Genomic DNA, 108,022 nt, shown 5'->3' on the forward strand with positions numbered 1-108,022 from the left:
GACTCAGGCGATCCGGCCCGTTCGTCGACGCGTCGCGTCGAACGGGCTGAGATCGCCTGAGTCGCCGACGCCGGTCGTCGTCGCGCCGTGGCAGGCGGCACGGTCGGCGCGCCGCCCCGCGGCCCTATCCGCCGCCGCGCTCCCGTCCCAGCGCTCTTGCCTCGGCGTTCCCGCGCCCGCGCCCGCGCCCCCGCGCCCGCTCTCCCGTCGGCGACTCAGGAGGACCCGCGGCGATGAGCGATGCCCGCCGCCACCCGGCCCGGTCCTCCTGAGTCGCCGGCACGAGGGATCGTCCTCGGCGCGTGGGGACGGCCCGCCGACTCGCCCTGAGTGCACAGTGCGAGGGTGCGGCGGCGTGACGTCCCCCTCACCACCCTGCGAGACGGCGATCGTTCCACACCGACGGCCTTCACGGCCGCGGGGGGATCATCGCTCCGAGCATCCTGTCCCGCATGGAGCAACTCAGATCTCTCGTCGAGCAGGCCGGCGGTGCCGTGCATAAGCGGGATCTCGTGGCGCATGGCGCCACGGACCGCATGCTCACCGCGGCGGTACGCTCCGGGGCGGTGCACCGCGCCCGACGCGGCTGGTACACGACCTTCCCACCCGGGGATCCTCGTCATGAGGCCGTCCGGATCGGCGGTCGGCTGACCGGCGCGTCCCTCCTCGCGCTGTCGGGTGCGTGGTTGTGGGACACACCGCCGGTGACGGTCGTGGTCCTCGGGAACGCGTCGCGCCTGCGCGCCCGTCGCGGGGCGATCGTCGTCTGGCGCTCCGAGCCGACCGGCTCCGGGCGAACCGGCTCGGGGCAGACCCGCCCCGGGCGATCGAGGCCGACGGGCCGCGATGATCCACCGTGGGCGGACTCGCTCGGCGCGGCCCTCCGTCACGCCGTCCTCCATCTGCCCTTCGACGAAGCCGTGGCTCTGCTGGACTGGTCGCTCGTCAGCGGATCGTTCACCGTCGCCGACCTGCGAGCCGTCTTCGCCGACGCACCCGGTCGGGCCTCGTCGATCGTCGACTGGGTCGATCCGAGGAGCGAGAGCTTCCTCGAGAGCATCACGCGCGCGACCTTCACGGCCCTGGGCCATCGAGTCGAGTTGCAGGTTCCCGTGGGGCGCCGTGATCGTCGGAGGATCGACGTCGTCGTCGATGATGAGGCCGCCGTCGAGCTCGACGGGCGGGAGTTCCATGCCGGCACCTTCCATGCCGACCGCATGAAGGACGCGGCCATCACGGTGGCCGGCCGCACGTCGCTGAGGTGCGGCTACTACATGGTTCGCGACGAACGCCTCGTGATGGTGTCAGCCGTGCACGCGATCCTCGCTCGCTCGGCGGCGCAGAGCCCCGGTGCCGGACGATGCCGACGGGGACGACACGACGGCTGCCTCACCGCCCCTCCATGGCGCAACCCGACGACTCGACCGCCACGTGCCGTCGCACCACGAGCCCGTCGCCCCGCCAGCGTCGCCGGGACGTCGAGGTGAGGCGGATGTCGGCGGCGGTCCAGGAGGGAGGCCACGACCGGGTTCTCGAACTCGGAGCCATCGCGGCGCTCTGCGTCGTGGCCAGCACGAGATCCTCGGTGTCGGACCTCGTCGGTGTCCTGGCCATCGCCGCCGTGACACCGGCCCTGATCCGCATCGATCTCGTCTCCCGGCGACTGCCGAACCCGTTGGTGGGGCTCGCAGCGGCGGGGCTCATCGTGTCGACCGCGACGCGGGCCGTCGAGGAGGGCGCCGGATCCGCGCTCGAACCGTTGGCCTGGGCAGCGGGGTGGTCACTCGCCACGTTCGTCATGGCGATCGCCGGCGCGCTCGGCATGGGCGATGTCAAACTCGGCGCCGTCCTCGTGGCTGCGCTGACCGGCGTCACCGGGGGAGCCGGAGCCGGAGCCGGAGCTGGAGCTGGCGCGGAAACCGGAGCCGAGGCTGGAGCCGGACTCGGCGGGGGAGCCGGATCCGCTGCAGCCGTCGAGTCGGTGGTGCTGTTCCTGTCGATCGCCGGTCTGCTCGGCCTGGCGGCCGTGGCGGGTCGGACGCTGCTGTCGAGGGCGCGACGGCGGAGCCGGGCGATCGACTCGGATGCGGGCGCCGGTCCGGCGGCCCCGTTCCAGGCGAGCATCGTGGCACCGCCGAGCCTCACGCCACGAGCAGGAATCCCCTTCGGCCCCTGCTTGCTCGTCGCCTTCTGGACCACGCTCCTGCTGCTGGGGGAGGGGTGACCGAGTCGAGGAGGCGCGGTGCGGGTCGTGCTGCACCGCGCCTCCTCGGCCGCAGACGGAGGGATCGCCCGGGGTGGCCGATCAGCCGGGGTGCGTCATGCTCAGCACGTCGAGCGCGGTGTCGAGCTGAGCCTCCGTGACCTCGCCGCGTTCGACGAAGCCGAGGTCGACGACCGCCTCCCGGACCGTGAGCTTCTGCGCGACAGCGTGCTTGGCCACCTTGGCGGCGGCCTCGTAGCCGATCACCCGGTTGAGCGGGGTGACGATCGAGGGCGACGACTCGGCGAGGGCCCGAGCGTGCTCGACGTTCGCGGTGAGTCCGTCGACGGTCTTGTCGGCCAGCGCGCGGCCGGCGTTCGACAGGAGGCGGATCGACTCGAGCAGAGCCGTCCCCATGACGGGGATGGCGACGTTGAGCTCGAAGGCGCCGGAGGCGCCGGCCCACGCGATCGTGGCGTCGTTGCCGATGACCCGTGCCGAGACCATCAGGACGGCCTCGGGGATGACGGGGTTGACCTTGCCCGGCATGATCGACGAGCCCGGCTGCAGGTCGGGGATGTGCAGCTCGCCCAGGCCGGCGTTCGGGCCGGAGCCCATCCAGCGGATGTCGTTGTTGATCTTGGTCAGGCTGACGGCGAGCACGCGCAGGGCGCCCGACGCCTCGACGAGGCCGTCACGCGCGCCCTGGGCCTCGAAGTGGTCGAGGGCTTCGGTCACGGGCAGGCCGCTGTCGGCGGCGAGGGCGGCGATGACGCGCTGGGGGAAGCCCACGGGCGTGTTGATCCCCGTGCCGGTCGCCGTTCCGCCCAAGGGGACCTCGGCGACGCGCGGCAGCGTGGCCTGGACCCGCTCGATGGCGAGTCTGATCTGCCGGGCGTAGCCGCCGAACTCCTGGCCGAGCGTGACCGGCGTCGCGTCCATCAGGTGCGTGCGGCCGGCCTTGACGACGGTGGACCACTCGGCGGCCTTGCGTTCGAGGGACTCGGCGAGGTGCTCGAGCGCGGGCACGAGGTCGTGGATGAGCGCACCCGTGACGGCGACGTGCACGGACGTGGGGAACACGTCGTTCGACGACTGAGACGCGTTGACATGGTCGTTCGGGTGGACGGCCGTGCCGTCGACGGTGCCGGCCAACGTGGCCAGCACCTCGTTCATGTTCATGTTCGACGACGTGCCGCTGCCGGTCTGGTAGACGTCGACCGGGAACTGGTCGTGATGCGCCCCGCCGATCACGGTGTCGGCGGCGGCGACGATCGCGTCGGCGACGGCGGGGGCGACGATGCCCATCTCGCCGTTGACGATCGCGGCGGCACGCTTGATCCGCGCGAGCGCGACGATCTGGGCCGGCTCGAGACCCGTTCCCGAGATGGGGAAGTTCTCGACGGCACGCTGGGTCTGGGCTCGGTACAGAGCCGATGCGGGAACCCGCACCTCGCCCATCGTGTCGTGCTCGATGCGGTACTCGGATGTGGTCACGACGATGTGGTCCTTTCCTCGGCCCTCGTGGGGCGCTGTCGACCCGGGGCGTCCGCCCCGGGGGGGTCTCAGAGCCGCCCGACGACGATCGACGAGTCGACCCGGCCGTTGGCCAGCGCGTAGTTCGCGCCGACGACGGCGAGCCGGCCCTCGGCGATGGCCGTGGCGATGAGGGCGGACGAGCCGACCAGCGACTCGACGGAGGCCTCGATGTGGAGTTTGCCGACGCTGCGCGGATCGAGCGTCGCACCAGGCTCGAGGTTGATGTTCGCCCGGCGCACGGACGGCACGATCATGTCGATCAACCCGCCGAGGAACCTCGAGCCGGGAGGGGCCTCGGAGGTGAGGGAGTCGATGGCGGTGGCGACGGCGCCGCAGCTGTCGTGTCCGAGGACGACGATGAGCGGCACGTTCAGGACGGAGACCGCGTACTCGAGCGACGCGATGACCGTGTCGCCCACCACCTGGCCGGCGTTGCGCACCACGAAGAGGTCGCCGAGCCCGACGTCGAAGATGATCTCGGCCGCGAGCCGCGAGTCGGCGCAGCCGAAGAGCGCGGCGACGGGGGCCTGACCGCCGGCGAGGCTGGACCGATGGTCGCTGTCCTGGTGCGGGTGGTCGGGGTTGCCGGCGACGAAGCGCTCGTTGCCGTCGGTCATCCGCTGCCACGCATCGCCCGGCGTGCGGGGGCGGGGCTCGGTGGTCTGCTGCGTGGTCATGGGTCAGTCGTCCGTCTCGTCGGCGATGTCGGCAGCCAGCGCCGTCGCCAGGGCCTCGAACTCGGCGTCGTCGGCCGTGCCGTGCAGCACGTACGAGCTGCGGTCGACCGTCGTCGTCAAGGAATAAGCGTAGTTGCCTGCGGTGTCGTCGTCGCGCCGGTCGTAGACCGTCCATTCGAGCCCGTCGATCTCACGGCCCGAGGTGGCGGCCCGGTTGTCGACCGAGGCGGCCAGCCAGGTGTCGTTGGCGTCCACGCCCTGTTCGAGCGCGATGAACCCGTCGTCGGGCGTGATGAGGCCGATGTACCAGACGTCGACGCCGTCGGGCGCGCCCGTGTCGATGTCGGCCCGGTTCGAGGTCCATCCGTCGGGCAGGGCGGGTGCCGCGAGCGGGACGTCCACGCTCGCCTGGGCCTGCGCGGCCACCGACACGTAGTCGATCTCCTGGCGGTTGACCGGGCCGCTCGGTCGGACCACGACGAGGACGAGGAAGAGCACGATGCCGAGCGAGGCGACGATCGACAGCGTCAGGTTGATCGCCGTCTGGTTGGCGTAGTGCTTGCGGGTGTTCTCCGCCTTGCGGGCCGCCGTCTCGTCGGGGGTCTCGGGACGCCCGAGCTCGGCGACGATGCGAGGTCCGCGTTGGCGGGGTCCGCGACCCCCTCGGGGGGTGCTCATGACGTCGGGGCCTGTCTGCGCGCCGCTTCGAGGCGCTCGCGGGCGCCCATGAGCCACTCCTCGCAGCGTCGGGCGAGAGCCTCGCCGCGCTCCCACAGGGCGAGCGAGCGTTCGAGCGTCGAAGCCCCTTGTTCAAGCTCGGAGACGACCGAGACCAGTTCGTCGCGCGCCTGCTCGTAGCTGAGCGACGCCACGTCGCCGGGCAGACCGGCGACGGCCGAGGAGTCGGTCGGGGTCGGTGCGTCGGAAGGGGTGTTGTCCACGATGTCGATCCTAACGAGGGGTGGCTGAGGTCCGGGCCGGGCCGGTGCCCGCGGGGGACGGGGCCGTGTCCGTGTCGTCTGGGGAGGGGAGGCCGGCGCTGACGGCCTTCAGCGTGCCGCCCGCGAGGGTCAGCACGAGCTCCGTCGAGGCCGGCGCGTCGAGCGGATCGTGCACGACGGCTCCGCCTGGCGCCTGCACGATGGCGTAACCGCGTCGCAGCGTCCCCTGCGGCGAGAGGGCCCGGAGCTGTGCGGTGAGCTCGGACACCCGGGTCTGCGCGCGTTCGACGGCGCGGGAGACGAGCTCCTCGCCTCGGGCGACGGCCCGGACGACCTCATCGGCGCGGACGTCGACGAGCGTCTGGGGGGATGCGAGGACGGGGCGGCTGCGGATCTGCTCGAGCCGGTCGACCTCGTGCGACACGAGCGCGGTCAGCCGCTGCCCGATGCGGGCGCGGGCCTGCTGCACCCGGGAGAGCTCCTCGCTGACGTCGGGGACGACGCGTTTGGCCGCGTCGGTGGGCGTCGAGGCACGGAGATCGGCGACGTCGTCGAGCAACGGCCGGTCGGCCTCGTGTCCGATGGCGCTCACCACCGGTGTGGTGCAGGCCGCGACGGCACGGATCAGCGACTCGTCGCTGAAGCCCAGGAGATTCTGGAAGTCGCCCCCGCCCCTGGCCACGATGATGACGTCGACCTCGGGGTCGGCGTCGAGGCGCTGCACGGCGGCGGTCACCTCGGACACCATGCGGTCGCCCTGCACGGCCGCGTGCGCGACGCGGAACTCGACCGACGGCCAGCGCAGCTGGGCGTTGCGGAGGACGTCTTTCTCGGCGTCGCTGTCTTTTCCCGTCACGAGGCCGATGCACTGGGGGAGGAAGGGGAGGCGCGACTTGCGTTCCGGGGAGAACAGGCCCTCGGCGGTCAGTTGCGCGCGCAGGCGTTCGAGTCGCTCGAGCAGGTCGCCGAGCCCCACGTGCCGCATGTCGAACACCTGCATGGTGAGCGAGCCGCCCTTGACCCAGTAGTTCGGTTTGACGGCGGCGACGACGCGGTCGCCCTGCTTGAGGTCGGCGGGGACCCGCGACTTCACGCTCGACCAGAGGGAGAACGAGATCGTGACGTCCTGTTCGAGGTCGCGGAGCTTGCCGTAGACGTTGCCGCCCGAGACGTTCCATTGGGTGATCTCCCCCTCGACCCAGGCCGTGCCGAGCCGGTCGATCCAGTCGCGGACCTTCGAGGCGAGGAGCCCGACGGGCCAGGGGGCGTCCGCCGTGGGCGGCGGAGGGACGATCGTCATGCGTCTCCTGTGATCGAGAGGAGCGCCGGGACGAACCGGCGCCGTGAGCGTGGTCGGAGCAGGCGGAGAAGGACCTCGACCCGCCGTTCTCAGTACGCGACCAGTCGTCGCACCTAGAATCGTCGAGTGAGCCATATCACCAACGGCGCCCTTGCCATCGACCTGCCGACACCGCGTGTTCCTGCGGTGCGTAACAGGCTAAGGGATACCCCTGTCACCGGACACAAGCGCGTGCTTCTCGCGGCCCCGCGCGGCTACTGCGCGGGCGTCGATCGGGCTGTGATCGCGGTCGAGAAGGCGCTGGAGCACTACGGCGCGCCCGTCTACGTGAGAAAGCAGATCGTGCACAACGTCCACGTCGTGGCGACCCTCGAGAGCCAGGGCGCCATCTTCGTCGACGAGGTCGACGAGGTCCCCGAGGGCTCGCACATCGTCTTCAGCGCCCACGGCGTCTCGCCCGCGGTCGTCAAGGGTGCGGCGGACCGGAAGCTCGAGGCGATCGACGCGACGTGCCCCCTCGTCACGAAGGTGCACCGCGAGGCCGTCCGATTCGGCAACCAGGGTCGGCACATCATCCTGATCGGCCACGCCGGCCACGAAGAGGTCGAGGGCACGATGGGCCACGCCCTCGATCGGACGACCCTCGTGCAGAACCCCGGCGAGGTCGACGACCTCGTCATCGACGACCCCGACAACCTCGTCTGGCTCTCGCAGACGACGCTGAGCGTCGACGAGACGATGGAGACCGTCCGCCGTCTGCGCGAGAGGTTCCCCAGCATCCAGAACCCGCCGAGCGACGACATCTGCTACGCGACCCAGAACCGTCAGGTGGCCATCAAGAAGGTCGCGACCGAGGCCGACCTCGTGATCGTCGTGGGCTCGGCCAACAGCTCGAACAGCGTGCGCCTCGTCGAGGTGGCCCTCGAGCACGGTGCCAAGGCGGCCTACCGGGTCGACTACACGAACGAGATCCGCCAGGAGTGGCTCGACGGCGTGGAGACGGTGGGCGTCACCTCGGGTGCGTCCGTCCCCGAGGTCCTCGTGAAGGAGGTGCTCGACGATCTGGCCGACGCCGGCTACATCGACGTCGCCGAGGTCGTCACCGCCGAGGAGGACCTCATGTTCTCTCTGCCCAAGGAGCTGCGCAAGGACTCCAGCGGTCAGATCGACGCCCGCGGGCTCGGCGGTCGCACCCGATGACCGACCGCCACCCCGACGACGATCGGCCCGACGGGCGTCCGCGCCCCCGCTACGGCGAGTACGCGCCTGAGGGCTGGGTCAGCCCGGTCGCCCCTCCTGAGGCTCCCGAGGCCGCACCGGCGGTCGCCGGTCGGTCCGACGCGTCGGCCGACCAGGCGGCTCGTCGACCGCAGCCCGCGCCCGGTGCGTGGGGCGCGCCTCCTCGTCCCGGGGCTCCCGTCCTCAGCGGAGGGCGCCGGTTCGATCGCGTGGCGACGTTCCTGCTCATCGGTCTGGGCGGCTACGGAGTCGTGTCGAACGTGGTGCTGGCGTCGACGTTCGCATCGTCTCTGCTGTCGGCCCTCGGAACCGCGGGCTACCCGGTCGACGTCTTCACGGGCCAGAGCGACCTCCAGCGCGCCGGGGCGATCATCGCGGTCGTGTCGGTCGCGGTCTTCGCCGTGACCCTCATCTGGACCATCCGACGCCTGCGGGCGTTCAAGATCTCGTTCTGGGTGCCCCTGTCGGCCGGTGTCATCGTGTCGTTCCTGCAGATGGCGCTCGTCCTGGCCGTGCTGTTCGGCGACGCCGCCTTCACTCAGGCGATCCTCGACGGCGCAGGGCCCTCGCTCTAGCCCGCATCGAACGCGAGAGGCCCGCAGCACATGCTGCGGGCCTCTCGTCGTCGTGATGGATGGAGCCGAGGAGGCGCGGGTCAGCTTCCGGACTGACCGAACGACCCGAGCTGCCGGGTCGCCTCGACCACGCGGGCCGCCATCGCCGACTCGGCGACCTTGCCCCAGGCGCGGGGGTCGTACTGCTTCTTGTTGCCGACCTCGCCGTCGGCCTTGATGAAGCCGTCGTAGTTCTTCAGGACGGTGTCGGCGATCGAACGGCTGAAGGCGTACTGGGTGTCGGTGTCGAGGTTCATCTTGACGACGCCGTTCGAGACCGCTTCGCGGATCTCCGCATCGCTGGACCCGGAGCCGCCGTGGAAGACCAGTTCGAGCGGCTTGTCGGCGGTGCCGAACCTCTCCTGGATGCCCTGCTGGATCTCGCCCAGCAGTTCGGGGCGGAGCTTGACGTTGCCCGGCTTGTAGACCCCGTGGACGTTGCCGAAGGTGAGGGCGGCGATGTAACGGCCGTTCTCGCCCAGACCCAGGGCCTCGACGACGCGGGTGACGTCGCCCACGGTCGTGTAGAGGGCGTCGTTCGTGCCCTCGTGCTCGACGCCGTCCTCTTCGCCGCCGACGACGCCGATCTCGACCTCGAGGATGGCGTTGATGGCGCGGGTGCGCTTGAGCATGTCCTCCGCGATCGAGATGTTCTCGTCGAGGGGCACGGCCGAGCCGTCCCACATGTGCGACTGGAACAGCGGGTTGCGACCGGCGCGCACCTCTTCTTCGCTGGCGGCGATGAGGGGCAGGACGAAGCCGTCGAGGGCGTCCTTCGGGCAGTGGTCGGTGTGCAGGGCGACGGTGATCGGGTAGTTCTTGGCGACCTCGGTCGCGAACTTCGCGAAGGCGATGGCGCCCGCGGCCCGGTTCTTCACCGTGTGGCCGGCGAAGTAGTCGGCGCCCCCGGTGGTGACCTGGATGATGCCGTCGCTGCCCGCTTCGGTGAGGCCCTGCAGAACCGAGTTGATCGTCTGCGACGACGACACGTTCACGGCGGGGTAGGCGAACCCCTTGGTCTTCGCCTTGTCGAGCATCTCGGCGTACTGCTCCGGGGTTGCGACGGGCATTGCATCTCCTTCGATAACGGCTGGTGTCTGCACCCACCACCCTAGTCAGCGAGCGCTGAGGGTGCCGGGAGCATCGGACGGTGAGGGGAGCGGGACGGTCACTCGCGCAGGGAACGGGCGCGCCGTCGACGGAGCATCACCAGCAGGAGCCCCGCCGCCACCGAGAGGGCGGCCGCCGCGAGGAGCGGTGCCAGGGCGGTTCCTCCCGTGAACGCGAGACGCGGCGCCGGGAGGGAACCCGACGCATCGGCTGCCGAGTCGGCGGTGGCGTCGTCGGGACCTGCGGGTGGAGCCTCGTCGGCGTCCGAGGGGAGGGGGGCGGTGAGGTCGTCACCACGGCCCTCGTCACCCGCCGCCAGCGGTTCCGGGAGGAGTCCGGCATCGACATGGCCGTGTCGGGTCACGCCGACCAGGCGTCCGTCGTCGGTCACCGTCTCGAGGACCGCCCGAGCCCGTCCCTTCTCGTCGACGTCCGAGTCGCGGGTGTCGTCGCCGATGTCGCGGAGCGTCCAACCGTGCGCTGCCGTGCCGAAGTCGACGACGTAGTCTCCCGGGCGGAGAGCGGCGAACTCGTAGCGGCCGTCGGCGTCCGTCTCGGCGCTCGCCGCGACGTCGTCGCCACGGTCGTCGGTGCCGTGCAGCGACACGGGGTGTCCGGCGGCCACCGGCTCGTCGTCGGACCGGACGCCGTCCCGGTCGGTGTCGAACCAGACCTGACGGCCGATCGACCCGGCCACTGCGCGGGTCGTGGCGACGGTCGAGGTCGCCGTCCAGTCGATGCCGACGACGCGCAGCCCGAAGGTCGAGGCCCAGGCGTCGAGACCGGCGGCCGTCCCGTCGACGACGAGCTCGTGACTGACCTCGACGCCGGCGCCCACCGGCTCGCTGCGATCGACGCGGACCGCGGTCACGGCGTCGAGCGCCGTGGGGCAGCCGATCGACCCGAACTCGTCGATCAGGCACCAGGCGGTCGCACCGTCGGCGAGGTTCGACGGGTGGACCGGGTCGGCCGAGACATCGCTCGAGGGCGTCGCCGTGTAGCGGATCTCGTCGGTCGGCGCGTCGGCGGTCAGCGCTCGGTCGAGGACGGCCCGGTCGCCCGTCGTGCCGCGTCCGTCGGCTCCGTGCGGCAGGACCGAGATCAGCGTGCTCCCGGGCAGGGACGTGCCGCCCGTGTTGCGGTACGTGAGCGTGAACGTCGCGTCGTCGCCGATCACCCGGACGGGATGGTCGACGGTCTCCTCGGCGTCGAAACCGCCGCCCTCGAGGACGGTGACCGTGCGATGGGTGACACGCGCCCATTCAGCCGAGACGTCGCGCTCGGACGCGACGATCGCCTCCAGCCGGGCCTCGGTCCCTGCGGGGACGCGATCGAAGCGCACGTCGACGGTGAGCGCGGCGACGGGGTCGTTGACCGACACAGGCGCCAGACGCCAGGTGAGGCGCTGCCGGACGACGCCGTCGATCTCCACCTCGTCGACCTCGGGTGCCGGGGAGGATCCGCCGACGTAGGTCGTGCCGGCGGGCAGGTGGGCACGGACGGTCAGGGCCTCGTCGACACGGTCGTCCGAGGCGTTCGTCAGGCTCGGGTAGAGCGCGTAGGTCGCCGTCGCGCCGGAGGTGACGTAGGTGGTCTCGTCGGGCGTGCTCTCGGCGTCGTGACCGGGGTCGACGACCGCGCTGCGGATGCGAGCCATGTTGCTCGTCACCGTGAGGAAGTCCGCCCACCCGCCGTTCGCCGCGTCGGCGTCGTTCCGGTCGTTGGTCCAGTCGCCGGTCGGCGACGTCCGGATGGCCGCGAAGGTGCGGGGTCGCGTGCCGCTGTCGAGACGGGGCTCGATCCGGAGGTTCGCTCCGAAGGTGAGGGAGGTCGTCGCCGGGTGGTCGTAGGTCCACCGCACCGCGCCGACCGCGTCGGCTCCGCCCGGAACCGACCTCGGGTCGTCGTGCCAGGCGAGATCGTCGTCGCCGCAGGATGCGTCGCGCGCCGTGGCCGGATCCGATCCGTCGAAGGCCGCGAACTCGGGTCGTCCGGTGACCCCGGGCTGCGTCGAGGTGGCCCAGAGCCCGGGGGCCTGCTCGCGCAGCGTCTGGACGGAGTTGTCGAAGACGATGCACGAGACCGCCTCGTGCCAGGCTGTCGTGCCGGCGTTGCGGACCCCGAGCATGCTCATGACGTGCTGGGCGGGTGTCACGTAGGGCAGGTTGTTCTTGCCCGACAGGTTGTAGGAGGCCCCCGTCTCGACGTCGATGCCCAGGTAGCGCAGCGAGCCGCCGGCCCCCGCCCCGCGGGACACGTCGCGGGCGACCGAGTTGTTGGCCCTCGGCTCGCCCTCGCCGTCGTAGTTCGACCGACCGGTGACGGAGGCCGTCGCGAAGTCCCGGTACGAGTTCGTCGCGAGGATGGACTCGGACTCCGCGAGCTCGGGGATCCACAACGAGATGTAGGCCGAGACGACGTAGGGCAGGGCGCCGCCGACGATGTCGCCGCCGTCGATGTTCTTGGTCGGGACGGACGACATCGAGGTGTCCGTGCCCGTGATCGTGATGGACACCGGTTCGCCCGGCGCGGTCTGGGTGCAGACGATGTCGCCGGAGTCGAGGACGTTCCGGGCGCCACCGCCGGAGCCGCCGGGCATCGAGGGGACCTGTCCGGTGTTGGGGCCGCAGGCGGGAGCGCCGTCGACGGGGGCGAGCACGGCGGGACTCGGAGCCCCGCCGTACATCGCCGAGACGTCGTCCATGAGGGTCATGCGTTCGCCGAGCGGCTCGTAGCCGAGCAGGCCGCCGCCTTCGACGAGGCCGTCCCAGTGGACGAGGAGCGGGTAGACGAGGCGGAATCCGGGGGTCGACCCGTCGGGGCCGGTCGCCGCGGTGAGGCTCGGCAGGGCCCGGTCCATCGAGACGTCGAAGCGGGGCACGGCCGAGACGGTGACGACGGGTGCCGAGGTCGACACCGGGTCGTTGTCGTCGGCCCGCGCCTCCGCGGTGACGGCCAGGGGCGTCTCGTGGGGCAGTGCGACGGCGACGCCCGCCGCGACGCTGACGGTGCGCGCGCCGCTGGTCAGGGTGCCGAGTCGGCAGCGCAGTGCGTCGCCGTCGATTTCGGAGCCCTCCGCGACGCACTCGTCGGGCAGACGCGACCACCGGAGCCCGGGAGGCGCGGTGAGGGTGAACTCACCGCCGGTCGCCGACCCGTGGGAGGTCCCGACCGTGACGCTGTAGACGACCGCGTCGCCGGTGCGGACGATGCCGTTCGACGGGCCGCTGTCGCCGCCGGGCCGGTCGTCGGCGGTGAAGCGGCCAAGCCCGTCGCTCGTGACCCGGACGGCGATCTCGACGTCGCTCGCGGTGGGCCGGGCGCTCGCCGCGGCCGGGATGACATCACCGGCCAGGACGACGATCGCCGTGAGGACGGCCACCGCCGCGGCGCTCGACGACCGTCTCGGAGAGAGCTTCATGAGCGCCTTTCGGTTATACACCAATGGAATATGCCGCTGTAAACATATCGCACATCTGGGCGTCTCGGTGCACCGGACTATGCTTCAGGCATGGCTGACTCACCCTCCGGAACCCTCTACTCGCACCCCGACCGAAACCTCGGAATGGAGCTGGTCCGGGCGACCGAGGCGGCTGCGATCCGCTCGGCGCCGTTCATCGGGAAGGGCGACAAGAACGCGGCCGACAAGGCCGCCGTCGATGCCATGCGGAAGTTCCTCGGCACGGTCGCGTTCGACGGCGTGGTCGTGATCGGCGAGGGCGAGAAGGACGAAGCCCCGATGCTCTTCAACGGCGAGCACGTCGGCAACGGCTTCGGCCCCGCCTGCGACATCGCCGTCGACCCGATCGACGGCACGAGCCTCACGGCCGCCGGTCGCATGAACGCCCTCTCGGTCATCGCGGTCAGCGACCGCGGCAGCATGTACGACCCGAGCGCCGTGTTCTACATGGACAAGATCGTCACCGGCCCCGAGGGCAAGGGCATCATCGACCTCGACCGTCCCATCGGGGAGAACATCACCGCTCTCGCCGCCGCGAAGGGCATCGCCGTCGAGGACATGCAGATCGCCGTTCTCGACCGCCCTCGTCACGCCGACCTGATCGCCGAGATCCGCGCCGTCGGCGCCTCGACGCGTCTGCTGCTCGACGGCGACGTCGCCGGCGGGATCAACGCCGCCCGCCCCGACTCGCGCATCGACATGTGCGTCGGCGTCGGCGGAACGCCCGAGGGCATCATCACGGCCTGCGCCGTCAAGGCTCTCGACGGGCTCATCCTGGCGCGCCTCGCGCCGAAGGACGACGCGGAGCGCCAGAAGGCGATCGACGCCGGCCACGACCTCGATCGCGTGCTCGACCAGGACGACCTCGTCACCGGCGACAACGCCTACTTCGTCGCGACCGGTGTGACCGACGGCGCGCTCGTCGCAGGTGTGACCCGCAAGCAGGGCATGATCCGCACGTCGAGCATCGTGCTGCGCTCGCACTCGGGCACGATCCGCCGCGTCGAGGCCGACCACCTCGTCTCGAAGTGGTACGGCGAGACCGCCTAGGCGTTCCCCGCCACTGCGGCGACCGTCGGCGTCCGTCCTCCGGGACGGGCGCCGATGCTAGTCCTGCGGCTGATCGCCGCCCACCGCCCTCGCGTCGTGCCGTTCCCGGTCGGCGTCGAGGGCGGCCGTCAGTTCGGCTGAGGTGAGGTCGCGGGGGGTGTCGTCGATCGGCGCGGGCGCCGCCAGGACCTTCGTCTCGTCGAGCATGCTGAGGCGTCGCGCCGACGGCAGGACCGTCCGCTCGAGCGATCCGACGAACCGGTTGTAGTCGGAGACCGAACCCCGGAGCGAGCGACCGAGCTTGTCGACGTGGCCGGCCATGGTCGACAGACGACCGTAGAGCTCGCGGCTGAGGTCGAAGAGCGACTTCGCCTCGGCGGTGACGACGTCCTGCTGCCAGCTGAAGGCGATGGTCTTGAGGACCGACCAGAGGGTGACCGGCGACGCGAGCGCGACCCGCTTCTGGAACGCGTAGTCCATGATCGACGGGTCCGCCTCGAGCGCCGACGCGACGAGCGACTCGCTGGGGATGAACGCGATGACCAGCTCGGGCGACGACTCGAGCCCCGACCAGTAGCTCTTGCTCGCCAGGGCGTCGACGTGAGCGCGCAGCGCCTTGACGTGCTGGTTCAGCAGAGCGTCGCGTCGTGCGCCCTCCTCGCCCACGGCCGTCGCCGGGATGGCGCTGGCCTCGAGGTACGCCGTGAACGGCACCTTCGCGTCGACCGCGATGTTCTTGCCGCCGGGCAGGTGCACGACCATGTCGGGGCGGCCGCTGCCGGCGTCGGAGTGGATGCTGGTCTGGACGTCGAAGTCGACCCGCTCGACGAGACCGGCGGCCTGGACGACGTTGCGCAGCTGCGTCTCGCCCCAGACGCCGCGCGTGCTGTTCGACTTGAGGGCCGAGGCGAGGCTCTCGGCGGTGCTGCGCAGGCGCTCCTCGGACGCGGCCGCGGCGCGGAGCTGCTCGCTGAGGGCCCCGTACTGGTGGGTGCGCTGCTCTTCGAGCTCGGCGACCTTCTGCTGCACGGCGGCCAGACTCTGCGCCACCGGACTGAGCGCGGTCAGCACCTGACCGTCGGTCCGGGTGCGCTCGGCCTCGGTGATGCGGACGTCGCGGAGGCGGTCCTGGAACTCGACGAGCCGCGCCTCCTGGGTCGCGATCTGTCGGCGGTACTGCTGGTCCTGTTCGTGGAGGCGCTCCTGATAGGAGTCGGCCGTGGCGCGCGCCGCGGCGGCGTCGGCGGCGAGACGCCCGGCCGTCGCGGCGCTTCGGGATCTGCCGGCGAGGGCGCCGACGAGACAGCCCACGGCGAGGGCGACCAGGGCGAGGACGAAGGCGACGGGGGTGGAGACCATGTCGAGCAGTGTGGCAGCGCCCACCGACATCGTGCGGCGACGACCGAGACGCTCCGCGCCCGTCAGGCGTCGCGCACTCTCGCGCCCCGCGACGGGCTCAGCGGAAGAAGACCCGGAGTCGGCGCTTGGCCGGGGCGGCGGCTTCGGCCGGGAGGTCGTCCTCGGGCAGGACCACGGGCTTGAGCACCTTGACCTTGACCGCGGCGACGGCGGCGAGCTCGCCGAGGTCGTCCGCGCCGTGGACGAGCGCGGCGTGCGCGACGATGGCCGCGCAGGCCTCGGCGTCGGCCAGCGCGTCGTGGTGCGAGAACCCCGTGAACCCCGCGGCCGCGGCGGCGAGGGGCAGCCGGTACGAGTCGAGCGAGTAGGTCTTGCGGGCGACCTGCAGGCTGCACAGGTACGACCAGGCCGGGGGAGTCAGCCCCGTCGCCGCGCAGGCGGCTCTGATGACGCCCATGTCGAAGCCGGCGTTGTGGGCGACGAAGACGTCGTCGCCGGCGAAGTCGGCGATCAGGTCGAACTGCTCGGCCCAGCCGAAGGCCCCGATCACGTCGGAGGCGACGATGCCGTGGATGCGCGTGTTCCATTCGGAGAACTCGTCGTGCCCGGCCGGGGGTCGGATCAACCAGCCGACCTTGTCGACGACGACGCCGTCGCGGACCTTGACGAGGCCGACGGAGCAGGCGCTGGCACTGCTCGAGTTCGCGGTCTCGAAGTCGATCGCGGTGAAGTCGATGGGCATTGGCTCATGCTCTCACGCGCCTCCGACAGTCCCTCCCCAGGCGTCCTCCCGGGCCGACCCCCGCCTCCCGGGCTCCGTCTCGCCCCGCACGCTGTGGCCGGGCCGGTACGCTTGACCCTCGTGGCTCTCACTATCGCGATCGTCGGACTGCCCAATGTCGGCAAGTCCACCCTGTTCAACGCCCTGACCAAGAACCAGGTGCTGGCGGCGAACTACCCGTTCGCGACCATCGAGCCCAACGTGGGCATCGTCAACCTGCCCGATCCGCGCCTCCAGGTGCTCGCCGGGATCTTCGGCAGCGAGAAGATCCTGCCCGCGCCGGTGTCGTTCGTCGACATCGCCGGCATCGTCAAGGGCGCGAGCGAGGGCGAGGGGCTCGGCAACAAGTTCCTCGCGAACATCCGCGAGGCCGACGCCATCGCCGAGGTCGTGCGCGGCTTCGACGACCCCGACGTCGTGCACGTCGACGGCAAGGTCGACCCCGAGAGCGACATGGGCACGATCAACACCGAGCTGATCCTGGCCGATCTCGAGACCGTCGAGAAGGCGCTCGTGCGGTACGAGAAGGAGCTCCGCCTGAAGCGCGTCGAGCCGATCGTGCACGAGACGGCGGTCGCCGCCAAGGAGGCGCTCGAACGAGGCGAGGCGCTCTCGGCCACGACCATCGATCTCGAGCCCATCCGCGAACTCGGGCTGCTCACCGCGAAGCCCTTCATCTACGTCTTCAACGTCGACGAGGCCGTGCTGACCGACGAGGCGCGCAAGGCCGAGCTGCAGGCGCTGGTCGCGCCCGCCGAGGCGATCTTCCTCGACGCGCAGGTCGAGTCCGAGCTGATCGGCCTCGACGACGAGGACGCCGCCGAGCTGCTGGCGTCGCTCGGCCAGGACGAGTCCGGTCTCGACCAGCTCGCCCGCATCGGCTTCGAGACGCTGGGTCTGCAGACCTACCTGACGGCCGGCCCGAAGGAGACGCGCGCCTGGACGATCGGCAGGGGCTGGAAGGCCCCGCAGGCCGCCGGCGTGATCCACACCGACTTCGAGAAGGGCTTCATCAAGGCCGAGGTCATCTCGTTCGACGACCTCGTCGAGACCGGCTCCATCGCGGAGGCGCGCTCGGCCGGCAAGGCCCGCATCGAGGGCAAGGAGTACGTCATGCAGGACGGCGACGTGGTGGAGTTCCGCTTCAACAACTAGGGCCGGACCGCCCTCACCACCACCGGCGCTCGCGCGGCACGAAGTCGGCCAGCAGACCCACGCTGACGAGGAGGCAGGCCCCGCCGGCCAGCGCCACCGCCCCCTCGCCCGACGTCGCCAGGAGCAGCGCGACGCCCAGCACGAGTGCCACGAGACCCGCGACCAGGCGGCCGGTGCGCCTCCGCTTCTCCGCCGGGTCGTGGCGGCGCCCACCGAACTCCCGACGTTCACCCCGGGGACGCCGCGAAGAACCTGCCTCCGTCGAAGCGATGGCGGGCCCATCGACGACCCGCCCGTGCTCGTCGCACCACAGACCCGCTCCGACCTCGGGGCAGAGGCCGTTCACGACCGCCGTGTAGTCCGCAGCGTCGGCCGGATGCCGTCTCCGCATCACCGACGAAGGACTGACGCCGGTCTCGACGCGATCGTCGCCCCACCAGGCGTCGTACGCGACTCGACGATGCGGCTGGCCACCCCACCATGATCGAGCCATGAACGCCACGGCGCGCACGGCCACCGGCTTCTCCGTCGTTCGGCTCATGGCTCGATGGTCGCACGAGATCGCGCCGCGGCCCCTCCGGTCCCGACCTTGAGCCCGCCTCGTCTAAGGTCAGGCATGAGCCGAATCACGCCCGCCCCCGCACTGCTGCGCCTCGGCGTCCTGGCGACCTCCCGCAAGCCCGACGAGCGGCGCCTGCCGATCCACCCCGCGCACCTCGAGCGGATCGACGCCGATCTGCGCGCGAGCATGACCCTCGAGCGCGGCTACGGCCTCCGCTTCGGCATACCGGACTCCGACCTCGAGCCCCTCGTCGCGATGGCCGACCGCGAGCGGATCATCGCCGACAGCGACGTCGTCCTGCTGCCGAAGCCGCAGGCCGACGACCTCGAGGGCCTCCGCGACGGCCAGGTGCTCTGGGGCTGGCCGCACTGCGTGCAGGATCGCGAGATCACCCAGCTCGCCATCGACAAGCGCCTCACCCTGATCGCCTGGGAGGCCATGAACCACTGGCAGTCCGACGGCGGCTACGGCCTGCACGTCTTCCACAAGAACAACGAGCTCGCCGGCTACTGCTCTGTGCTGCACGCGCTCCAGCTGTGCGGCTCGACCGGCGACTACGGCCGACGCCTCAGCGCGATCGTGATCGGCTTCGGCGCCACCGCCCGCGGGGCCGTCACCGCCCTCAACGCGCACGGCATCCACGACGTCCGCGTGCTCACCAACCGCAACATCGCCGCCGTCGGCTCGCCGATCCCGTCCGTCGACATCTACCAGTTCGAGCACGACGCCGACGCCCCCGGCGCCAGCACCGTCAACACCCCCGACGGTCCGATCGCCCTCGCGCCCTTCCTGGCCGCGGCCGACATCGTCGTGAACTGCACGCTGCAGGACCCGAACGCCCCGCTCACCTACCTCCGCGAGACCGACCTCGACGCCTTCCGCCCCGGCAGCCTGATCGTCGACGTCTCGGTCGACGAGGGCATGGGCTTCGACTGGGCCCGCGCCACGACCTTCGCCGAGCCGCTCGTCACCGTCGGCGACACCACGAACTACTACGCGGTCGACCACAGCCCGTCGCTCCTCTGGAACTCCACCACCTGGGAGATCAGCGAGGCCCTCATGCCGTTCCTCCGCACGGTGATGGAGGGTCCGTCGTCGTGGGCCGCCTCCGACACCATCGACCGGGCCATCGAGATCGAGGAGGGGCGGGTCCGCAACGACGCGATCCTCACCTTCCAGGATCGCTCGCCCGAGTACCCGCACCCGCCCCTCGCCTGAGCGCGTCAGGGGCGACCGAGCGTCGCCGCCGCGGTCACCCGAGCCCAGGAGGCGCGGTGAGCGACGCGACGACGCGTTCCGCCCCGAACTCCCATGCCTCCTCGACGACGCCGCCGAGCTGGAACCCGCCGTTGAGCTCCATGACGACGAAGCCCGCCACCCAGGCGGTGAGGGTGCGCGCGGCCAGGAGGGCCCGATCGGCTCCGGCGAGCTCGGCGCCCACCCGCAGGGCGGCGGCGCTGGCGGCCCTGCCGAACTCCGCCCGCGCCCGCGGTACGCCGGGCCCGGGCGTCATGACGAGCTGGAACGCGGCCGGACGCTCGTGCGCGAACGCCCGGAACCCGTCGAGCACCTGCCGGGCCGTCGTCGCCGCGTCGAGCCGGGCGGCCAGGTCCGTGAGGGTGGCTTCCGCGACCAGCTGGACCAGCGCCTCCCTGCTGTCCACGCGCTTGTAGAGGGAGGGGGCGCGGACGCCGACGCGCGCCGCGACGGCCGACATCGTCAGGCCGGCGGGCCCGTCGGCCTCGAGCAGCTCGCGGGCGGCGACGACGATGGCGTCGAGGGAGGTGCGCTCAGGAGTGGGCATGCCCCGAGTATAGCTATTGACAGTAGCCATGATGGCTAACTACAGTAGCCATCATGGAACTCACCCCCGCACTCCACCGCATCGGCAACGACGTGGTCGCTGCCTACCTCGTCGTGACCCCCGAGGGCGTCACCGTCATCGACGCCGGCCTCCCCGGTCTCCACTCCGAGCTCGTCGCCGAACTCGCCTCCCTCGGACGCTCGCTCTCCGACGTCAAGGGGCTCGTGCTCACCCACGGGGACGGCGACCACATCGGCTTCGCCGAACGCCTGCGGCGCGACCACGGCGTCCCCGTGTACATCCACGCCGGCGACGTCTCGCGCGCGAAGGGCGGCCCGAAGCCGAAGAACGCGAAGCAGTCCATGAAGCTCGGCGCGATGCTCGGATTCCTCGCGTACTCGCTGCGCAAGGGCGGTGCGAAGACGACGTGGTTGACCGAGGTCATCGAGCTGCACGGCGGCGAGACCCTCGACCTGCCCGGGTCGCCGCAGATCATCGCGATGCCGGGGCACTCCGAGGGGAGCGTCGCGGTCTTCGTGCCGAGCGTCGACGCCGTCTTCGTCGGCGACGCGCTGACCACGCGCCACGTGCTGACGGGCCAGAAGGGCCCCGCACCGGCGCCCTTCACCGACGAGCCCGCCCAGGCGCTCGCGTCGCTTCGAGCGCTCCTCGCGACGGGCGCGACCTGGGTGCTGCCCGGGCACGGCGCCCCGTGGTCGGGCGGTGTCGCCGCCGCCGTCGCGGCCGTGGAGGCCGCCGCCCGCTGACGACCGACCGGCCCGACCGCTCCCGTCAGACGACCGACGGCACCGCCGCAGGCACCACGCGCACGAGCACGGCCTTCGACACCGGCGTGTTGCTGCCGATGGCCGCGCTGTCGAGCGGCACGAGCACGTTCGCCTCGGGGAAGTACGCCGCCGCGCAGCCGCGTGCCGTCGGGTACGCCACCACGCGGTAGTCGCGCAGCACCCGCTCGACGTCGTCGGTCCACTCGGTGAAGACGTCGACCCGTTGGCCGTCGACCAACCCGAGCTCGGTGAGGTCGTCGGGGTTGATGAACACCACCTCCCGGCCCTTCTTGATGCCGCGGTAGCGGTCGTTGAGGCTGTAGATCGTGGTGTTGTACTGGTCGTGCGACCGCAGGGTCTGCAGCAGCAGCCGCCCCTCGGGCCGCTCCACGTGCTCGAGGTCGTTCACCGTGATGATCGCCTTGCCGGCCTTCGTCGGGAACGTCCGCGAGTCGCGCGGCCCGTTCGGCAGCACGAACCCGTCGCGGCTCCGCACCCGCTCGCTGTAGCGCTCGAAGCCCGGCACGACGCGGCTGATGTGGTCGCGGAGCGTGTCGTAGTCGTCCTCGAAGGCCTGCCAGTCGATCTCGAGGTCCGCCCGGTCGCCCAGGGTGGCCTGCGCCAGACGGCTGACGATCGCGATCTCCGACAGGAGGTCGGGGGCGACCGGCGGCACCTGGCCGTGGCTGCCGTGCACGGCGCACACGGTGTCCTCGACGGAGACGAACTGCGGACCCGACTTCTGGATGTCGATCTCGGTGCGCCCCATCGTCGGGAGGATCAGGGCCTCGGCCCCGACCACCGCGTGCGAGCGGTTCAGCTTGGTCGACACCTGGACGGTCATGTCGGTGCCGCGCATGGCGGCCTCGGCCAGCTGGGTGTCCGAGATCGCCGCCACCAGGTTGCCGCCCATGCCCATCCAGAACCTGATGCGGCCGTCCTGCATGGCCTTGATCCCCTTGAGGGCGTCGACGCCGTGCTCGCGGGGAGGGTCGAAGCGGAACTCCTTCTGCAGCGCGTCGAGGAACTCGTCGGAGACCTGCTCCCAGATGCCCATGGTGCGGTCGCCCTGCACGTTGCTGTGCCCGCGGATCGGCGAGGCCCCGGCCCCCGGCTTGCCGATGTTGCCGCGCAGCAGGAGCAGGTTGATGATCTCCTTGATCGTGTCGACGGCCTTCCTGTGCTGCGTGATGCCCATGGCCCAGGTGATGATCACGCGGTCCGAGCTGAGGTAGCGGTCGGCGAGCTCGTCGATCTCGGCGCGGTCGAGGCCCGTGGCGAGCAGCACCTCGTCGTCGTCGACCTGCGCGATGTGCTCGCGGAACGCGTCGAGACCCACCGTGTGCTCGGCGAGGAACTCGTGGTCGAGCACGGTCCCGGGGGCGGCGTCCTCCGCCTCGAGCACGCGCTTGGCGACGGCCTGCAGCAGCGCCATGTCGCCGCCGAGGCGGATCTGGACGAACTGGTCGGCGATGTTCGTGCCGCGGCCGACGATGCCGCGCGGCACCTGCGGGTTCTTGTAGCGCCGCAGCCCCGCCTCGGGCAGCGGGTTGACCGCGACGATCGTCGCCCCCTTGCGCTTGGCGTCCTCGAGGGCCGTCAGCATGCGCGGGTGGTTGGTGCCCGGGTTCTGGCCCAGGATGATGATCAGATCGGCCTGCTCGAAGTCGTCGTAGGCGATGGTCGACTTGCCGATGCCGACGACCTCGGCCATCGCGAGGCTCGTCGACTCGTGGCACATGTTCGAGCAGTCGGGCAGGTTGTTGGTGCCGAAGGCGCGGACGAACAGCTGGTAGATGAACGCCGCCTCGTTGGAGGTGCGACCCGAGGTGTAGAACGACGCCTCGTCGGGGCTCGCCAGCGACCTGAGCTTCGTCGCCATGATGTCGAAGGCCTCTCGCCACGAGACCTCGTGGTAGTGGTCGCTGCCGACCGGCTTGTGCACCGGCTTGGTCAGGCGTCCCTGCATGCCGAGCCAGTACTCGGACTTGTTGAGCAGGTCGCTGATCGAGTGCTCCGCCCAGAAGGTGTCGGGCACGAGAACCGGGTTCGCCTCCCAGGTGACCGCCTTGGCGCCGTTCTCGCAGAACTCCGCGACCTTGCGGTGGTGGGGGTCGGGCCAGGCGCAGCTCATGCAGTCGAAGCCGTCCTTCTGGTTCAAGGACGTCATCAGCTTCACCGTCCGGGCGAGGCCGAGCTGCTTGATCGCGGGCTCCATCGAATGCAGCACGCCGGGGACGCCGGCGGCCCAGTCGCGCGGGGGGCCGATCTCGATGTCGTCGTCGGTGACGTCGTCGACGGGGGGTTTCTCGGTCACGGTCGCAGTCCGATCGTCAGGGGTACGGGGGAGGAGGCGCGGGTCGCGCCCGCAGGCGAGGAGAGGGCGGGAGCGGACTCCGAGGAGGCGCGGGTCGCGTCGCCGGGATCGCCCGCGCCGGCCGCGGGTTGCGTCCCGTCGGGCTCGCCCAGCCGGTCGGGACGCGAGTAGACGACCATCGAGCTGCCGCGGAGGAAGCCCACGATGGTGACGCCCAGCTCGTTCGCGAGGTCGACGGCGAGCGACGACGGCGCCGACACGGCGGCCATCATCGGGATGCCCGCCATCGACGCCTTCTGCGTGAGCTCGAACGAGGCGCGACCGGAGACCATCAGGACCGTCCCCGCCAGGGGGAGCCGTCCCTCCTTCACGGCCCAGCCGACGACCTTGTCGACGGCGTTGTGCCGGCCGACGTCCTCGCGCAGCACCAGCAGCTCGCCGGTGGTGCCGTCGAAGAGGGCGGCGGCGTGCAGCCCGCCGGTCTTCTCGAAGACGTCCTGGCCGGCGCGCAGCAGGTCGGGGAACGTCGCGAGCAGAGCGGGCTCGATGACGAGGGGGTCGTGCAGCACCGCGTGCTGCGACTTCGTGCGCACCGCGTCGATCGACGCCTTGCCGCACAGCCCGCACGAGCTGGTCGTGTAGAACGCCCGCTCGAGACTCGGGTCGGGCGCGGGCACGCCGGGTGCGAGGGTGACGTCGAGCACGTTGTAGGTGTTGAGGCCCTCGGCGGTGGCGCCGGCGCAGTAGCGGGCGGCGGAGAACTCGTCGCCGGTCGAGATGACCCCCTCGGACACCAGGAACCCGGCCGCCAGATCGAAGTCGTGGCCCGGCGTGCGCATCGTGATCGCCAGCGACCGCCCGCCGACGCGGATCTCGAGGGGCTCCTCGACGGCGAGGGTGTCCATCGTCTTGCGGACGCCCGCCGTGCCGTCGTCGCCCACGGTCAGCCGGGTGACGGGCTTCCGTGACGTGATTCGTGCCATGGGACAGGTCTACCCCTCATCGCCGCGAGGGGAAAGGGAGCCTGCCCTCAGCTGTGCGGAACTCGACGGCGACGTCCGCGGTGAGGGACTCGTCCGCTCCGATTCACCAGGGCAGGGTCACGCTCGGCACGGCCTCGCCCGCCCGCGCCCCGCCCTCGGGGACGACCAGCAGCCCGTCGGCGTCCGCCAGACCCCGCAGCATCGCCGACGACTGGCGCGCCGTCGGCACGGCGCCCCCGGCCGTGGCGCGGTACGCCTGCACGAGCACGCCCGAACGCGGGTGCGGCACGTCGACGGCGAGCGTCACGAGCCCGGGAGGCGCGGCGCGGCGCCCCAGCAGCCCCTCGATCAGGGGCACGCCCACCATCACGAGGCAGACGAGCGCGGCCATGGGGTTGCCCGGCAGGCAGAGGTAGAGGGTGTCCCCGCGACGGGCCAGCAGCAGCGGCTGCCCCGGGCGCATGGCGACGCCCTCGACTACCAGGTCCGCACCCAGGCCGGCCAGCGCCTCCCTGATGTGATCGGTGCTGCTGTGCGCGGTGCCGCCCGTCGTGACGACGAGCGAGACGTCGGGGCGGTCGAGGGCCGCCCTCGTGGCGTCGAGGTCGTCGGGCACCCGCGCGCTCGAGACGGGGTCCGCACCGAGGGATGCCAGGAGGCGCGGCACCTGCACCGAGAACACGTCGCGGACCGTCCCGACCGACGGCACCCCCTCGCCGACGACCTCGTCGCCGAGCACGGCCAGGGCGACCCGGGGGAGCGGGGCCACGGGCACGGAGTCCCGTCCGCAGACGGCGGCGACGGCGACCCGGGGCGGGGTCAGCAGGGTGCCGGCGTCGAAGAGCGGGTCGCCCGGCTCGGCCTCCTCGCCGGCGCGCCGGATGTGTCGGGGCGGGAGGGGAGGCTCGGCGGCGGCGGTCAGCAGGCCGTCGACGACGAGGCCCGACTCCGACCGGAGCACCCGGTCGGTCCCATCGGGGACGGCGGCTCCGGTGGTGATCGGCCGAGCCGTGCCCTCGGCGAGAGGGGTCTCGCCCGCGCTCACCGGCCCCGCGACGATCGCGGCGCCGAGGGTCCACGGGCCCTCGCCCCGGACGGCCCAGCCGTCCATGGCCGACGCGTCGAACCCGGGCACGCGGGCGAGCGAACGGAGCTCGACGGCGAGCGTCCGTCCGACCGCGTCGACGAGCGCCACGGACTCGTCCGGGCCCCGGAGAGAGCGTCCGGCCTCGCGAGCCGCCGCCCGAGCCGCCTGCCACTCGGCCCGGACCACGGTCACGCGGGGTCGGCCGTGGCCAGCGCGGTGGCCGTCTCGACGGCGCGGGCGACGTCGGCGTCGGAGCCGCCGGCCAGACCCGCGGCGTAGCCGACCAGGAACGTCGTCAGCGGGGCCGCGGGCCGCGCCACGTTGTGCGCGGCGTCGCGGGCGAGATCGAGGACGACCCCGATGTCGACGGTGACGCCGTCGGGCAGGCCGAGGGCGTCGGTCAGGCGGGCGGCCCAGGCGTCGAGTTCGGCGGGAGTCTCGGTCATGGCCTCACCTAACCAGTCGCACGGGTCGGCCGTCGCTCGACACCCAGGCGCGCGGCGTCCTCCGGTGTGTCGACGTCCGCGCAGAGCTCGCTCGCGACCGAGGCCTCGACGACGCCCAGACCGGCGAGAAGGCGGCGCAGCGAGAGGCCCTCGAGGGGCCCGTCGGCCCGGAGCGAGGTAAGACGAGTGTGCACCGCCGCCGTGCGGTACAGGGCGAGGAGGGGTTGACGCCGCCCGTCGTCGTCGACCGCGACCAGGCCGTCGGCCGAGAGGTCCGGGTCGTGACCGGGCCGCGCGCCGAGCCGCGCGTCGAGCAGGGCGCGGACGGCCTCGGGCGCCCGCGGCAGGTCGCACGCGAGCACGAGGGTCCACGGCGCCGGGTGCTCGACGACGCCGAGGCCGGCCGCCAGCGCCGCGACCGGCCCGGACCACGGCGGGTCCTCCCGCGCGACGACGGCGCCCGCCGGGACCACGACCCCGTCGCGGGGCCCGACGACGACGAGCGTGCGCGCACCGCGGGCCGCGTCGATCGCCTGGTCGAGCAGCGTCGCGCCCGCATGGGTGAACGCCGTCTTGTCGTCTCCGCCGAGTCGGGAGGCGCGTCCCCCGGCGAGCAGGACGGCGTCGAAGGCCAAGGTCATGCGACCATCCTGCGCCACCTCGACCCGGCCCGTCGGCGGAGCGGCCGGACAGCTGCGGGCGGACCGGGCCACCCGCGGAACGGCTCGGGAGCCGGGGGACGCAGGAGGCGCGGTGCCGGGTCGACCGGCACCGCGCCTCCTGAGATCCCCGGGGCGTCAGCCCGCGGCGACCTGCTGGTCGCGCTTCGGCAGCACCCAACCCGGGCGCACGAAGTGGCAGGTGTAGCCGAACGGGTCCTTCTCGAGGTAGTCCTGGTGCTCCTCCTCGGCCTCCCAGAAGTCGCCCGCGGGGGTGACCTCGGTGACGACCTTCCCGGGCCACAGGCCGGACGCGTCGACGTCGGCGATGGTGTCGAGGGCGGTGGCGCGCTGCTCGTCGTTCGTGTAGAAGATCGCCGAGCGGTAGCTGTCGCCGACGTCGTTGCCCTGACGGTCCTTCGTCGACGGGTCATGGATCTGGAAGAAGAACTCGAGGATCTCGCGGTACGAGGTCAGGCCCGGGTCGAAGACGATCTCGACGGCCTCGGCGTGGCCGCGGTGGTTGCGGTAGGTCGCGTTCGGAACGCTGCCGCCCGAGTAGCCGACGCGGGTCGACACGATGCCGGGTCGACGGCGCAGGAGCTGCTGGGCGCCCCAGAAGCAGCCGCCGGCGAGGATCGCCGTCTCGGTCGTGCCGCTGGGGGCGGGAGTGGATTCGGGGGAGAAGAGCGTCATGTAGGCACCGTATCCTTCGGTTTCGAGTGAGCTGTGAGGGACGAAGCGGAGAGCCGCCGAGTTGATGCAGTACCGGAGGCCGCCGGTCGCGGTCGGGCCGTCGCCGAACACGTGCCCGAGGTGGCTGTCGCCGGCGGCGGAGCGGACCTCGGTGCGCCGCAGGAAGAACATCCCCTCGCGCCTCTCGACGACGTTCTCGGCGTCGATCGGACGGGTGAAGCTCGGCCAGCCGGTGCGGCTGTCGAACTTGTCGACCGAGGCGAACAGCGGTTCGCCCGAGACGACGTCGACGTAGATGCCCGCGTCCTTCGAGTCCCAGAACTCGTTGCGGAACGCGGGCTCGGTGCCGCCGCCCTGGGTGACGCGTCGCTGCGTCGGCGACAGTCGGGCGAGGGCGTCGGGGTCTTTCCGGTACTGGTTCGACATGATGCCTCCTCTTCGGAGCCGTCCCTCCACCGGTGCGGTGCGAGCGGCTCCGACGGGGTCAACCGTCGACGGCGGCCGGGTGTTCCTGCGCCGGCTGCGAGACTGGTGGGCATGAGCTTGATTCGTCTGAACGACGTCACCGTCCGCTTCGAGAACCGCCCGGTGCTGCGCGAGGCCTTCTTCCGCCTCGAGACGGGCGACCGCGTGGGGCTGATCGGCCGCAACGGGTCGGGCAAGTCGACGCTGCTCAAGCTGGTGCTCGACCAGGTGCAGCCCGACGAGGGCACGGTGACCGTCGAGGACGGCACGAAGCTCGGCTACTTCTCGCAGTTCAGCGAGCTCGACGGCACGGCCACCGTCACCGAGGTGCTCGAGGGTCTGTTCGCCGACATCCGCGCGATGGAGGCCGAGCTGGCCGACATCGACGCGGCCATCGCCGTCGCCGCGACGGACCCCGACCAGGGCGACGAGCTCACCCGGCTGATCGAGCGGCAGTCCGAGCTCTTCGGCGAGATGGACCGCCTCGACGGCTGGGAGTACCCGCGGCGCATCGACACGGCCCTGACCGTCCTCGGCTTCGACCCGGCTCACCGCACGACCCCGATCGACTCGTTGAGCGGCGGCTGGCGCAACCGGGCCGCGCTGGCGAAGATCCTGCTCGAGGAGCCCGACGTGCTGCTGCTCGACGAGCCCACCAACTTCCTCGACGTGGCGGGCGTCGAATGGCTCGAGCAGTGGTTCCGCGACTTCCGCGGCGCCGCGATCGTGGTGTCGCACGATCGGCAGTTCCTCGACCAGGTGGTCACCCGCATCGTCGAGGTCGAGAACTTCCACCTGCACGAGTACCCGGGCGACTTCGCCGAGTACGTGGTGCAGAAGCAGTTCCGCCTGAAGACCCTCGAGCAGCAGTTCGCCCACGAGTCCGAGCTCCTGGCGTTCGAGTCCGAGGGCATCAGCGACCGGCGCGAGGCGGCGAAGGCGGCGAAGAACGCGAAGGCCGGAGGCGCGGGCGGCCTCACGAAGGACCTCGCGAAGATCAAGAAGCAGCGCACTCCGCGCCCGGTCGACCAGATCATCACCGAGATCTACGGCGGACTGCACGTGAAGGACGTGCTGTGCCGCATCGACGGCCTGGGCAAGTCCTACGGCGACAAGCTCCTGTTCGACGACCTCGACCTCGAGATCCGCCGCGGGCACCGGCTCGTCGTCGTGGGGGCCAACGGCAGCGGCAAGAGCACCCTGCTGCGCGTGCTCACCGGCGAGGAGCGCGCCGACCACGGGCACGTCGACTGGGCCGGCGGCGCGAAGGTCGTCTCGTACAACCAGGTGCTCGCCGACCTCGACGACGCCGACACGGTCACGCACTCCGTGAACGCCATGCCCGACAGCCTCGCGCTGCGGGCCACCCGCAAGTCGGTGGGCCGGTTCCTGGCGATGTTCCAGTTCTCGGACGCCGACCTGCAGCAGCGGATCGGCGCGCTGTCGGGCGGTCAGCGGGCGCGCGTCGCCATGGCGCAGTGCCTCCTGTCGGGGGCCTCGGTGCTGCTGCTCGACGAACCGACCAACCACCTCGACATGGCCAGCACGCAGGTGATGGAGCGCGCTCTCGTGCACTTCCCCGGGGCGGTCGTCGTCGTCAGCCACGACCGGTTCTTCAGCGACAAGGTCGCCAACCGCCGGCTCGTCTTCGGCGCCGACGGCGCCCGTCACGGCGAGCTGGCGCTCAGCGCGGTCTAGGCGAAGGTGTCCTCGATGAACCGGAACTCGACACGGCCGACGCCGTCGGCGCCGACGCTCGAGCCCTCCCGGCGGTAGTTCGCCATCACCTCGGTGTCGGTCTGCGGCAGCGAGAGGGTGTCGTGGTGCGCCCCGTCGACCACGTCGATCTCGTGCTCCTGCCCGTCGAACGGGCCGCCCTGCAGGACGGCGATGAATCGGTTCTCGTGGTGTGCTGCGGCGGTCATGCCCCGATCGTACGGACACCGCCCGGACGCCGTCCGGGCGCCCCGGATTCGCGGTGGCGGAGGGTCGAGCGGCCTCAGAGGACGATGAGGGCCAGCAGCTCGGCGATGGTGACGATCGGGATCAGCGCCAGCAGCACCGCCAGGGTCACCACGCGAGGGCGACGCGGGTGGACCGTGAACCGCACGACGACCATCGCGACGAACAGCGAGAGCACGGCTCCGGCGACGACGTCGGACGTGGCGTGGTCCTGGAAGAGCAGGACGGCGATGCTGATGCCCGCGAGCACCAGCCCGATGACGATCCACTCGGTGCCGGTCGAGGTCCGGAGGGCGGGCTGGTCGCGCATCCGGGTGGGGTCGAGGGGGTCCTCGTTCGGCACGGTCGCTCCTCTCTCGGCGTCGGGCGGGGTCCCGTCCGGGGACTCCATCGTGACACCTCGTCGGCCCTCCCCGCAGCAGGCCGGCCCAGGGCGACGGGGACCGTCGACCACGGGACGAGGTCGACGTCCATCGCCCGTGCCCTCCGGCGTAGGCTCCGGCCATGACCGTTCTGACCGACGCCGTCGTCCTCGTCCTCGGAGCGTCGGGGGGCCTGGGGTCCCGCATCGCCGCCATGCTCGACGACGAGGGCGCGATCGTCGTCCGGGCCGCACGACGGCCCGAGTCGCTCTCCGGCCCCGACGCGTACCTCGCCGACCTCCGCACCGAGCAGGGCGCCGCGTCGCTGGTCGCGGCGGCGCTGCAGGCGCACGGCCGCCTCGACGGTGTCGTCGTGGCCGCCGGAGTCGTGGCGTTCGGCCCCGCCGCCGAGGTGTCCGACGCCACGCTCGCCGAGCTCCTCGAAGTCAACCTGGTCGGGCCGATCCGCGTCCTCCGCGACGCGGCCGATGCGCTCGCCGCGTCCGCGGACGCCGGGCGCGAGCCCTTCGTCGTGACGATCAGCGGCGTCGTCAGCGAGTCCCCGACGGCGGGCATGGCCGCCTACTCGGCGTCGAAGGCCGGGCTCGCCGCCTTCGTGTCGGCCACGGCGCGCGAGTACCGGCGCCGAGGCATCCGGGTGCTCGACGCGCGTCCCGGTCACACCGACACGGGCCTGGCGACCCGTGCCGTTGCGGGCTCCGCCCCTGCGTTCGGCACGGCGCTCGACCCCGACGACGTCGCCGCCCGCATCGTCCGGGCCGTCGTCGACGGCGAGAAGGACCTCCCGAGCAGCGCCTTCACGCCCGAGAGCTGATCGACTGGTCCGACGATGCTCTTCGCGGCGCGACGAAGAGCATCTTCCGACCACTCGACCCCGTGACGAGGGTGTCGCCCCTCACGACTCTCAGAAGGAGGACTCGCACGCCTGACCGTCGTTATCGCGATCGAGGCCATGGACGTCGCCGAGTCCTGCGCGGATCCATCTCTCGAACTCGGCCTGAGCGGCTGCCTGGCTTGAGAAGTCGCCGCAGTCGAGGTCGCTGCCGGGCCCGGAGGGGACGGGTGCCGGCTTCGGTGCGGTGGGCTGGGCGGCGACGGGCTTCGGAACGGCTCGACGCACGCCGAGCGTGTCCTTGCGGTTGCCGTCCCAGTCGCCGGTCAGGGTCGTGTCGGTGGTCTTGCCGTAGACCAGGGTCGTCTCCGCCGCACCGCCCCGGGTGGCGTTCGAGATGAAGTACGTGTTGCCACGACGCACGGCGGGCGTGTCCTTTCGGTCGCCGTTCCAGTCGCCGAAGTAGACCTTGTCGCTCGTCTTGCCGAAGCTGAACGTGATGTCCGCCGCTCCTCCGCGGATGCTGTTCTTGAGGAAGTACTGGTTGCCCCGCCGGACCCCGAGGGTGTCCTTGCCGTCGCCGTTCCAGTCGCCGACGACCACGTCGTCACCCGCTTTGCCGAAGCTGACGGTGGCATCGGCGGAGCCCGCCGACAGGCTGTTCTTGATGAGGTAGACGTTGCCGCGTCGGACCGCCGGGGTGTCCTTGCCGTCGCCGTTCCAGTCGCCCATGACGACGGTGTCGTCCGCGCGCCCGTAGCTCACCGTCGTCGTCGCCTTGCCGCCCACGCTGTTCGAGAAGTAATACGTGCCTCCCCGGCGCACGGCGAGGGTGTCCTTGCCGTCGCCGTTCCAGTCGCCCGTGTAGACGATGTCCGCGTCGCGGCCGTAGCGCACGTCGATGTTGGCGGCACCGCTCCACCGATCGTTCAGCAGGTAGCGGTTGCCGGAGCCGCCGGCGGCGGGACCGGCGGCGGAGGCCGGGAGGGCGACGGACGCGGTGAGTGCGATGGTCAGGCCGAGGACGGCCGCGGCGCCAAGACGGAAGGACATGGGTTCTCCTCCGCGACGGTGATCGGATGCCCCGTCGCGATGACCATCGGCTGTCATCCGTCGGGTGGCCGACGACTCCGAAGTCACCACAAGCTATGGTGAATTTCTCTCATTTCTCCATCCCCACTATGGGGGTCGTGTGCCGCTGGCTGATCGACTGGTCGGAAGATGCTCTTCGTGGCGCGACGAAGAGCATCTTCCGACCACTCGACCCCGTGGGGGTGCGGGTGCGGGCGCGACGATTGGCGCGAGGACGGGTGCGGGCGCGAGGACGGGTGCGGGTGCGGGCGCGTCCGGGCGCGAGCGGCGTCAGGCGAACTCGGCGCCGAGGATGCGCAGCAGCTCGGCGAGCTCCGCCTGCTGCTGGGCGGAGAGGACCTCGAGGGGCCCCCGTTCGACCTGCACGAGCAGGCTCATCGCGGCGTCCACGCGTTCGACGCCCGCGGGGGTGATGCGGATCAGGGCGGCGCGGCCGTCGCGCGGGTCGGAGTGCCGTTCGACCAGCGCGCGCTCCATCAGCCGGTCGAGGCGGTTCGTCATCGTGCCGCTGGTCACCATCGTCGCCGCGACCAGGTCCTTGGGCGAGAGCTGGAACGGGTCGCCCGCGCGACGCAGGGTCGACAGCACGTCGAACTCCCAGATCTCGAGGTCGGCGTGGCGGAACGCGTCGGCCCGCAGGCGGTCCAGACGCCGTGAGATGCGGCGCAGTCGCGAGAACACGTCGAGCGGCGCGAAGTCGATGTCGGGGCGCACCCGCGCCCAGGCGTCGATGATCAGGTCGACTTCGTCGCTGGTGGTCACGGGTCGTCCAATCGGGTCGCGAGGCTCCCCACGATCATGCCCCAGACTCCCCGTCGTCGCGTTCAGCCACGGGGTCGTGGGCCGGGACGCGCAGGAGGCGCGGCGCAGGGGATCCCGCACCGCGCCTCCTCGGCGGGATCAGTCGGCCGCGTACTCGCGCAGGGCCGGCAGGGGGCGTCCGTCGAAGTCCCACATGGCCTGGTTCTCCCACGCGTTGCCCGAGGCGGGGTCGTCAGGGTCCCAGCCGGCGCCGTCGACGGCCGTCCAGGCGGGCTCCCACGCGACGACGCCGAGGCCGCGACCGCCGGGAGCCGACGCGACGACGTCCTGCACGGCCCGGAAGTTCGCGGCCTGCCCGGCGGGGGTCGCGGGGTAGCCCGGAGTCAGCATCGACGCCTCGGCGACGACGTTCTCCCACGTGTGGTCGGGGTCGTCCTGCAGCGTCCACGGGTACGAGGTCTCGACGACGAGGGCGTCGCGGTCGTAGCGGGCGCTCAGCGTCGTCACGGCCTCCTGCAGGTCGGCCAGGCTCCCGTGCCAGTACGAGTAGTACGACAGACCGATCAGGTCGAAGTCGACCCCGCGGGAGGTCGCCTCGTCGAACCACCAGGTGAGGCCGTCGATCCCGTTGTTGATGTTCGTCAGGTGCAGCACGACGTCGGTCGACGCCGAGACCTCCTTCACCGCCGAGGCGCCGGCCTTCAGGAACATCGCGAGCTCGTCCCACTGCGCTCCGCTGATCCCGTCGCTCGGGTCGACGTCCCAGGTCTGGCCGAGCGGCCAGAGCATGCCCGGGTTGATCTCGTTGCCGACCTGGACGGCGTCGGCGGTGATGCCCTCGGCGGCCAGGGCGTCGAGCACGCTGCGCGTATGGTCGTGGATCCGCTCGGCGACCTCGGGTGCCGAGAGCCCGACCCAGGCCTTCGGCATCGTCTGCGCGCCCGGGTCGGTCCACCGGTCGGAGTAGTGGAAGTCGACGAGCAGCCGCATCCCGGAGGCCTCGATGCGCTCGGCCATCCGGACGACGTCGTCCTGGTCGTTGTAGCCGTCGGTCGGGTCGACCCAGACCTTCAGCCGTGCCATGTTCGCGCCGTACGAGGCGAGCTGCTCGACGGCGTCGGCGGGACGCCCCTGCTCGTCGAGGTAGACCGCGCCCCGGTCCTCGTTGCGGGGCAGGCCCGAGAGGTCGGCGCCGCGGACGTCCCGGGTGACGCGACCGGGGGTGAAGGTCGCGTCGTCGATGCTCGCCCACGAGCCGGCCGCCCCCTCCGTGGCGAAGGTGAGCGTGCACTGCCGGTGCGTGACCTCGGCCGAGACCGAGAGGTGCAGCCAGCCGTCGTCCGACTCGGTCGAGGGGATCACGGTCGTCCCGGCCGCCGTGGTGCTCGATCCGGTGCCGCAGCCCGTGAGCGAGAGGCTGCTCGATCCGGCGGCGCCGCCGCTCGTCACCCAGGCGGAGAAGGTCCACCAGCCCGGCGCGACCTTCTTCAGCTTCTGCGTCGTCACGGCCCGGCCGTCCGCCGACAGGTGCTGCGTCAGCCGGGTCGGCGACTCGTGGCCGGAGCCCTCGAGCGTCGCCGTGCCGGTGCCCTTCGAGACCCAGCCCGACGTCCCCTCCTCGAAGCCCGGGTTCGCGACCGAGACGGCGGTTCCGGAGGCGCGGGTCGTCGTGCTCCCGTCGGCCGCGGTCGCAGGGGCGAGCGGCAGCAGACCTCCGCAGAGGAGGGCCGTGGCGACGGCCGCGCCGGTCGCCAGGGCGATCCGTCGCGACGACCTCGGCAGGTCCGGTCTCGGGTGGTGGGAGCGTGAGCGGTCGGTCGGCGTCATCGTGTCGTCCTCCTTGACGATCGCGGGCACGGGACTGTGTGCGCTCCCAGTTCTAACACGGACACCACGGTCTGTGAACCCGAACGTGCCTTGATCTGCGGCGTCAGATTGCGCTCGACGGCTGTTATCGATCCCAGAATGGCCCGCGCCTTCCGCGCTTTCGGCGAGTCGTGGCCGACGCGACCTTTTACACGGTCGTAACAAGATGTATACGAAAGAGCGTGCTCGCGGCTGATTGTATTCAATCCAATCTGACCCCGAGCATTGGATCACGCATGTCCCGCTCCCCGTTCCTCCGCCGTCGGGCGCTCGCGCTGCCCGCGGCCGCTCTCGGCCTCGTCCTCGCCGTCACGGGCTGCCAGGCCGTGCAGACCACCGAGACCTCCGACGCCAGCCGCGACGACGTCTCGACCGCCGCGATCGGCGACCAGACGATCGTCGAGGGCGGCGACCTCGTCATGGCGCTGTCGGCCGAGCCCGACCGGCTCGACCCGACCACCTCGTCGTCGCTGTACACCCGGTACGTCATGGAGACGATGTGCCAGAAGCTCTACGACATCGACGCCGACGGACAGATCGTGCCGATGCTCGCCACCGAGCTGCCCACCGTCTCGGACGACGGCCTGACCGTGAGCTTCCCCGTGCGCACCGACGCCGAGTTCGCCGACGGCACCCCGCTCGACGCGGCCGCCGTCGTCACCACCCTGCAGCGCGGCCTCGACAAGGACGACTCGTCGCGCCGCAGCGAGCTGGGCCCGATCACCGACATCACCGCCGTCGACGACGAGACCGTCGAGATCGACTACTCCGAGCCCTTCGCCCCGCTGACGGCGGCCCTGGCCGACCGTGCCGGCATGGTCATGTCACCGACGGCGCTCGAGGCCGAGGGCGACGACTTCGGCGACGCCCCGGTCTGCGTCGGCCCGTTCAAGTTCGTCGAGCGCGTGCCGCAGACCTCGATCACGGTCGAGCGCGACCCGCTCTACTACGACGCCGAGAACGTGCACTTCGACACCATCACCTACCGGATCATCACCGACGCGAGCATCCGCGCCGCCAACCTCCAGTCGGGCGACGTGCAGGTGGCCGACTCGATGTCGACCCAGGACGTCGAGTCGCTGAAGGCCGACGACGCCCTCACCGTGCTCGAGGTCGGCTCGCTCGGCTACCAGGGGCTGACCGTCAACATCGGCAACCAGGACGGCGTCGGCACCGACCCCGTGCAGATCGACACGCCGCTCGCGAGCGACGCCACCGTGCGGCAGGCCCTGTCGATGTCGATCGACCGCGAGGCGCTCGTGGCGTCCATCTTCGGCGGGCTCTACGATCCCGCCTGCTCGCCCATCTCGCCCGACAGTCCGTTCGCGACGGACGCCAGCGACGCCTGCCCGGAGTACGACCCCGAGGCGGCGAAGCAGCTGCTCGAGGACGCCGGCGTCGAGACCCCGCTCGCGATCGACATGCAGGTCAGCAACAACCCCGACACGGTCCGCTTCGCCCAGGCCCTCCAGGCCCAGGTGGCCGACGGCGGGTTCGACCTCACGATCACCCCGGTCGAGTACTCGACCCTGCTCGACGTGCAGACCCGCGGTGACTTCGAGGCCCTCCAGCTCGGCTGGTCGGGTCGCGTCGACCCGCACGGCAACACGTACAACTTCCTGTCGACGGGCGGCGGCAACAACTACAGCGGCTACAGCTCCGACGAGGTCGACGACCTGCTGACGCGTGCCGCGGCCACCAACGACGTCGAGGAGCGCGCCGACCTCTACGGCCAGGCGGTGGCCCAGGTGCAGGAGGACGACCCGATCATCTACCTCTACCGCGTGCGGAGCCTCACCGCGCTGTCGAACGAGATCGCCGGCGTCTCCACCTACGCCGACGGCGTCGTCCGGCTCAGCAACGCCGCCTTCGTCGAGGCGAGCTGACCCGATGGCCCGCTACCTCCTCACCCGCCTCTGGCAGTCAGCGCTCACGCTCGTCCTGGCGTCGATCGTCGTGTTCGTCGGCGTCCGGCAGCTGCCAGGCGATCCGGCCCTCGCCCTGGCGGGTGAGGAGGCCTCGCCCGAGCGCGTCGCGGCCATCCGCGCCGACCTCGGTCTCGACGACTCGATCGTCGTGCAGTACCTGCGCTTCATCGGCGACTTCCTCCGCGGCGACTTCGGACAGTCGACCCGCACGGGCACGCCGGTCGCCGACCTGATCGCGGCGACCCTCCCCGTCACCCTGTGGCTGTCGCTCTACGCGATCGTCGTCGCCGTGATCGTCGGCGTCGCCCTGGGCGTCGTCGCCGAGCGCTACCGCGGCCGCTGGCCCGAGTGGATGGCCAACGCCGCCGCCCTGGTGGGGCTGAGCGTGCCGAACTTCTGGCTCGGCATCCTGGCCATCCTCTGGCTGGCCGTGGGTCTCGGGCTGTTCCCCGCCTCCGGCTACGTGCCGGTGAGCGTCGACCCGTTCCAGGCGCTCGTCCACCTGACCCTGCCGGCCCTCATCCTCGGCACCTCGCTCGCCGCCGTGATCATGCGGCAGACGCGGGCGTCGATGATCGAGACGATGAAGACCGACTACGTCCGGACGGCCCGGGCCAAGGGCCTCGGCCGGGGTCGGGTGCTGCTGCGCTACGGCCTGCGCAACTCGATGATCGTCGTCGTGACCATCGTCGGGCTGCAGCTCGGCGGACTCATCTCGGGCGCCGTCGTCACCGAGCGGATCTTCGCCCTGCCCGGGTTCGGGAAGCTCACGCTCGACTCGGTGTTCACCCGCGACTACCCCGTCGTGCAGGCGGTGGTGCTCGTGATCACGCTGGGCTACATCGTCATCAACCTCGTCGTCGACGTGCTGTACAGCGTCCTCAACCCGCGCATCCGAGTCGGAGGAGCCTCCTGATGACCGTCATCGAGACCCGCAGCGAGCTCGGCTCGGCCCGCGGCCGCGTCTGGGGTCAGCTGCGACGCAACCGCCTCGGCCTCACCGGCGGCGTCATGCTGCTCGTCGTGCTGCTGCTCGGCGTCCTGGCGCCGCTGATCGCACCGCACGGACCGACCGAGGTGAACTTCGACGCTCCGTTCCAGATGCCCGGCACCGTCGGCTACCTGCTCGGCACCGACGACCTCGGCCGAGACATCCTCTCGCGCATGCTCCACGGCATCCGCGTCTCGCTCGTCGTCGGGGTGCTCAGCGTGCTCCTCGCCGTCGTCGTCGGCACCCCCCTCGGGCTGCTGGCCGGCTACTGGCGCTGGCTCGACGGGGTCATCTCGCGGCTCACCGACGTGATGCTCGCCTTCCCGTTCCTGATCATCGCCGTCGCGCTCGCGGCGATCAGCGGACCCAGCCTCGGCAACGCGGTGATCGCGCTCGGCATCGCCCAGATCCCGACCATGATCCGCGTGGTCCGCGGCGAGACCCTGCGCATCGCGTCGACCGACTTCGTGCTCGGCGCCCGCACGATGGACGCCACCGGGCTGCGCGTGATCTTCACGCACGTGCTGCCGAACTGCGTGTCGGCGATCATCGTGCAGGCCACGGTCATCATGCCGGTCGCGGTGATCGGCGAGGCGCTGCTGTCGTTCCTCGGACTGGGCATCCAGCCGCCGACGGCCAGTCTGGGGATCATGCTCAGCGACGCGCAGCAGTACCTCGGACGGGCGCCGTTCGCGGCGGTCGTGCCGGGTCTCGCGATCGCGGTGATCTGCCTCGGCTTCAACCTGTTCGGCGATGCGCTGCGCGACGCGCTCGACCCGACCTCCAGCGAACGGACGTGACCCCTGTGACCTACACCGCGCCTCCCGCCTTCACCACCCGGCCCGACCTCGTCGGCACGTTCGGCATGACCGCGTCGACGCACTGGCTCGCCACGGCGTCGGCCCAGGCCGTCCTCGAGCGCGGCGGCAACGCCTTCGACGCGGCCGTCGCCGGGGCCTTCGTGCTGCACGTCGTCGAGCCCCATCTCAACGGCCCGGGCGGCGACCTCACGGCCGTGTTCGCGACCGCGGCCGACCCCGGCACCCCGACGGTGCTGATGGGGCAGGGCCCGGCCCCCGCCGCCGCGACCGTCGAGCACTACCGGGCCGAGGGCCTCGAGCTGGTCCCGGGCTCGGGCGCCCTCGCCGCCGCCGTCCCCGGCGCCGTGGACGCCTGGCTGCTGCTGCTGCGCGACCACGGCACGTGGGAGCTCGGCGACGTCCTGGCCTACGCCGTCGGCTACGCCCGCGACGGCCACCCGATCACGGGCCGCGTGACCGAGACGATCGCGGCCGTCGCCGACCTCTTCGCCGAGCACTGGCCGACGTCGGCCGATCGCTGGCTCGTCGACGGCCGCGCGCCGGCGCCGGGCGACCTCGTCACGAACCCGGCCTACGCCGCGGTGCTCGAGGGTCTCGTCGCCGCGGGCGGATCCGTGCCGACCGTCGACGGAGACCGAGGAGGCGCGGCGCCGGTCGCCGACTCCGCCGCGACCACCCGAGAGGGCCGCATCGACGCCGCCCGCCTCGAGTGGGCCGAGGGTCTCGTCGCGCGGTCAATCGACGAGTTCGTGCGGACGCCGCACCGTCACTCGTCGGGCACGGACCACGCCGGGGTGATCCGGGCCTCCGACCTCGCGGGGTTCCGGGCCGGCGTCGAGCCGGCCGCCACGGTCGAGTTCCGCGGGCACACGATCGCCAAGACCGGCGCCTGGGGTCAGGGGCCCGCTCTGCTGCAGGTGCTGGCCCTCCTGGATCCGATGCCCGACGAGCTGCTCGACCCGTCGACCGCCGACGGCGCGCACGTGATCGTCGAGGCCCAGAAGCTGGCCATGGCCGACCGCGAGGCCTACTACGGCGACCGCGAGGTCCCGCTCGACCGGCTGCTGTCGGCCGAGTACGCCTCGGCGCGGCGCGAGCTGATCGGCGACCGCGCCTCGCTCGAGCTGCGTCCCGGCGACGTCGTCCCGGGCGCCGCCCGACTGGCGACGCTGCGCACCGAGTACGTCGCCCCCGGGCTCGACGGGCCGGTCGCCGGCGTCGGCGAGCCGACCGTGGGCTCGTTCGCCGAGACGCCGGCCGACGTCGCGGCGGCCGACGACTCCGCCGCGGGCGAGCCCGTCGTCGAGCCGACCGGCGTCACCCGGGGCGACACCTGCCACATCGACGTCGTCGACCGCTGGGGCAACATCGTCTCGGCGACCCCGTCGGGCGGCTGGCTGCAGTCGTCGCCGACGATCCCCGCGCTCGGGTTCTGCCTCGGCAGCCGACTGCAGATGGCCTGGCTCGAGGAGGGCACGGCGTCGACCCTCGAGCCGGGCCGCCGCCCCCGCACGACCCTGACCCCGACCCTCGTGCTGCGCGACGGTCAGGCGGTCGTCGCGCTCGGCTCGCCGGGCGGCGACCAGCAGGACCAGTGGCAGCTGCTCTACCTGCTCCGCACGATCGTCGGCGGGTACACGCCCCAGCAGGCCATCGACGCGCCGGCGCTGCACACGACGTCGTTCCCCGGGTCGTTCTGGCCGCGCACCTGGACCCCCGGCGGCGTCGTCGTCGAGGACCGCCTGGGCGACGACGTGATCGCCGGGCTCGAGGCCCGCGGCCACCGGATCACCCGGTCGGGCGACTGGTCGCTCGGCCGGCTGTCGAGCGTCACCCGAGACCCCGCGACGGGCGTGCTGTCCGCCGCCGCCAACCCCCGAGGAGCCCAGGCCTATGCCGCAGGACGCTGATCGCACCGCCGCCCCGACGACCGCCGACGCGCCCGACGCGCCCCTGCTGAGGGTCCGCGACCTGCACGTGTCGTTCGGCGGCACCCCGGTCGTGCACGGCGTCGACCTCGACGTGGCGCGCGGCGAGCGGGTCGCCATCGTCGGTCAGTCGGGTTCGGGCAAGTCGACCGTGGTCGCTGCCGTGCTGCGGCTGCTGCCCGGCGCGGGCCACATCACGCAGGGGTCGATCCGTCTCGGCGACGACGACCTGACGACCGCCGGGGAGGCGCGGATGCGGACGGTCCGCGGCGCCCGGATCGGCCTGGTGCCCCAGGACCCGTCGACGAACCTCAACCCGTCGATGACCGTCGGCGCGCAGATCGCCGACGGTCTGCGGGCGGGAGGGGCCCGCGGTCGCGCCGCCGTGGCCGACCGCGTCGTCGAGCTGATGACCGAGGCGGGCATCCCCGACGCGGCCCGTCGCGCCGGCCAGTTCCCGCACGAGTTCTCGGGCGGCATGCGTCAGCGCGTGCTCATCGCGGTCGCCCTGGCCCGCCGCCCCGACCTGCTGATCGCCGACGAGCCCACCTCGGCGCTCGACGTGACGGTGCAGCGGACGATCCTCGACCACCTCCAGACGCTGGTCGACGCCCACGGCACGTCGCTGCTGTTCATCACCCACGACCTCGGCGTCGCCGCCGACCGGACCGATCGCATCGTCGTCATGCTCGAGGGGCGCGTGGTCGAGACCGGCACCCCGCGGCAGATCCTGCTCGATCCGCAGCACGAGTACACCAGGCGCCTCGTCGCGGCGGCGCCGACGGTGGCCGCGGCCGCCGCCCTGCGCGCCGACGAGGCCGTCGGGGGAGCGGAGGCCGAGGAGGCGCGCGAGGCCGACCCGATCCTCACCGTCACCGACCTGGTCAAGGAGTACCGCCTCCGGGGCAGACGCGGCGAGACCGTGCGCGCCGTCGACGGCATCTCGTTCTCGGTGCCGCGCGGCACGACGACGGCCGTGGTCGGCGAGTCCGGCTCGGGCAAGACCACCCTGGCGCGCATCGTCCTGGGAATCGAGCCGTCGACGAGCGGCACGGCCCTGGTCGACGGCCAGAGCATCACGGCCAGCCGCGGGGCCGCCCGGCACGCTCTGCGGCGCCGGGTGCAGCCCGTGTTCCAGGACCCCTACGGATCGCTCGACCCGACCTACCCGGTCGAGCGCCTGATCGACGAGCCGCTGCGGATCTTCGGCGTCGGCGACCGGGCCGCGCGGCGCGCGCGCGTGGCCGAGCTGCTCGACCAGGTCGCCCTGCCGCGGTCCGTCGCGCAGAGCCGGCCGAACGAGCTCTCGGGCGGTCAGCGACAGCGGGTGGCGATCGCCCGGGCCCTGGCGCTCGAGCCCGAGCTGCTGATCTGCGACGAGGCCGTGTCGGCGCTCGACGTGCTCGTCCAGGAGCAGATCCTCGAGCTGCTCGCCGATCTGCAGCGACGCCTGGGCCTCAGTTACCTGTTCATCACGCACGACCTCGCCGTCGTGCGGCAGATCGCCCATAGTGTGGTGGTGATGCGCCGGGGGAGCATCGTCGAGCGCGGCAGCGTGGACGACGTGTTCCTCTCGCCTCGCGACGAGTACACCCACGAACTGCTAGGAGCGATCCCCGGTGCCAGCCTGGCCGTCTGACCGACCCGATCGACCCGCCCGGTCGACCCGCGCCTCCTCGACGGGTGCCGCGGGTCCGCCCCCGGCGAGCCTGCTCGACGCGGTGCGCGGCGACATCGTGGCGGGCGTGCTGCAGCCGGGCACCCGCATCACCGAGGCCTCGTTGGCCGAACGGTACGGGGTCTCGCGGGTCCCCGTGCGCGAGGCCCTGCGCGGGCTGGAGGCCGAGGGCTTCGTCGAGTCGACGCCGAACGTCGGCTCGCGGGTCGCCGAGATCCCGGTCGACGAGGCAGACGACCTCTTCGCCGTCCGGGAGGCGCTCGAGATCGCCACCGCGCGTCGCGCCGCGACCCGGGCGAAGGCGCTGTTCAGCGTCGAGACGCCGCCCGACGACTGGTGGCGGGGCCGCCGTGCGCTGGAGCGGATCCTCGACGACGGCGACGCCGCGGTCGCCGAGGGCGACCTCGACCGCCTGGTCGACCTGAACGAGCGGTTCCACTTCGGCGTCGCCGAGCTCAGCGGCAGCAGCACGCTGGCGACGCTGCTGCGGCAGCTCTCGCGCAAGATCGAGTGGCTCTACGCGCTCGACACCTTCTCGCGCGGCAAGCGGCTCTGGCCCGATCACCGGGTGATCCTCGCCGCGATCGACGCAGGGGACGCCGACCGGGCGGCCGAGCGCATGGGCTGGCACGTGCGCGAGTCCCGGATCGGATACCTCAGCCGGACGGTGCCCGCCGCCGTCGTCGACGAGCTGCGGGCGACGCCGCCGGTCGTGACCCCGCGAGTCCCGTCGGCCGGCGCAGGCGCCGGGGCCACCACCGTCGTCCCGTCCGAGGAGGCCCCCGCATGACCGCTCACCGACTGACGCCGACCGCCGAGACCACCCACGACGTCTACTCGCGCGATCATGCACCGGTGCTCGTCGTCGAGCCGGGAGACACGGTCGTCGTCGAGTCCCTCGACGCGTCGGGCCATCTCGAACGGCAGACCGTCCCGGGCGAGCAGCGGCCGCGGATGTTCGCCGAGGCCCGCGGGCACGCGCTCACCGGCCCGATCGGCGTGCGCGGAGCACGGCCGGGACGGATGCTCGCCGTGACCTTCGTCGCCCTGCGTCCGGGCGACTGGGGCTGGACGGTCGCCGGCGGTCGCGAGACGCCCGTCACGACCCGCCTCGGCCTGGCGGACGTCGAGCCCTCGTGGCTGCTCTGGGAGATCGACGCCGACGCGGGCGCGGCCACCGAGAGCCGCGGGTTCACGGTGCCGATCGCGCCGTTCCTCGGGGTGACCGGCGTCGCTCCCGCCGAGGCGGGCGAGCACTCGACCACCCCGCCCCGTGCCACGGCGGGCGGCAACATCGACTGCCGCGAGCTCGTCGCGGGATCCACGCTCCACCTGCCCGTGCAGGTGACCGACGCCCTCCTCTACCTGGGCGACGGGCACGCCGCCCAGGGCGACGGCGAGGTCGGCGGCACCGCCATCGAGTGCCCGATGACAACGGAGGTGCGGCTCGACCTCGTCGACGAGCCCGTGCTCGACTCGATCCACGCCGAGACTCCCGCCGGACGGATCACGTTCGGCTTCGACGCGGACCTCGACGTCGCCATGGGCGACGCCCTCGACGCGATGGTCGCGTGGCTCGCGCACCTCCTCGGCGTCGATCGGGCGACGGCCCTCGCGCTCTCGAGTGCGGTGGTCGATCTGCGCGTCACCCAGGTCGCGAATCAGACCTGGGGCGTCCACGCGGTGCTGCCGACGGGTGCGCTGGGGGTCTGAGGCCGACGGCCCGGCGCGGGGACTCGCGAGGCGCGGCGGGCCCGACGGACGGGGCCCGACGGTCGGCGCCCGACGGGCTAGAGCTCGACGACCTCGAACTCGAGCAGGTCGGCGCCGGTCGCGACGGGGCCGCGCGGGGCGTCGCCCGAGCCCTCCGGGCGCGCGTGCGCCGCCTTCGCACCATTCGCTGCCCAGGCGGCGAAGTCCTCCTCGCTCCGCCAGGTGGTCACGACGAAGTAGCGCTCGTCGCCCTTGACCGGGCGGAGCAGTTGGAACCCCTCGAAGCCCTCGGCGCCGTCCACCGAGTGCTTGCGGGCGGCGAAGCGGGACTCGAGCTCGCTGCCGGAGCCCTCGGGGACGTGGATGGCGTTGATCTTGACGACGGACATATCTGCTCGCTCTCGACGGGTGGTGCGGACGGGGTCGTCAGGCAGTCTTCATCACGGTGGTCGTGAATCCCTGGACGCGGTCGCGGAGCCCGGCGGCACGGCGCTCGATCTGCTCGGGCGGGTTCAGGTGCGGCGGCGCCACGCGGATGAGCAGCGAGCAGGCCAGATCCTCGCAGATGTACGTGCCGAGCGTGTTGCCGTTCAGGCCCGCCTCGCCCGCCTTGGGCGCGGTGAAGAGCCGCACCTGCGTGGCCGGCTGGGGCGAGTGGCAGAGCGAGCACATGGCGGCGATGCCGGGACGCAGCGACGAGCTCGACGAGCGGACGACGATGCCGACCGGGCGGTCGTCCATCCAGTGCACGATGTAGCCGCGGTGATGAGCCTGCGGGTCGCGCCAGCCCAGGAACTCCCGCTCGCTCCAGAGCATCTCGTGCAGGCCGGGGATCGGCAGGCGGTCGAGATCGCCGGGCTGGGCGTTGACGAACGACGATCGGATGTCGGACTCGGTCAGCGGCTTCATGGTCTCCCTCGGGGCGGTGCTCGGACCACCCTACGCGGCGCCGCCGTCACCGTCACGGTGCGGTCGGGGCCTAGCCTGGGGCCCGTGACCGAGGCGATGGACCGACTGGTGGCGCGCCTCCGCGGGGCCGGCTGCGTCTTCGCCGAGGACGAGGCCGAGCTGCTGCGGGCGGCCACGGACGACGCCGCCGAGCGCGAGCTGCTCGTGCGGCGGCGGATCGGCGGAGAGCCCCTCGAGCAGGTCCTCGGCTGGTCCGAGTTCGACGGTCTGCGTCTGACGGTGGCGCCGGGGGTCTTCGTCCCGCGCCGTCGCACGCGACTGCTGGCCCGTCGTGCGGCCGGGCTGCTGCCGGCCGTCGGGGCGGTAACCGCCCTGGACCTCTGCTGCGGGGTGGGGGCCGTCGCCGCCGTCCTGGCCCGGGCCCGCCCCGGCGTCCGGCTGGTGGCCGCCGACCTCGACCCGGTCGCGACCGACTGCGCCCGCCGCAACCTGCCGCCCGACGCCCGCGTGGTCACCGGCGACCTCTTCTCTGCCGTGCCTCTCGGGCTGCGAGGTGCCCTCGACGTCATCGCCGCGAACGCGCCCTACGTCCCGACCGAGGCGATCGCCACGATGCCCGCCGAGGCGCGCCTCCACGAGCGGACGGCGGCCCTCGACGGCGGCCACGACGGCCTCGACCTGCACCGGCGGATCACCGAGGAGGCACGGGGCTGGCTCCGCCCCGGGGGCGCGCTGCTGATCGAGACGAGCGTCGCCCAGGCCGACGCCACCGCGGCCCTGATGTCGCGGGGCGGCCTCGACCCCCGGGTCGAGCACGACGACGACCTCGACGCGACCGTCGTGATCGGGGTGCGCGCCTGACCGGATCGGCCCGGAGGAGCCGGTCAGATGTCGACGGGGGAGATCCGGTCGACGACGGGCGCCTCTGGGGTGCCCGAGATCTCGCAGCTGAACGCGGCCTCGATGCGTCCGTCGGTGGTGTGGCCGTAGCGGACCTCGACGACCGCGCCGGTCGCCGAGTCGCGGACGTCGTCGGCCTCGTAGCTCCAGACGTCGTCGAGGAACGGCAGGTCGGGGTACTCGTCGCGGACGGCCGCGATGCAGGCGTCCCAGGCGGGAGGCGCCTCGGCGGTCGGGGCCGTGGCCGGGGCCGGCGGGGTCGTGGTCGGCAGCGGCGTGCTCGACGCGTCCGGTCCGGTGGTGGCGACCGTCGTCTCGGCCGCCCCGGGCTCGGAGGTCGGCGTGGCGCAGCCCGAGAGCGCGAACGCCACGACGAGCGTGCTGACGAGCACGGAGGTGCTGAGCGCGGAAGCGGCCTTGCGGGGCACGGGGCTCCTCGAGGATGACGGGCCGCCACGGTGGCGGGCTCCGGGTCAGGATACCGACTGCCCGGCGCCCACCGCCATCGGGGACCCCGATCGATCCGCGACTCGCCGCCGGCGCACGGAGCCGACACGGAGGTTCGGCGGGCAGGCTTGATCGATGACCGCTACAGAGAACCGCGAACCGACCGCCCTCGAGCAGGCCATCAGCAAGGGCCAGGCGGGTGAGGGCGACATGAACTCGGTCCTGGCCGAGTTCGTCAACGCCGAGGTCGTCGTGGCCACCGCCGTCGACGCCCAGGACCGGCTCACCGAGCTGCAGCCCGTGCTCTTCGACCGCGAGGGCACGCCCATGCTGGCCGCCTTCACCCACGCCGACATGATCGGCGAGCAGGTCAAGGGCGTCGCCGAGTACTCGGCCACCATCCACGCGGCCGAGCTCGTCCAGGCGATCCCGCCTCAGACCGGCCTCGTCGTCAATCCCGGCAACCGCGAGGGCTTCGAGATGCTCCCCGAGGGCGTCGCCCAGCTGGCCGACGACGTGCGCGAGCTCGTCGCGGCGCACCAGGCCTCGACCGCCTCGGACGACGAGCACCCCGACCGGGCCTGACGCCGGTCCTCGGGGCGGACGGCCCCGCGGATCCCGAAACCTGCTCGTCACACGCCGCCTGTAGGCTGAGCCGCACAATCGAACATCGGGCCACGAACACGTCGCGGGAGAGCTCCGGTGCGCAGAGACTGCGCCGACCGGGCACCGAAGGAGCAAGCTCCCCGCCAATCTCTCAGGTACGCGTACCGCGACGGACTGGCCACTCTGAAAAGCAGGAGGCGCGAGGCGGTCGACAGACCCCCTCGCCGGTCCTCGCCCACGGTGAAAGCCGACTCCGGTCGGTGAAGCTCTCAGGCCCATGACAGAGGGGGAGCCCCGCCCGGCGTGCGCCGGCCGGGGCCCACCCCCGTCGTGCAGGTGCTGCACGGCATCGTTCCCGGCCGGCGAGACCCGCGGCCGGGCCGTCCCCAGGAGTCAGATGTCCGACGCAGCCTCGAACCTGCCCGCCGCCCCCGGCCCGAACGACGACGAGCTGACCGACTCCGCGCCCGCGGACCCGACCGTCACGGGCGACGTCGTCACGGGCGACGACGGCACCGAGGGCATCGCCACCGGCCCCGGGGCGGGAGATCTCGACGTCGTCGAGGATCCGCTCGAGGCGGACGCCGCCGACGACGAGCGCTTCAGCCCGCTGCACGACGTGCACGTGGCGGCCGGCGCGAGCTTCACCGACTTCGCGGGCTGGCAGATGCCGGTCCGCTACAGCTCCGACCTCGCCGAGCACCACGCCGTCCGCAGCGCGGCCGGGCTCTTCGACCTCTCGCACATGGCCGAGATCGCGGTGACCGGCCCGGAGGCCGGCGTGTTCCTCGACCGCGCGCTCGCCGGCACCCTGTCGTCCATCGCCGTGGGCCGCGCCAAGTACTCGCTGCTGCTCAGCGACACCGGAGGCATCCTGGACGACCTCGTCGTCTACCGCCTCGACGACCACGACTTCCTCGTCGTCGCCAACGCGGGCAACCGCGACGCCGCGTTCTCCGCCCTCGCCACCCGCGCCTCCGGATTCGACGTCACCGTCGACGACGAGAGCGACGACACCGCCCTGATCGCCATCCAGGGCCCGGAGTCCGAGGGCGTGCTCGACGAGCTCGTGACGAGCGATCGTCTGCAGCCCGACGCGCCCCTGTCGGCGCTCCGCTACTACCGGGTCCTCCAGGGCACCTTCGACGACGCCCCCGTGCTCATCGCCCGCACCGGCTACACCGGCGAGGACGGCTTCGAGATCTACCTCGATCCCGAGACGGCGCCCGCCCTGTGGACGGCGCTCGCCGAGGCGGGCGCCCCCCGCGGCGTCGTCCCCGCGGGGCTCGCCAGCCGCGACACGCTCCGGCTCGAGGCGGGGATGCCCCTCTACGGTCACGAGCTCGGTCTCGACGTGCGGCCGGCCCAGGCGGGTCTCGGTCGCGTCGTCGACACCTCGAAGGACTTCGTGGGCAAGGCGGGCGTCGAGCCCGCCCCCGACGCCCGCGTGCTCGTCGGCCTCGCCCTCGAGGGTCGTCGAGCCGCTCGAGCCGGCTACCCGGTGGTCGCCGACGACGGCACCGTCGTCGGCGAGGTCACCAGCGGCGCGCTCTCGCCCACCCTGGGCCACCCCGTCGCCATGGCGTTCGTCGACCCCGACGTGGTCGACCGCGGCCCGGCCCTCGCGGTCGACGTGCGCGGCACGGCGATCCCCGCGACCGTCGTCCCCCTCCCGTTCTACAAGCGCTCCTAAGCCCTCACACCCTTCTCGAAAGGCTCCGGCATGACCGATCTCAGCACCCTCCGCTACACCGCCGAGCACGAATGGCTGCTCATCGACGGCGACACCGCCACCGTCGGCATCACCGACTACGCGGCCGAGAAGCTCGGCGACGTCGTCTACGTGGATCTGCCCGCCGCGGGCACCGAGGTCGAGACCGGCAAGGTCGTCGGCGAGATCGAGTCGACCAAGTCGGTCGGCGAGCTCTTCGCGCCCGCGCTGGGCACGGTCCTCGAGGTCAACGACGCCGTCGTCGACAGCCCCGACCTGGTCAACAGCGACCCGTTCGGCGACGGCTGGCTCATCAGGATCACCCTCGCCTCGGCCGACCAGGTCGGCCTCCTCTCGCGCGACGAGTACGTCGCCCTGACCGCCGAATGAGCCTCGAGCAGACGGGCGGGTCCGTCTTCGGCGAGTGGTCGGGCCGAGCCGCTCACGGCTTCGTCGACCGCCACATCGGCACGACCTCCGACGACCAGGCGGCCATGCTCGCCGTCGTCGGACACGACAGCGTCGAGTCGCTCGTCCGGGCCGCCGTGCCCGACAGCATCCACGCCGCGTCCGGTGCCGAGAGCACCATCCCGGCCCCGATCGGCGAGAAGGAGGCGCTGGCCGAGCTGCGATCGCTGGCCGACCGGAACCGCGCCTCCCGCACCCTCCTCGGCCTCGGGTACTACGACACCGTCACGCCCGCCGTCATCCAGCGGAACGTGCTCGAGAACCCGAGCTGGTACACGGCGTACACGCCCTACCAGCCCGAGATCTCGCAGGGGCGTCTCGAGGCCCTGATCAACTTCCAGACGATGGTGGCCGAGCTGACCGGTCTGACCACGGCCAACGCCTCGATGCTCGACGAGGGCACGGCCGTCGTCGAAGGCATGCTGCTCGCGCGGCGGGCCTCGAAGGCGACGTCCGACGCCTTCGTCGTCGACTCCGACGCGTTCCCGCAGACGAAGGCCCTGCTGGCCGGTCGGGCGGCCGCCGTCGGCATCCGTCTCGTCGAGCTCGACCTCGCCAGCACCGACCCGGCCGAGCTGCCCGAGTCGTTCGGGCTCTTCGTCCAGTACCCCGCGGCCACGGGCTCGGTCCGCGACCTCGAGCCGCTGGTCGCCGCCAGTCACGCCCACGGCGGTCTCGTCGTCGTCGCGGCCGACCTGCTCGCGCTCACGCTGCTGCGCGCCCCCGGCGAGTTCGGCGCCGACGTCGCCGTCGGCACCAGCCAGCGCTTCGGCGTGCCGATGGGCTTCGGCGGTCCGCACGCGGGCTACATGGCGGTGCGCACCGGTCTCGAGCGGCAGCTGCCCGGGCGCCTGGTCGGCGTCTCGCAGGACGCCGACGGACAGCCCGCGTACCGGCTCAGCCTGCAGACCCGGGAGCAGCACATCCGCCGCGAGAAGGCCACGTCGAACATCTGCACCGCCCAGGTGCTGCTGGCCGTGATGGCCTCGATGTACGCCGTCTACCACGGCCCCTGGGGGCTCCGCCACATCGCCTCCCGGGTGCACGGACACACCGCCGACCTCGCCGCGGCCCTGGCGGACTCCGACCTCGAGATCGAGAACGACACGTTCTTCGACACCCTCCAGGTGTTCGCCTCGGGGCGCGCCGAGGCCCTGGTCTCCGCCGCTCGCGAGCGCGGGTTCCTGATCCACCTGGTCGACGCCGACTGCTTCCGGCTGTCGTTCGACGAGACCACCACGCACGACGACGTCGTGGCCGTGGCCGAGGTCCTCGGGCTCGAGCTGCCCGCGGGCGACAGCCCCTCCGGTCTACCGGACGATCTGCTGCGCACGAGCGACTACCTCACGCACCCGGTGTTCCGCACCCACCGCAGCGAGACCAGCATGATGCGCTACCTGAAGCACCTCGCCGACAAGGACTACGCGCTCGACCGCGGCATGATCCCGCTCGGCAGCTGCACCATGAAGCTCAACGCGGCCACCGAGATGGCCGCCGTGACCTGGCCCGAGTTCGCCGCCGTGCACCCCTTCGCACCGGCCGACGACGTCGCGGGCTACCTCGATCTGATCGGCCAGCTCGAGGGCTGGCTCGCCGAGGTCACGGGCTACGACACCGTGTCGCTGCAGCCCAACGCGGGGAGCCAGGGCGAGCTCGCGGGTCTGCTGGCGATCCGCGGCTACCACCTGGCCAACGGCGACGCGGACCGCACCGTGTGCCTGATCCCGCAGAGCGCGCACGGCACGAACGCCGCCAGCGCGGTGCTGGCCGGCATGCGCGTCGTCGTCGTCGCCTGCGACGAACGCGGCAACGTCGACCTCGACGACCTCCGGGCCCGGGTCGCGGCGAACGCGAGCGAGCTCGCGGCGCTGATGATCACCTACCCGTCGACGCACGGCGTCTACGAGCACGACATCCGCGACATCACCGACGCGGTCCACGAGGCCGGCGGACAGGTGTACGTCGACGGGGCCAACCTCAACGCGCTGCTCGGATTCGCCCGCTTCGGCGAGTTCGGCGGCGACGTGTCGCACCTGAACCTGCACAAGACCTTCTGCATCCCCCACGGAGGCGGTGGTCCCGGGGTCGGACCGGTCGCGGCGAAGGCCCACCTCGCTCCCTACCTGCCGGGCCACCCGATGGCGCAGCAGGCCGATCGACGGACCGGAGCCGCCCCCGCGGCGGCGGGCGAGCGCCTCGCCCACGCGGGCGTGCCGGTCTCGAGCGCCCCCTACGGGTCGCCGAGCATCCTGCCGATCAGCTGGGCCTACGTGCGGATGATGGGCAGCGAGGGTCTCGCCCAGGCCACGGGTGCCGCCGTGCTGGCCGCGAACTACGTCGCCGTCCGCCTGCGCGATCACTACCCGGTGCTGTACGCGGGCGAGGGCGGGCTCGTCGCGCACGAGTGCATCCTCGATCTGCGTCCCCTCCGCGACGCCACGGGTGTGACGGTCGACGACGTCGCGAAGCGACTGGTCGACTACGGCTTCCACTCGCCGACCATGTCGTTCCCGGTCGCGGGCACCCTCATGGTCGAGCCGACCGAGAGCGAGGACCTCGCCGAGATCGACCGGTTCGTCGACGCGATGATCGCGATCCGCGCCGAGGCCGAGCAGGTCGCCTCCGGCCGGTTCGCCGTCGAGGCGAGCCCGCTGCGGGGCGCCCCGCACACGGCCGAGTCGGTCATCTCGGGGGAGTGGTCGCACGACTACACCCGCGACGAGGCCGTCTATCCGGTCCGGTCGCTCGTCCGAGGCAAGTACTGGCCGCCCGTGCGTCGCATCGACCAGGCCTGGGGTGACCGGAATCTCTTCTGCGCCTGCCCGCCGGTCGAGGCGTTCGCCTGAGCCGGTCCGTCCGCTCGTCGTGCTGGGGAGCCTCCGACCCTCCGATCCCGTCGGAAGGCCGGAGGCTCCCTTCCGGTCTCCCCGGGTGCCGGACGCCGAGCGGCGCGGAGGGCGCTCACGTACCGGAGTCCGTCCCGAATGACGCCCGGAGAGACGGCCTGTGTCGGTCTTCGGACCCCGTGTGGCGAGTCCGTGACTCCATTAGGCGCGTCCCCCGAACAGGTGTCAAGGGGTGACGGTGATCCGTCGCTGAGGAGCGTCTGCGATGCGGCGTGTCGGGCGTCTCGACGGCAGGGGCGAGGGCTGGGTCAGGACGGCAGTCCGAAGAACGACGGGAACGTCGCCGCGGCCCAGGGGTACCCGATGAAGACGGCCGAGTCCATGACCACGTGGGCGACGACCAGCGGCAGCACGCGGCCGAAGCGGGTGTAGAGCCAGCCGAAGACCAGGCCCATGACCACGTTGCCGACGAACGCGCCGAAGCCCTGGTAGAGGTGGTAGCTGCCGCGGAGCAGAGCGGCACCCACGATGATCGTCCACGGGCGCCAGCCGAGGTCGCGCAGTCGCGCGAACAGGTAGGCGACGACGATGACCTCCTCGGTCAGGCCTGCTCGCAGCGCCGAGAGCACGAGCACGGGGACCGTCCACCAGTGCTGCGAGAGGTCGGTCGGCACGACGGTCACCGTCAGGTCGAGGGCCTTGCCGACCAGGTAGAGGCCGATGCCGGGGACGCCGATGGCGAGGGCGAGTCCGAGCCCGCCGAGCACGTCGCGTCCGCTCCGCGAGAAGTCGACGCCCAGGCGGGCGAGGTGCGGACGGCCGGTCTGCCAGAGTAGGAACGCGACCAGGGCCACGGGCACGAGGTCGAAGAGGACCGAGAGCAGCTGGTAGATCAGGTCGAACACCGCCCGGTCGCTGAGCGAGGAGTTCAGCGTGGCCGTCTGCTGGGACAGCGCGGTCCGCTGCGTGAGACGGTTCACGATCGACACGATCGAGTAGACGGCGGAGGCTCCGAGCGAGAGTCCGAGGACGATCGCGATCTCGACCCGGAGGCGCGCACGGCTCTCGGGGACGACGGCCCGATCGAAGGTCATGCGCGGATAATACCTGCCACGTGTCTGATTTCTCGCAGCAGAATCATGCGCAATTCGCGGCCTCGGCGCAACGATCCGCATGGTGACGCAAAGATCCATCGAATTGGTTTCCGTCGTGTAACCGTTCGCCCTGAGGTTTGGAGAAGGCTGAAGACGGTGCTTAGGGTCGTCTCATCCAACGTGGCGCGACTCATGGGGAGTCGTGCTGCGTCCTTTCTTGCATCAGGAGGAACATTGAAGAAGACGCGCATGGGCCTCGGGTCCGTCGCCGTCGTGGGGGCGGCAGCACTCGTCCTCACCGGTTGCACCAGCGGCAACGGCGGAGACTCCGGCGACGCCGCTCCCTCGGGCAACGCCGACGCCATCATCACCACCAACGGCAGCGAGCCGCAGAACCCGCTGGTCCCGTCGAACACCACCGAGACCGGTGGCGGGAAGATCATCGACTCGATCTTCGCGGGCCTCGTCTCCTACGACGCCAAGGGCGCGACCGAGATGGACGTCGCCGAGTCGATCGAGTCCGACGACAACCAGCTCTGGACCGTCACGCTGAAGGACGGCCAGACGTTCACCGACGGCACCCCGGTCACCTCCGAGTCCTTCACCGAGGCCTGGAACTGGGCCGCTCAGGTCAGCAACAAGCAGAGCGCCTCGTACTTCTTCGACGACATCGAGGGCTACGACGCCGAGGCCGACAGCGACCTCTCGCTCGAGGTCGTCAGCGACACCGAGTTCACCGTGCAGCTCTCGGCTCCCGAGGCCGACTGGCCGCTGCGTCTGGGCTACTCGGCCTTCTCGCCGCTGCCCGCGTCGTTCTACGACGACGTCGACGCCTTCGGTGAGAACCCGATCGGCAACGGCCCGTACAAGCTCGACGGCGAAGGCGCCTGGACCCACAACCAGGGCATCGACCTCGTCACCAACGCCGACTACGACGGCCCGCGCAAGCCGGTCAACGGCGGTCTGACGATCACGTTCTACACGACGCAGGACGCCGCGTACTCCGACGTGCTCTCGGGCAACCTCGACATCCTCGACCAGGTCCCCGACACCCAGTTCGCCTCGTACCAGAGCGACTTCCCGGACCGCTTCGCGAACCAGCCGGCCGCGATCTTCCAGTCGATCACGATCCCGCAGTACCTCGAGCACTTCGACGGCACGACCGAAGAGGGCAAGCTGCGTCGTGCGGCGATCTCGCTCGCGATCAACCGCGCCGACATCACCGACGTGATCTTCCAGGGCACCCGCACCCCGGCCAAGGACTTCACCTCGCCCGTCATCGACGGCTACAGCGAAGACCTGAAGGGCGCCGACGTGCTCGACTACGACGCCGACCGTGCGAAGGACCTCTGGGCCCAGGCCGACGAGATCTCGCCCTACGGCGACACCACGTTCACCATCGCCTACAACTCGGACGGCGGCCACCAGAACTGGGTCGACGCCGCGTCGAACAGCATCGCCGACACGCTCGGCATCAAGGCCGCCGGTGAGCCCAAGCCCACCTTCGCCGAGCTGCTCGACCAGGAGGACAACGACGCCATGACCGGCGCCTTCCGTTCCGGATGGCAGGCCGACTACCCGTCGCTGTTCAACTTCCTCGCACCGCTGTACCAGACCGGCGCCGGTTCGAACTACGGCCGCTACACCAGCGACGAGTTCGACGGCCTCCTCAAGGAGGGCGCTGCCGCGACCTCGGTCGACGACGCGAACGCGAAGTTCCAGGAGGCGCAGGAGGTCCTGCTCGTCGACCTGCCCGTCGTGCCCCTGTGGTACTCCAACGTGACCGGCGTGTGGGCCGACACGGTCGACAACGTGCAGTTCGGGTGGAACTCGGTTCCCCTGTTCTACGAGGTCACCAAGCAGTAAGGGTCGCTCCCGACGAGACGAACGTCTCGATCAGCACTGCCGAGGGGTCCGGGCGGGTTATCCTGCTCCGGGCCCCTCTGCGGGCGTCCACCACCCTCTCTCCATGATTGCGACATCCATGCACGCGCAGAAAATCGAGGCGGCCTGATGCTCTGGTACACCGGCCGGCGCCTCCTCCAACTGATCCCCGTCTTCTTCGGGGCGACGTTCCTCATCTACTTCATGGTCTTCGCGCTCCCGGGTGATCCGGTCGCAGCGCTCTTCGGCGAGAAGCAGCCGAGCCCGGCCGTCATCGAAGCCATCCGGGCCGAGTACAACCTCGACAAGCCGTTCATCGTGCAGTACCTGCTCTACATCGGCGGACTGTTCACGGGTGACCTCGGCACGACCTTCTCGGGTCGCCCGGTCATCGACGAACTGGTACGGGCGTTCCCGATCACCTTCCGCCTCGCGATGCTCGCGCTGCTCTTCGAAGCGGTCGCCGGCATCCTCGTCGGCCTCTACGCGGGTCTCCGCAAGGGCAAGATCTTCGACAACAGCGCGCTCGTCGTGTCCCTGCTGCTGATCTCGATCCCGACGTTCGTCATCGGGTTCGTGCTGCAGTACGTCTTCGGCATCCAGCTCGCTCTGTTCCGCACCACCGTGAGCTCGCAGGCCCCGTGGAGCGAGCTCGTGCTGCCGGCGATCGTGCTCGCCTCGGTGTCGTTCGCGTACATCGTCCGCCTCACCCGCGCCTCCGTGGCCGAGAACATGAGCGCCGACTTCGTGCGGACCGCGACGGCCAAGGGCCTCACGCGTCGCCGCGTCGTCGGCGTGCACATCCTGCGCAACTCGCTCGTGCCCGTCATCACCTACCTCGGTGTCGACATCGGGTCCCTCATGGTCGGTGCGATCGTGACCGAGGGAATCTTCAACATCCAGGGCGTCGGCGGCACCGTGTACCGAGCCATCCAGCTCGGCGAAGGGCCGACCGTCGTGTCGTTCGTCGCGGTGATGGTCATCATCTTCATGTTGGCCAACCTGCTCGTCGACCTTCTCTACGCCGTTCTCGACCCGAGGATCCGCTATGCCAAGTAACACGACACCGGGCCTGTCGCCCGACCACTTCGTCGCCCCCCTCGACGAGACGCCGCTGAAGGCCGTCGACGCCGTCGACGAGACCGAGAAGCCCCGCTCGAGCTGGAACGATGCGTGGGACGCCATGAAGACGCGTCCGCTGTTCTGGATCTCCGCGGTGCTGATCCTCTTCGTGATCGTCGTCGCGGTGTTCCCGCAGCTGTTCACCAGCACGTCGCCCAACTCGGGCGCGAGCCTCCCCGACAGCAACGGACCGGCCGAGTCGGGTCACCCGATGGGCTTCACGCTGCAGGGACTCGACGTCTACGCCCGGGTCGTCTACGGCACCCGCGCCTCCCTGACCGTGGGCCTGCTCGCCACCGTGATCGTCACCCTCGTGGGTGTCGTCATCGGCTCGCTGGCCGGCTACTACGGCGGCTGGCTCGACGCGATCGTCTCGCGCATCGGCGACATCTTCTTCGCGATCCCCACCGTCCTCGGCGCGATCGTGCTGATGTCGGTCCTGCCCTCGCGGACTCCGCTGACCGTCGCCCTGGTGCTGTCGCTCTTCGCCTGGCCGCAGATCGCGCGCATCATGCGCGGCTCGGTGCTCGGCGCCAAGAGCAGCGACTACGTCATGGCATCGGCCGCGCTCGGCGTCTCGCGCTTCCGCATCCTGCTGCGTCACGTGGTCCCCAACGCCATCACCCCGGTGATCGTCGTCGCGACCGTCTCGCTCGGGACGTTCATCGTGGCCGAGGCCACCCTGTCGTTCCTCGGGATCGGCCTGCCCGGAACCGTGATGTCCTGGGGCAACGACATCAACTCGGCGCGCTCCTCGCTCCGCGTCGCGCCGATGCCCCTGATCTGGCCGGCCGCCGCCCTCTCGGTGACCGTCCTGTCGTTCCTGATGATGGGCGACGTCGTGCGCGACGCCCTCGACCCGAAGGCGAGGGCTCGTCGATGACCTCCACCTCCACCCGTCCCGAGTCGGCGAGCACCGCCTCCTCGCAGACCCCCCTCCTCGAGATCAAGGGTCTGAAGATCGGTTTCAAGACCCAGTCCGGTTACGTCGACGCCGTCCGCGGCGTGGACTTCACGATGATGCCGGGCGAGCGCCTGGCGATCGTCGGCGAGTCCGGCTCCGGCAAGTCGACCACCGCGACGTCCATCATCGACCTGCTGCCGGGAGCCGGCGAGGTCACCGGCGGCCAGATCCTGTTCGAGGGCAAGGACCTCACCAAGGTCGGACCCGCCGAGATGCAGGCCATCCGCGGCCGCGAGATCGGCTACGTCCCGCAGGACCCGATGTCGAACCTCAACCCGGTGTGGAGCATCGGGTTCCAGGTCGAGGAGGCGATCCGCGCGAACGGGATCGCCACCGGCAAGCAGGCCGTCCGCGCCCGGGCCGTCGAGGTGCTGAAGGAGGCCGGCCTCGGCGACGCCGACCAGCGTCTCAAGCAGTTCCCGCACCAGTTCTCGGGCGGCATGCGCCAGCGCGTGCTGATCGGGATCGGCCTGTCGTCGCGGCCCAAGCTGCTCATCGCCGACGAGCCGACCTCGGCCCTCGACGTCACCGTCCAGCGTCGCATCCTCGATCACCTCGAGACCCTGACCCGCGACTACGGCACGTCCGTGCTCTTCATCACGCACGACCTCGGTCTCGCCGCCGAGCGCGCCGAGAAGCTCGTCGTGATGTACAAGGGCCAGGTCGTCGAGTCCGGTCCGTCGAAGGAGATCCTGGCGAACCCGCAGCACCCGTACACGCAGCGTCTCGTGGCCGCGGCGCCGAGCCTCGCGAGCCGGCGCATCCAGTCGACGATCGAGCCGACGCACAGCCACGCGGGCGAGGTCTCCGCCGAGGGCGCCGACGACGCCGAGCTGATCGCCCGCGCCCAGCAGCGCGAGGAGCTCGGCAGGAAGAACGCCTCGTACATCCAGGTCGACAACCTCTCGAAGGTCTACCGGATCCGCCAGGGCGGGTTCAAGACGACCGAGCTGAAGGCCGTCGACGAGGTGTCGTTCGCGATCCCCCGGGGCACGACCATGGCCCTCGTCGGCGAGTCCGGCTCGGGCAAGTCGACCGTGGCGAAGCTGGTGCTGCAGCTCGAGTCGATCACCTCCGGCACGGTGCAGATCGACGGACAGAGCGTCGGAGCGCTGAAGGGCAAGGAGCTCTTCGACTTCCGTCGCCGCGTCCAGCCCGTCTTCCAGGACCCGTACGGCTCTCTCGACCCGATGTACAGCGTCGGCAACACGATCGCCGAGCCGCTCGTCACGCACGGGATCGGCGACCGCAAGAGCCGCCAGGCGCGGGTGCACGAGCTCCTCGACCAGGTGTCGCTGCCGGTCTCGATGGTCAACCGCTACCCGGGCGAGCTCTCGGGCGGTCAGCGTCAGCGGATCGCCGTGGCGCGGGCCCTCGCGCTCAAGCCCGACGTGATCGTGCTCGACGAGGCCGTCTCGGCCCTCGACGTGCTCGTGCAGGGCCAGGTGCTCGACCTGCTCACCGACCTGCAGACCGAGCTGGGCCTGACCTACCTCTTCATCACGCACGACCTCGCCGTCGTCCGCCTGATCGCCGACAACGTCTGCGTCATGCAGAAGGGACGCATCGTCGAGGCGGGCACCACCGACGAGATCTTCGCGAACCCGGCTCAGCAGTACACGCGCGAGCTGCTCGAGGCCATCCCCGGCGCGAACTTCGAGTTCGGACGGTAGGCGCCTCGCGCCTCCCCGGACGAGGGCCTCTCCGCCGTGCCGACCGCACGGGGGAGGGGCCCTTTACCACGTGCCGTAGACTGTTGTCGCCGGGCTCTGACCCGAGCACCTCCCCCTCCGCTTCTCGTAAGGAATACATCCATGGCGACTGCCATCCGCAGCGACCTGCGCAACGTGGCGATCGTGGCCCACGTCGACCACGGCAAGACGACTCTCGTCGACGCCATGCTCAAGCAGACCAACTCGTTCGACGCCCACTTCGACACCGAAGACCGCATGATGGACTCGAACGAGCTCGAGCGCGAAAAGGGCATCACGATCCTCGCGAAGAACACCGCGGTGCTCTACAACGGTGCCCACGCGACCGACGGCCCCATCACGATCAACGTGATCGACACCCCCGGCCACGCCGACTTCGGCGGAGAGGTCGAGCGCGGCCTGTCGATGGTCGACGGCGTCGTGCTGCTCGTCGACGCGTCCGAGGGCCCCCTGCCCCAGACGCGCTTCGTGCTCCGCAAGGCCCTGGCGGCCAAGCTGCCCGTCATCCTGCTGGTCAACAAGACCGACCGCCCCGACGCCCGCATCGACGAGGTCGTGGCCGAGTCGCAGGATCTCCTCCTCGGTCTCGCGAGCGACCTGAGCGAAGAGGTCGAGGATCTCGACCTCGACGCGATCCTCAACGTGCCGGTCGTCTACGCCTCGGGCCGTAACGGCGCCGCGTCGACGAACAAGCCCGCCGACGGCTCGCTGCCCGACAACGACGACCTCGAGCCGCTGTTCGACGCCATCCTCACGCACGTGCCGGCGCCGACCTACGACGACGAGCACCCGCTGCAGGCGCACGTCACCAACCTCGACGCCTCGCCGTTCCTCGGACGCCTCGCGCTCCTCCGCGTCTTCCACGGCACCCTGAAGAAGGGCCAGACCGTCGCCTGGGTCAAGCAGGACGGCACCACGGTCAACGCCCGCATCACCGAGCTGCTCATCACGAAGGCGCTCGACCGCTACCCGGCCGAGAGCGCGGGCCCCGGTGACATCGTCGCCGTCGCCGGCTTCGACACGATCACCATCGGCGAGACCCTGTCCGACCCGGAGGACGTCCGGCCGCTGCCGACCATCACGGTCGACGACCCCGCTATCTCGATGACGATCGGCACCAACACTTCGCCCCTCATCGGCAAGGTCAAGGGCCACAAGCTCACCGCGCGCATGGTGAAAGACCGACTCGACCGCGAGCTGATCGGTAACGTCAGCCTCAAGGTCGTCGACATCGGACGCCCCGACGCGTGGGAGGTCCAGGGCCGTGGCGAGCTCGCCCTGGCGATCCTGGTCGAGCAGATGCGCCGCGAGGGCTTCGAGCTCACCGTCGGCAAGCCGCAGGTCGTCACCCGTCGCGACGAGAACGGCAAGCTGCAGGAGCCCTTCGAGCACATGACCATCGACGTGCCCGACGAGTACCTCGGCGCGATCACGCAGCTGATGGCCGCCCGCAAGGGACGCATGGAGAACATGGCGAACCACGGCTCGGGCTGGGTGCGGATGGAGTTCATCGTCCCCTCGCGCGGCCTGATCGGCTTCCGCACGCAGTTCCTCACCGACACGCGCGGCACCGGCATCGCCAACGGCATCAGCCACGGCTACGGCCCCTGGGCCGGCGAGATCTCGACCCGCACCAACGGCTCGATCATCGCCGACCGCTCCGGTGTGGTGACGCCCTTCGCGATCATCAACCTCCAGGAGCGCATGTCGTTCTTCGTCCAGCCGACCGAAGAGGTCTACGAGGGCATGGTCGTGGGCGAGAACTCGCGCGCCGACGACATGGACGTCAACATCACCAAAGAGAAGAAGCTGACCAACATGCGTCAGTCCACGGCCGACAACTTCGAGTCGATGACGCCCTCCAAGGTGCTGTCGCTCGAGGAGTCGCTCGAGTTCGCCGGCGACGACGAGTGCGTCGAGGTCACCCCCGACGCGATCCGCATCCGCAAGGTCGAGCTCGACGCGTCGGCTCGCCAGCGCAGCACCGCTCGCCTGAAGAAGCAGAACGCGTAGCAGCACTCGGTCACCCCGTGACGCCCAGGAGGCGGTCCGCATCCGTGCGGGCCGCCTCCTTCGTGCATCCTCCGCATGTTCTGCGCGGCCGCCCAGTCATCGCCGCTACCCTCGCCTGGTGCCGACCCCCACCACGATCCTCGCCCGTTCCGCCGCCGCGCTCGCCCTGGCCGCGGGCCTCGTCGCCGGGCTGACTGCCTGCGGAGAGGGCTCGCCCGTCGACAACATCGTCGGCGGGGCCATCGACAGCAGCGTCGAGGGTCTCACCGGCACCGTGCAGCAGGCGGTCGAGGACGCCGCGGACGAGGTGCTCGGCGGTGCCGGCATCACGACCGACGGGACGCTGCCCGAGTCGTTCCCGGCCGAGGTGCCGCTCGTCGAGGGCACCGTGCGCGGGGGCGGCGCCGGTCCCGACGGGTCCGGCTGGGTCGCCCAGGTGACGGTGTCGGGCGCCGACCGGTTCGCCGCCGCGCAGCAGCGGCTCGAGGCGGCGGGCTACACCGGCAGCGGGGTCGACTCCGACGCCGACAGCGGGTTCGGCACCTTCACCGGCTCGCAGTACCGCGTCGTGCTGACGGTCGGCACCGACGCCGACGGGGTCTCCACCGCGACCTACGTCGTCACGCCGGTCTGACGTCGTCGGCCTCCGTCGGATCGCCGTTCCGGACGCCGTTGGCTCACGCGAAGAGGGTCTCGCCCACCCAGCCCCCCTCGGACGCTCCCGGCGGGATCGCGAAGATCGCCGAGCCGACGTGCTTGACGTACTCGCTCATCCGGTCGCTCCGCGCCAGCGCCTGCTGGATCGGCACGAACTGCCGTCGCGCGTCGCGGTTGAAGCAGAGGAAGAACAGTCCTGCGTTCAGGCGCCCGAGCTCGTCGTTGCCGTCGACGAAGTTGTAGCCCCGGCGCAGCAGCGTGGCCCCGTCGTTGTTCCGCGGGTGAGCCAGGGCCACGTGCGAGTCGGGGGCGATCGCGGGGCCGCCCCCGTCGGTCGCGGCGACGGTGAAGTCGGGCTCGGTGAACTCGGTCCCGCCCGACAGGGGTGCCCCCTCCGCCTTGTCCCGCCCGATGACGGTCTGCTGCTCGCCGAGGGAGGCGTGGTCCCAGGTCTCGATCGTCATCCGGATCTTGCGGGCGACGAGATAGGACCCGCCGGCCATCCACCCGGCGCCGTCTCCGGCCGCGGCCCAGACGCCCTCGTCGACGGCTGCGGTGTCCTCGGCCTTGACGTTGGCCGTGCCGTCCTTGAAGCCGAACAGGTTGCGCAGCGTCGTCTGGCCCCGGGTGGTCGACGAGGTCCGGCCGAAGCCGAGCTGCGACCAGCGGAGGGAGGCGCGGCCGAAGGCGATGCGCGAGAGGTTGCGGATCGCGTGCACCGCCACCTGGGGGTCGTCGCTGCACGCCTGGATGCAGAGGTCGCCCCCGCTGGCCGCCTCGATCAGCTGGTCGCCCGAGAAGTGCGGCAGTTCGATCAGGGCAGGGGGTCGCCTCGAGGCCAGGCCGAAGCGGTCGGTCCCGTCCGCGGTCGTGAACAGGGTCGGGCCGACGCCGATCGTCACGGTGAGGCCCGCGGCGGGCAGGCCCCGTGCCTCCCCGGTGTCGTCGGGAGGCGCGGCGAGGCTTCCGCCGGTGGCTCCCGTCGGGCTCACGTCGAGTCCCGCCGTGAGCCGGGAGGCGGCGTAGCTCCAGTCCTGGAGCAGCTCGATCAGCTCGTTCCGGGAGACCCCGTCGGCGACGTCGAAGGCGGCGAAGTGCAATCGGTCCTGCGCGGCGGTGACGATGCCGGACTGGTGGCGTCCGAAGAACGGGTACGAGGCGGAGGCCCCCGACGACCCGCCGGCGTGGGCGGTGACGGCGCGATCGGCTCCGACGCCGAGCCCCAGTCCGAGCACGCCGGCGCCGACGCCGGTCCCGACGAGGCCGAGCAGGCCCCGTCGCGACAGGCCGCTGCTGTCCGTCACCGTCAGGCGACCAGCGCCGACGTCAGCCTGCTGAGCGGCTCGCTGAGCGCGTTGACGGCGTCCGAGAGCTTCTTCTTGTCGGCGTCGGTCAGCTCGGTGTACGAGGGGTAGCCCGCGTCGAGGCTGCCGTAGCCGGCCAGGAGCGTCTCGACCTTCGTCAGCTGCGCGTCGATCGAGGTGGCGAGCTCGGGGTCCTTCTCGTCGACGATGTCGCGGACCCCGTCGAAGGCGACGCGGGCGCCCTCGAGGTTGCCCTGGAAGTCGTAGAGGTCGGTGTGCGACCAGATCTCCTCCTCGCCGGTGATCTTGCCCGTCGCGACCTCGTCCATCAGACCCACGGCGCCGTTGGCGATCGTGTCGATGCCGACGGTGAAGTCGCTCGCGGTGACCTCGTCGTAGAGGTCCGCCGTGTCGCTCGTCAGCAGGTCCGCGTAGTGCGCGCGCTCGTCGGCCGTCAGGGGGACGTACGCCGCGCCTCCGTTCTCGTCCGCCGAGGGCTGCCAGAGGTCCTTCTCGATCCGGTGCCAGCCGGTCCACTCGGTGCCGGGCTCGACGTCGGCCTCGCGGAAGTCGATCTTCGGGTCGAGGTCGCCGAACGACTCGGCCACCGGCTCGATGCGCTCGTAGTGCGCCCGCGCCGACGGGTACAGCGACCGGGCCTTCTCGTCGTCGCCGGCCGTGTATGCGGCGAGGAACTCGTCGGTGGCCGTGACGAGCTGCCCGGTCTGGTCCTTCACGTAACCGACGTAGGCGGTCGCCGCGGCGTCGATCCGCTCCTTCTCGCTGCCGGTCGCCTCGACGGCCGTGCCCGAGTCGGTCACCGTGAAGGAGGCGCGGACGCCTTCGCCGACGAGGCCCGGGACGCAGGCGGTGTAGTAGTCGCCTGCCGGGACCGAGACGGTCATCGACCCGGTGGTGCCCGGCCCGATGTTCTCCTTCTCGCTGATGATCCGGAGGCCGTCGTCGGCGAGCAGCTCGAACTCGCTGTTGTCGCTGCCGTTGTTCGTCATGGTGAACGTGACCGGACCGCTCGGCACCGAGGTGGTCGAGAGGGAGCACCCGTCGTCGGTGCCGTCGACCGTGACCGCGGTGGCCGCGGACGATCCCGCGGGGGCGTTGGCGACGCAGCCGGTGAGGGCGAGGGCCAGTGCGGCGAGGCCGGAGGCGACGGCGAGGGGGCGGAGGGGGCGAGGGGTCATTCGGAGGCTCCTGCGGTGCGGTGGACGAGAGACGGGGAGGCGGGGGCCGAGGGCGAGGGCCGGCGGGGCCCCCGGCGTCGGGTCGCGCGGACGACGAGGGGCACGACGACGATCAGGTAGACGAGCCAGGCGGTCAGCTGGAGCCAGCTGGGCGCGGGCGTGAAGCCGACGAGCCCCTGCAGCAGCGTGCCCACGGGGCTCGTCGGCGGGATGGCGGCGCTGACGTCGAAGGCCAGGGAGGCGCGGCCGGGCAGCACGCCCGCCTCCTGCAGATCGCCGACCCCGTACGCCAGCACGCCCGCGGCGACGACCACCAGGAAGTACCCCGTGACGGTGAAGAAGCGTCGGAGGTCGATGGCCATCACGCCGCGGTGGATCGCGACGCCGATCGCGACGGCGCTCAGGATGCCGAGGAGCGCTCCGATCATCGGGGTGGCGCCGCCGCCGGTGGACTGCACGGTGGCCCAGACGAACAGCGCCGTCTCGATGCCCTCACGACCCACGGAGAGGAACCCCAGGGCGACGATCGCCCACGCCCCGCCCGCGAGGGCGCGATCGAGGCCCGACTCGAGCTCGCCCTTGAGGCTCCTGGCGGTGCGGGCCATCCAGAAGACCATCCAGGTCACGAAGCCCACGGCGACGATCGAGAGGCCGCCGCCGATCAGCTCCTGGGCCTGGAACGTGAGGCCGTAGGCGCCGAAGGTGAGCAGTGCGCCGATGCCGAGCGACAGGACGACGGCGGCGGAGACGCCGAGCCAGAGGCGGGGGAGCACGTCGGGGCGCCCGACCTTCACGACGTAGGCGACGAGGATGCCGACGACGAGGGCGGCTTCGAGGCCCTCTCGGAGTCCGATGAGGTAGTTGGCGAGCATGGAGCGGCTTTCGGGTGGTGGACGGCGGGGGCGTCACCGTCGGCGCCACGGGGTCCGGCGCGGGTACCGCACCGAACAGTTTGGTTAGGCTAACCTTGCTAAGGGTGGCCTAACGAGGATCGACCATAGTGTCGCGCGGCATATCCTGTCTAGTGATGACTTACTTCGGCACGCCTGCGGGCGACGGACGCGTCCCCTCGCCGGCTCCCCGCGCCGAGAGGGTGCTCTTCGTGCACGCCCACCCCGACGACGAGACCATCGCGACGGGGGGCACGATCGCCACTCTGCTCGATGCGGGTGCGAGCGTGACGGTCGTCACCTGCACACGCGGCGAGCTGGGCGAGGTCATCCCCGACGACCTCGCCGCCCTCCGCGACGACGAGGCGGCGCTCGCGGTGCATCGCGAGGGCGAGATCGCCGCGGCGATGCGCGACCTCGGCGTCCGGGACCACCGGTTCCTGGGCGACCCCGAGGCGCGGACGCAGGGCCTGCCGTCGCGTGTCTACCGCGACAGCGGCATGGTCTGGCGGGCCGACGGGGTCGCCGGTCCGACGGCCGACCTGCATCCGGCCGCGTTCTGCGCCGCCGAGTTCGGAGAGATCGTCTCCGACCTCTCGGCCGTCGTCGAGTCCGTCCGTCCGACGGCCGTCGTCTCGTACGACGACGACGGCGGCTACCACCACCCCGACCACGTGCGGGCGAATCGCGCCGCCGTGCGCGCCGCGCGGCTCGCGGGCGTGCCGTACTTCGCCGTCGTCGCGGGCGCCGACGAGGCGACGGGCGCCGAGGCGGAGGCTCTCCGGGACGACCCCTCGGTCGTCACGATGGACGTCCGTCCGGTGACCCCTCGCACGGTGTCCGCCCTCCGTCGCTATCGGACGCAGGTCGAGGTCGTCGATCTGCCCGCCGGTGCCGCGGGCATCCGCTACCCGCACGGTCACGTCGCGCGACTCCCGGCGTCGGAGTCGTTCCGGTTCGTGCCCGACCCCGACGAACTCGCCCCGCTGCCCAGGGGCACGTCCGAGCTGCACGACATGGGCGTCGGCGGTCGGATCGGCACCTGTCTGCTCGCTGTGGCGGCGGGCGCCGTGTTCGGCTCCATCGGCACGGTCGCGCACCAGGGCTCGGCCTCGATCGCCGGGGCCGTCGTGCCCACGGGGCTCGTGATGTCCGTCGTGATGGCGGCGGCGCTGCTCGTCGGCTTCCGTCAGATCTTCCGATCGCGCATCGTGGTCGCGGCCGTGGCGCTCGGCCTGCTGGGGGCGACCGCGCTCTTCTCGCAGCCCGGAGCGGGCGGGTCGGCGCTCGTCCCGGCGAACTTCGCGGGATACGTCTGGACCTTCGGGCCCGTGCTGATCGCGATGGTCGTCCTGGCGTGGCCGTTCCTCGACCGCGGAGCGGAACCGCAGCGTCGTCACGATAAGATGGACGCTCTGCCCGACGCGAAGGGAACACCCCAGACGTGACGTACGTGATCGCACTTCCCTGTGTGGATGTCAAAGACCGTGCCTGCATCGACGAATGCCCCGTCGACTGCATCTACGAGGGCGAACGCTCGCTCTACATCCACCCCGACGAATGCGTCGACTGCGGCGCCTGCGAACCCGTCTGCCCGGTCGAGGCCATCTACTACGAAGACGACCTGCCCGACAAGTGGGCCGACTACTACAAGGCCAACGTCGAGTTCTTCGACGACCTCGGCTCGCCCGGCGGCGCCGCGAAGGTCGGCGTGATCGCGAAGGACCACGCCGTCATCTCGGCACTGCCGCCGCAGGCCCAGTAGGCACGGGCGTGGCGCTCGTCCTGCCCGAGTTCCCCTGGGACTCCCTCTCCGGCCACGCCGCCACGGCGCGCTCGCACCCGGGTGGGATCATCGACCTCTCCGTCGGATCGCCCGTCGACCCCACCCCCGAGGTGGTGCGCGAGGCTCTCTCCACGGCCACCGACGCCCACTCCTATCCGCAGGTCGCCGGCACCCCGGCTCTCCGGGCGGCCATCGCCGAATGGTACGGGCGTCGTCGGGGCGTCCACGGCCTCGACGACTCGTCCGTCCTGCCGACCATCGGCTCCAAGGAGCTCATCGCGGGCATGGCGCTGTGGCTCGGTCTGGGGCCGGGGGACACCGTCGTCCATCCCGCGAACGCCTACCCGACCTACGCGCTGGGGGCGGCCCTCGTGGGGGCCGAGGCGCTGGCCTCCGACGACCCCGCGGCCTGGCCCGAGTCCTCACGGCTGATCTGGCTGAACAGTCCGGGCAACCCCGACGGCTCCGTGCTGGGCGTCGAGCAGCTCCGCGCCGCCGTCGAGCGCGCCCGCGAGCTGGGCGCGGTCATCGCCGGCGACGAGTGCTACGCCGAGCTCGGCTGGGAGGGCGAGTGGTCGTCGACGCCCACGCCGTGCATCCTCGACCCGCGCGTCGTGGGCGATCGCCTCGACGGCGTGGTCAGCGTCTACTCGCTGAGCAAGCAGTCGAACCTGGCCGGCTACCGCGCCGGCTTCGTCGCCGGCGACCCCGCCGTCGTCGCGCAGCTGCTCGCCGTCCGGAAGCACGCCGGGCTGATGCTGCCCGCGCCGGTGCAGGAGGCGATGCGGGCCGCTCTGGGCGACGAGGAGCACGTGGCCGCCCAGAAGGACCTCTACCGGGCACGACGGTCGGCGCTGGCCCCGGCCCTCGAGGGAGCGGGATTCCGCATCGACCACAGCGAGGCGGGCCTCTACCTCTGGGTCACCCGCGACGAGGACGCCTGGCGGAGCGTGTCCTGGCTCGCCGAGCGCGGCATCCTCGTGGCGCCGGGCTCGTTCTACGGCGAGAGGGGCGCGCGGCACGTCCGGGTGGCCCTGACGACCACCGACGAGCGCATCGCCGCGGCCGTGGAGCGTCTCAGCAGCTGACCGCTAGGCTGACGGCGTGACTGACACTGCCAACGACGCCCAGAAGGCCACGCTGCAGTTCCCGGGGGGAACAGCCGAGTTCCCGATCGTGCCGAGCACCGAGGGTGCCTCGTCGATCGACATCTCGACGTTCACCAAGCAGACCGGTTTCACGACGCTCGACAACGGCTTCGTGAACACCTCCACCGCCCGCAGCAAGATCACCTACATCGACGGTGATCAGGGCATCCTGCGCTACCGGGGCTATCCGATCGAGCAGATCGCCGAGAACTCGACCTATCTCGAGACGGCCTGGCTGCTGATCTACGGCGAACTGCCCACCGCCGACGAGCTCGCGGGCTTCGACGCCCGCATCCGACGCCACACGCTGCTGCACGAGGACCTCCGGCGGTTCTTCGACGCCCTGCCGCACTCGGCCCACCCGATGTCGGTGCTCTCGAGCGCGGTCGGCGCGCTCGGCACCTTCTACGAGGGCTCGATGAGCACCTCCGACCCCGAGCAGGTCGAGCTGCAGACCATCCGGCTGCTCGCCAAGCTCCCGGTCATCGCGGCGTACGCGCACAAGAAGAGCCTCGGGCAGGCGTTCCTCTACCCCGACAACTCGCTCAGCTTCGTCGACAACTTCCTGAAGCTGAACTTCGGCACGATGGCCGAGCCCTACGAGGTGAACCCCGTGCTCTCGAAAGCCCTCGAGCGCCTCCTGATCCTGCACGAGGACCACGAGCAGAACGCGTCGACGTCGACCGTCCGCCTGGTGGGCTCGACGCAGGCGAACATGTTCTCGTCGATCTCGGCCGGCATCAGCGCGCTCTACGGGCCGCTGCACGGCGGCGCCAACGAGGCCGTGCTGTCCATGCTCGCCGACATCAAGAACAGCGGACAGGGCGTCGAGCGCTTCGTCGAGCGCGTCAAGAACAAAGAAGAGGGCGTCAAGCTCATGGGCTTCGGCCACCGGGTCTACAAGAACTACGACCCGCGCGCGAAGCTCGTGAAGGAGAGCGCCAACGAGGTCCTCTCCGCCCTCGGCGTCAAGGACGACCTCCTCGACATCGCGATGGAGCTCGAGGGCATCGCCCTCGCCGACGACTACTTCGCCGAGCGCAAGCTCTACCCGAACGTCGACTTCTACACGGGCGTCATCTACAAGGCCATGGGATTCCCGCCGCGCATGTTCACGGTGCTCTTCGCCATCGGCCGCCTGCCGGGCTGGATCGCGCACTGGCGCGAGATGAACGCCGACGCGACCACGAAGATCGGCCGCCCTCAGCAGCTGTACCTGGGTTCGACCCAGCGCGACTGGCCGCAGCGCTAGAGCTCGCCGCGACCGAGGACGGGGCGGGACGCCGACAGGCGTCCCGCCCCGTTCCGCGTTCCGTCCGTCCGCGGACCGTCCGTCCGCGATGCGGACGTCAGGCGTGCAGCTGCGAGTTGAGCGTGATGCCGTGGCCCTTGCGGGGCAGGACCTCGACGGCGCCGGTCAGCGAGTTCCGGCGGAAGAGCAGTCCGGGTCGACCCGAGAGCTCGACGGCCTTGACGGTCTGCGGCGAGCCGTCGGACGTCCCGGTGCCGCCGACCACGACGACCTTCGTGCCCGCGGTCACGTAGAGTCCGGCCTCGACCACGGTGTCGTCGCCGATGGAGATCCCGATGCCGCTGTTGGCGCCGAGCAGGGCCCGCTCGCCGATGGTCACCCGCTGCGCACCGCCCCCCGAGAGGGTCCCCATGATGGAGGCGCCGCCTCCGATGTCGGACCCGTCGCCGACCACGACGCCCTGCGAGATGCGTCCCTCGACCATCGAGGTGCCGAGCGTCCCGGCGTTGAAGTTGACGAACCCCTCGTGCATCACGGTCGTGCCCGGCGCCAGGTAGGCGCCGAGCCGGACGCGCGACGCGTCGGCGATCCGCACCCGATCGGGCGAGACGTAGTCGAGCAGCCGGGGGAACTTGTCGATCCCGGTCGTCGCGATGCCGGCGCGCTGCAGCGCGGGCCGCATGCGGGCGAAGTCGGTCGGGTGCACGGGGCCCGCGTTCGTCCAGGTGACGATCGGCAGGTGCCCGAAGACGCCGTCGAGGTTGATCGTGTTCGGCGCCACCAGGAGGTGGCTCAGCAGGTGCAGCCGCAGGTAGGCGTCGGAGGTGGACGCGGGAGGCGCGCTCAACTCGATCTCGACCGTCACCGGCACGAGGTCGACGGCTCGGCGGGCGTCGGGGCCCGCGGCGTCGGTGATCTCGGCCGGCACGAGGGCGGGGTCGCGGTCGGCGGGGAGCCGGCCCAGCGAGGGGGAGGGGAACCAGGTGTCGAGCGTGGTGCCGTCCGTGGAGACGGTCGCGAGTCCGTAACCATGGGCGTGGGTGGCGGCGGAGGCGTCAGAGGTCATACCGCCAACCGTATCGGCACACCCTGGTGGCGACGGCTCCGTGACGGTCGCAGGAGGCCGTCGACCGGCCCCCGTACACTCGACCCCATGCCGAAGATCGACCTCAGCGTCTCTCCCGTCGACGTGACCCGTCAGCTCTGCGACATCGAGTCGGTGTCGGGCGACGAGGCCCGCGTCTCCGACGCCATCTGGCAGACGCTCGAGGGGCTCGATCATCTCGAGCTGTTCCGCGACGGCGACGCGATCGTCGCCCGGACGAACCTGGGCCGCGCCGAACGGGTGGTCATCGCCGGCCACATCGACACGGTCCCTCTGAACGACAACCTGCCGACCCGCTACGAGACGGAGGACGGCGTCGACTACCTCTGGGGACGCGGCACCGTCGACATGAAGGCGGGCAGCGCGGTCCATCTCCGCCTCGCGGTGGAGCTGACGGCCCCTGCGGTGGACGTGACCTGGGTCTGGTACGACCACGAGGAGGTCTCCGACTCCCTCAACGGCCTCGGTCGCCTCGTGCGCACCCGGCCCGATCTGATGACCGCCGACTTCGCGATCCTGGGCGAGCCGACGGGCAGCGCGATCGAGGGCGGCTGCAACGGCAACCTGCGCGCCGAGATCCGGACCTTCGGACGACGCTCGCACAGCGCGCGGTCCTGGATCGGCGACAACGCCATCCACCGGGCGGCCGCCGTGCTCGACATCCTCGCCGCCTACGAGGCCCGGGAGGTCGAGGTCGACGGCCTCGTCTACCGCGAGGGCCTCAACGCCGTCGGGGTCTCGGGCGGCGTCGCCGGCAACGTCATCCCCGACGAGTGCATGGTGCACGTCAACTACCGCTTCGCGCCGAGCCGCTCGGCGGGCGAGGCCGAGGCTCACATCCGCGAGCTCTTCGACGGCTTCGACGTGACGATCGTCGACCTGGCCGCGGGGGCCCGACCCGGGCTCGACGCGCCGCTCGCCGCCGCCTTCCTCGCGGCGGTCGGCGGCGAGGCGAAGCCCAAGTACGGCTGGACCGACGTCGCCCGCTTCTCGGCGCTCGGCATCCCGGCGGTCAACTACGGTCCGGGCGATCCTCTCCTGGCCCATCACGACGACGAGCGCGTGCCGGTGCAGCAGATCCTCGACAACGAGCGCGGACTGCGGGCGTGGCTGACCGCCTGACGATCGGAGAACGCCCCCGCGCCTCCTCGGAACGTCCCCCTGCCGGCGGCGTCGCGTGGCGGCGCCGACTGACCGTCCGCTACCGCCTCACACCGTGGTGGGCGCGGGTGCTTATCGTGTTCGTGCTGTCCCGGGTCGTCAGCACGGTGCTGCTGCTCGGGTTCGCCCGCGCGCAGGGTCCCAACGCCTGGACGCTGCCGAGCCCCGACTACCGGAGCTTCGCGACCATCTGGGACGGTCACTGGTACTACATCATCTCGGCCGTCGGCTACCCCACGACCGTGCCCACGACCGCCGACGGCCACGTCGGCGAGAGCGCGTGGGCGTTCATGCCGGCGTATCCGTTCCTGGTGCGCGCGCTCACCGAGCTGACGGGCGCCGCGTTCGCGCCGCTGGCCGTGCTGGTCTCGGTGCTGTGCGCCGCGGGCACGGCGCTGCTGCTCTACCGGCTGATGCGTCACGTGCTGCCGGAGGGCACCGCGCTGTTCACGGTGGTGCTCTTCTGCGTGTCGCCGCTGTCGCCGCTGCTGCAGGTGGCCTACGCGGAGTCGATGTTCCTGCTGCTGCTCTGCGGGTGCCTGCTGCTGCTCGTCCGGCGCCAGTACCTGCCGATGCTCCCCCTGGTCGCCGTGCTGTCGTTCACGCGTCCGGGGGCGCTCGCCCTCGCGTTCGCGATCGGACTGCACGGCGTCCACCGCTGGTGGCGTCGCGCCGACGACCCGTTCCCCCGCCGCGAGATGGCGGCCGTCTCGGTGACGGCGGTCGTCACGGCGCTGCTCGGCGTCGCGTGGCTCGGCGTCGCCGGTCTCGTGACCGGTCGCGCCGACGCGTACACCGAGACCGAGCTCGCCTGGCGGGCGCCGTACATCGGGTACGGGCCGCTCGTGCCGTTCACCCCGTGGGTGGAGGGGGCGAACTGGTGGCTGCCGGGAGGTCTCGGCATCGTCCTGCTGGTGATCGCCCTCGTCGGCTTCGGCGTCCTCCTGCTCGGCCCGTGGGGGCGTCGGATCGGCGTCGACCTCCGGCTGTGGGGCGCGGCCTACGCGCTCTACCTGCTGGCGGTGTTCTTCCCGCAGTCGAGCACGTGGCGACTGCTGATGCCGCTGTTCCCGTTGCTCGGCATCCTCGCGCTCCCCAGGTCACGCATCTGGCGCGGGGGGATCGTCGTGGCGTTCGTCGTCGGCCAGTACGCCTGGCTCTACTACTGCTGGTGGGTGAACGGGTACGACTGGACGCCGCCGTGATCCGCCCCCGGCCGACGCGTTTAGGTGGGGGCCGGGAAATCACGGATAATAGGACGAGCATCTTTGCGAAAGGGGACTATCTGATGGCAGCCATGAAGCCGAGGACCGGCGACGGACCGATGGAAGCCGTGAAGGAGGGCCGTCTCATCATCGTGCGTGTTCCGCTCGAGGGTGGGGGACGGCTCGTGGTGTCGGTCAACGACGACGAAGCCAAAGAGCTCCACGACGCCCTCGCCGGCGTCGTCGGCGCCTAGTCGGCCACCTTCCCAGCATCACCGCGAACAGCCCCGTCGATCACCGATCGGCGGGGCTGTTCCGTGTCGTCGGGACCGCGGGGGGCTCGGCGGTCAGAGCTTGACGAGCTGGAGGAGTCCGTCGCCCGCCGTCGAGAGCGAGCTGATCACGGCCGGGGAGGTCGAGACCTCGGTCAGGAGGGTGCGGAAGCCCGTCGTCGTGGCGTCGCGCTTGGCGGGGTTCGCGACCGAGCCGTGCCACAGGGCGTGGGCCACCAGCACGAGGCCGCCGGGGCGGGCCAGGCGGAGACCGTGCTCGACGTACTCGATCACCGAGCCGGGGTCGGCGTCGACGAAGACGATGTCGTACGAGTTCTCGTTCATCCGGGGCAGGACGTCGGAGGCGCGGCCGGTGATCAGCCGGAAGCGGTTCACCGGCACGCCGGCGCTCAGGTAGGCGTCGCGCGCGGCCTGCTGGTGGTCGACCTCGCGGTCGATCGAGGTGAGGGTCGCCTGGGGTGCGCCTCGGAGCAGCCACAGGCCGCTGACGCCCAGGCCCGTGCCGATCTCGATCACGTTCTTCGCGGCCGATGCGGCGGCGACGACCGCCAGCTGCGCGCCCACCGCGGGCGACACCGGCTCGACCCCGAGCTCGAGCGAGTGCTGTCGAGCCTCGGCGAGCGGCCCGCTCTCGGTGACGAGCTCTTCTGCGAACTTCCAGCTTGACTCTATGTGCGACACACCCACTCCTCGAAAGGCCAACTCTAGGGGGTGCCTGTCGGCGGCAGCGGTTAGTCTGCTTGCGTGTCCCTCTCCGGTCTGACGTTCGACAAGCTGCTCATCGTGGGCGTGCTGGCCGTGTTCCTCCTCGGCCCGGATCGGCTGCCCGTCTACGCGGCCAAGCTCGCCCAGCTGGTCAAGACGGTCAAGAACATGGCCAACGGCGCCAAGGAGCGCATGCGCAGCGAGATGGGCCCCGAGTTCGACGACGTCGAGTGGCAGAAGCTCGACCCCCGGCAGTACGACCCGCGACGCATCATCCGCGACGCCCTGCTCGATCCGCCCGAGCCCGGCGGGTCGTCGGTCGGCGCCGCCGGTGCGACGGCGACGGCGGCGGCGGTGTCCGTCGGTCTGCCCGGCCGGGGGGTCCGACCGAGCATCGTGCCCCTCACCGCAGGCGAGGTCGCGCCCTACGACTCCGAGGCGACCTAGGCGCCTCCCGTCACGGGCCGCGGCGGCGGGCGTCGGCGGGGCGGCTCAGACGCCGCCGTGCAGGCCCGCCACGCGCGTGGCCTCGGCGCGCAGGGAGTCGACGACGCGGCGGACGCTCGGGCGCTCGGCGCGGTCGCGGCGCATCAGCGCCGAGACGTACCGGACGGCCCGGATGCTCTCGAGAGGCACCAGGACCATGTCGTCCCGTGCCTCCTTGGCGGTGAACCGCGGCAGGACGGCGATGCCGAGACCCGACCCGACCAGCGCCTCGGTGACCTTGGTGTCGCTGAACCGCTGCGAGATCCGCACCGGGCTGCCCGTCACGCGCTCGATCTCGGTGTAGACCCACTCGAACGGGAACCCGCTCGGCACGCCGATCCAGTTCTCGCCCTCGAGGTCGCCGGGGGAGAGCGAGGCGCGCCCGGCCAGCCGATGGTCGGCGGGCAGCGCGATGTCGAGGGGCTCGGTCAGCAGCGGCACCGTGATCAGGCCCCGGCCGCGCCACGAGCGGCTCTCGGACGAGTGGGCGACGACCACGTCGTGGTCGCCGGCCAGGTCGGCGAACTCGCGGATCGAGGGGTCGTGGTCGGTGGCCGTCACGGTCAGCCCGGGGGTCTCGGCGACCGTCCGCAGCAGGCCGGGCAGCAGCATCTGGCCCCCGGTCGGGAACGTCGCGAGCGTGACCTCGCCCTGCGGGGTCGCGACGAAGTCGTCCCAGACCGCCTGGGCGCGCTCGAGGGCCACCGCGACGTCGGTCGCGGTCTGAGCCAGCACCCGACCCGATCCGGTCAGCACCACGCCCCGCCCGATGCGCTCCGTGAGTGCGACGCCGGCCTCCTTCTCCAGCACCTTCAGCTGCTGCGAGACCGCGGAGGGGGTGCGGTGCGTGGCGCGCGCGACGGCGGCGATGCTGCCGCGCTCGGCCAGTTCGCGGAGCAGCTCGAGTCTCTTGACATCCATGTAGTAAATCTACGGTGTTTCGGTAGCAACGTGAGATTGATCTACGTCTTCTCTGGGCGCAGAATAGAGATGTCCTCGGAGCGACCCCATGCGCTCCGGCCCCTCGGTCGACCTGGTCCCGAGGCTCGGGTACCCGCTGGATGCACAGCGGAACCACCCATCACACACGGCGTCGTCCCGCGCCGTGTCCGCACCATCACAACCGCGCGACGCATCGCGCCGAGAAAGAGAACCACCATGTTCACCGGCATCATCGTCCTGGCCATCGCAGCAGTCGTCGGAGTCACCGGCTCGATCGTCTCCGTCGCCCGCGACGGATTCCACGCCATCCCCACCAAGACCTACAGCCGCTGGAGCTGACTCCGGCGGTCGGTGCCTGAGCGCCGACGCAGTGCAGCCCGAGGGGCGTCTCGCATCGACGAGGCGCCCCTCTCGCGTATCCGGGAGCCTGCAGGAGGCGAGGCGGCGGGCGCGTGCCGTCGCCCCGGCCTGCGCCTCAGCCGGCACCTCGGCCGCCGCCTCAGCCGGCTCGCCGGCCGCCGCCTCAACCGACGCTGAGGCCGAGCTTCCGACCGGCGAGCCCGCGCTCGCGGACGGCCAACCGGTCGGCGAGCGACTCGATCGCCCGCGCCGCGGGATCGGACGGCGCGGCGAGCACCACGGGGGTGCCGGCGTCACCGCCCTCGCGGAGGGCCACGCTGAGCGGGACGCTGGCCAGGACGGTGACGGGCGTGTCCTGGCCCGACGACAGTCGCCGGGCCGTCTCGGCGCCGCCGCCCGACCCGAAGAGCTCCAGGACCGAGCCGTCGGCCTGCGGCAGTCCGGCCATGTTCTCGACGACGCCCAGCAGGCGCTGACCCGTCTGACGGGCCACGACGCCGCTCCGCTCGGCCACGTCGGCCGCCGCGGGCTGCGGTGTCGTCACGACGAGCACCTCGGCGTGGGGGAGCAGCTGGCCGACGGAGATCGCGACGTCCCCGGTGCCGGGCGGCAGGTCGAGCAGCAGCACGTCGAGGTCGCCGAAGTAGACGTCGGTGAGGAACTGCTGGATCGTGCGGTGCAGCATGGGGCCCCGCCAGGCGACGGCCGTCGAGGCGTCGTCGACGAACATGCCGATCGAGATGACCTTCACGCCGTGGGCGACCGGCGGCAGGATCATGTCGTCGACCTGCGTGGGCTTGACCGAGGCGCCGTCGTCGCCGACCAGACCGAGCAGGCCGGGGATGCTGAAGCCGTACACGTCGGCGTCGACGATCCCGACGGCCAGCCCGCGGGCCGCGAGGGCCACGGCGAGGTTCGCCGTGACGGTCGACTTGCCGACACCGCCCTTGCCGCTCGTCACCGCGTAGACCCGCGTCAGCGAGTCGGGTCCGAACTGCATGCCGCGGGCCGCGCGGCCGTCGCGGAGCTTCTCGGTCAGGGCCCGGCGTTCGTCGCGGGTCATGACCGTCACGTCGACGGTGACCGCGGTGACGCCCGCCACCGACGCGGTCGCCTGGCGGACGTCGTGCTCGATGGTGTCGGCGGCGGGGCACCCCACGATCGTGAGCTTCACGGAGACCGTCGCCGCGCCTCCTCGATCGACCGTGACGTCGCCGATCATGTCGAGCTCGGTCACGGGCTTGCGGATCTCGGGGTCGAGCACGCGCGTCAGCGCCTGCCGGACGCCGGCGACGAGGGCGTCCGTCGTCGCGTCGGCGTCAGCCACGGTGGCCGTCGTGTCGCGGATCGCGCCGAGAAGGGGTCGAGGAGGCGCGGGTCGCGTCCGCCTCGCCGGTCTCGTCGGCGTCGCGGCGGTCCAGCTCGTCGAGCAGCGATCGCAGCTCGGCCCGGATGAAGTCCTTGCTGGCCATGTCGCGGATGGCGATGCGGAGGGCCACGACCTCGCGCGCGAGGTACTCGGTGTCGGCGAGGTTGCGCTCGGCCCGCTGGCGGTCCTGTTCGAACTGCACGCGGTCGCGGTCGTCCTGCCGGTTCTGCGCGAGCAGGATCAGCGGCGCCGCGTACGAGGCCTGCAGGGACAGGATGAGGGTCAGCGCGGTGAAGCCGATCGCGGCGCTGTCGAAGCGCCACGCCTCGGGTGCGGTGCTGTTGAAGATCATCCACGCCACGCAGAACAGCGTCAGCGCGATGAGGAAGTACGGCGTGCCCATGCCACGGGCGATCGACTCCGTCGCGCGACCGAAGCGGTCGCGGCCGGGGCCGCGGCGGCCGGGCAGCACGCGGGTGCGCAGGCCCTTGGGGGAGTCGAGGCGGACGGTGCTCCGGTTATCGCGTGCCATCGGTCCTCCTGTTCGGGGTCGTGTTCACGGGAGCGCGTCGGATGCGCGGTCGGGTCCGGTTGAGGGGCTGGCCGGGGTCCTGGCTGCGCCAGTCGTCGGGGAGCACATGGTCGAGGACGTCGTCGATGGTCACCACCCCGACCAGGCGGTGCGCGGCATCGACCACCGGCACGGAGACCAGGTTGTACGTCGCCATGACGCGGGTGACCTCGAGAGCGGTCGCGTCGACGCGGACGGGTTCGAGCTGCTGGTCGAGGAGCGTGCCGAGCCGCTCGTTCGGCGGGTAGCGCAGCATCCGCTGGAAGTGCACCATGCCGAGGAACCTGCCGGTGGGCGGTTCGTACGGCGGAAGGGTCACGCAGACCGCCGCTCCGAGCGCGGGCGCCAGCTCGTGCCGCCTGATGAGGGCGAGGCCCTCGGCCACGGTCGCGTCGGCGGAGACGATGACGGGCTCGGTGGTCATGAGACCGCCGGCCGTGTCGGCGTCGTAGCTCAGGAGCATCCGCACGTCGTCGGCCTCCTCGGGCTCCATCAGGCCGAGGAGCTCCTCCTTGCGCTCCTCGCTCAGCTGGGCGATCAGGTCGGCGGCGTCGTCCGGCTGCATCTGGTCGAGCACACCGGCCGCCCGGTGGTCGTCGAGCTGCGCGAAGATCTCGACCTGCTCGTTCTCGGGCAGCTCCTCGAGGACGTCGGCCAGCCGGTCGTCGGGCAGCTCGGCGGCGACCTCGTGGCGCCGTTCGGGCGTCAGGTCGAGCAGCGTGTTCGCGAGGTCGGCCGGCACGAGGTCGGAGTAGGCGGCGATGAGGTGCTCGGCGCTCTGCGCCTCGCCCGGGGCGGTCTCCTCGCGGACGTCCTGCCAGGAGGCGAAGGCCGTGGGGCCCTTGCCGAACGGCGAGGGCGTGGTCTTGGGCTTGCGGAGGAACAGCTGCCCGATCTCCCAGTCGCCCTCGGCGACCTCGTCCATCGCGACGTCCTCGATCGTGGCGCGGACGCCGTCACGACGCATCGAGACCCTGCGGCCGAGCAGCTCGGCGATGACGCGGGTCTCGCCCCCGCGCTGCTCGAAGCGGCGCAGCGTGATCAGGCCGTTGGTGATGATCTGGCCCGAGCCGATGCTCGTGACCCGGCCGATGCCGACGAACACGCGTCGCTTGCCGGGGACCTCGACGATCAGGCCCACGACGCGCGGCGGCTCGGTGTGCCGGTAGACGACGAGGACGTCGCGGACCTTGCCCACCTTGTCGCCGGCGGGGTCGAAGACGGAGCACCCGGCGAGACGGGCGACGAAGACTCTGGTGGCGCTCACGCGTCCAATTTAGTCTCTCGCGCAGGGCGCCCCGTGTTTAATGGGTGCATGACCAACCCGAGCCCCCTGGGTCGCCGCGCCCGACCGGTGCCGACGGTGCCCAAGGGCGACGTGCTCGGCACGTACGACAGCTACCCCGAGGCCCAGGCCGTCGTCGAGCGTCTGTCGCACGCCGAGTTCCCGATCAAGCAGCTCGCCATCATCGGCAACGACCTCACCACCGTCGAGCGCGTGACGGGGCGTCTCACCTACGGCAGGGCCGCGCTGGCGGGCGCCGTGACGGGCCTCTGGCTGGGGGTCTTCTTCGGCCTCGTCATGCTCGTCTTCTCGCCGACCACGGTGACGATCACCACGGTCGTCGCCGCGGCCCTCATCGGGGCCGGCTTCGGCATGCTCTACGGCATCGCGAGCTTCGCCGTCAGCCGCCGTCGTCGAGACTTCACGTCGACCCACCAGGTCCTCGCCACGAACTACCAGATCGTCGTCGACGCGGGCCTGTCGGCGCGCGCCCACGAGATCCTCTCGCGACCCGACCAGAAGCGCTGATGATCGACCGACGGGTGCGGTTCCTCCGCGGCTGGCTCACCGCCGGCTTCTCCGTCGTCGTCGCCGCCTTCTCGCACGTGGCCGGCGGCGGCGCCGAGCCGGGCCTCCTCGGGGTCGGGCTCGCCGTCGCGTTCGCCGTCCCGGTCTGCATCGCCCTCGCGGGGCGGCGGCTGTCGACCGCCCGCATCGCCCTGTCCGTCGTCCTGAGCCAGGTCGCCTTCCACCTGCTGTTCTCGCTCGGGTCGGCGGTGCCCGCGGGAGCGACGGCGACCGGAGGGCACCACTCGCCGCTGATCGTCTCGGCGGCCGCGGCGGCGGGCTCGTCGCCCGCCATGCACATGGCCGGGCCCGTCATGTGGCTCGCCCACGGGGTCGCCGCGCTGCTCACCGTCGTCGGGCTGGTCCGGGGACATCGAGTCGTCGCCTCTCTCCTCCGCATCGCCTCGCGGCGGGCCGCCGTGGCCCGCCGTCTCGTCGAGAGGGTCGTCGTCCTCTCCCCGGAGGCGCGCCTCCCTCCCCCCACCGCCTCGCCCGGGCTGCGTCCCGCCCCGCTGCGGTTCCTCCGCGCGAGTCCCCGGCGCGGACCGCCCCTGTCCGTCTGATCCCGAGCGTCGCCCACCCGGCGGCGCGTCCCGTCGTGCCCGCGCCCGTGGCACGACGGCCCCTCAGACCACGGTCGCCCTGCGCGACCGAGAACAGGACCATCCCGTGAAGAAGACCTCCCTCGCCCTCCGAGCAGGCGCCGCGCTCGGCGCCGCCACCCTGCTGGCCGTCGCCGCGCCTCTGGCCGCCTCGGCGCACGTGCACGTCGAGCCGGGCCAGGCCGAAGCCGGCTCGTACTCGACCCTGACCTTCAAGGTCCCCAACGAGTCGGCGGATGCCGGCACGGTCGCATTCGTCGTCGACCTGCCGACCGACACCCCCTTCACCTCGGTGTCGTACCAGCCCCTGCCGGGCTGGACGGCCGAGGTCGCGACCGGCGCTCTGCCCGAGCCCGTCGAGATCGACGGCGCCACCGTCTCGGAGGCGCCGCTCACCGTCACCTGGACGGCCGACGAGGGCACCGAGATCGCCCCCGGCCAGTTCCAGCAGTTCGTGATCTCGGCCGGCGCCGTGCCCGACACCGGGTCGGTCGTGCTGCCCGCGCACCAGCGCTACAGCGACGGCACGGTCGTCGACTGGGACGAGCCGACCCCGGCGTCGGGCGACGAGCCCGAGAACCCCGCCCCGACGCTCTACGTGAACGACACCCCGCCCGACGAGGGCCACGCCCACGAGTCGGACGACGCCGCGGTGGCGGCCGGCGGCGACTCGGCCCCGGCGGACGACGGATCCTCGTCGGTGGCCGTCGCCTTCGGCATCGGGGGGCTCGCGCTCGGCGCCGTCGCCCTCGTCGTCAGCGTCGTGGCCCTGACCCGGCGTCCTCGTCCCTCGGCAGCAGGCCGCTCCGCCGACGACCGGTCCGGACGATGAGCCGCGTCGCGGCACCCGGGCGGTCGCGTGACCGGGTCCTCCGTCGGTCGGCTCTCGCTACGGTGGGCGCAGTCGGCCTGGGGGCGATGGTCCTCGTGCCCGCCCTGGGCGCCTCCGCTCACGACTACGTCCTGTCCAGCACGCCGGCGCAGGGGTCGACCGTGACGACCGCCCTCGACGAGGTGTCGGTCACCTTCAGCGATCTCGTGCTCGACCTCTCGGGAACGGGCTCGTCGAACGTCCTCGAGGTGACCGACGCCTCCGGCCGTCATTTCGAGGACGGCTGCTCGACGTCGGACGGGCCCGTCCTCAGCACCGGGGTGGCCCTGGGAGGCGCGGGGGACTACACGATGACCTACCAGGCGGTCTCCGCCGACGGCCACACCGTCTCAAACGCCTTGTCGTTCGTCTACCAGCCGCCCGCCGACACCGTCGCGGCGGAGGGCGCCTCCGAGCGGCCGACCTGCGACCCCTCGGGAGGCGCGACCGACGGAGCCGCCGACGGCACCGAGACGGCGACCGCGACACCGGACCCCGAGCAGACCGTCGTGCCCGGCGCCTCCGCCGAGCCCTCGGCCGCGACGACGGCTGCCGCCGCCGACGGCGACGGGACCGACCTGGGGCTGGTCATCGGGATCGGGATCGGCATCGTGGTCGTGGCCCTCGGGGCGGTCGCCGTGGTGCTCGTCACCAGTCGCCGACGGCCTGCCGGCGACGACGAGAGCGATGAGGGCGGGGGAGATCCCCGCCCCTGAGCCGCCGGGCTCGACTCGTCACGTGGAGTGACGGAAGGGGCCCGAGCCGCGCGGGATGCGTGCGGCTCGGGCCCCTTCCGTGTCGCGGACCGGAGGCGGAGGCGTCAGCCGCGCGCGACCCAGGCCTCGACGTCGGCGACGGTGCGCGGGATCCCGACCGAGAGGTTCTCGGCGCCGTCGGCCGTGACGACGATGTCGTCCTCGATCCGCACGCCGATCCCGCGGAACTCCTCCGGCACGGTGAGGTCGTCGGGCTGGAAGTAGAGACCGGGCTCGATGGTGAACACCATGCCGGGCTCGAGCACGCCGTCGAGGTAGAGGTCGCGTCGGGCCGCGGCGCAGTCGTGGACGTCGATGCCCAAGTGGTGGCTGGTGCCGTGCACCATGTAGCGGCGGTGGTACTGGTGGTCGGGCTCGAGGGACTCGGCGGCGCTGACCGGGAGGAACCCCCACTCGGCGGTCTTCTCCGCGATGACGCGCATGGCCTCGGCGTGGATCTCGCGGAACCGGATGCCGGGACGAACGATCGCGAAGGCGGCGTCCGCGGCGTCGAGCACGGCCTCGTAGACCAGACGCTGCACGTCGGTGAAGCGGCCCGACACCGGGAGGGTGCGGGTGATGTCGGCCGTGTAGAGGCTGTCGAGCTCGATGCCGGCGTCGATCAGGATGAGGTCGCCGTCGCGGACGGCGCCGTCGTTGCGCGTCCAGTGCAGCACGCAGGCGTGGTCGCCGGAGGCCGCGATGGTGTCGTAGCCGACGGTGTTGCCGTCCGCGCGGGCCCGCCGGTTGAAGGTGCCCTCGACGAGGCGCTCGCCCCGAGGATGCGCGAGGACGTCGTCGAGGTCGGCCACGACGTCCGTGAACCCGCGCCCGGTCACCGTGACGGCCTGACGCATCTGGGCGATCTCGTACTCGTCCTTGACCAGACGCAGCTCGCTCAGGTCGCGGGCGAGGTCGCGTGCGCCGGGTCCGCCGTCGGCCGGGGACCCGCCGACCGCCGGCGACTCGTCCGCCTGCGATCGGCCGATCTCGTCGAGACGGGCGGTGAGCTCCGGGTCGGCCTCGCGGAGGAGCAGCGTGTCGGCGTCGGACGTGCTCAGCACGGCGTCGAGGTCGCCGAGGTCGAGGGTGGCCAGTCCCAGGTCGGCGCCGACCTGCGCCAGAGACGGACGCGGGCCGATCCAGAACTCGCCGATCTCGGGGTTGGCGTAGAACTCGTCCGAGTCGCGGCCCGCGCTCGCCCGGAAGTACAGGGTGGCCTCGTGTCCGTCGTCGGTCGGCTCGAGCACCAGGACGGAGCCGGGGACGGTGTCGGAGCCCCAGCCGGTCAGGTGGGAGAAGCCGGAGTGGGCGCGGAACGGGTAGTCGCAGTCGTTCGAGCGGACCTTCGCTCGACCGGCCGGGACGACGAGCCGCTTGCCCGGGTGGAGGGCCGAGAGGGCGGACCGACGAGCGGCGGCGTACGGCGCCTGCTCGCGGGGCGCGGGGAGGTCGGCGGGCCGCTCGGCCCACTGCGACGAGATGTAGTCCTTGAAGGTGTCGGATCCGGGGGTCGTGGAGCGGTTCGTGGTCGCGCGAGGTGCCTTCTGTTCAGCCATGGACCCATTCTCGCGCGAACGTCGGGCTCGTGCGCACGGGGCCCGCGCGTCAGGCGCCGGTGCGGCTCAGCTGGGCGACGACGGGCCGGTGATCGCTCCCGGCCTCGTCGAGGTCGGTGACGACACGGAAGCCGGTGGCGAGCCAGTGCCGGGTCGCCAGGACGTGGTCGATGGGCGTGCCGAGCAGGGGGCTGAGGTCGGTGGGCCAGGTGCCGACGCCGCCGTTCGCCGTGGCCACCGCGGCGTCGCGGCAGGCGCCGAGGGCGCCCCCGTCGCGGCCGAGGCCCGCCATGTGGTCGACCGTGGCGTTGAAGTCGCCCGCCATGATCACGTTGCCCGACGCGCAGGCGTCGGAGAGCACACCGAGACCGGCCCGCCACGAGCCCATGTCCTCACGCAACGGGGCCACCGGGTGCGCGGCGACGATCACGGGCGAGGCCTCGTCGGTCGGGGTGGCGACGATGCTGGGCATGCCGGGCGTCGTCGTGACGGACGTGCCGTCGTCCGCCGTGGCGACCGTGTACTCGCCCAGGGCCGTGGACACGAGCAGCGACGTCGGCTTGGCCGTCGACACGTCGTCGTAGCTCGACGTGAACCACGCCATCGGCAGACCGGCGGCGTTCATGGCGTCCGAGACGGCCTTCGCGGTCGCCGCGTCGGTCTCGGGCAGGGTGACCACGTCGGCCCCGACCTCGACGGCCAGGTCGGCGATCGCCTCGACTCCGGGGCCGCCGCCGAGCGTGTTCCAGGACAGGACGGTCACATCGGTGTCGAGGGCGTCGGTGAAGTCGTCGCGGCCCAGGCCCCTCGAGGCGAGCACGCCGCCGGAGACCGCGCCGAAGACGAGGGCGAGCACGGCGATCGACGCGGTCGTCGAACGGATCCGGCGCGCGAAGAGCCCCAGGATCAGCAGGACGACCGCCGCGGCGACGGCGATGGCGCCGGCGACGATGCGGAACGAGACCAGTTGGGCGGCCGGCCAGCTGCGCTGCAGGTCGAGCGCCTGCGGCCAGAGCGCCAGGAGGAGTGCCGCAGCGACGGCGAGCACGAGGACGAGGGCGACGAGACGACGGATCATGGCCTGACCGAGCATAGGCGACGCCGCCTACGATGGAGGGATGCCGTCACGACCGATCGATCTGCACACGCACAGCAGCGTCTCGGACGGCACCGAGACCCCGGCGGAGCTGATCGCCGCCGCCGCGACGGCCGGCCTCGGTGCCGTCGCCCTCACCGACCACGATTCCACCGCAGGCTGGGCCGAGGCGACGCGCGCCGTCGTGGGCACCGGGGTCACCCTCGTGCCCGGCATGGAGCTCAGCACGCGACTCGGGCTGAACAGCGTGCACATGCTCGGCTACCTCTTCGACCCGACCGACGCGAACCTCGTCGCCGAGACCGCCCGGCTCCGCGACAGCCGGCTGCACCGCGCGGAGCGCATCGTCGAACGCATCGCCGTCGACTACGACATCACCTGGCAGGACGTCCTCGACCAGTCGACCGACGGCGCGACGCTGGGCCGGCCGCACATCGCCGACGCCCTGGTCTCCCGGGGGTACGCGCCGGATCGCAGCGCGGCCTTCGCCGGCATCCTGCACTGGCGGTCGGGATACTACGAACCCCACGAGGCGCCGAGCCCCCTGGTCGGCGTCCGTCTCATCCGAGAGGCCGGAGGCGTCCCGGTGATCGCCCATCCGGCGACCCGCGGCCGCGAGCCCAACGTCTCCGAGAAGGGCTTCGCCGCCCTCGTCGAGGCGGGGCTGATGGGCGTCGAGATCCGACACCGCGAGAACACCGAGGCGGGAGCCGAGCGGCTCCGCGAGCTCGCCGAGCGCCACGATCTGATCGTCACCGGATCGAGCGACTACCACGGCGAGGGCAAGCCCAACCGGCTCGGCGAGAACAGCACCGATCCCGAGCAGTTCGACCGCATCGTCGCCGCCGCCACGGGCTGGGCCCCGATCCGCGGCTGAGGAGCCGCCGACCGTCGCCGCACCGGGTCCGCCCCGGTCGGGCCGGACACGACGACGCCCCCTCGCCGGTGGGCGAGGGGCGTCGTCGGTGGTACGGGTCAGGCCTGCGACGGCGAGTCGCCCGCGGGGCGACGGCGACGGTTGCGGCTGCGACGGCGGGGTGCGCCGCCCTCCCCACCGGAATCGCCGGCCGGCGTCGCGGCCCCGTCGGCCTCGGGCGTGGCCGGTGCGGCGGCCGGACGGCCCGACGAGCGGCCCCCGTCGTCGTCGCGGGTCCGCGAGCGACCGCGCGATCCGGGGTTGCGCTCGCGAGGAGCCGCGGCCCCGCCTTCGACGGCGGCCTTGGGGGCCGAACGGAGGCGGCCCTTGGTCCCGGCGGGGATGTCGAGGTCGGTGAACAGGTGCGGACTCGACGAGTAGGTCTCGACGGGCTCGGGCTGGCCCATGTCGAGGGCCCGGTTGATGAGCGCCCACTTGTGCATGTCCGCCCAGTCGACGAAGGTGACGGCGATGCCGGTCTTCCCCGCACGTCCGGTGCGGCCTGCACGGTGCAGGTAGGTGTCGTGGTCGTCCGGCACCGTGTGGTTGATGACGTGCGTGACGTCGTTGACGTCGATGCCCCGGGCCGCGACGTCGGTGGCGATGAGGATGTCCTTCTTGCCGGCCTTGAACGCGGCCATCGCGCGTTCGCGCTGCTCCTGGTTGAGGTCGCCGTGCACGGCGGCGGCGTTGAACCCGCGGTCGTTCAGCTCTTCGACGAGCTTCGCGGCGGCGCGCTTGGTCCGCGTGAAGATCACCGTCTTTCCTCGGCCCTCGGCCTGGAGGATGCGCGCGATGACCTCGTCCTTGTCGAGCGAGTGCGCCCGGTACACGACGTGCTTGATGTTGGCCTGGGTCAGGCCCTCGTCGGGGTCGGTCGCACGGATGTGGATCGGACGGGTCATGAAGCGACGCGCGAGGGCGACGATCGGGCCGGGCATCGTCGCCGAGAAGAGCATGGTGTGCCGGGTCGCCGGGACCTGCTGGAAGATCTTCTCGATGTCGCTGAGGAATCCGAGGTCGAGCATCTTGTCGGCCTCGTCGAGCACGACCTCCTGCACCTCCTTGAGGTTCAGGAGGCGCTGGCCGGCGAGGTCGAGGAGGCGCCCGGGGGTGCCCACGACGATCTGGGCGCCGGCCTTGAGCTGTTCGACCTGGCCTTCGTAGGCCTTGCCGCCGTAGATGCTGACGACCTTGGTCGCTCGGTTCGAGGTCGCGACCTCGAGGTCCTCGGCGACCTGGACGCAGAGTTCGCGGGTCGGGACGACGACGAGCACCTTGACGCCGGGCGACGGGTCGACCCCGATGCGCTGGGCGATCGGGAGGCCGAAGCCGAGGGTCTTGCCGGTGCCCGTCTTGGCCTGGCCGATGATGTCCTGGCCGGAGAGAGCGAGCGGGATGGTCTGGGTCTGGATGGGGAACGGTTCGACGATCCCCTTCGCGGCCAGTGCGTCGACCATGTCCTGGTCGATCGAGAGGTCTGTGAAAGTCACTGTTGTTGCCCTGTCTCATATAGGGGGATGCGTCGAGTTTAGCCCGTCGCCCCGGACGGGCCTCCGGACCCCGTAAGCTGTCGGCGTGGTGTCATGGATGGGCCGAGGGTCGCAGCGCGTCGTTCCCTCGCTGCAATGGCCGCGTCCCTCCGCCCGACAGCTCCCCGTCAACAGGGTCGAGCTCGGTGATTTCACGCCCGACCTGGCGGTGTATCTGGGTCAGGCGGCCTATCTGCAGCTCGCTCTGTCCGAGTCGCTCGGACGCGCGGCCGGCTCCGCCCCGTCCGTGCACGCCAAGGCCGTCACCGGGCGGGTCGCCGGCGCAGCCCTCGATCGTCACCGGGGCCTCATCGCCGAGATCGAGCGGACCGGCAACCCGGCGACCGAGTCGATGGAGCCCCATGTGGCCGCCATCGACGAGTTCCGCCGGCGGACCGCCGGCGCGACCTGGTACGAGTCCATGCTCGCCCACTACGTCTGCGCCGGTCTCCTCGACGACGTCTTCGTGCGTCTCGCCGCGGGGCTCCCGACCGACAACCGCGATCGCATCGTCAGGGTCCTCGAGGCCGGCGACGACGCCGCCACGGTGGCCGAGGTGCTGTCGAGCTCGATCGAGTCCGACCCGAGGCTGGCCTCGCGACTCGCCCTCTGGGGTCGCCGCCTGGTCGGCGACACGCTGCTGGTCGCGCGAGCGGCCATCTCGGCGTCGCACGAGTCCGCCGACGACGAGCGGCTCGAGCCGGTCTTCACCGAGCTGATCGCGGCCCACACGCGTCGGATGGACGCCCTCGGCCTCACGGCCTGACCGGTCGCCCCGCGGGGGACCGATCCGCCGGCCCGTGCGGGCTCCGGGTCGTCAGGAGGCGACGAGGCGGTCGAAGAGCTCGGTGTCGCGTCGACGTCGGACGGAGGCGGCCCGCCGGCACACGATGACGCAGACGATCGCCGGGATCACCAGGGAGGCGACCCAGATCCATCCGCCGTCGGCCGGCCAGCCGAGCCAGGTCAGGACCTCCCACACGACGGCCGCGGCGCCCGCGCCGAAGGCGGGGGCGAGGACGACGCCGCGGGTGTCGGAGGCCGGCAGGGCGACGTGGGCGAGGATGCCCAGGATCGCCCCGCCGAGCACGACGAAGAGGAGCTCCATGGTCAGCCGACGAAGCCGACCCGGCGGCTCTCCTCGGAGCCGACCTCGATGTAGGCGAGCGACGCCGTCGGGACGAGGTAGGTCTTGCCCTTCGAGTCGGCGAGCGTGACGTACGACTTGCCGCCGTCGAGGGCGTCGGCGACGACCTTCTCGACCTCGGCCGCGCTCTGCGACGTCTCGAAGCTGATCTCACGGGGGCTGTTGGCGATGCCGATTCTGATGTCCACGAGGTCACGATATCCGACCAGGTCGAGCCGGGCCGCCGCGTTCACTGTCGGCGCAAGCCGCTAGCGTCGAGGTCATGGCGACGACCGGGTTCCGACGTGAGGGCGACGAGCGGCGTCCGGCGGCGCCGCTGCGGCTCGACCCGTCGCAGGCCGAGGTCGTGGCGCTTCCCGACGGGGTGTCGGCGGCCGTCATCGGCGCCCCCGGGACGGGCAAGACGACCACGCTCGTCGAGACCGTGGTCGATCGGGTGGAGGGGCGGGGGCACGGACCGCGCGCCGTGCTGGTGCTGACTCCGGCGCGATCGACCGCCACGCGCCTCCGCGACGTCATCGCCGCTCATCTGGCCGTCCCGACGCCCGGCCCGCTCGCCCGCACCGTCTCGTCCCTGGCCTTCGACATCGTGGGGCACGCCGCCCGGACGGCCGGCGTCGAGCCCCCGACGCTCCTCACCGGCGGCGACCAGGACAGCGTCGTGCGCGCGCTCCTCGACGGCCACGAGGCCGACGGCACCGGCCCCGAGTGGCCCGAGCAGCTCGGCCCGCAGGTGCGGGCGCTCCGTGGATTCCGAACCGAGCTCCGCGAGATGCTCATGCGCGCCACCGAGCACCGGCTCTCGTCGGACGACCTCCGGGCGCTGGCCGAGCGAGAGGGTCGCCCCGAGTGGCGCGCCGTCGCCGACCTGGCCGACGAGTACCACCGCGTCGTCGACGGCTTCCCCGGCCGCCACCTCGACTCCGCCGAGCTCGTCGACTACGCCGTGGCCGCCCTCGATCGCGGCGAGACGGCGCCCGTGATCGACGGGCTGCGCCTCGTGCTCGTCGACGACGCCCACGAGGCCACCGAGTCGACCGTCTCCCTCCTCCGGGCGCTCGTCCGTCGCGGCGTCGCCGTGATCGCATTCGGCGACCCCGACCTCTCCACGAACGCGTTCCGAGGCGGCAGCCCCGACGTCCTCGGCCGGCTGGGGTCCCGCCTCGGCGTCGATGACGCCCGCACGCTGTTCCTGTCGACCGCGCACCGTCACGGCCCCGCCCTGCGCGACCTCGTCGGTCGCGTGACGGCGCGGATCGGCACGGCCGGAGCCGGGCGTCAGCACGCCGCGGTGGCCGGCGCCGAGCCCCCGGCACCCGCCGGCGAGGCGGCGCCGCCGATCGTCACCGTGCGGGCCGACAGCCCGGCCCACGAGATCTCGTCGGTGGCCCGTCTGATGCGCGAGCACCACCTCGTCCGTCACGTCCCCTGGTCGCGGATGATGGTCGTCGTCCGCAGCGGCGGCCAGATCGCCACGGTGGCCAGAGGGCTCCAGGCGGCCGAGGTCCCCACCCGCACCTCCGTCGCCGGCCGCGCCGTTCGCGACGAGCACGGCGCACGTCATCTGCTGCTCGCCGCGTCGGTCGCGGTCGGGCGCGACGACCTCACCCCCGAGGCGGCCGGCGAGCTGCTGTCGGGCCCTCTGGCCGGATTCGACGCCCTGGCCCTCCGCCGTCTGCGTCTGGCCCTCCGTGCCGACGAGCTCTCGGCGGGGGGCGCCCGGTCGGCCGACGACCTCCTGGTCGAGGCCCTGAGCGGTCCCGGTCGCCTCGTCACGATCGACTCCCGATTCGCCGCCCGGGCCGGACGCTTCGCGAGCAGCCTCGACGCCGCCCGGCGAGCGGCCGACGAGGGGGCCAGCATCGAGGAGATCCTCTGGGGGCTCTGGGAGCGCAGCGGGCTCGCGGCGCAGTGGTCCGCGCAGTCCGCCGGTCGGGGCATCGTCGCGGCCGAGGCCGATCGGCACCTCGACGGCGTCGTGGCGCTCTTCACCGCGGCCAAGAGGTTCGTCGAGCGCACACCGGACGCCGACGCCATCGGGTTCCTCGACGCCCTGCTCGGGGCGGAGGTCCCCGACGACACCCTGTCGCCGCAGACGTCGGCCGACGCCGTCCTGGTGTGCTCGCCCTCCGGCGCCGTGGGCGTCGAGGTCGACGTCGTCGTCGCCGCCCGGCTGCAGGACGGCGTCTGGCCGAACCTCCGCCTCCGGGGAGCCCTGCTCGGCCCCGACGACCTCGTCGAGGCCGCGGGCCGCTCCGCGGCCGAGGCGGCGGCCGAGACGTCGACGGTCGACGACCGCGCCGCCGTCCTCTCCGACGAGCTCCGGATGTTCGCCCTCACCGTCTCGCGCGCCACGCGGCAGGTGGTGCTGTCGTGCACGGCGAACGACGACGAGGGTCCGTCCGTCTTCCACCGGCTGCTGCCCGACGGCACGCCCACGGCACCGGCCGGGCACCCCCTGTCGCTGCGCGGTCTGGTCGGACACCTCCGCCACGCGCTCGTCGCCTCGCCCCGGAGCATGCGCGCCGACGCGGCCGCCGAGGGGCTCGCCCGCCTCGCCGAGGCCGGCGTGGCCGGAGCCTCGCCCGACGACTGGTACGGGCTCCCGGCCGCCACCAGCACCGAGCCGCTCGCCGACCTCACCGATCCCGAGACGCGCGTCCCCGTCTCGCCCTCCCAGCTCGGTTCATTCGAGGAGTGCCCCCTGCACTGGTTCGTCGACCGGTTCGGGGGATCCGCCCCGAACGCCGCCATGGGCCTCGGCACGGTGCTGCACGATGTGATGGAGCACGCCGTCGACAGCGACGTCGAGTCCCTCTGGGCCGGCGTCGAGGCGCGGTGGGGCGAGCTGCGGTTCGAATCGGCCTGGATCGCCGAGTCCGAGAAGCGGCGCGCGAGGGCCATGACCGAGAGCCTCGCCGCGTACCTGCGCGACTTCGAGGCCGGCGGAGGGGCTCTGATCGGCGCCGAGTCGACCTTCCAGCTCGACATCGGGCCGGCCCGGCTGCGGGGCGCGATCGACCGGGTCGAACGGACCCGCGACGGCGCCGCGGTCATCGTCGACCTCAAGACGGGACGCTCGGCTCCCACCTCGGCGGCGGCGGTCGCGGAGCACCCGCAGCTCGGCAGCTACCAGGTCGCCCTCGCCGACGGCGCGATCGAGGCCGTCCCGCCGGGGACCCCCGCCGGGGGAGCCAAGCTCGTCATCGTCTCCTCGGGCGTGCGGGGCCGCCTCTACCGCGAGCCGACCCAGGCGCCCTTCGACGCCGACACCCTGCAGCGGTTCCGGGATCGCGTCGAGACGGCCGCCCGCGGCATGGCCGACCGGGTGTTCCTGGCGCGACTCGACGACCACTGCACCGGACGCCACGGCGGCCCGTGCAGGATCCACATCGTCGGGGAGGTGAGCGGATGACCGGCTCGACCCGCGCCTCCTCGGCGCCTCCCGCGCTGTCCGCGCTCGAGATCGCGCACGTGCTCGAGCTCCCGCCGCCCACGCCCGAGCAGCAGGCGGTGATCGAGGCGCCTCTGGCGCCCGCCCTGGTCGTCGCCGGGGCCGGCAGCGGCAAGACCGAGACCATGGCCAACCGCGTCGTCTGGCTGCTGGCGAACGGTCACGTCCGGGTGTCGGAGGTCCTCGGGCTCACCTTCACCCGGAAGGCCGCCGGCGAGCTCGGCGAGCGGATCGAGCGCCGCATCGCCCAGCTCGACGGGGCGGGGCTGCTCGGCGAGCCCCTCGACCCGTTCGACGTGCCCACGGTGTCGACCTACAACGCGTTCGCCAACGGCATCTTCCGCGACAACGCCCTGCGCGTCGGTCGCGAGAGCGAATCGCAGGTGCTCGGCGACGCGTCCGCCTGGCAGCTGGCGCGCTCGCTCGTCGTGGCGAGCCGGGACGAGCGCCTCGCCGGCTTCGGACGCAGCGTCGACTCGATCACCGAGGCCGTCCTGCGACTGAGTCACGCGCTCAGCGAGAACGTGGCCGAGGCGGCGCCGGTCGCCGGACTCGCCGAGAGCTTCCTCGACCTGGCGGGTCTGCCGTCGACCAAGGGCAGCGCCTACAGGTCGGTGACCGACGCCGTCTCGGCGGTCTCGTCGCTTCCGCCGCTGCTCGAGATCGCCACGGCCTTCGCCGACGAGAAGGCCCGCCGCGGCTTCGTCGAGTACTCCGACCAGGTCGCCCTCGCGCTCGAGGTCTGCGAGACCGCACCCGAGGTGATCGCGGAGCTGCGCGCGAGGTTCCGCGTCGTCCTGCTCGACGAGTACCAGGACACGAGCGTCGTGCAGACGAGGCTGCTGTCCCGGCTCTTCCGGGGGACGGGCGTCATGGCGGTCGGCGACCCCCACCAGTCGATCTACGGGTTCCGCGGGGCGAGCGCGGCGAACCTCGGCCGGTTCCCGGTCGACTTCGAGGCGGCGACCGGCACGTCGTACAGCCTGTCGACGAGCTGGCGCAACGCCTCGAGCGTGCTCGACGCCGCGAACGCCGTCGTGGCCGAGCTCGCGGCCGCCGCCGACGCCGGCGTCGGGGCGCTCAGGCCGCGACCGGCCGCCCCCGAGGGCCGCGTCGGGGTCGTCTACGAGCAGACGCTCCCGGCCGAGGCGGCCCGCGTCGCCGACTGGTTCGCGCGGCAGCTCGCCGTCCCCACGACGGTCGACGGGCAGCCGGCTCAGCGCACGGCCGCACTCCTGTTCCGCTCGAAGAAGACCATGCCCGTGTTCGTCGAGGCGCTCGCCGAGCGAGGGGTCCCGCACCACGTCCTCGGCGTCGGGGGGCTCCTCCAGCGCCCCGAGGTGGTCGACCTGGTCTCCTGCCTCCGCGTGCTGCACGATCCCGCCGCGGGCTCCGAGCTGATCAGGCTCATGGTCGGTGCGCGCTGGCGGGTCGGCGTGCACGACGTGGCCGCGCTGCGCGGGGTCTCGTCCTGGCTCTTCGGTCACGACCACGCGCAGCAGGTGCTCTCCGACGAGGCCACCGCGGGGTTCCGGGCCTCGGTCGCCCCCGGCGAGCACGGCTCGATCGTCGACGCCCTCGACTTCGTGACGACGGCGCCGCTCGGCCACCGTCAGCTCGAGGCCTTCAGCCCGGAGGGGCTCCTCCGCCTGCGTCGACTCGGGGCGCAGCTGGCGTTCCTGCGGAGCCGGACCGGCCTCGACCTCGTCGACCTCGTGACCGTCGTCCAGCAGGAGATGCTCCTCGACGTCGAGGTCGCGGCGGCGACGGGAGCCGTGCACGGCGGCGCCTGGCTGCAGGCGTTCGACGACGAGCTCTCCGGCTACGTCGCCACGGACGAGAACGCCTCGCTCGGCGGGTTCCTCTCCTGGCTGTCGGCGGCCGAGCGCCGCGATGACATGGGGCCGCGATCCGAGGCCGGAGAACGCGGGACCGTCCAGCTGCTGACGATCCACGGCTCGAAGGGGCTCGAATGGGACGTCGTCGGCGTCCCGCGCCTGGTCGAGGGCGAGCTCCCCGGCACCTCGCGGGCCGGGGCGGGGTGGCTCGGCTTCGGCGAGCTCCCGTACGAGTTCCGCGGAGACGCGGCCGAACTGCCCGACCTCGGCTGGCGCGGCGTCGACGATCAGAAGGACTTCGACCGCCGCCTCGCGGCGTTCAAGGACGAGCTCGTCGCGCGGCACCTCGCCGAGGAGCGGCGTCTGGCCTACGTCGCCTTCACGCGAGCGAAGGACGACCTGCTGCTCACCGGCTCGTTCTGGTCGTCGACGATCAAGCCGAGGGCCGCGAGCCGCTACCTGCGCGACCTGGTCGACGCCGGTCTCGTCGCCGCCGAGGACGTGCCCGAGGCGCCCGCGGACGAGGAGAACCCCCTGGCCGACGTCTCCCGGGAGCTCCCGTGGCCCCTCGATCCGCTGGGTCCTCGGCGAGAGTCCGTCGAGCAGGCCGCGAGCCGCGTCTCGCGTGCGATCGCCGTCCGGCGAGACCCGGAGCGGACCCCGTCGGACGACCCGTCGGCGCCGTGGGCGGCCGACATCGACCTCCTGCTGCTCGAACGCGACGCCATCCGCGAGCGAGCGGGGTCGATCGCGCTGCCCCAGCGCATCCCGGCGTCCCGGTTCAAGGACTACGTCGACGATCCCGCGGCGGTGGCCGCCGCTCTCCGCCGTCCGCTGCCCGAGCGGCCCTATCGGGCCACCCGGCTCGGCACCCTGTTCCACGAGTGGGTCGAGGCGAGGTACCGGCCGACCGGACGCACCGAGGTGCTCGACGCCTTCGACGCCGAGACGGACCTCGACGATGAGCGCGTCGGCGGCGCCACCGGACTCGTCGATCCCGACGACGCCCGGCGGCTCGTCGAGCTGCAGGCGACCTTCGAGCGGTCCGAATGGGCGGAGCGCGAACCGGTCGACGTGGAGCTCGAGGTGCATCTGCCGCTCGGCCGACGCACCGTGATCTGCAAGATCGACGCGGTGTTCGCCCGGGACGGCCGCTTCGAGGTCGTGGACTGGAAGACCGGCCGCTCACCCGTCGACGAGGCCGACCTCGAGCTCAAGCAGCTGCAGCTGGCGCTGTATCGCGAGGCGTACGCCGCCTATCGCGGGATCGACGCCGACTCGATCGACGCCGCGTTCTACTTCGTGGCCGACGACCGGGTGCTCAGACCGACGCACGTCGCCGATCGCGACGAGCTGCTCTCCCTCTGGGATCGCGTCGAGACGGGGGTCCCGGCTCAGCCGTGACGGCGCTCGGTGGACGAGAGCAGCTTCTCGACCCCGTCGATGTCGAGGGCGGCGGTCGAGCCGGCGCCGATCGACCCGCTCCGGTCGAGCTGCAGCGAGTCGACGAGGCTCCCCATCAGCTCGACGGCGTCGTCGACGACCTCGGTGCTCTTCGTGCTCGTGCCGTGCAGCAGCCACTTCGCGAGCTCGAGCTCGTGATAGAGCGTCGCGCGGTGTCGGAGCTGGTGGTCGCTCGTGCCGCGGGCCGTGTTGTACGCCTCGAACGCGGCCTCGACCGCCGTCGGGGCGCCGAGCAGCCAGGCGAGATCGCGGGCGGGATCGCCCACCTGCAGGTCGTGCCAGCCGAGCACGCCCGTGACGTCGTCGCCCGACACCAGGATCGAGCCCGCATCGAGCGACCCGTTGACGACCGTGGGCTGGAACTGCCAGAGCAGGTGGTCCTGGATCGCGGCCTCCCACCGTTCGAGCAGGGCGGCGGGCAGGAGGCGCGTGGAGGCCGCCCGGTCGACCAGCGACGCCGTCGAGCGCATCGCCTCGAACGGCGTGTGGCTCGTCAGGCCGGCGTCGGTGACGAAGCTGGTGGGAAGCGAGTGGATCGCGGCGATGCCCCGGCCGAGGACCTCGGGGAGGCCGGACCCGGGAGTGACCCGCGACGCCGTCAGATGCTCGCCGGGGACGAAGTCGTAGACGATGCCGCGGGTGCGCCCGAGCGGGGCCTGCCCGCGGTACTGCGGGACCGCGAACGGGAGCCGTCCCCGCACGCCGGCGCTCAGGGCGCGCAGCGCCACGAGGTCGGCGGACTGGCGCGCCTCGGCCCGCTGCGAACGCGGGACGCGGATGATCCAGTGCTCGCCGGTCCGTCCGTTGAGCAGCGCGGAGTCGTAGTCGCTGCCCGTCGTCGAGCCGTGCGCGGCGGCCGCGGAGACGTCCAGGTCGGCGACAGCCGCCGTGGCCAACGCGGCTAGAGTGAGATGAGATCTGGCCATGCCTTCAGGGTAGGCCGCTGCGTGCGGTGCCCCGCCGTGCGCCACGCTGTCAACTCGTGATGATTGGTCGTTCGATGTCCTCGCCTCTGACGGACCGCCTCCCGCTCGCTCGCCACCAGGTGGACCGCGACTACCTCACGCGCGACCGCGCCGACGCCGTCTCCGACCTCCTCGCGTCGGACGACACCCGCGTGCTCCCGCTCTGGCGCGGACGCACGCTGATGGCGGCTCCCGACCGCCTGGCCCTGCTGCCGGCCAAGGACGTCCCCACGGCCGACGACTACGTCTACCTCGGGCTGTCGCGCGCCGTCGACGCGCTCGAGCCGGTCGGCACGCCGCTGGTCGCCGCTCTGCTCGCCGACGACCAGGCGAAGGCGCTCGAGGCCGACGAGTCGGCCTGGGGCAGCCTGCGGGCCTTCGGCAGCGACCTGAGCGCCCGCGACGCCGGACTGGCGGTCGAGGCGATCGCGGTCGCGAACTGGCACGACTCGCACCGGTACTCGCCGCGGAGCGGTCGTCCCCTCGTCACCGACAAGGCCGGGTGGGTGCGACGCGATCCCGACGACGGGCACGAGGTGTTCCCCCGGACCGACCCCGCGATCATCGTGGCGGTCACGGATGCCGACGAGCGCCTCCTGCTGGGGTCCAACGCCCTCTGGGAGAACAACCGGTACTCGCTCCTGGCCGGATTCGTCGAGCCCGGGGAGTCCCTCGAGCAGGCCGTGCAGCGCGAGATCTTCGAGGAGTCCGGCATCAAGGTCATCGACCCCGAGTACGTCGGGTCGCAGCCCTGGCCGTTCCCGGCGAGCCTCATGCTGGGGTTCCGGGCGAAGGTCGACGTCGACGACCCCGGCGTGCTCGAGCCCGACGGCGCCGAGATCCTCGAACTGCGCTGGTTCAGCCGAGCCGAGCTCGCCGCCAGCCTAGGCGAGGTCATCCTGCCCGGACGCACGTCGATCGCGCGGGCGATCATCGAGGACTGGTACGGCGGCGAGATCGACCAGTGACCGAGGCCGCCGAACTCATCGCGGGCCTCGACGAGCAGCAGCGCGAGGCCGCGCGTCGACTGCTCGGCCCGGTCTGCCTCCTGGCGGGGGCGGGCACCGGCAAGACCCGCGCCATCACCCACCGGATCGCCTACGGCGTCGCGACCGGCGTGTACGCGCCGAACCGGGTCATGGCCCTCACCTTCACGTCGCGTGCGGCGGCCGAGCTGCGGGGGCGGCTCCGGGCGCTCGGCGCCGGCGGCGTCTCGGCCCGGACGTTCCACGCCTCGGCCCTGTCGCAGCTGTCGTTCTTCTGGCCCCAGACCATGGGCGGCCAGATGCCCCGGCTCGTCGACGGCAAGGGCAAGCTCATCGCGCACGCCGCCGAGCGGCTCGGTCTGAAGCTCGACACGGCGTCGCTGCGCGACATGGCGGGCGAGATCGAGTGGCGGAAGGTCTCGCGCCTCACCCTCGAGTCGTACGCCCGCGCCCTGCCGGGCCGGAGCCTGCCCCAGAACGTGAGCCCCGAGCGGGCCGTCGATCTGCACGCCGCCTACGAGGACATCAAGGACGAGCGCCGTCAGCTCGACTTCGAGGACGTCCTGCTCGCGACGGTCGGCATGCTCCAGCTCGAGCCGCGCGTGGCCCAGCAGGTCAGAGAGCAGTACCGCTTCTTCGTGGTCGACGAGTACCAGGACGTCTCGCCCCTGCAGCAGGAGCTCCTCGAGCTGTGGCTCGGCGACCGCAACGACCTCTGCGTGGTCGGCGACGCGAGCCAGACCATCTACTCGTTCGCCGGGGCCTCGGCGGACTACCTGCTGGGCTTCGGCTCGCGGTACGACGACGCCACGGTGGTCCGGCTCGAGCAGAACTACCGCTCGTCGCGCCAGATCGTCGACACCGCGAACCAGCTGATGCGCGGTCGCCCCGGTGCGCTGCACCTGCACCCCGCGGTCGAGACGACGGGCCCGGTGCCGCCGGTCGTCGAGTACCCGAGCGACTCGTCCGAGGCACGCGGGGTGGCCCAGACCATCGCCGACGAGATCCGATCGGGCGTCGCCCCCGAGGAGATCGCCGTGCTCTACCGCGTCAACGTGCAGGCGGCGGCCATCGAGCGCGCCCTGGCCGACGTCGGGGTGTCGACCCGGATTCACGGGGCCACCCGCTTCTTCGAGCTGCGGGAGGTGAAGGAGGCGATCATGATGCTGAAAGGGGCGGCCGTCAGCATCGTGGGGGAGCCGCTGTTCAAGACCGTCAGCGACGTGCTCCGGTCGCTGGGCTGGACCCAGGAGGCACCCGAGCAGCGCGGCGCCGTGCGCGACCGCTGGGAGTCGCTGAACGCGCTGATGGGCCTCGCCGAGAACTCGCCCGCCGAGACGACCCTCCGGCAGTTCGTCGACGAGCTCCTCGCCCGTCAGGCCGGCCAGCACGAGCCCACGATGCCCTCGGTCACCCTGGCCACCCTGCACTCCGCCAAGGGGCTCGAATGGCGGAGCGTCTACCTGGTGGGCCTGAGCGAGGGGCTCGTCCCGATCAGCTACGCCCAGGGCTTCGAGGCGATCGACGAGGAGCGCCGCCTGCTCTACGTCGGCATCACCCGCGCCCGCGAGCGCCTCAGGCTCTCGTGGAGCCAGACGGGTCAGGGCCGAGGAGGCGCGCGTCAGCCGAGCAGGTTCCTGGAAGAACTGCGCATCCGCAGTCGGGGTGGGGGCGCGACGACGTCGTCGTGACGGCGCCCGTGCGCAGATCGATCCGGGTGACGAGCCCGAGGTCGGCGGCGAGCCCCTCGACGTCGCCGGCGGAGGCGTCGCCGCTCCGCTCACCGAGGGTCGGCGTCGACGCCCAGGCCAGCAGCCGACGCACGGCACGGAGAGCGGCCTCGCGGACGACGAGGGGGCGGGGATCGTGGGCCGGCCTGCTGCTCAACTGACCGGCGATGGCCGGCCAGGCGCGGTCGGCGTCGCCGGCCTCGAGGTGCAGGCAGCGGCCGCAGGCCGTGACCCCGGGGACGACCAGGGGTCCGACCCGGATGGACCGGTCGCCCGTGCGCACGAGCAGGTGCGGGAGGTCGTGACGGGTCCACGCCGACGACACACCGGGGTCGAGCGCGAGACCGCCCACGAGCACACCGACCACCCGCCCCGGGTTCCACCCGTGCGGATCGTCGGGATCGGGGACGACGACGGACAGTCCCTCGGCGTGCAGCAGCCGACCGATGTCGTCGCGCACGGCGCCCCGACCGGCGAGGAGCACCCCGACCTCGGCCGTGCGGTCGTCGTGCGGGGCCTCGAGCGCGGGCCGGAGCCGATCGACCAGTGACTCCGCCTCGAGGCGGTCGCCTCCGGTGTGGGCGAGCACCGCCGAGACGCCGCCGTCGCCCAGCCCGCCCGCCACGGCCCAGACGAACGCCTCCTCGGTGGGCGTGACGTCGTGCAGGATGACGCTCACCCGTTCGACGCCGATCTGCAGGGTCGTCGGGTCGCGCCAGACGACCGAGGTGGCGGGGGCGAACCGGAGGGGGAGCGGGTTGGGCATCCGACGATCATGTCGGCCGACGACGCCCCGGGGGAGGTTCTCCACAGGGGGCGCCGCGCTCCGATCGGGTCAGCGTTCGGGGGAGGGACCCGGTTCGTCGGCCGAGCCGTCCTCGGCCTCGCGGGGGCGGTCGTCGGACGTGTCGTTCAGGAGGTCCTCGATGGCGCGGTCGACGTCGTCGAGGGCAGGTTCGGTCGAGGTCAGGCGAGCCACCAGCGCCTGGGGGTCGTCGATGTCGGCGCCGGTCGGGACGATGTCGGGGTGCGACCACAGCGAGTCGCGCTGCTCCGCCCCGACCGCGTCGGTCACGGCCGCCCACAGGGCCGCCGCCTCGCGGAGGCGCCGCGGGCGGAGCTCGAGGCCCACCAGCGTGGAGAACGCGGACTCGGCGGGGCCGCCGGCCGCGCGTCGCCGTCGGACGGTCTCGGCGATGGCGCCCGACTTCGGCAGTCGCGACGTGGCCGCCGCGGTGACGACGTCGACCCAGCCCTCGATCAGGGCCAGGGTCGTCTCGAGTCGGGCCAGCGCCGCGAGCTGCTCGTCGGACTTCGGCGGGATGAGCGCACCGCTGGCCATCGCGTCGCGGAGCTCGTCGGGGCTCGACGGGTCGAAGTCGACGGCGAGGGCCTCGAGGCGCTCCGTGTCGATGGTGATGCCCTGGGCGAACTCGCGGATGGACGAGATCAGGTGCAGACGGAGCCAGCGAGCGTGACGGAACAGCCGCGCGTGGGCCAGCTCGCGGACCGCGAGGTAGATCTGGATCTGATCGGCCTCGATGTCGAGTCCCTCGCCGAACGACGCGACGTTCTGCGGGACGAGCGCGGCCTGCTGGTCGTCGAGGAGCGGGATGCCGACGTCGCCGCCGGAGACCACCTCGGTGGAGAGCTGGCCGACGACCTGCCCCAGCTGCATCGCGAACAGGGTGCCGCCGACGCTGCGCATGACCTGGCTGGCGCCCGCGAGGAGCGACTGCATCTCCTCCGGGGCCTGGTCCCGGAGCACGCCCGTCAACGAGTCGGCGATCGACGACGCCACGGGCTCGGCGAGCTGGCTCCAGACCGGCATCGTGAGACGAGACCACTCGGCTCGGGTCACGAGCCGCGGGCGGACGGTCAGCTCGGAGACGAACGTGACGTCGTCGAGCCACAGCGCGGCGACGTTGAAGGCCTGCTCGAGGGCGGCCTCGTCGGCGGCGGAGGCCGGGACGGCCGACTGGGTGCCCGCCGCGACGGCCTGCTCGGTCGCGACCGACCAGTCGATACCGTCGCCGCTCCGGTTGACGGCGTTCTGCAACTGGCCCATCAGCCGTGCCACGAAGGCCGGGTCGTCGGGCAGGCCCGCCACGCCGGCGAGCTGCGACGGGTCGATCTCGGAGTTGCCGGACAGGAACTGGCGCAGCATGTCGCGGAACTCGTCTTCCGGCTCTCGCTGCGAATCATCGGTCATACGAACTACGCTAACTGCTGGCCACAGGAACAGCCTGGGATTCGGCCGCCGCCCCCGGGGTCCTCGCTGCGCCCGTGGCGAACATCGAAAGGACCGACGTGGCCTTCTTCACGCCCCCGACCCGCGCCTCCGCGCCCTCCCGTCGTCCCGGCCGGATCGGCTGGTCGCTCCTGGGCGTCGCGCTCGTCGCCGGTCTCGCCCTGACCTTCCTGCCGTCGCCGTACCTGATCGAGCAGCCCGGCCCGGTCTTCGACACGCTCGGCAGCGCCGAGTACGAGGGATCGGATCAGCCGCTCATCACCGTGTCCGGCGCCGAGACCTACCCGACGGCGGGCACCCTCGACCTCCTCACGGTGAGCGTGCAGGGCAACGAGAGCGTCCGACCCAGCTGGGTCGAGGTCGTCGCCGCCTGGTTCGACCCCAGCCGCGCCGTCGTGCCGGTCGAGGCGATCTACCCCTCGGGCGTCACCAACGAGCAGGTCGACGAGCAGAACGCCGTCGACATGCAGAACTCGCAGAAGTCGGCCATCGCCGCCGCGATGATCCACGACGGCTACTCGGTGCCGAGCACGGTCACCGTGAGCCAGATCTCGGCCGGCAGCCCGGCGGAGGGCGTCCTCCGCGAAGGGGACGTCGTCACCAGCGTGAACGGCACCAGCCTCGAGGCGGACGGCGACGTCGACACGCTGAGGCGTCTCGTCGCCGAGAACGGAGTCGACAAGGCGGCCGAGATCGTGGTCGACCGCGCGGGCGCGTCCGTCACGGAGAGCGTGACCCCGCAGGAGGTGCAGAACACCCCGCTGCTCGGGGTGGGCGTCAGCGTCGACTACGACTTCCCCTTCGACGTGACGCTGAAGCTCGACCAGGTGGGCGGGCCGAGCGCCGGCATGATGTTCGCGCTCGGGATCATCGACAAGACCACCCCGGGCGAGCTCAACGGAGGCGAGAAGGTCGCCGGCACGGGGACGATCACGGCCTCCGGTCAGGTCGGGCCGATCGGCGGAATCCGCCAGAAGCTGTACGGGGCCCGCGACGCCGGGGCCACGGTGTTCCTCGCGCCGTCCGAGAACTGCGACGAGGTGGTCGGCAACGTGCCCGGCGGCCTGGACGTCTACTCGGTCGACACCCTCGACGACGCCGTCACGGCTCTCGAGACGGTGGCCGACGGCGGGGACACCTCGTCGCTGCCCACCTGCACGGCCGGCTGAGGGCTCCCGTCCAGCGGGCGCATAGCTGAGGGGGTCACTGTCGAACGGTCAGGTCCGGCACCTAGGATGGCGGTTCACGTACCCCTGAACCAGGAGCACACCCTTGACGTCACCTGCATCGTCGCGACCCGTCCGGCGCTCGCCCCGATTGCCCATCCTGGTCACAGTGGCGATCCTCGCCGCTCTGGTCATCGCCTTCTTCATCTTCTCGTCGCTGCTGACCGACTACATGTGGTTCGACCAGCTCGGCTTCGCGAACGTGCTGACCACCCAGTGGATCGCCTCGGCGGTGATGTTCTTCATCGGGTTCCTGGCCATGGCCGTCCCGGTCTACGTGAGCATCGACATCGCGTTCCGGTTCCGTCCGGTCTACGCCAAGCTCAACTCGCAGCTCGACCGCTACCAGCAGGTGATCGAGCCGCTCCGTCGCGTCGTGGTCCTCGGCGTCCCGATCGTCCTCGGCCTCTTCGCGGGCATCGCGTCGTCGACCAGCTGGGAGGTCGCCCTCCAGTGGCTCAACCGGACCCCGTTCGGCACGACGGACCCGCAGTTCGGGCTCGACGTCGGCTTCTACGTCTTCTCGCTGCCCTTCTTCCAGGGCGTCGTCGGGTTCGCGTCGGCCGTCGTCCTGATCTCCGGCCTCGCCGCGGTGGCCACCAGCTACCTCTACGGCGCGCTTCGCTTCACCGGGCGCGAGGTCCGCATCTCGAAGGTGGCGCGCATCCAGCTGGCCATCACGGCCGCCCTGTACCTCCTGCTGCAGGGCGTCAGCCTCTGGCTCGACCAGTACGCGACGCTCACCGACGGTGCCAACAAGCTCCTCACCGGCGCGACCTACGCCGACGACGCCGCCGGCATCCCCGGCAAGCAGATCCTGGCGCTCGCCGCGGGTCTGGTCGCCGTGCTCTTCATCGTCACCGCGATCATCGGCCGCTGGCGTCTGCCCGTGATCGGCACCGCCGCGCTGATCATCATCAGCATCATCGTCGGCGGCATCTACCCCTGGATCGTCCAGCGCTTCCAGGTCGAGCCGAGCGAGCGGACGGTCGAGGCGCCGTTCATCGAGAACAACATCCAGGCCACCCGCGAGGCCTACGGGGTCGCGGACGTCGAGGAGCAGACCTACGACGCCCAGTCCGACGCCGAGGCCGGCGCCCTGGCCGGAGACGCCGTCACGACCGCGAACATCCGCATCATCGACCCGGCGCTCGTCACGGACGCCTTCGCCCAGCTGCAGCAGTACCGCCAGTACTACAGCTTCCCGCAGCAGCTCTCGGTCGACCGCTACACGATCGACGGCAACACTCAAGACACCGTGATCGCGGTGCGCGAGCTCAACACCGACCAGCTCGGCGCCTCGGCCACCCCGTACAACACGACCTTCGTCTACACCCACGGGTACGGCGTCGTCGCGGCCTACGGCAACCAGCGCTCCGCCGACGGCCAGCCGGTGTTCCTCGAGTCGGGCATCCCGGTCACGGGCGCCCTCGGCGATGCGGACGCCTACGAGCCGCGGATCTACTTCGGCCAGGAGTCGCCCACGTACTCGATCGTCGGCGGCAACGGCGACAACGACATCGAGCTCGACTACCCGTCGGGCAGCAACGACAACGGCACCAACCAGACGACCACCTTCGACGGCGACGGCGGGCCGAAGCTCGACAGCGCGTTCAAGAAGCTGATCTACGCCATCAAGTTCCAGTCCGAGCAGATCTTCCTCTCCGACGCGGTGAACGACGAGTCGCAGATCCTCTACGACCGCGACCCGTCCGAGCGCGTGCAGAAGGTCGCGCCGTACCTCACCCTCGACAGCGCGCCGTATCCGGCCGTGGTCGACGGCAAGGTCGTGTGGATCGTCGACGGCTACACGACGACCCGCGAGTACCCCTACTCGAAGCCGCAGGCGCTGAGCGACGCGATCGCCGACACCTACACCGAGCGCCCGACCTACGCCTCGAACGAGATCAACTACATCCGCAACTCGGTCAAGGCCACGGTCGACGCCTACGACGGCTCGGTGAACCTCTACGCCTGGGACACCGAGGACCCCATCCTCAAGACCTGGCAGAAGATCTACCCGTCGACCCTGACCCCGCTGTCCGAGATGTCGGTCGATCTCATGGAGCACGTCCGCTACCCGCAGGACATGTTCAAGGTGCAGCGCGCCATCCTCGGCACGTACCACGTCACCGACTCCGACTCGTTCTACTCGAGCGACGACGCGTGGGTGACGCCGAACGAGCCGACGAGCAACGCGGCCAGCCCGCCTCTGCAGCCGCCGTACTACCTGACGCTGCAGCTGCCCGACCAGGATCCCGCCTTCTCGATCTACTCGACCTACATCCCGCAGCAGTCGGGTGAGAACGCGCGGAACGTGCTGACGGGCTATCTCGCCGCCAACGCCGACGCCGGATCGACGCCGGGCGAGGTCGCGGACAGCTACGGCGAGCTGACGCTGCTCACGCTGCCCCGCACGGACACCCTGCCGGGGCCCGGACAGGTGCAGAACAACTTCAACACCGACACCGCGGTGGCGAACCAGCTGGCCCTCCTGACCCGTGGCGACACGAGCGTCGTGCGAGGCAATCTGTTGACCCTCCCCGTCGGCGGCGGTCTGCTCTACGTCCAGCCGATCTACGTCACGTCGAACTCCGAGACGTCCTACCCGGTGCTGCAGCGCATCCTCGTGTCGTTCGGCGACCAGATCGCGTTCGAGGACACCCTCGACGGTGCGCTCGACGCCCTGTTCGGAGGCAACTCGGGGGCGACGGCCGGCGACAACGGCGTGCCCTCGACGGGCGACGGCACCGGCGACACGGGTGGCGACACCGGCGACACCGGTGGCGACACCGGCGCGACCGACCCGGGGACGGGGACCGGCACGACCAATGCGGCCCTCGACCAGGCCCTGGCCGACGCTCAGGCGGCGCTCGACGACCGTGCCGCGGCCTACGCCGACAACGACCTCGTCGCGGCGGCGGAGGCGGACGCCCGTCTCCAGACCGCCCTCGAGGACGCGGTCGCCGCCAGCGGCGAGTAACGCCCGAGCACGACGCGAGACCCCCACCCGAGATGCTCGGGTGGGGGTCTCGTCGTTCGTCGGCCGGGCTCGATTGGACGACGGCCAGAACCCGTGCTAGTGTTTCTTCTTGTGCCGCGGGGTGGAGCAGTTCGGTAGCTCGCTGGGCTCATAACCCAGAGGTCGTAGGTTCAAATCCTGCCCCCGCAACAGAAGAAGAAAAGCCCTGGTCTCTGACCAGGGCTTTTCTGCGTTTACAGCGTGTGCGCGGCGTGCCAGGCTGACGGCATGCCCCGTCTCCGAGTCATCGTCGCCCCCGATTCGTTCAAGGGGTCGGCGTCGGCGACCGTGGTCGCGGCGGCCATCGCTCGCGGATGGCGAGAGACCCGCCCGCAGGACGACGTGACCGAGGTGCCGATGGCCGACGGCGGCGAGGGCACGCTCGACGCCTTCGAGGTCGGCGTCGTCGGGGCGGAACGACGGTTCGTCGACGTGCCCGGCCCCGACGGGCGTCCGGTCCGGGCGCCGTGGCTCATGCTGCCGGGCGGCACGGCCGTCGTCGAGCTGGCCGCCGCGAGCGGCCTGCAGCTGATGTCGTCCCCGGCACCCTACGAGGCTCATACGCGGGGGGTGGGCCGAGTCGTCGCCACCGCTCTCGACGCCGGTGCCACGCGGATCGTGATCGGCCTCGGCGGCAGCGCCTCCACCGACGCGGGGGCGGGGCTCCTCTCGGAACTCGGGGCGCGCCTCCTCGACTCGGTCGGCGACGTCGTGGTCGACGGGGCCCACGGGGTCGCCGCGGCCGCCCGGCTCGACCTGACGCGGATGCGCCCGCTGCCGCCCCGAGGCGCGACGGTGCTCTCAGACGTCGTCAACCCGCTCTTCGGCCCGCGCGGTGCGGCGTTCGTCTTCGGCCCTCAGAAGGGCGCCTCGATCGACGACGTCCTCGCCCTCGACAGCGGGCTCGAGCACGTCGCCGACCTCGTGGCCGTGGATCCCCGGACCCCCGGTGCCGGCGCCGCGGGCGGGACGGGGTTCGCCCTCCTGGCCTGGGGCGCCTCGCTCGTGTCGGGGGCGGAGGCCGTGGCGGCGCTGGTCGGGTTGGACGACGTCGTCGCCGGTGCGGACGTCGTCGTCACGGGGGAGGGGCGGTTCGACGATCAGACCGCCGACGGCAAGGTGGTGTCGTTCGTCGTGGGGCTCGCGGATCGTGCGGGCGTGCCGACCATGCTGGTGGCCGGTTCCGTCGAGGCTCCGACCGACGGGTTCGCCGCCGTCGTCTCGACCACGGAGCTGGCGGGAGGCGCGGAGGCGTCGCGCGCCGGGGCCGCCTCCTGGGCGGAGCGCGCCGGTGCCGAGCTCGCCCGGCGTCAGACGCTCAGCGAGGCCAGCTGAGACGCGGCTCGCTCGAGGACGTCCGTGCGCTTGCAGAACGCGAACCGGACCAGCGAGGAGTACTCGGCGGCGAGGCCGGATCGGCAGAAGGCGCTGATCGGGACGCCGACCACTCCCGCGAGTCCGGGCAGCCTGCGGCACAGGTCGGCGGCGTCGTGGTGGCCGAGCGGGGCGGCGTCGGCCACGACGAAGTACGAGCCGCGCGAGTCGCGCACGTCGAACCCCGCGGCGGCGAGCCCGGTGGAGAGGAGGTCCCGTCGGCGCTGCAGGTCGGCGGCGGAGGCCGCGAAGTGGTCGTCGGGCAGCCGGAGCCCGGCCGCGATGGCGGGCTGGAAGACGGACCCGTTGACGTAGGTCAGGAACTGCTTGACGGTGAGGATCCTCGACACGAGGTCCGCCGGGCCCGAGAGCCAGCCGATCTTCCAGCCCGTGGCGCTGAACGTCTTGCCGCCGCTCGAGATCGTGACGGTGCGTTCCGCCGCGCCGGGCAGAGTCGAGATCGGGGTGTGGACGCGCCCGTCGAACAGCAGGTGCTCGTAGACCTCGTCGGTGACGATCGTCGCGTCGAACTCGTGAGCGAGCTCGACGACCAGGCGCCGCGTCTCGTCGTCGAGCACGGTGCCGGTGGGGTTGTGCGGGTCGTTCACCAGCACGACCCTCGTCCTGGGCGAGAACGCCGCCCGGAGTTCGTCCGGGTCGGGCCGGAAGTCGGGACCCCTCAGCGGGACGGTCCGGTGCCTCCCGCCGGCGAGACCGACGAGCGCGCCGTAGGCGTCGTAGAACGGCTCGAAGGTCACCACCTCGTCGCCGACGTCCACGAGGGCGAGCAGCGTGGCCGCCAGGGCCTCGGTCGCTCCGGCCGTCACGAGGACCTCGCGCTCCGGGTCGAGGCCGATGCCGTAGAAGCGCGCCTGGTGCTCGGCGACGGCCTCGAGCAGCACCGGCATGCCTCGTCCGGGCGGGTACTGGTTCAGGCCGCCGTACAGGGCGTCCCGGGCGGCGTCGAGCACCGGGGCGGGGGGATCGTCGTCGGGGAACCCCTGACCGAGGTTGATCGCGCCCGTCCGGGCGGCGAGGGCCGACATCTCGGCGAAGATCGTCGGGGCGAGACGTCCGGCGTCGTCGAGCAGCATGGCACCGCGGGCGGTGCGCTCCCAGGGGGCGGGGGTGGTCATGGGTCCTCACCGTAGCCCGCCCGGGCGCGGGGCCCCGCACCACGTCGGACCACGATCCCAGCCGCCGCATAAGCTGGGCCCAGCCCGCTCACAGGTCCGCCAAATGCTCTGCACATGTGGAGAGACCAGGCTGATCGGGCTTGAAAGGAGCACCCGCCCATGAACGAGAACCCCCGAGGCGCCGACGACGCCGACGACACGACTCGCGGACACCACGACCGTGACGCGGCACGAGACGATGCGTCGACGCGCTCCGATCAGGCGCCCGAGGGCGGGGTCACGTTCGGCGCGCCCCCGCTGCCCGGAAGCTCGCCTCGACCGCTCGGCGACGAGTCCGTCACCGCACCGCAGCCGTACGCCGCCGGCGAGCACCCCTCTCACGACGCCTACGGTCGATCCGAGGGCGGCTATGAGCAGCAGGGGCAGCAGGGGCAGTACCCGGGTCACGCTCCGTACGGTCAGGGCGACCAGGCCGGCTACGGCTACGGCGCTCCGGACGGCCAGGCGGGGCAGGGCGGTTACGCCGCTCCGGGCAGCTACGCCGCTCCGGGAAGCTACGCCGCTCCGGGCAGCTACGCCGCTCCGGGCAGCTACGCCGCGCCTCCCCAGTACGCCGAGGCCGGCGCGTACCCGGCTGCAGGCCAGCAGTACGACCCGCAGAACCCGTACGGCAGCACCGCGGCCTGGAGCGCGCCGGCTGCCCCGCAGAAGAACAAGCGGCGTGGCGGCGTCGGCGTCCTCGCGGCCACGCTCGCCGTCGGCCTGATCGCCGGCGGTGCGGCGGGCGGCGCCATCGGCGGCGCCGTCGCGGAGAACAGCGCCGGCTCGTCGAGCGCGGCCGGTCCGGCACGCGACCTGACCGTCAACGACTACGACGACGCGACCGTCGTGACCGCCGTGGCCGCCAAGGCGACGAAGTCCGTCGTGACCATCAACGTGGCCTCCGGCTCGTCGGGCGGCACGGGGTCCGGCGTGATCCTCTCCGACGACGGCTACATCGTCACGAACACCCACGTGGTGACCCTCGACGGCGCGAGCGCCTCGGGCACGGTCAGCGTCACGATGAGCGACGGCAGCATCCTCCCGGCCGAGGTCGTGGGTCTCGACCCCGTCGTCGACCTCGCCGTGCTCAAGGTCGACGCGACCGACCTCACGCCCATCGAGTTCGCCGACTCGTCCAAGCTGAACGTCGGCGACACCGCCGTGGCGATCGGCGCGCCGCTCGGTCTGTCGAACACGGTCACGGACGGCATCGTCTCGACCCTGAACCGCAGCATCACCGTCCAGTCGTCGGCGGCTCCGTCGGACGGCTCGGACCAGGGCGACTCGAACGACAACAACGGACAGGGGCCGTTCTCGTTCAACAACGGCGACGGGACCCAGCAGAACCAGGCGAGCAGCGTCATCTCGCTGCCGGTCATCCAGACCGACGCGTCGATCAACCCGGGCAACTCGGGTGGCGCCCTGCTCGACTCCGAGGGCAAGCTGATCGGCCTCAACGTCGCCATCGCGAGCTCGGGCGACTCGTCGGGCAGCATCGGCGTCGGGTTCTCGATCCCGTCGAACCTCGTCGAGCGGGTGTCGAAGGAGATCCGTGCGAACGGGTCCGCCTCGCACGGACTGCTGGGCGCCAGCGTGGACGACGCGACGAGCGACACGGCGGCCACCCAGGTGGGCGCCCTGATCGTCCAGATCAGTCAGGGAGGCGCGGCGCAGGCGGCCGGGCTCCGTCAGGGCGACGTCATCACCGAGTTCAACGGCGTGCCGATCAGCGACCGCACCGACCTCACGGCGCAGGTGCGATTCCTGGCCGGCGGCAGCGACGCGAAGCTGACCTACGTCCGCGACGGGAACACCGGCACCGCGGACGTCACGCTCGACACCCTCACCACCTAGGGACTGATCACCATCCACCCGCGGGCGGGTCGGGGCGCACGTCGCCCCGA

General features: G+C 71.9%; 95 protein-coding genes, 1 tRNA gene and 1 riboswitch. Of the genes, 52 read left to right on the forward strand and 44 right to left on the reverse strand.

Annotated elements, in window-relative coordinates; translation table 11 throughout:
- Window positions 1-452: 452 nt before the first annotated feature.
- Together FFA01_RS05270 and FFA01_RS05275 are read left to right on the forward strand one after the other, a co-directional pair.
- A complete protein-coding gene (locus FFA01_RS05270) occupies window positions 453-1,487 on the forward strand; it encodes a type IV toxin-antitoxin system AbiEi family antitoxin domain-containing protein (RefSeq protein WP_146853722.1) in 1,035 nt (344 codons plus the stop codon).
- Window positions 1,488-1,492: 5 nt separating this feature from the next.
- The gene (locus FFA01_RS05275; RefSeq protein ID WP_146853724.1) at window positions 1,493-2,224 is read left to right on the forward strand and encodes a hypothetical protein; all 732 of its coding nucleotides are present in this window, start codon (window positions 1,493-1,495) and stop codon (window positions 2,222-2,224) included.
- 81 nt (window positions 2,225-2,305) lie between these two features.
- Here FFA01_RS05275 and FFA01_RS05280 read toward each other — a convergent pair whose 3' ends face one another.
- The 5 genes from FFA01_RS05280 to xseA form a co-directional block, all read right to left on the reverse strand.
- Window positions 2,306-3,700 carry a class II fumarate hydratase gene (locus FFA01_RS05280; protein ID WP_146853726.1) on the reverse strand — a complete coding sequence of 465 codons (1,395 nt, stop codon included), beginning with the start codon at window positions 3,698-3,700 and terminating at the stop codon, window positions 2,306-2,308.
- 68 nt (window positions 3,701-3,768) lie between these two features.
- A complete protein-coding gene (locus tag FFA01_RS05285) occupies window positions 3,769-4,419 on the reverse strand; it encodes a carbonic anhydrase (RefSeq protein WP_208720850.1) in 651 nt (216 codons plus the stop codon).
- A 3-nt stretch (window positions 4,420-4,422) separates the two neighbouring features.
- Window positions 4,423-5,097 carry a DUF4245 domain-containing protein gene (locus FFA01_RS05290; protein WP_146853728.1) on the reverse strand — a complete coding sequence of 225 codons (675 nt, stop codon included), beginning with the start codon at window positions 5,095-5,097 and terminating at the stop codon, window positions 4,423-4,425.
- Window positions 5,094-5,303, reverse strand: coding sequence for an exodeoxyribonuclease VII small subunit (locus FFA01_RS05295; protein WP_146853888.1), 210 nt, complete (start codon window positions 5,301-5,303; stop codon window positions 5,094-5,096). Before FFA01_RS05295 ends, FFA01_RS05290 begins: the two co-directional genes overlap by 4 nt.
- A 67-nt stretch (window positions 5,304-5,370) precedes the next feature.
- Window positions 5,371-6,660 (reverse strand): exodeoxyribonuclease VII large subunit, encoded by a 1,290-nt coding sequence (xseA, locus tag FFA01_RS05300; protein ID WP_146853730.1) that lies wholly within the window; start codon window positions 6,658-6,660, stop codon window positions 5,371-5,373.
- Window positions 6,661-6,846: 186 nt separating this feature from the next.
- Between xseA and FFA01_RS05305 the strand changes: the two genes are divergently transcribed.
- On the forward strand, window positions 6,847-7,860 hold the full coding sequence (locus tag FFA01_RS05305) for a 4-hydroxy-3-methylbut-2-enyl diphosphate reductase (RefSeq protein WP_208720852.1): 1,014 nt from the start codon (window positions 6,847-6,849) through the stop codon (window positions 7,858-7,860).
- Window positions 7,857-8,474 carry a DUF6264 family protein gene (locus FFA01_RS05310; protein WP_146853732.1) on the forward strand — a complete coding sequence of 206 codons (618 nt, stop codon included), beginning with the start codon at window positions 7,857-7,859 and terminating at the stop codon, window positions 8,472-8,474. The genes FFA01_RS05305 and FFA01_RS05310 overlap by 4 nt, the downstream gene beginning before the upstream one ends.
- Before the next feature lie 80 nt (window positions 8,475-8,554).
- On the opposite strand, the gene fbaA is transcribed toward FFA01_RS05310, so the two are convergent.
- Both fbaA and FFA01_RS05320 read right to left on the reverse strand, forming a co-directional pair.
- Window positions 8,555-9,583 carry a class II fructose-bisphosphate aldolase gene (gene fbaA, locus FFA01_RS05315; RefSeq protein WP_146853734.1) on the reverse strand — a complete coding sequence of 343 codons (1,029 nt, stop codon included), beginning with the start codon at window positions 9,581-9,583 and terminating at the stop codon, window positions 8,555-8,557.
- Window positions 9,584-9,681: 98 nt separating this feature from the next.
- Window positions 9,682-13,044 (reverse strand): SdrD B-like domain-containing protein, encoded by a 3,363-nt coding sequence (locus tag FFA01_RS05320; protein WP_146853736.1) that lies wholly within the window; start codon window positions 13,042-13,044, stop codon window positions 9,682-9,684.
- A gap of 90 nt (window positions 13,045-13,134) precedes the next feature.
- On the opposite strand from FFA01_RS05320, the gene glpX reads away from it, so the two are divergent.
- A complete protein-coding gene (gene glpX / locus FFA01_RS05325; RefSeq protein ID WP_146853738.1) occupies window positions 13,135-14,133 on the forward strand; it encodes a class II fructose-bisphosphatase in 999 nt (332 codons plus the stop codon).
- A 57-nt stretch (window positions 14,134-14,190) separates the two neighbouring features.
- Here the strand turns inward: glpX and FFA01_RS05330 are convergent, their stop codons facing one another.
- Both FFA01_RS05330 and FFA01_RS05335 read right to left on the reverse strand, forming a co-directional pair.
- Window positions 14,191-15,492: a DNA recombination protein RmuC gene (locus FFA01_RS05330; RefSeq protein ID WP_146853740.1), complete on the reverse strand. Its 1,302-nt coding sequence runs from the start codon at window positions 15,490-15,492 to the stop codon at window positions 14,191-14,193.
- A gap of 97 nt (window positions 15,493-15,589) precedes the next feature.
- Window positions 15,590-16,234, reverse strand: coding sequence for an exonuclease domain-containing protein (locus FFA01_RS05335; RefSeq protein ID WP_146853742.1), 645 nt, complete (start codon window positions 16,232-16,234; stop codon window positions 15,590-15,592).
- Window positions 16,235-16,354: 120 nt separating this feature from the next.
- Here FFA01_RS05335 and ychF point away from each other — a divergent pair, with 120 nt between their 5' ends.
- On the forward strand, window positions 16,355-17,428 hold the full coding sequence (ychF, locus tag FFA01_RS05340; protein WP_146853744.1) for a redox-regulated ATPase YchF: 1,074 nt from the start codon (window positions 16,355-16,357) through the stop codon (window positions 17,426-17,428).
- A gap of 13 nt (window positions 17,429-17,441) precedes the next feature.
- Here ychF and FFA01_RS05345 read toward each other — a convergent pair whose 3' ends face one another.
- Window positions 17,442-17,969, reverse strand: coding sequence for a hypothetical protein (locus tag FFA01_RS05345; RefSeq protein WP_146853746.1), 528 nt, complete (start codon window positions 17,967-17,969; stop codon window positions 17,442-17,444).
- A 75-nt stretch (window positions 17,970-18,044) separates the two neighbouring features.
- Here FFA01_RS05345 and FFA01_RS05350 point away from each other — a divergent pair, with 75 nt between their 5' ends.
- Window positions 18,045-19,208, forward strand: coding sequence for a N(5)-(carboxyethyl)ornithine synthase (locus tag FFA01_RS05350; protein WP_146853748.1), 1,164 nt, complete (start codon window positions 18,045-18,047; stop codon window positions 19,206-19,208).
- Window positions 19,209-19,242: 34 nt separating this feature from the next.
- Here FFA01_RS05350 and FFA01_RS05355 read toward each other — a convergent pair whose 3' ends face one another.
- Window positions 19,243-19,794, reverse strand: a complete 552-nt coding sequence (locus FFA01_RS05355) for a TetR/AcrR family transcriptional regulator (RefSeq protein ID WP_146853750.1) — start codon at window positions 19,792-19,794, stop codon at window positions 19,243-19,245.
- Window positions 19,795-19,847: 53 nt separating this feature from the next.
- Between FFA01_RS05355 and FFA01_RS05360 the strand changes: the two genes are divergently transcribed.
- Entirely contained in the window at window positions 19,848-20,561 is a 714-nt protein-coding gene (locus FFA01_RS05360) for an MBL fold metallo-hydrolase (protein ID WP_146853752.1), read from the forward strand.
- 25 nt (window positions 20,562-20,586) lie between these two features.
- Here the strand turns inward: FFA01_RS05360 and FFA01_RS05365 are convergent, their stop codons facing one another.
- The 6 genes from FFA01_RS05365 to FFA01_RS05390 form a co-directional block, all read right to left on the reverse strand.
- Window positions 20,587-22,899, reverse strand: a complete 2,313-nt coding sequence (locus FFA01_RS05365; RefSeq protein WP_146853754.1) for an FdhF/YdeP family oxidoreductase — start codon at window positions 22,897-22,899, stop codon at window positions 20,587-20,589.
- Window positions 22,896-23,882 carry a formate dehydrogenase accessory sulfurtransferase FdhD gene (gene fdhD / locus FFA01_RS05370; RefSeq protein ID WP_146853756.1) on the reverse strand — a complete coding sequence of 329 codons (987 nt, stop codon included), beginning with the start codon at window positions 23,880-23,882 and terminating at the stop codon, window positions 22,896-22,898. Before fdhD ends, FFA01_RS05365 begins: the two co-directional genes overlap by 4 nt.
- A 103-nt stretch (window positions 23,883-23,985) precedes the next feature.
- Window positions 23,986-25,161: a molybdopterin molybdotransferase MoeA gene (locus FFA01_RS05375; protein WP_167627293.1), complete on the reverse strand. Its 1,176-nt coding sequence runs from the start codon at window positions 25,159-25,161 to the stop codon at window positions 23,986-23,988.
- The gene (locus tag FFA01_RS05380; protein WP_146853760.1) at window positions 25,158-25,415 is read right to left on the reverse strand and encodes a DUF6457 domain-containing protein; all 258 of its coding nucleotides are present in this window, start codon (window positions 25,413-25,415) and stop codon (window positions 25,158-25,160) included. Before FFA01_RS05380 ends, FFA01_RS05375 begins: the two co-directional genes overlap by 4 nt.
- An 8-nt stretch (window positions 25,416-25,423) precedes the next feature.
- A complete protein-coding gene (gene mobA / locus FFA01_RS05385) occupies window positions 25,424-26,056 on the reverse strand; it encodes a molybdenum cofactor guanylyltransferase (protein WP_146853762.1) in 633 nt (210 codons plus the stop codon).
- A 156-nt stretch (window positions 26,057-26,212) separates the two neighbouring features.
- Window positions 26,213-27,196, reverse strand: coding sequence for a bifunctional methionine sulfoxide reductase B/A protein (locus tag FFA01_RS05390; RefSeq protein ID WP_146853764.1), 984 nt, complete (start codon window positions 27,194-27,196; stop codon window positions 26,213-26,215).
- A gap of 111 nt (window positions 27,197-27,307) precedes the next feature.
- Between FFA01_RS05390 and FFA01_RS05395 the strand changes: the two genes are divergently transcribed.
- Window positions 27,308-28,933, forward strand: a complete 1,626-nt coding sequence (locus FFA01_RS05395; RefSeq protein ID WP_146853766.1) for an ABC-F family ATP-binding cassette domain-containing protein — start codon at window positions 27,308-27,310, stop codon at window positions 28,931-28,933.
- Here the strand turns inward: FFA01_RS05395 and FFA01_RS05400 are convergent.
- The gene (locus FFA01_RS05400) at window positions 28,930-29,160 is read right to left on the reverse strand and encodes a hypothetical protein (RefSeq protein ID WP_146853768.1); all 231 of its coding nucleotides are present in this window, start codon (window positions 29,158-29,160) and stop codon (window positions 28,930-28,932) included. The two genes, FFA01_RS05395 and FFA01_RS05400, sit on opposite strands and share 4 nt — an antisense overlap.
- A 74-nt stretch (window positions 29,161-29,234) precedes the next feature.
- Window positions 29,235-29,540, reverse strand: a complete 306-nt coding sequence (locus FFA01_RS05405; protein ID WP_146853770.1) for a hypothetical protein — start codon at window positions 29,538-29,540, stop codon at window positions 29,235-29,237.
- A 161-nt stretch (window positions 29,541-29,701) separates the two neighbouring features.
- Between FFA01_RS05405 and FFA01_RS05410 the strand changes: the two genes are divergently transcribed.
- Entirely contained in the window at window positions 29,702-30,394 is a 693-nt protein-coding gene (locus tag FFA01_RS05410; protein ID WP_146853772.1) for an SDR family NAD(P)-dependent oxidoreductase, read from the forward strand.
- A 90-nt stretch (window positions 30,395-30,484) separates the two neighbouring features.
- On the opposite strand, the gene FFA01_RS05415 is transcribed toward FFA01_RS05410, so the two are convergent.
- The 3 genes from FFA01_RS05415 to FFA01_RS05425 all read right to left on the reverse strand — a co-directional run bounded on the left by FFA01_RS05415 (window position 30,485) and on the right by FFA01_RS05425 (window position 34,123).
- The gene (locus FFA01_RS05415) at window positions 30,485-31,465 is read right to left on the reverse strand and encodes an excalibur calcium-binding domain-containing protein (protein WP_208720851.1); all 981 of its coding nucleotides are present in this window, start codon (window positions 31,463-31,465) and stop codon (window positions 30,485-30,487) included.
- Between the two features lie 309 nt (window positions 31,466-31,774).
- Window positions 31,775-32,266, reverse strand: coding sequence for a MarR family winged helix-turn-helix transcriptional regulator (locus FFA01_RS05420; RefSeq protein WP_146853774.1), 492 nt, complete (start codon window positions 32,264-32,266; stop codon window positions 31,775-31,777).
- 138 nt (window positions 32,267-32,404) lie between these two features.
- Window positions 32,405-34,123, reverse strand: a complete 1,719-nt coding sequence (locus tag FFA01_RS05425; protein WP_244289703.1) for a glycoside hydrolase family 53 protein — start codon at window positions 34,121-34,123, stop codon at window positions 32,405-32,407.
- Between the two features lie 245 nt (window positions 34,124-34,368).
- On the opposite strand from FFA01_RS05425, the gene FFA01_RS05430 reads away from it, so the two are divergent.
- Genes FFA01_RS05430 through FFA01_RS05460 form a run of 7 tightly spaced genes read left to right on the forward strand, consistent with a single transcriptional unit; the run spans window position 34,369 to window position 43,191 of the window.
- The gene (locus FFA01_RS05430) at window positions 34,369-36,018 is read left to right on the forward strand and encodes an ABC transporter substrate-binding protein (RefSeq protein ID WP_146853776.1); all 1,650 of its coding nucleotides are present in this window, start codon (window positions 34,369-34,371) and stop codon (window positions 36,016-36,018) included.
- A 4-nt stretch (window positions 36,019-36,022) separates the two neighbouring features.
- Complete coding sequence (locus FFA01_RS05435; protein ID WP_146853778.1) at window positions 36,023-36,976, forward strand: ABC transporter permease; 954 nt, start codon at window positions 36,023-36,025, stop codon at window positions 36,974-36,976.
- Entirely contained in the window at window positions 36,976-37,851 is an 876-nt protein-coding gene (locus FFA01_RS05440) for an ABC transporter permease (protein ID WP_146853780.1), read from the forward strand. The genes FFA01_RS05435 and FFA01_RS05440 overlap by 1 nt, the downstream gene beginning before the upstream one ends.
- Window positions 37,852-37,856: 5 nt before the next feature.
- Complete coding sequence (locus FFA01_RS05445) at window positions 37,857-39,782, forward strand: gamma-glutamyltransferase family protein (RefSeq protein ID WP_146853896.1); 1,926 nt, start codon at window positions 37,857-37,859, stop codon at window positions 39,780-39,782.
- Window positions 39,766-41,439, forward strand: coding sequence for a dipeptide ABC transporter ATP-binding protein (locus FFA01_RS05450; RefSeq protein WP_146853782.1), 1,674 nt, complete (start codon window positions 39,766-39,768; stop codon window positions 41,437-41,439). Before FFA01_RS05445 ends, FFA01_RS05450 begins: the two co-directional genes overlap by 17 nt.
- Complete coding sequence (locus FFA01_RS05455) at window positions 41,420-42,268, forward strand: GntR family transcriptional regulator (protein ID WP_244289704.1); 849 nt, start codon at window positions 41,420-41,422, stop codon at window positions 42,266-42,268. The genes FFA01_RS05450 and FFA01_RS05455 overlap by 20 nt, the downstream gene beginning before the upstream one ends.
- A complete protein-coding gene (locus FFA01_RS05460; protein ID WP_146853784.1) occupies window positions 42,265-43,191 on the forward strand; it encodes an acetamidase/formamidase family protein in 927 nt (308 codons plus the stop codon). The genes FFA01_RS05455 and FFA01_RS05460 overlap by 4 nt, the downstream gene beginning before the upstream one ends.
- Window positions 43,192-43,268: 77 nt before the next feature.
- On the opposite strand, the gene FFA01_RS05465 is transcribed toward FFA01_RS05460, so the two are convergent.
- Window positions 43,269-43,580, reverse strand: coding sequence for an antibiotic biosynthesis monooxygenase family protein (locus FFA01_RS05465; RefSeq protein WP_146853786.1), 312 nt, complete (start codon window positions 43,578-43,580; stop codon window positions 43,269-43,271).
- Window positions 43,581-43,617: 37 nt separating this feature from the next.
- Window positions 43,618-44,100: an FBP domain-containing protein gene (locus FFA01_RS05470; protein ID WP_146853788.1), complete on the reverse strand. Its 483-nt coding sequence runs from the start codon at window positions 44,098-44,100 to the stop codon at window positions 43,618-43,620.
- Between the two features lie 84 nt (window positions 44,101-44,184).
- Between FFA01_RS05470 and FFA01_RS05475 the strand changes: the two genes are divergently transcribed.
- Window positions 44,185-44,961 (forward strand): putative protein N(5)-glutamine methyltransferase, encoded by a 777-nt coding sequence (locus tag FFA01_RS05475; protein WP_146853790.1) that lies wholly within the window; start codon window positions 44,185-44,187, stop codon window positions 44,959-44,961.
- A 23-nt stretch (window positions 44,962-44,984) separates the two neighbouring features.
- On the opposite strand, the gene FFA01_RS05480 is transcribed toward FFA01_RS05475, so the two are convergent.
- Window positions 44,985-45,428, reverse strand: coding sequence for a hypothetical protein (locus FFA01_RS05480; RefSeq protein WP_146853792.1), 444 nt, complete (start codon window positions 45,426-45,428; stop codon window positions 44,985-44,987).
- A gap of 154 nt (window positions 45,429-45,582) precedes the next feature.
- Between FFA01_RS05480 and FFA01_RS05485 the strand changes: the two genes are divergently transcribed.
- The 4 genes from FFA01_RS05485 (at window position 45,583) to gcvP (ending at window position 51,078) form a co-directional block, all read left to right on the forward strand.
- Complete coding sequence (locus tag FFA01_RS05485) at window positions 45,583-46,032, forward strand: SseB family protein (RefSeq protein WP_146853794.1); 450 nt, start codon at window positions 45,583-45,585, stop codon at window positions 46,030-46,032.
- Window positions 46,033-46,126: 94 nt separating this feature from the next.
- Window positions 46,127-46,230: riboswitch (glycine riboswitch) on the forward strand.
- 220 nt (window positions 46,231-46,450) lie between these two features.
- Window positions 46,451-47,746, forward strand: a complete 1,296-nt coding sequence (gene gcvT, locus FFA01_RS05490; protein ID WP_146853796.1) for a glycine cleavage system aminomethyltransferase GcvT — start codon at window positions 46,451-46,453, stop codon at window positions 47,744-47,746.
- Between the two features lie 30 nt (window positions 47,747-47,776).
- Complete coding sequence (gene gcvH, locus FFA01_RS05495) at window positions 47,777-48,154, forward strand: glycine cleavage system protein GcvH (RefSeq protein WP_146853798.1); 378 nt, start codon at window positions 47,777-47,779, stop codon at window positions 48,152-48,154.
- Window positions 48,151-51,078: an aminomethyl-transferring glycine dehydrogenase gene (gene gcvP / locus FFA01_RS05500; RefSeq protein WP_146853800.1), complete on the forward strand. Its 2,928-nt coding sequence runs from the start codon at window positions 48,151-48,153 to the stop codon at window positions 51,076-51,078. Before gcvH ends, gcvP begins: the two co-directional genes overlap by 4 nt.
- 308 nt (window positions 51,079-51,386) lie before the next feature.
- Here gcvP and FFA01_RS05505 read toward each other — a convergent pair whose 3' ends face one another.
- Window positions 51,387-52,172: a CPBP family intramembrane glutamic endopeptidase gene (locus tag FFA01_RS05505; RefSeq protein WP_146853802.1), complete on the reverse strand. Its 786-nt coding sequence runs from the start codon at window positions 52,170-52,172 to the stop codon at window positions 51,387-51,389.
- Window positions 52,173-52,406: 234 nt separating this feature from the next.
- Between FFA01_RS05505 and FFA01_RS05510 the strand changes: the two genes are divergently transcribed.
- The 6 genes from FFA01_RS05510 to FFA01_RS05535 all read left to right on the forward strand — a co-directional run bounded on the left by FFA01_RS05510 (window position 52,407) and on the right by FFA01_RS05535 (window position 60,501).
- Window positions 52,407-54,038: a peptide ABC transporter substrate-binding protein gene (locus tag FFA01_RS05510; protein WP_146853804.1), complete on the forward strand. Its 1,632-nt coding sequence runs from the start codon at window positions 52,407-52,409 to the stop codon at window positions 54,036-54,038.
- Window positions 54,039-54,185: 147 nt separating this feature from the next.
- Window positions 54,186-55,115: an ABC transporter permease gene (locus tag FFA01_RS05515; RefSeq protein ID WP_146853806.1), complete on the forward strand. Its 930-nt coding sequence runs from the start codon at window positions 54,186-54,188 to the stop codon at window positions 55,113-55,115.
- Window positions 55,105-56,061: an ABC transporter permease gene (locus tag FFA01_RS05520; RefSeq protein WP_146853808.1), complete on the forward strand. Its 957-nt coding sequence runs from the start codon at window positions 55,105-55,107 to the stop codon at window positions 56,059-56,061. Before FFA01_RS05515 ends, FFA01_RS05520 begins: the two co-directional genes overlap by 11 nt.
- Window positions 56,058-57,815, forward strand: coding sequence for a dipeptide ABC transporter ATP-binding protein (locus tag FFA01_RS05525; RefSeq protein WP_146853810.1), 1,758 nt, complete (start codon window positions 56,058-56,060; stop codon window positions 57,813-57,815). Before FFA01_RS05520 ends, FFA01_RS05525 begins: the two co-directional genes overlap by 4 nt.
- Before the next feature lie 141 nt (window positions 57,816-57,956).
- Window positions 57,957-59,867, forward strand: a complete 1,911-nt coding sequence (gene typA, locus FFA01_RS05530) for a translational GTPase TypA (protein WP_146853812.1) — start codon at window positions 57,957-57,959, stop codon at window positions 59,865-59,867.
- A gap of 118 nt (window positions 59,868-59,985) precedes the next feature.
- The gene (locus FFA01_RS05535) at window positions 59,986-60,501 is read left to right on the forward strand and encodes a hypothetical protein (RefSeq protein WP_146853814.1); all 516 of its coding nucleotides are present in this window, start codon (window positions 59,986-59,988) and stop codon (window positions 60,499-60,501) included.
- A gap of 43 nt (window positions 60,502-60,544) precedes the next feature.
- Here FFA01_RS05535 and efeB read toward each other — a convergent pair whose 3' ends face one another.
- Genes efeB through efeU form a run of 3 tightly spaced genes read right to left on the reverse strand, consistent with a single transcriptional unit; the run spans window position 60,545 to window position 63,899 of the window.
- Window positions 60,545-61,834, reverse strand: a complete 1,290-nt coding sequence (gene efeB / locus FFA01_RS05540) for an iron uptake transporter deferrochelatase/peroxidase subunit (RefSeq protein WP_146853900.1) — start codon at window positions 61,832-61,834, stop codon at window positions 60,545-60,547.
- Entirely contained in the window at window positions 61,831-63,027 is a 1,197-nt protein-coding gene (gene efeO, locus FFA01_RS05545; protein ID WP_146853816.1) for an iron uptake system protein EfeO, read from the reverse strand. The genes efeB and efeO overlap by 4 nt, the downstream gene beginning before the upstream one ends.
- Complete coding sequence (efeU, locus tag FFA01_RS05550; RefSeq protein ID WP_146853819.1) at window positions 63,024-63,899, reverse strand: iron uptake transporter permease EfeU; 876 nt, start codon at window positions 63,897-63,899, stop codon at window positions 63,024-63,026. The genes efeO and efeU overlap by 4 nt, the downstream gene beginning before the upstream one ends.
- A gap of 155 nt (window positions 63,900-64,054) precedes the next feature.
- Between efeU and FFA01_RS05555 the strand changes: the two genes are divergently transcribed.
- Genes FFA01_RS05555 through FFA01_RS05565 form a run of 4 tightly spaced genes read left to right on the forward strand, consistent with a single transcriptional unit; the run spans window position 64,055 to window position 68,103 of the window.
- Window positions 64,055-65,365 carry a PIG-L family deacetylase gene (locus FFA01_RS05555; RefSeq protein WP_146853821.1) on the forward strand — a complete coding sequence of 437 codons (1,311 nt, stop codon included), beginning with the start codon at window positions 64,055-64,057 and terminating at the stop codon, window positions 65,363-65,365.
- Window positions 65,362-65,682 (forward strand): ferredoxin, encoded by a 321-nt coding sequence (gene fdxA / locus FFA01_RS15880; RefSeq protein ID WP_167627294.1) that lies wholly within the window; start codon window positions 65,362-65,364, stop codon window positions 65,680-65,682. Before FFA01_RS05555 ends, fdxA begins: the two co-directional genes overlap by 4 nt.
- Window positions 65,683-65,690: 8 nt before the next feature.
- Complete coding sequence (gene dapC / locus FFA01_RS05560; RefSeq protein WP_167627295.1) at window positions 65,691-66,791, forward strand: succinyldiaminopimelate transaminase; 1,101 nt, start codon at window positions 65,691-65,693, stop codon at window positions 66,789-66,791.
- 16 nt (window positions 66,792-66,807) lie between these two features.
- Window positions 66,808-68,103: a citrate synthase gene (locus FFA01_RS05565; protein ID WP_146853825.1), complete on the forward strand. Its 1,296-nt coding sequence runs from the start codon at window positions 66,808-66,810 to the stop codon at window positions 68,101-68,103.
- Window positions 68,104-68,200: 97 nt separating this feature from the next.
- On the opposite strand, the gene dapD is transcribed toward FFA01_RS05565, so the two are convergent.
- Entirely contained in the window at window positions 68,201-69,169 is a 969-nt protein-coding gene (gene dapD, locus FFA01_RS05570) for a 2,3,4,5-tetrahydropyridine-2,6-dicarboxylate N-succinyltransferase (protein ID WP_146853827.1), read from the reverse strand.
- Window positions 69,170-69,256: 87 nt separating this feature from the next.
- On the opposite strand from dapD, the gene dapE reads away from it, so the two are divergent.
- The 3 genes from dapE to FFA01_RS05585 all read left to right on the forward strand — a co-directional run bounded on the left by dapE (window position 69,257) and on the right by FFA01_RS05585 (window position 71,828).
- On the forward strand, window positions 69,257-70,330 hold the full coding sequence (gene dapE, locus FFA01_RS05575; protein ID WP_146853829.1) for a succinyl-diaminopimelate desuccinylase: 1,074 nt from the start codon (window positions 69,257-69,259) through the stop codon (window positions 70,328-70,330).
- Entirely contained in the window at window positions 70,315-71,574 is a 1,260-nt protein-coding gene (locus FFA01_RS05580) for a hypothetical protein (RefSeq protein ID WP_146853831.1), read from the forward strand. Before dapE ends, FFA01_RS05580 begins: the two co-directional genes overlap by 16 nt.
- An 83-nt stretch (window positions 71,575-71,657) precedes the next feature.
- A complete protein-coding gene (locus FFA01_RS05585) occupies window positions 71,658-71,828 on the forward strand; it encodes a DUF3117 domain-containing protein (RefSeq protein ID WP_146853833.1) in 171 nt (56 codons plus the stop codon).
- 93 nt (window positions 71,829-71,921) lie between these two features.
- On the opposite strand, the gene FFA01_RS05590 is transcribed toward FFA01_RS05585, so the two are convergent.
- Window positions 71,922-72,548, reverse strand: coding sequence for an O-methyltransferase (locus FFA01_RS05590; protein ID WP_146853835.1), 627 nt, complete (start codon window positions 72,546-72,548; stop codon window positions 71,922-71,924).
- A 63-nt stretch (window positions 72,549-72,611) separates the two neighbouring features.
- Here FFA01_RS05590 and FFA01_RS05595 point away from each other — a divergent pair, with 63 nt between their 5' ends.
- Complete coding sequence (locus FFA01_RS05595; protein ID WP_146853837.1) at window positions 72,612-73,019, forward strand: twin-arginine translocase TatA/TatE family subunit; 408 nt, start codon at window positions 72,612-72,614, stop codon at window positions 73,017-73,019.
- 45 nt (window positions 73,020-73,064) lie between these two features.
- On the opposite strand, the gene FFA01_RS05600 is transcribed toward FFA01_RS05595, so the two are convergent.
- A complete protein-coding gene (locus FFA01_RS05600) occupies window positions 73,065-73,979 on the reverse strand; it encodes a LysR family transcriptional regulator (protein ID WP_146853839.1) in 915 nt (304 codons plus the stop codon).
- Window positions 73,980-74,216: 237 nt separating this feature from the next.
- Here FFA01_RS05600 and FFA01_RS16385 point away from each other — a divergent pair, with 237 nt between their 5' ends.
- A complete protein-coding gene (locus FFA01_RS16385) occupies window positions 74,217-74,339 on the forward strand; it encodes a hypothetical protein (protein ID WP_259394111.1) in 123 nt (40 codons plus the stop codon).
- Window positions 74,340-74,523: 184 nt separating this feature from the next.
- Here the strand turns inward: FFA01_RS16385 and FFA01_RS05605 are convergent, their stop codons facing one another.
- From FFA01_RS05605 to FFA01_RS05615, 3 genes are read right to left on the reverse strand one after another with little or no spacing between them, the layout of a single operon-like run.
- The gene (locus tag FFA01_RS05605; RefSeq protein ID WP_244289705.1) at window positions 74,524-75,687 is read right to left on the reverse strand and encodes an Mrp/NBP35 family ATP-binding protein; all 1,164 of its coding nucleotides are present in this window, start codon (window positions 75,685-75,687) and stop codon (window positions 74,524-74,526) included.
- The gene (locus FFA01_RS05610; protein ID WP_146853843.1) at window positions 75,680-76,261 is read right to left on the reverse strand and encodes a DUF1003 domain-containing protein; all 582 of its coding nucleotides are present in this window, start codon (window positions 76,259-76,261) and stop codon (window positions 75,680-75,682) included. Before FFA01_RS05610 ends, FFA01_RS05605 begins: the two co-directional genes overlap by 8 nt.
- A complete protein-coding gene (locus FFA01_RS05615) occupies window positions 76,248-77,567 on the reverse strand; it encodes a magnesium transporter MgtE N-terminal domain-containing protein (RefSeq protein ID WP_146853845.1) in 1,320 nt (439 codons plus the stop codon). Before FFA01_RS05615 ends, FFA01_RS05610 begins: the two co-directional genes overlap by 14 nt.
- A gap of 48 nt (window positions 77,568-77,615) precedes the next feature.
- Between FFA01_RS05615 and FFA01_RS05620 the strand changes: the two genes are divergently transcribed.
- From FFA01_RS05620 to FFA01_RS05635, 4 genes are all read left to right on the forward strand, one after another.
- Window positions 77,616-78,113: a YflT domain-containing protein gene (locus FFA01_RS05620; protein ID WP_146853847.1), complete on the forward strand. Its 498-nt coding sequence runs from the start codon at window positions 77,616-77,618 to the stop codon at window positions 78,111-78,113.
- Window positions 78,113-78,715 (forward strand): hypothetical protein, encoded by a 603-nt coding sequence (locus tag FFA01_RS05625; RefSeq protein WP_146853849.1) that lies wholly within the window; start codon window positions 78,113-78,115, stop codon window positions 78,713-78,715. Before FFA01_RS05620 ends, FFA01_RS05625 begins: the two co-directional genes overlap by 1 nt.
- A gap of 106 nt (window positions 78,716-78,821) precedes the next feature.
- Window positions 78,822-79,586 (forward strand): YcnI family copper-binding membrane protein, encoded by a 765-nt coding sequence (locus FFA01_RS05630; protein WP_146853851.1) that lies wholly within the window; start codon window positions 78,822-78,824, stop codon window positions 79,584-79,586.
- 62 nt (window positions 79,587-79,648) lie between these two features.
- Window positions 79,649-80,341 carry a copper resistance CopC family protein gene (locus FFA01_RS05635; protein WP_244289706.1) on the forward strand — a complete coding sequence of 231 codons (693 nt, stop codon included), beginning with the start codon at window positions 79,649-79,651 and terminating at the stop codon, window positions 80,339-80,341.
- A gap of 104 nt (window positions 80,342-80,445) precedes the next feature.
- Here the strand turns inward: FFA01_RS05635 and FFA01_RS05640 are convergent, their stop codons facing one another.
- Both FFA01_RS05640 and FFA01_RS05645 read right to left on the reverse strand, forming a co-directional pair.
- Entirely contained in the window at window positions 80,446-81,939 is a 1,494-nt protein-coding gene (locus FFA01_RS05640) for an aminopeptidase P family protein (protein WP_146853853.1), read from the reverse strand.
- Between the two features lie 49 nt (window positions 81,940-81,988).
- On the reverse strand, window positions 81,989-83,017 hold the full coding sequence (locus tag FFA01_RS05645) for an endonuclease/exonuclease/phosphatase family protein (RefSeq protein WP_146853855.1): 1,029 nt from the start codon (window positions 83,015-83,017) through the stop codon (window positions 81,989-81,991).
- Between the two features lie 40 nt (window positions 83,018-83,057).
- Between FFA01_RS05645 and FFA01_RS05650 the strand changes: the two genes are divergently transcribed.
- Entirely contained in the window at window positions 83,058-83,912 is an 855-nt protein-coding gene (locus FFA01_RS05650) for a PHP domain-containing protein (RefSeq protein ID WP_146853857.1), read from the forward strand.
- A gap of 98 nt (window positions 83,913-84,010) precedes the next feature.
- Here the strand turns inward: FFA01_RS05650 and FFA01_RS05655 are convergent, their stop codons facing one another.
- Window positions 84,011-85,444 (reverse strand): DEAD/DEAH box helicase, encoded by a 1,434-nt coding sequence (locus FFA01_RS05655; protein ID WP_146853859.1) that lies wholly within the window; start codon window positions 85,442-85,444, stop codon window positions 84,011-84,013.
- Window positions 85,445-85,529: 85 nt separating this feature from the next.
- Here FFA01_RS05655 and FFA01_RS05660 point away from each other — a divergent pair, with 85 nt between their 5' ends.
- Window positions 85,530-86,249, forward strand: a complete 720-nt coding sequence (locus FFA01_RS05660) for a ferritin-like fold-containing protein (protein WP_244289707.1) — start codon at window positions 85,530-85,532, stop codon at window positions 86,247-86,249.
- 51 nt (window positions 86,250-86,300) lie between these two features.
- On the opposite strand, the gene FFA01_RS05665 is transcribed toward FFA01_RS05660, so the two are convergent.
- Together FFA01_RS05665 and FFA01_RS05670 are read right to left on the reverse strand one after the other, a co-directional pair.
- Window positions 86,301-86,591 carry a hypothetical protein gene (locus tag FFA01_RS05665; protein WP_146853861.1) on the reverse strand — a complete coding sequence of 97 codons (291 nt, stop codon included), beginning with the start codon at window positions 86,589-86,591 and terminating at the stop codon, window positions 86,301-86,303.
- Between the two features lie 2 nt (window positions 86,592-86,593).
- Complete coding sequence (locus tag FFA01_RS05670; RefSeq protein ID WP_146853863.1) at window positions 86,594-86,818, reverse strand: DUF3107 domain-containing protein; 225 nt, start codon at window positions 86,816-86,818, stop codon at window positions 86,594-86,596.
- A 74-nt stretch (window positions 86,819-86,892) separates the two neighbouring features.
- On the opposite strand from FFA01_RS05670, the gene FFA01_RS16390 reads away from it, so the two are divergent.
- Window positions 86,893-90,045 (forward strand): UrvD/REP family ATP-dependent DNA helicase, encoded by a 3,153-nt coding sequence (locus FFA01_RS16390; protein ID WP_146853866.1) that lies wholly within the window; start codon window positions 86,893-86,895, stop codon window positions 90,043-90,045.
- Window positions 90,042-93,326, forward strand: coding sequence for an ATP-dependent helicase (locus FFA01_RS05680; RefSeq protein ID WP_146853868.1), 3,285 nt, complete (start codon window positions 90,042-90,044; stop codon window positions 93,324-93,326). The genes FFA01_RS16390 and FFA01_RS05680 overlap by 4 nt, the downstream gene beginning before the upstream one ends.
- On the opposite strand, the gene FFA01_RS05685 is transcribed toward FFA01_RS05680, so the two are convergent.
- Complete coding sequence (locus tag FFA01_RS05685; protein ID WP_146853870.1) at window positions 93,317-94,312, reverse strand: phosphotransferase; 996 nt, start codon at window positions 94,310-94,312, stop codon at window positions 93,317-93,319. The two genes, FFA01_RS05680 and FFA01_RS05685, sit on opposite strands and share 10 nt — an antisense overlap.
- Before the next feature lie 74 nt (window positions 94,313-94,386).
- On the opposite strand from FFA01_RS05685, the gene nudC reads away from it, so the two are divergent.
- Window positions 94,387-95,319 carry an NAD(+) diphosphatase gene (gene nudC / locus FFA01_RS05690; protein ID WP_146853872.1) on the forward strand — a complete coding sequence of 311 codons (933 nt, stop codon included), beginning with the start codon at window positions 94,387-94,389 and terminating at the stop codon, window positions 95,317-95,319.
- Window positions 95,316-97,028, forward strand: coding sequence for an ATP-dependent helicase (locus FFA01_RS05695; protein WP_146853874.1), 1,713 nt, complete (start codon window positions 95,316-95,318; stop codon window positions 97,026-97,028). The genes nudC and FFA01_RS05695 overlap by 4 nt, the downstream gene beginning before the upstream one ends.
- Here the strand turns inward: FFA01_RS05695 and FFA01_RS05700 are convergent.
- Together FFA01_RS05700 and FFA01_RS05705 are read right to left on the reverse strand one after the other, a co-directional pair.
- Window positions 96,913-97,833 carry a hypothetical protein gene (locus FFA01_RS05700; protein WP_146853876.1) on the reverse strand — a complete coding sequence of 307 codons (921 nt, stop codon included), beginning with the start codon at window positions 97,831-97,833 and terminating at the stop codon, window positions 96,913-96,915. The genes FFA01_RS05695 and FFA01_RS05700 overlap by 116 nt on opposite strands.
- A gap of 69 nt (window positions 97,834-97,902) precedes the next feature.
- Window positions 97,903-99,279, reverse strand: coding sequence for a zinc-dependent metalloprotease (locus FFA01_RS05705; RefSeq protein ID WP_146853878.1), 1,377 nt, complete (start codon window positions 99,277-99,279; stop codon window positions 97,903-97,905).
- An 83-nt stretch (window positions 99,280-99,362) separates the two neighbouring features.
- On the opposite strand from FFA01_RS05705, the gene FFA01_RS05710 reads away from it, so the two are divergent.
- The 4 genes from FFA01_RS05710 to FFA01_RS05725 all read left to right on the forward strand — a co-directional run bounded on the left by FFA01_RS05710 (window position 99,363) and on the right by FFA01_RS05725 (window position 104,901).
- A complete protein-coding gene (locus tag FFA01_RS05710) occupies window positions 99,363-100,487 on the forward strand; it encodes a YlbL family protein (protein WP_371859177.1) in 1,125 nt (374 codons plus the stop codon).
- A gap of 157 nt (window positions 100,488-100,644) precedes the next feature.
- Window positions 100,645-103,527 carry a UPF0182 family membrane protein gene (locus tag FFA01_RS05715; protein WP_371859178.1) on the forward strand — a complete coding sequence of 961 codons (2,883 nt, stop codon included), beginning with the start codon at window positions 100,645-100,647 and terminating at the stop codon, window positions 103,525-103,527.
- A 115-nt stretch (window positions 103,528-103,642) separates the two neighbouring features.
- A tRNA-Met gene (locus FFA01_RS05720) sits at window positions 103,643-103,716 on the forward strand.
- A gap of 78 nt (window positions 103,717-103,794) precedes the next feature.
- Window positions 103,795-104,901, forward strand: coding sequence for a glycerate kinase (locus tag FFA01_RS05725; protein ID WP_146853880.1), 1,107 nt, complete (start codon window positions 103,795-103,797; stop codon window positions 104,899-104,901).
- Here the strand turns inward: FFA01_RS05725 and FFA01_RS05730 are convergent.
- The gene (locus FFA01_RS05730) at window positions 104,877-106,076 is read right to left on the reverse strand and encodes an aminotransferase class I/II-fold pyridoxal phosphate-dependent enzyme (protein ID WP_146853882.1); all 1,200 of its coding nucleotides are present in this window, start codon (window positions 106,074-106,076) and stop codon (window positions 104,877-104,879) included. The two genes, FFA01_RS05725 and FFA01_RS05730, sit on opposite strands and share 25 nt — an antisense overlap.
- Window positions 106,077-106,235: 159 nt before the next feature.
- Between FFA01_RS05730 and FFA01_RS05735 the strand changes: the two genes are divergently transcribed.
- Window positions 106,236-107,972 (forward strand): S1C family serine protease, encoded by a 1,737-nt coding sequence (locus FFA01_RS05735; RefSeq protein WP_146853884.1) that lies wholly within the window; start codon window positions 106,236-106,238, stop codon window positions 107,970-107,972.
- Window positions 107,973-108,022: the final 50 nt, after the last annotated feature.

This window comes from Frigoribacterium faeni (assembly GCF_007988805.1).
In the GTDB taxonomy this organism is placed as follows: Bacteria; Actinomycetota; Actinomycetes; order Actinomycetales; family Microbacteriaceae; genus Frigoribacterium; species Frigoribacterium faeni.

Coding starts and splice junctions, on each gene's coding strand:
- mobA (WP_146853762.1), bottom strand. CDS start 26,056: ATGACCTTGGCCTTCGACGCCGTCCTGCTCGCCGGGGGACGCGCCTCC.
- FFA01_RS05435 (WP_146853778.1), top strand. CDS start 36,023: ATGGCCCGCTACCTCCTCACCCGCCTCTGGCAGTCAGCGCTCACGCTC.
- FFA01_RS05705 (WP_146853878.1), bottom strand. CDS start 99,279: ATGACCGATGATTCGCAGCGAGAGCCGGAAGACGAGTTCCGCGACATG.
- FFA01_RS05520 (WP_146853808.1), top strand. CDS start 55,105: ATGCCAAGTAACACGACACCGGGCCTGTCGCCCGACCACTTCGTCGCC.
- gcvP (WP_146853800.1), top strand. CDS start 48,151: ATGAGCCTCGAGCAGACGGGCGGGTCCGTCTTCGGCGAGTGGTCGGGC.
- fdhD (WP_146853756.1), bottom strand. CDS start 23,882: ATGGCACGAATCACGTCACGGAAGCCCGTCACCCGGCTGACCGTGGGC.
- FFA01_RS05355 (WP_146853750.1), bottom strand. CDS start 19,794: ATGCCCACTCCTGAGCGCACCTCCCTCGACGCCATCGTCGTCGCCGCC.
- FFA01_RS05610 (WP_146853843.1), bottom strand. CDS start 76,261: ATGGCACGCGATAACCGGAGCACCGTCCGCCTCGACTCCCCCAAGGGC.
- FFA01_RS05290 (WP_146853728.1), bottom strand. CDS start 5,097: ATGAGCACCCCCCGAGGGGGTCGCGGACCCCGCCAACGCGGACCTCGC.
- FFA01_RS05285 (WP_208720850.1), bottom strand. CDS start 4,419: ATGACCACGCAGCAGACCACCGAGCCCCGCCCCCGCACGCCGGGCGAT.
- FFA01_RS05335 (WP_146853742.1), bottom strand. CDS start 16,234: ATGCCCATCGACTTCACCGCGATCGACTTCGAGACCGCGAACTCGAGC.
- FFA01_RS05330 (WP_146853740.1), bottom strand. CDS start 15,492: ATGGTCTCCACCCCCGTCGCCTTCGTCCTCGCCCTGGTCGCCCTCGCC.
- FFA01_RS05650 (WP_146853857.1), top strand. CDS start 83,058: ATGCCGTCACGACCGATCGATCTGCACACGCACAGCAGCGTCTCGGAC.
- FFA01_RS05440 (WP_146853780.1), top strand. CDS start 36,976: ATGACCGTCATCGAGACCCGCAGCGAGCTCGGCTCGGCCCGCGGCCGC.
- FFA01_RS05430 (WP_146853776.1), top strand. CDS start 34,369: ATGTCCCGCTCCCCGTTCCTCCGCCGTCGGGCGCTCGCGCTGCCCGCG.
- FFA01_RS05415 (WP_208720851.1), bottom strand. CDS start 31,465: ATGTCCTTCCGTCTTGGCGCCGCGGCCGTCCTCGGCCTGACCATCGCA.
- FFA01_RS05320 (WP_146853736.1), bottom strand. CDS start 13,044: ATGAAGCTCTCTCCGAGACGGTCGTCGAGCGCCGCGGCGGTGGCCGTC.
- FFA01_RS05450 (WP_146853782.1), top strand. CDS start 39,766: ATGCCGCAGGACGCTGATCGCACCGCCGCCCCGACGACCGCCGACGCG.
- FFA01_RS05380 (WP_146853760.1), bottom strand. CDS start 25,415: ATGACCGAGACTCCCGCCGAACTCGACGCCTGGGCCGCCCGCCTGACC.
- FFA01_RS05730 (WP_146853882.1), bottom strand. CDS start 106,076: ATGACCACCCCCGCCCCCTGGGAGCGCACCGCCCGCGGTGCCATGCTG.
- FFA01_RS05585 (WP_146853833.1), top strand. CDS start 71,658: ATGGCAGCCATGAAGCCGAGGACCGGCGACGGACCGATGGAAGCCGTG.
- FFA01_RS05685 (WP_146853870.1), bottom strand. CDS start 94,312: ATGGCCAGATCTCATCTCACTCTAGCCGCGTTGGCCACGGCGGCTGTC.
- FFA01_RS05275 (WP_146853724.1), top strand. CDS start 1,493: ATGTCGGCGGCGGTCCAGGAGGGAGGCCACGACCGGGTTCTCGAACTC.
- FFA01_RS05555 (WP_146853821.1), top strand. CDS start 64,055: ATGACTTACTTCGGCACGCCTGCGGGCGACGGACGCGTCCCCTCGCCG.
- FFA01_RS05400 (WP_146853768.1), bottom strand. CDS start 29,160: ATGACCGCCGCAGCACACCACGAGAACCGATTCATCGCCGTCCTGCAG.
- FFA01_RS05735 (WP_146853884.1), top strand. CDS start 106,236: ATGAACGAGAACCCCCGAGGCGCCGACGACGCCGACGACACGACTCGC.
- FFA01_RS05270 (WP_146853722.1), top strand. CDS start 453: ATGGAGCAACTCAGATCTCTCGTCGAGCAGGCCGGCGGTGCCGTGCAT.
- FFA01_RS05460 (WP_146853784.1), top strand. CDS start 42,265: ATGACCGCTCACCGACTGACGCCGACCGCCGAGACCACCCACGACGTC.
- FFA01_RS05620 (WP_146853847.1), top strand. CDS start 77,616: ATGACCAACCCGAGCCCCCTGGGTCGCCGCGCCCGACCGGTGCCGACG.
- FFA01_RS05350 (WP_146853748.1), top strand. CDS start 18,045: ATGAGCCGAATCACGCCCGCCCCCGCACTGCTGCGCCTCGGCGTCCTG.
- FFA01_RS05310 (WP_146853732.1), top strand. CDS start 7,857: ATGACCGACCGCCACCCCGACGACGATCGGCCCGACGGGCGTCCGCGC.
- FFA01_RS05525 (WP_146853810.1), top strand. CDS start 56,058: ATGACCTCCACCTCCACCCGTCCCGAGTCGGCGAGCACCGCCTCCTCG.
- gcvH (WP_146853798.1), top strand. CDS start 47,777: ATGACCGATCTCAGCACCCTCCGCTACACCGCCGAGCACGAATGGCTG.
- FFA01_RS16385 (WP_259394111.1), top strand. CDS start 74,217: ATGTTCACCGGCATCATCGTCCTGGCCATCGCAGCAGTCGTCGGAGTC.
- FFA01_RS05505 (WP_146853802.1), bottom strand. CDS start 52,172: ATGACCTTCGATCGGGCCGTCGTCCCCGAGAGCCGTGCGCGCCTCCGG.
- FFA01_RS05515 (WP_146853806.1), top strand. CDS start 54,186: ATGCTCTGGTACACCGGCCGGCGCCTCCTCCAACTGATCCCCGTCTTC.
- FFA01_RS05625 (WP_146853849.1), top strand. CDS start 78,113: ATGATCGACCGACGGGTGCGGTTCCTCCGCGGCTGGCTCACCGCCGGC.
- FFA01_RS05640 (WP_146853853.1), bottom strand. CDS start 81,939: ATGGCTGAACAGAAGGCACCTCGCGCGACCACGAACCGCTCCACGACC.
- FFA01_RS05700 (WP_146853876.1), bottom strand. CDS start 97,833: ATGCCCAACCCGCTCCCCCTCCGGTTCGCCCCCGCCACCTCGGTCGTC.
- FFA01_RS05360 (WP_146853752.1), top strand. CDS start 19,848: ATGGAACTCACCCCCGCACTCCACCGCATCGGCAACGACGTGGTCGCT.
- FFA01_RS05395 (WP_146853766.1), top strand. CDS start 27,308: ATGAGCTTGATTCGTCTGAACGACGTCACCGTCCGCTTCGAGAACCGC.
- typA (WP_146853812.1), top strand. CDS start 57,957: ATGGCGACTGCCATCCGCAGCGACCTGCGCAACGTGGCGATCGTGGCC.
- fbaA (WP_146853734.1), bottom strand. CDS start 9,583: ATGCCCGTCGCAACCCCGGAGCAGTACGCCGAGATGCTCGACAAGGCG.
- FFA01_RS05665 (WP_146853861.1), bottom strand. CDS start 86,591: ATGGAGCTCCTCTTCGTCGTGCTCGGCGGGGCGATCCTGGGCATCCTC.
- FFA01_RS05680 (WP_146853868.1), top strand. CDS start 90,042: ATGACCGGCTCGACCCGCGCCTCCTCGGCGCCTCCCGCGCTGTCCGCG.
- FFA01_RS05600 (WP_146853839.1), bottom strand. CDS start 73,979: ATGGATGTCAAGAGACTCGAGCTGCTCCGCGAACTGGCCGAGCGCGGC.
- FFA01_RS05485 (WP_146853794.1), top strand. CDS start 45,583: ATGACCGCTACAGAGAACCGCGAACCGACCGCCCTCGAGCAGGCCATC.
- FFA01_RS05345 (WP_146853746.1), bottom strand. CDS start 17,969: ATGAGCCGAACGACGGAGAAGCCGGTGGCCGTGCGCGCCGTGGCGTTC.
- FFA01_RS16390 (WP_146853866.1), top strand. CDS start 86,893: ATGGCGACGACCGGGTTCCGACGTGAGGGCGACGAGCGGCGTCCGGCG.
- FFA01_RS05645 (WP_146853855.1), bottom strand. CDS start 83,017: ATGATCCGTCGTCTCGTCGCCCTCGTCCTCGTGCTCGCCGTCGCTGCG.
- FFA01_RS05725 (WP_146853880.1), top strand. CDS start 103,795: ATGCCCCGTCTCCGAGTCATCGTCGCCCCCGATTCGTTCAAGGGGTCG.
- glpX (WP_146853738.1), top strand. CDS start 13,135: ATGGCTGACTCACCCTCCGGAACCCTCTACTCGCACCCCGACCGAAAC.
- dapE (WP_146853829.1), top strand. CDS start 69,257: ATGCCGAAGATCGACCTCAGCGTCTCTCCCGTCGACGTGACCCGTCAG.
- FFA01_RS05410 (WP_146853772.1), top strand. CDS start 29,702: ATGACCGTTCTGACCGACGCCGTCGTCCTCGTCCTCGGAGCGTCGGGG.
- dapD (WP_146853827.1), bottom strand. CDS start 69,169: ATGACCTCTGACGCCTCCGCCGCCACCCACGCCCATGGTTACGGACTC.
- FFA01_RS05390 (WP_146853764.1), bottom strand. CDS start 27,196: ATGTCGAACCAGTACCGGAAAGACCCCGACGCCCTCGCCCGACTGTCG.
- xseA (WP_146853730.1), bottom strand. CDS start 6,660: ATGACGATCGTCCCTCCGCCGCCCACGGCGGACGCCCCCTGGCCCGTC.
- FFA01_RS05470 (WP_146853788.1), bottom strand. CDS start 44,100: ATGAAGCCGCTGACCGAGTCCGACATCCGATCGTCGTTCGTCAACGCC.
- gcvT (WP_146853796.1), top strand. CDS start 46,451: ATGTCCGACGCAGCCTCGAACCTGCCCGCCGCCCCCGGCCCGAACGAC.
- nudC (WP_146853872.1), top strand. CDS start 94,387: ATGTCCTCGCCTCTGACGGACCGCCTCCCGCTCGCTCGCCACCAGGTG.
- efeU (WP_146853819.1), bottom strand. CDS start 63,899: ATGCTCGCCAACTACCTCATCGGACTCCGAGAGGGCCTCGAAGCCGCC.
- efeO (WP_146853816.1), bottom strand. CDS start 63,027: ATGACCCCTCGCCCCCTCCGCCCCCTCGCCGTCGCCTCCGGCCTCGCC.
- FFA01_RS05465 (WP_146853786.1), bottom strand. CDS start 43,580: ATGTCCGTCGTCAAGATCAACGCCATCCACGTCCCCGAGGGCTCCGGC.